111 protein-coding genes and 6 pseudogenes are annotated in these 111,258 nt (G+C 60.0%); 41 read left to right on the top strand and 76 right to left on the bottom strand.

Features of this window, described 5'->3' with window-relative positions:
• Positions 1–81 precede the first annotated feature (81 nt).
• Genes SULPSESMR1_RS25140 through SULPSESMR1_RS23770 form a run of 3 tightly spaced genes read left to right on the top strand, consistent with a single transcriptional unit; the run spans position 82 to position 4,441 of the window.
• Positions 82–630 carry a helix-turn-helix domain-containing protein gene (locus SULPSESMR1_RS25140; protein ID WP_114284867.1) on the top strand — a complete coding sequence of 183 codons (549 nt, stop codon included), beginning with the start codon at positions 82–84 and terminating at the stop codon, positions 628–630.
• A complete protein-coding gene (locus tag SULPSESMR1_RS23775; RefSeq protein WP_157729116.1) occupies positions 623–2,497 on the top strand; it encodes a relaxase/mobilization nuclease domain-containing protein in 1,875 nt (624 codons plus the stop codon). The genes SULPSESMR1_RS25140 and SULPSESMR1_RS23775 overlap by 8 nt, the downstream gene beginning before the upstream one ends.
• Positions 2,498–2,509: 12 nt before the next feature.
• The gene (locus SULPSESMR1_RS23770; protein WP_089423520.1) at positions 2,510–4,441 is read left to right on the top strand and encodes a type IV secretory system conjugative DNA transfer family protein; all 1,932 of its coding nucleotides are present in this window, start codon (positions 2,510–2,512) and stop codon (positions 4,439–4,441) included.
• Between the two features lie 42 nt (positions 4,442–4,483).
• Here the strand turns inward: SULPSESMR1_RS23770 and SULPSESMR1_RS23765 are convergent, their stop codons facing one another.
• The 19 genes from SULPSESMR1_RS23765 to SULPSESMR1_RS23675 form a co-directional block, all read right to left on the bottom strand.
• Entirely contained in the window at positions 4,484–5,674 is a 1,191-nt protein-coding gene (locus SULPSESMR1_RS23765) for a GIY-YIG nuclease family protein (protein ID WP_089423519.1), read from the bottom strand.
• Positions 5,667–7,715 (bottom strand): pseudomurein-binding repeat-containing protein, encoded by a 2,049-nt coding sequence (locus SULPSESMR1_RS23760; RefSeq protein ID WP_089423518.1) that lies wholly within the window; start codon positions 7,713–7,715, stop codon positions 5,667–5,669. The genes SULPSESMR1_RS23765 and SULPSESMR1_RS23760 overlap by 8 nt, the downstream gene beginning before the upstream one ends.
• 175 nt (positions 7,716–7,890) lie before the next feature.
• Positions 7,891–9,363 carry an ATP-binding protein gene (locus SULPSESMR1_RS23755; RefSeq protein ID WP_089423517.1) on the bottom strand — a complete coding sequence of 491 codons (1,473 nt, stop codon included), beginning with the start codon at positions 9,361–9,363 and terminating at the stop codon, positions 7,891–7,893.
• 142 nt (positions 9,364–9,505) lie between these two features.
• On the bottom strand, positions 9,506–10,390 hold the full coding sequence (locus tag SULPSESMR1_RS23750) for a hypothetical protein (protein WP_089423516.1): 885 nt from the start codon (positions 10,388–10,390) through the stop codon (positions 9,506–9,508).
• Positions 10,387–13,113, bottom strand: a complete 2,727-nt coding sequence (locus SULPSESMR1_RS23745) for a class I SAM-dependent DNA methyltransferase (RefSeq protein WP_089423515.1) — start codon at positions 13,111–13,113, stop codon at positions 10,387–10,389. Before SULPSESMR1_RS23745 ends, SULPSESMR1_RS23750 begins: the two co-directional genes overlap by 4 nt.
• Positions 13,110–13,532, bottom strand: a complete 423-nt coding sequence (locus SULPSESMR1_RS23740; RefSeq protein ID WP_089423514.1) for a type II toxin-antitoxin system VapC family toxin — start codon at positions 13,530–13,532, stop codon at positions 13,110–13,112. The genes SULPSESMR1_RS23745 and SULPSESMR1_RS23740 overlap by 4 nt, the downstream gene beginning before the upstream one ends.
• Before the next feature lie 3 nt (positions 13,533–13,535).
• Positions 13,536–13,784, bottom strand: coding sequence for a FitA-like ribbon-helix-helix domain-containing protein (locus SULPSESMR1_RS23735; RefSeq protein WP_089423513.1), 249 nt, complete (start codon positions 13,782–13,784; stop codon positions 13,536–13,538).
• Between the two features lie 126 nt (positions 13,785–13,910).
• Positions 13,911–14,921, bottom strand: a complete 1,011-nt coding sequence (gene virB11 / locus SULPSESMR1_RS23730; RefSeq protein ID WP_089423512.1) for a P-type DNA transfer ATPase VirB11 — start codon at positions 14,919–14,921, stop codon at positions 13,911–13,913.
• Positions 14,922–15,031: 110 nt separating this feature from the next.
• The gene (locus SULPSESMR1_RS23725; protein ID WP_089423511.1) at positions 15,032–16,489 is read right to left on the bottom strand and encodes a TrbI/VirB10 family protein; all 1,458 of its coding nucleotides are present in this window, start codon (positions 16,487–16,489) and stop codon (positions 15,032–15,034) included.
• 2 nt (positions 16,490–16,491) lie between these two features.
• Positions 16,492–17,223: a TrbG/VirB9 family P-type conjugative transfer protein gene (locus SULPSESMR1_RS23720; RefSeq protein WP_089423510.1), complete on the bottom strand. Its 732-nt coding sequence runs from the start codon at positions 17,221–17,223 to the stop codon at positions 16,492–16,494.
• 3 nt (positions 17,224–17,226) lie between these two features.
• Positions 17,227–17,871: a virB8 family protein gene (locus SULPSESMR1_RS23715; protein WP_089423509.1), complete on the bottom strand. Its 645-nt coding sequence runs from the start codon at positions 17,869–17,871 to the stop codon at positions 17,227–17,229.
• Between the two features lie 2 nt (positions 17,872–17,873).
• Complete coding sequence (locus tag SULPSESMR1_RS23710; protein ID WP_198362930.1) at positions 17,874–18,761, bottom strand: type IV secretion system protein; 888 nt, start codon at positions 18,759–18,761, stop codon at positions 17,874–17,876.
• Between the two features lie 116 nt (positions 18,762–18,877).
• On the bottom strand, positions 18,878–19,366 hold the full coding sequence (locus tag SULPSESMR1_RS23705) for a hypothetical protein (RefSeq protein WP_089423507.1): 489 nt from the start codon (positions 19,364–19,366) through the stop codon (positions 18,878–18,880).
• 3 nt (positions 19,367–19,369) lie between these two features.
• Positions 19,370–20,179, bottom strand: a complete 810-nt coding sequence (locus tag SULPSESMR1_RS23700; RefSeq protein ID WP_089423506.1) for a type IV secretion system protein — start codon at positions 20,177–20,179, stop codon at positions 19,370–19,372.
• On the bottom strand, positions 20,169–21,257 hold the full coding sequence (locus SULPSESMR1_RS23695; protein ID WP_157729114.1) for a lytic transglycosylase domain-containing protein: 1,089 nt from the start codon (positions 21,255–21,257) through the stop codon (positions 20,169–20,171). Before SULPSESMR1_RS23695 ends, SULPSESMR1_RS23700 begins: the two co-directional genes overlap by 11 nt.
• Before the next feature lie 165 nt (positions 21,258–21,422).
• Entirely contained in the window at positions 21,423–23,792 is a 2,370-nt protein-coding gene (locus SULPSESMR1_RS23690) for a VirB4 family type IV secretion system protein (protein WP_089423504.1), read from the bottom strand.
• Positions 23,782–24,057, bottom strand: coding sequence for a type IV secretion system protein VirB3 (locus tag SULPSESMR1_RS23685; protein WP_089423503.1), 276 nt, complete (start codon positions 24,055–24,057; stop codon positions 23,782–23,784). The genes SULPSESMR1_RS23690 and SULPSESMR1_RS23685 overlap by 11 nt, the downstream gene beginning before the upstream one ends.
• A gap of 23 nt (positions 24,058–24,080) precedes the next feature.
• Positions 24,081–24,365 (bottom strand): TrbC/VirB2 family protein, encoded by a 285-nt coding sequence (locus tag SULPSESMR1_RS23680; RefSeq protein ID WP_089423502.1) that lies wholly within the window; start codon positions 24,363–24,365, stop codon positions 24,081–24,083.
• Positions 24,362–24,943, bottom strand: coding sequence for a lytic transglycosylase domain-containing protein (locus SULPSESMR1_RS23675; RefSeq protein ID WP_434223028.1), 582 nt, complete (start codon positions 24,941–24,943; stop codon positions 24,362–24,364). Before SULPSESMR1_RS23675 ends, SULPSESMR1_RS23680 begins: the two co-directional genes overlap by 4 nt.
• A 588-nt stretch (positions 24,944–25,531) precedes the next feature.
• On the opposite strand from SULPSESMR1_RS23675, the gene SULPSESMR1_RS23665 reads away from it, so the two are divergent.
• The 13 genes and pseudogenes from SULPSESMR1_RS23665 to SULPSESMR1_RS25675 form a co-directional block, all read left to right on the top strand.
• The gene (locus SULPSESMR1_RS23665; RefSeq protein ID WP_089423500.1) at positions 25,532–25,801 is read left to right on the top strand and encodes a hypothetical protein; all 270 of its coding nucleotides are present in this window, start codon (positions 25,532–25,534) and stop codon (positions 25,799–25,801) included.
• Positions 25,802–25,898: 97 nt separating this feature from the next.
• The gene (locus SULPSESMR1_RS23660) at positions 25,899–26,540 is read left to right on the top strand and encodes a hypothetical protein (RefSeq protein ID WP_345889518.1); all 642 of its coding nucleotides are present in this window, start codon (positions 25,899–25,901) and stop codon (positions 26,538–26,540) included.
• A gap of 221 nt (positions 26,541–26,761) precedes the next feature.
• Positions 26,762–27,919 (top strand): replication initiation protein RepC, encoded by a 1,158-nt coding sequence (gene repC / locus SULPSESMR1_RS23655; protein WP_089423498.1) that lies wholly within the window; start codon positions 26,762–26,764, stop codon positions 27,917–27,919.
• A 250-nt stretch (positions 27,920–28,169) separates the two neighbouring features.
• A complete protein-coding gene (locus tag SULPSESMR1_RS23650) occupies positions 28,170–29,102 on the top strand; it encodes an IS5 family transposase (RefSeq protein WP_038142964.1) in 933 nt (310 codons plus the stop codon).
• A 67-nt stretch (positions 29,103–29,169) separates the two neighbouring features.
• Positions 29,170–30,039 (top strand): phosphate/phosphite/phosphonate ABC transporter substrate-binding protein, encoded by an 870-nt coding sequence (locus tag SULPSESMR1_RS23645; protein ID WP_089423497.1) that lies wholly within the window; start codon positions 29,170–29,172, stop codon positions 30,037–30,039.
• On the top strand, positions 30,032–30,850 hold the full coding sequence (locus SULPSESMR1_RS23640; RefSeq protein ID WP_240311495.1) for a phosphonate ABC transporter ATP-binding protein: 819 nt from the start codon (positions 30,032–30,034) through the stop codon (positions 30,848–30,850). Before SULPSESMR1_RS23645 ends, SULPSESMR1_RS23640 begins: the two co-directional genes overlap by 8 nt.
• Before the next feature lie 58 nt (positions 30,851–30,908).
• On the top strand, positions 30,909–31,661 hold the full coding sequence (phnE, locus tag SULPSESMR1_RS23635; protein ID WP_240311496.1) for a phosphonate ABC transporter, permease protein PhnE: 753 nt from the start codon (positions 30,909–30,911) through the stop codon (positions 31,659–31,661).
• Positions 31,658–32,302 carry a class I SAM-dependent methyltransferase gene (locus SULPSESMR1_RS23630; RefSeq protein ID WP_089423494.1) on the top strand — a complete coding sequence of 215 codons (645 nt, stop codon included), beginning with the start codon at positions 31,658–31,660 and terminating at the stop codon, positions 32,300–32,302. Before phnE (SULPSESMR1_RS23635) ends, SULPSESMR1_RS23630 begins: the two co-directional genes overlap by 4 nt.
• On the top strand, positions 32,303–33,508 hold the full coding sequence (locus tag SULPSESMR1_RS23625) for an alpha-D-ribose 1-methylphosphonate 5-triphosphate diphosphatase (RefSeq protein WP_089423493.1): 1,206 nt from the start codon (positions 32,303–32,305) through the stop codon (positions 33,506–33,508). It abuts the gene before it with no gap.
• A complete protein-coding gene (locus tag SULPSESMR1_RS23620) occupies positions 33,505–34,743 on the top strand; it encodes an MFS transporter (protein ID WP_157729113.1) in 1,239 nt (412 codons plus the stop codon). The genes SULPSESMR1_RS23625 and SULPSESMR1_RS23620 overlap by 4 nt, the downstream gene beginning before the upstream one ends.
• A complete protein-coding gene (locus tag SULPSESMR1_RS23615; protein ID WP_009573553.1) occupies positions 34,703–35,518 on the top strand; it encodes a sugar phosphate isomerase/epimerase family protein in 816 nt (271 codons plus the stop codon). The genes SULPSESMR1_RS23620 and SULPSESMR1_RS23615 overlap by 41 nt, the downstream gene beginning before the upstream one ends.
• Before the next feature lie 67 nt (positions 35,519–35,585).
• A complete protein-coding gene (locus SULPSESMR1_RS25680; RefSeq protein WP_009573552.1) occupies positions 35,586–36,041 on the top strand; it encodes an IS5/IS1182 family transposase in 456 nt (151 codons plus the stop codon).
• Between the two features lie 15 nt (positions 36,042–36,056).
• Positions 36,057–36,251: pseudogene (locus SULPSESMR1_RS25675) on the top strand (transposase); the annotation flags it as partial.
• Between the two features lie 347 nt (positions 36,252–36,598).
• Here the strand turns inward: SULPSESMR1_RS25675 and phnE (SULPSESMR1_RS23605) are convergent.
• The 3 genes from phnE (SULPSESMR1_RS23605) to phnC are packed head-to-tail and all read right to left on the bottom strand — an operon-like array spanning position 36,599 to position 39,126.
• Positions 36,599–37,423, bottom strand: coding sequence for a phosphonate ABC transporter, permease protein PhnE (gene phnE / locus SULPSESMR1_RS23605; protein WP_009573551.1), 825 nt, complete (start codon positions 37,421–37,423; stop codon positions 36,599–36,601).
• A 24-nt stretch (positions 37,424–37,447) separates the two neighbouring features.
• Complete coding sequence (gene phnD / locus SULPSESMR1_RS23600) at positions 37,448–38,323, bottom strand: phosphate/phosphite/phosphonate ABC transporter substrate-binding protein (RefSeq protein WP_009573550.1); 876 nt, start codon at positions 38,321–38,323, stop codon at positions 37,448–37,450.
• 23 nt (positions 38,324–38,346) lie between these two features.
• Positions 38,347–39,126 (bottom strand): phosphonate ABC transporter ATP-binding protein, encoded by a 780-nt coding sequence (gene phnC, locus SULPSESMR1_RS23595; RefSeq protein ID WP_009573549.1) that lies wholly within the window; start codon positions 39,124–39,126, stop codon positions 38,347–38,349.
• A 118-nt stretch (positions 39,127–39,244) separates the two neighbouring features.
• On the opposite strand from phnC, the gene SULPSESMR1_RS23590 reads away from it, so the two are divergent.
• Both SULPSESMR1_RS23590 and SULPSESMR1_RS23585 read left to right on the top strand, forming a co-directional pair.
• Entirely contained in the window at positions 39,245–40,243 is a 999-nt protein-coding gene (locus tag SULPSESMR1_RS23590; RefSeq protein ID WP_051130657.1) for an NAD(P)-dependent oxidoreductase, read from the top strand.
• The gene (locus SULPSESMR1_RS23585) at positions 40,240–41,106 is read left to right on the top strand and encodes a LysR family transcriptional regulator (RefSeq protein WP_009573532.1); all 867 of its coding nucleotides are present in this window, start codon (positions 40,240–40,242) and stop codon (positions 41,104–41,106) included. The genes SULPSESMR1_RS23590 and SULPSESMR1_RS23585 overlap by 4 nt, the downstream gene beginning before the upstream one ends.
• Before the next feature lie 98 nt (positions 41,107–41,204).
• Here SULPSESMR1_RS23585 and SULPSESMR1_RS23580 read toward each other — a convergent pair.
• Positions 41,205–41,384 (bottom strand): annotated as a pseudogene (locus SULPSESMR1_RS23580) (DDE-type integrase/transposase/recombinase); the annotation flags it as partial.
• A gap of 249 nt (positions 41,385–41,633) precedes the next feature.
• Here SULPSESMR1_RS23580 and SULPSESMR1_RS23575 point away from each other — a divergent pair.
• Positions 41,634–42,851 carry an IS110 family transposase gene (locus SULPSESMR1_RS23575; RefSeq protein ID WP_198362933.1) on the top strand — a complete coding sequence of 406 codons (1,218 nt, stop codon included), beginning with the start codon at positions 41,634–41,636 and terminating at the stop codon, positions 42,849–42,851.
• 86 nt (positions 42,852–42,937) lie between these two features.
• Here the strand turns inward: SULPSESMR1_RS23575 and SULPSESMR1_RS23570 are convergent.
• From SULPSESMR1_RS23570 to SULPSESMR1_RS23465, 21 genes and pseudogenes are all read right to left on the bottom strand, one after another.
• Positions 42,938–43,405, bottom strand: a pseudogene (locus SULPSESMR1_RS23570) (IS6 family transposase); the annotation flags it as partial.
• Between the two features lie 106 nt (positions 43,406–43,511).
• A pseudogene (locus tag SULPSESMR1_RS23565) lies at positions 43,512–43,790 on the bottom strand (helix-turn-helix domain-containing protein); the annotation flags it as partial.
• Positions 43,791–43,845: 55 nt separating this feature from the next.
• Positions 43,846–44,637, bottom strand: a complete 792-nt coding sequence (locus SULPSESMR1_RS23560; protein WP_037239953.1) for a TniQ family protein — start codon at positions 44,635–44,637, stop codon at positions 43,846–43,848.
• Complete coding sequence (locus tag SULPSESMR1_RS23555; protein ID WP_250161499.1) at positions 44,634–45,572, bottom strand: TniB family NTP-binding protein; 939 nt, start codon at positions 45,570–45,572, stop codon at positions 44,634–44,636. The genes SULPSESMR1_RS23560 and SULPSESMR1_RS23555 overlap by 4 nt, the downstream gene beginning before the upstream one ends.
• Positions 45,569–46,930: an ISKra4 family transposase gene (locus SULPSESMR1_RS23550; RefSeq protein ID WP_089423474.1), complete on the bottom strand. Its 1,362-nt coding sequence runs from the start codon at positions 46,928–46,930 to the stop codon at positions 45,569–45,571. The genes SULPSESMR1_RS23555 and SULPSESMR1_RS23550 overlap by 4 nt, the downstream gene beginning before the upstream one ends.
• Positions 46,931–47,237: 307 nt before the next feature.
• The gene (locus tag SULPSESMR1_RS23545; protein ID WP_089423490.1) at positions 47,238–48,545 is read right to left on the bottom strand and encodes a TRAP transporter large permease; all 1,308 of its coding nucleotides are present in this window, start codon (positions 48,543–48,545) and stop codon (positions 47,238–47,240) included.
• A 34-nt stretch (positions 48,546–48,579) separates the two neighbouring features.
• The gene (locus tag SULPSESMR1_RS23540; protein WP_089423489.1) at positions 48,580–49,074 is read right to left on the bottom strand and encodes a TRAP transporter small permease subunit; all 495 of its coding nucleotides are present in this window, start codon (positions 49,072–49,074) and stop codon (positions 48,580–48,582) included.
• A 64-nt stretch (positions 49,075–49,138) separates the two neighbouring features.
• Positions 49,139–50,260, bottom strand: a complete 1,122-nt coding sequence (locus tag SULPSESMR1_RS23535; RefSeq protein ID WP_089423488.1) for a C4-dicarboxylate TRAP transporter substrate-binding protein — start codon at positions 50,258–50,260, stop codon at positions 49,139–49,141.
• A 140-nt stretch (positions 50,261–50,400) separates the two neighbouring features.
• Positions 50,401–51,636: a metal-dependent hydrolase family protein gene (locus tag SULPSESMR1_RS23530; RefSeq protein WP_089423487.1), complete on the bottom strand. Its 1,236-nt coding sequence runs from the start codon at positions 51,634–51,636 to the stop codon at positions 50,401–50,403.
• 109 nt (positions 51,637–51,745) lie between these two features.
• Positions 51,746–52,168 carry a hypothetical protein gene (locus tag SULPSESMR1_RS23525; protein ID WP_089423486.1) on the bottom strand — a complete coding sequence of 141 codons (423 nt, stop codon included), beginning with the start codon at positions 52,166–52,168 and terminating at the stop codon, positions 51,746–51,748.
• Positions 52,169–52,984 (bottom strand): pyrroline-5-carboxylate reductase, encoded by an 816-nt coding sequence (gene proC, locus SULPSESMR1_RS23520; RefSeq protein ID WP_089423485.1) that lies wholly within the window; start codon positions 52,982–52,984, stop codon positions 52,169–52,171.
• On the bottom strand, positions 52,981–53,478 hold the full coding sequence (locus SULPSESMR1_RS23515) for a hypothetical protein (RefSeq protein WP_089423484.1): 498 nt from the start codon (positions 53,476–53,478) through the stop codon (positions 52,981–52,983). Before SULPSESMR1_RS23515 ends, proC begins: the two co-directional genes overlap by 4 nt.
• A 19-nt stretch (positions 53,479–53,497) precedes the next feature.
• Positions 53,498–53,971, bottom strand: a complete 474-nt coding sequence (locus SULPSESMR1_RS23510; RefSeq protein ID WP_089423483.1) for a GAF domain-containing protein — start codon at positions 53,969–53,971, stop codon at positions 53,498–53,500.
• Between the two features lie 4 nt (positions 53,972–53,975).
• Positions 53,976–55,286, bottom strand: a complete 1,311-nt coding sequence (locus tag SULPSESMR1_RS23505) for a TRAP transporter large permease (RefSeq protein WP_089423482.1) — start codon at positions 55,284–55,286, stop codon at positions 53,976–53,978.
• Between the two features lie 24 nt (positions 55,287–55,310).
• Positions 55,311–55,835, bottom strand: coding sequence for a TRAP transporter small permease subunit (locus tag SULPSESMR1_RS23500; protein WP_089423481.1), 525 nt, complete (start codon positions 55,833–55,835; stop codon positions 55,311–55,313).
• A gap of 69 nt (positions 55,836–55,904) precedes the next feature.
• Positions 55,905–56,882 carry a TRAP transporter substrate-binding protein gene (locus SULPSESMR1_RS23495; protein WP_157729112.1) on the bottom strand — a complete coding sequence of 326 codons (978 nt, stop codon included), beginning with the start codon at positions 56,880–56,882 and terminating at the stop codon, positions 55,905–55,907.
• Between the two features lie 187 nt (positions 56,883–57,069).
• Complete coding sequence (locus SULPSESMR1_RS25910) at positions 57,070–57,432, bottom strand: transposase (protein WP_349813536.1); 363 nt, start codon at positions 57,430–57,432, stop codon at positions 57,070–57,072.
• Positions 57,433–57,481: 49 nt separating this feature from the next.
• Positions 57,482–58,360: pseudogene (locus SULPSESMR1_RS23485) on the bottom strand (IS3 family transposase); the annotation flags it as partial.
• A 12-nt stretch (positions 58,361–58,372) separates the two neighbouring features.
• The gene (locus SULPSESMR1_RS23480) at positions 58,373–59,734 is read right to left on the bottom strand and encodes an IS110 family transposase (protein WP_089423478.1); all 1,362 of its coding nucleotides are present in this window, start codon (positions 59,732–59,734) and stop codon (positions 58,373–58,375) included.
• Positions 59,735–59,962: 228 nt separating this feature from the next.
• Positions 59,963–60,202, bottom strand: a pseudogene (locus SULPSESMR1_RS23475) (transposase); the annotation flags it as partial.
• A gap of 434 nt (positions 60,203–60,636) precedes the next feature.
• Entirely contained in the window at positions 60,637–61,365 is a 729-nt protein-coding gene (locus SULPSESMR1_RS23465; protein ID WP_089423475.1) for a TetR/AcrR family transcriptional regulator, read from the bottom strand.
• Between the two features lie 337 nt (positions 61,366–61,702).
• Here SULPSESMR1_RS23465 and SULPSESMR1_RS23460 point away from each other — a divergent pair, with 337 nt between their 5' ends.
• Entirely contained in the window at positions 61,703–63,064 is a 1,362-nt protein-coding gene (locus SULPSESMR1_RS23460) for an ISKra4 family transposase (RefSeq protein WP_089423474.1), read from the top strand.
• 628 nt (positions 63,065–63,692) lie between these two features.
• Here SULPSESMR1_RS23460 and SULPSESMR1_RS23455 read toward each other — a convergent pair.
• The 13 genes from SULPSESMR1_RS23455 to SULPSESMR1_RS23395 all read right to left on the bottom strand — a co-directional run bounded on the left by SULPSESMR1_RS23455 (position 63,693) and on the right by SULPSESMR1_RS23395 (position 75,939).
• Entirely contained in the window at positions 63,693–64,514 is an 822-nt protein-coding gene (locus SULPSESMR1_RS23455) for an ABC transporter permease (RefSeq protein ID WP_037239957.1), read from the bottom strand.
• Positions 64,511–65,512 (bottom strand): ABC transporter ATP-binding protein, encoded by a 1,002-nt coding sequence (locus SULPSESMR1_RS23450; RefSeq protein WP_051922135.1) that lies wholly within the window; start codon positions 65,510–65,512, stop codon positions 64,511–64,513. The genes SULPSESMR1_RS23455 and SULPSESMR1_RS23450 overlap by 4 nt, the downstream gene beginning before the upstream one ends.
• Before the next feature lie 22 nt (positions 65,513–65,534).
• Positions 65,535–66,371 (bottom strand): hypothetical protein, encoded by an 837-nt coding sequence (locus SULPSESMR1_RS23445; RefSeq protein ID WP_037239958.1) that lies wholly within the window; start codon positions 66,369–66,371, stop codon positions 65,535–65,537.
• A 69-nt stretch (positions 66,372–66,440) separates the two neighbouring features.
• Complete coding sequence (locus tag SULPSESMR1_RS23440) at positions 66,441–67,490, bottom strand: extracellular solute-binding protein (protein ID WP_037239960.1); 1,050 nt, start codon at positions 67,488–67,490, stop codon at positions 66,441–66,443.
• 8 nt (positions 67,491–67,498) lie between these two features.
• Positions 67,499–68,689: an alpha-D-ribose 1-methylphosphonate 5-triphosphate diphosphatase gene (locus tag SULPSESMR1_RS23435; RefSeq protein ID WP_057821629.1), complete on the bottom strand. Its 1,191-nt coding sequence runs from the start codon at positions 68,687–68,689 to the stop codon at positions 67,499–67,501.
• On the bottom strand, positions 68,686–69,423 hold the full coding sequence (locus tag SULPSESMR1_RS23430) for a phosphonate C-P lyase system protein PhnL (protein ID WP_037239963.1): 738 nt from the start codon (positions 69,421–69,423) through the stop codon (positions 68,686–68,688). Before SULPSESMR1_RS23430 ends, SULPSESMR1_RS23435 begins: the two co-directional genes overlap by 4 nt.
• Positions 69,420–70,256, bottom strand: a complete 837-nt coding sequence (locus tag SULPSESMR1_RS23425; protein ID WP_037239966.1) for an ATP-binding cassette domain-containing protein — start codon at positions 70,254–70,256, stop codon at positions 69,420–69,422. The genes SULPSESMR1_RS23430 and SULPSESMR1_RS23425 overlap by 4 nt, the downstream gene beginning before the upstream one ends.
• Positions 70,241–71,128: an alpha-D-ribose 1-methylphosphonate 5-phosphate C-P-lyase PhnJ gene (locus SULPSESMR1_RS23420; RefSeq protein WP_037239970.1), complete on the bottom strand. Its 888-nt coding sequence runs from the start codon at positions 71,126–71,128 to the stop codon at positions 70,241–70,243. Before SULPSESMR1_RS23420 ends, SULPSESMR1_RS23425 begins: the two co-directional genes overlap by 16 nt.
• Positions 71,125–72,315 (bottom strand): carbon-phosphorus lyase complex subunit PhnI, encoded by a 1,191-nt coding sequence (locus tag SULPSESMR1_RS23415; RefSeq protein ID WP_051922137.1) that lies wholly within the window; start codon positions 72,313–72,315, stop codon positions 71,125–71,127. Before SULPSESMR1_RS23415 ends, SULPSESMR1_RS23420 begins: the two co-directional genes overlap by 4 nt.
• 1 nt (position 72,316) lies before the next feature.
• Positions 72,317–72,931, bottom strand: a complete 615-nt coding sequence (locus tag SULPSESMR1_RS23410; protein ID WP_081896186.1) for a phosphonate C-P lyase system protein PhnH — start codon at positions 72,929–72,931, stop codon at positions 72,317–72,319.
• Complete coding sequence (locus SULPSESMR1_RS23405; RefSeq protein WP_037239976.1) at positions 72,900–73,373, bottom strand: hypothetical protein; 474 nt, start codon at positions 73,371–73,373, stop codon at positions 72,900–72,902. The genes SULPSESMR1_RS23410 and SULPSESMR1_RS23405 overlap by 32 nt, the downstream gene beginning before the upstream one ends.
• 196 nt (positions 73,374–73,569) lie before the next feature.
• Positions 73,570–74,385: a phosphonate metabolism transcriptional regulator PhnF gene (gene phnF, locus SULPSESMR1_RS23400; RefSeq protein WP_051922138.1), complete on the bottom strand. Its 816-nt coding sequence runs from the start codon at positions 74,383–74,385 to the stop codon at positions 73,570–73,572.
• A 594-nt stretch (positions 74,386–74,979) separates the two neighbouring features.
• Complete coding sequence (locus SULPSESMR1_RS23395; RefSeq protein ID WP_051922139.1) at positions 74,980–75,939, bottom strand: hypothetical protein; 960 nt, start codon at positions 75,937–75,939, stop codon at positions 74,980–74,982.
• Between the two features lie 186 nt (positions 75,940–76,125).
• Between SULPSESMR1_RS23395 and SULPSESMR1_RS23390 the strand changes: the two genes are divergently transcribed.
• Genes SULPSESMR1_RS23390 through SULPSESMR1_RS23380 form a run of 3 tightly spaced genes read left to right on the top strand, consistent with a single transcriptional unit; the run spans position 76,126 to position 79,650 of the window.
• On the top strand, positions 76,126–77,760 hold the full coding sequence (locus SULPSESMR1_RS23390; RefSeq protein ID WP_037239331.1) for a Mu transposase C-terminal domain-containing protein: 1,635 nt from the start codon (positions 76,126–76,128) through the stop codon (positions 77,758–77,760).
• Positions 77,761–77,776: 16 nt separating this feature from the next.
• Positions 77,777–78,643 (top strand): TniB family NTP-binding protein, encoded by an 867-nt coding sequence (locus SULPSESMR1_RS23385; protein WP_051922089.1) that lies wholly within the window; start codon positions 77,777–77,779, stop codon positions 78,641–78,643.
• A complete protein-coding gene (locus SULPSESMR1_RS23380) occupies positions 78,640–79,650 on the top strand; it encodes a TniQ family protein (protein ID WP_114284449.1) in 1,011 nt (336 codons plus the stop codon). The genes SULPSESMR1_RS23385 and SULPSESMR1_RS23380 overlap by 4 nt, the downstream gene beginning before the upstream one ends.
• Positions 79,651–79,666: 16 nt before the next feature.
• Here SULPSESMR1_RS23380 and scpB read toward each other — a convergent pair whose 3' ends face one another.
• The gene (scpB, locus tag SULPSESMR1_RS23375; RefSeq protein ID WP_037240140.1) at positions 79,667–80,278 is read right to left on the bottom strand and encodes an SMC-Scp complex subunit ScpB; all 612 of its coding nucleotides are present in this window, start codon (positions 80,276–80,278) and stop codon (positions 79,667–79,669) included.
• A gap of 47 nt (positions 80,279–80,325) precedes the next feature.
• Entirely contained in the window at positions 80,326–81,210 is an 885-nt protein-coding gene (locus tag SULPSESMR1_RS23370) for a DUF1403 family protein (RefSeq protein WP_037239259.1), read from the bottom strand.
• Between the two features lie 126 nt (positions 81,211–81,336).
• Between SULPSESMR1_RS23370 and SULPSESMR1_RS23365 the strand changes: the two genes are divergently transcribed.
• From SULPSESMR1_RS23365 to SULPSESMR1_RS23335, 8 genes are all read left to right on the top strand, one after another.
• The gene (locus SULPSESMR1_RS23365; protein ID WP_240311247.1) at positions 81,337–82,476 is read left to right on the top strand and encodes a tyrosine-type recombinase/integrase; all 1,140 of its coding nucleotides are present in this window, start codon (positions 81,337–81,339) and stop codon (positions 82,474–82,476) included.
• Between the two features lie 387 nt (positions 82,477–82,863).
• Complete coding sequence (gene repA / locus SULPSESMR1_RS23360) at positions 82,864–84,009, top strand: plasmid partitioning protein RepA (RefSeq protein WP_157729110.1); 1,146 nt, start codon at positions 82,864–82,866, stop codon at positions 84,007–84,009.
• A complete protein-coding gene (locus SULPSESMR1_RS23355) occupies positions 83,999–84,922 on the top strand; it encodes a ParB/RepB/Spo0J family partition protein (protein WP_089423473.1) in 924 nt (307 codons plus the stop codon). The genes repA and SULPSESMR1_RS23355 overlap by 11 nt, the downstream gene beginning before the upstream one ends.
• Positions 84,923–85,125: 203 nt before the next feature.
• The gene (locus SULPSESMR1_RS23350; protein WP_089423472.1) at positions 85,126–86,259 is read left to right on the top strand and encodes a helix-turn-helix domain-containing protein; all 1,134 of its coding nucleotides are present in this window, start codon (positions 85,126–85,128) and stop codon (positions 86,257–86,259) included.
• A gap of 113 nt (positions 86,260–86,372) precedes the next feature.
• Positions 86,373–88,550 carry a ParB/RepB/Spo0J family partition protein gene (locus tag SULPSESMR1_RS23345; protein WP_089423471.1) on the top strand — a complete coding sequence of 726 codons (2,178 nt, stop codon included), beginning with the start codon at positions 86,373–86,375 and terminating at the stop codon, positions 88,548–88,550.
• A gap of 99 nt (positions 88,551–88,649) precedes the next feature.
• The gene (locus SULPSESMR1_RS23340; RefSeq protein WP_089423470.1) at positions 88,650–89,123 is read left to right on the top strand and encodes a hypothetical protein; all 474 of its coding nucleotides are present in this window, start codon (positions 88,650–88,652) and stop codon (positions 89,121–89,123) included.
• 386 nt (positions 89,124–89,509) lie between these two features.
• Complete coding sequence (locus SULPSESMR1_RS25305; protein WP_198362932.1) at positions 89,510–89,674, top strand: hypothetical protein; 165 nt, start codon at positions 89,510–89,512, stop codon at positions 89,672–89,674.
• 225 nt (positions 89,675–89,899) lie between these two features.
• Positions 89,900–90,952, top strand: a complete 1,053-nt coding sequence (locus SULPSESMR1_RS23335; RefSeq protein WP_089423469.1) for a hypothetical protein — start codon at positions 89,900–89,902, stop codon at positions 90,950–90,952.
• Here the strand turns inward: SULPSESMR1_RS23335 and SULPSESMR1_RS23330 are convergent.
• Positions 90,938–91,240: an H-NS family nucleoid-associated regulatory protein gene (locus tag SULPSESMR1_RS23330; RefSeq protein WP_240311493.1), complete on the bottom strand. Its 303-nt coding sequence runs from the start codon at positions 91,238–91,240 to the stop codon at positions 90,938–90,940. The two genes, SULPSESMR1_RS23335 and SULPSESMR1_RS23330, sit on opposite strands and share 15 nt — an antisense overlap.
• 478 nt (positions 91,241–91,718) lie before the next feature.
• Between SULPSESMR1_RS23330 and SULPSESMR1_RS23325 the strand changes: the two genes are divergently transcribed.
• Positions 91,719–92,123: a single-stranded DNA-binding protein gene (locus SULPSESMR1_RS23325; RefSeq protein ID WP_089423468.1), complete on the top strand. Its 405-nt coding sequence runs from the start codon at positions 91,719–91,721 to the stop codon at positions 92,121–92,123.
• Positions 92,124–92,432: 309 nt separating this feature from the next.
• Here the strand turns inward: SULPSESMR1_RS23325 and SULPSESMR1_RS23320 are convergent, their stop codons facing one another.
• From SULPSESMR1_RS23320 to SULPSESMR1_RS23305, 4 genes are all read right to left on the bottom strand, one after another.
• Positions 92,433–92,918 carry a GNAT family N-acetyltransferase gene (locus tag SULPSESMR1_RS23320; RefSeq protein WP_089423550.1) on the bottom strand — a complete coding sequence of 162 codons (486 nt, stop codon included), beginning with the start codon at positions 92,916–92,918 and terminating at the stop codon, positions 92,433–92,435.
• Between the two features lie 59 nt (positions 92,919–92,977).
• The gene (locus SULPSESMR1_RS23315; RefSeq protein ID WP_089423467.1) at positions 92,978–93,670 is read right to left on the bottom strand and encodes a glutathione S-transferase family protein; all 693 of its coding nucleotides are present in this window, start codon (positions 93,668–93,670) and stop codon (positions 92,978–92,980) included.
• Between the two features lie 69 nt (positions 93,671–93,739).
• Complete coding sequence (locus SULPSESMR1_RS23310) at positions 93,740–94,108, bottom strand: cupredoxin domain-containing protein (RefSeq protein ID WP_089423466.1); 369 nt, start codon at positions 94,106–94,108, stop codon at positions 93,740–93,742.
• Positions 94,096–94,623, bottom strand: a complete 528-nt coding sequence (locus SULPSESMR1_RS23305; protein ID WP_240311220.1) for a DUF4142 domain-containing protein — start codon at positions 94,621–94,623, stop codon at positions 94,096–94,098. Before SULPSESMR1_RS23305 ends, SULPSESMR1_RS23310 begins: the two co-directional genes overlap by 13 nt.
• Before the next feature lie 141 nt (positions 94,624–94,764).
• On the opposite strand from SULPSESMR1_RS23305, the gene SULPSESMR1_RS23300 reads away from it, so the two are divergent.
• The 6 genes from SULPSESMR1_RS23300 to SULPSESMR1_RS23275 all read left to right on the top strand — a co-directional run bounded on the left by SULPSESMR1_RS23300 (position 94,765) and on the right by SULPSESMR1_RS23275 (position 98,910).
• Positions 94,765–95,718, top strand: coding sequence for an AraC family transcriptional regulator (locus SULPSESMR1_RS23300; RefSeq protein WP_089423464.1), 954 nt, complete (start codon positions 94,765–94,767; stop codon positions 95,716–95,718).
• A gap of 136 nt (positions 95,719–95,854) precedes the next feature.
• Positions 95,855–96,217, top strand: a complete 363-nt coding sequence (locus SULPSESMR1_RS23295; protein ID WP_089423463.1) for a hypothetical protein — start codon at positions 95,855–95,857, stop codon at positions 96,215–96,217.
• Between the two features lie 28 nt (positions 96,218–96,245).
• Positions 96,246–96,788 carry a carboxymuconolactone decarboxylase family protein gene (locus SULPSESMR1_RS23290; protein ID WP_089423462.1) on the top strand — a complete coding sequence of 181 codons (543 nt, stop codon included), beginning with the start codon at positions 96,246–96,248 and terminating at the stop codon, positions 96,786–96,788.
• Between the two features lie 72 nt (positions 96,789–96,860).
• Positions 96,861–97,496: a GNAT family N-acetyltransferase gene (locus SULPSESMR1_RS23285; RefSeq protein ID WP_089423461.1), complete on the top strand. Its 636-nt coding sequence runs from the start codon at positions 96,861–96,863 to the stop codon at positions 97,494–97,496.
• 21 nt (positions 97,497–97,517) lie between these two features.
• A complete protein-coding gene (locus SULPSESMR1_RS23280; RefSeq protein WP_089423460.1) occupies positions 97,518–98,480 on the top strand; it encodes a pyridoxamine 5'-phosphate oxidase family protein in 963 nt (320 codons plus the stop codon).
• Positions 98,458–98,910 carry a GNAT family N-acetyltransferase gene (locus SULPSESMR1_RS23275; protein WP_089423459.1) on the top strand — a complete coding sequence of 151 codons (453 nt, stop codon included), beginning with the start codon at positions 98,458–98,460 and terminating at the stop codon, positions 98,908–98,910. The genes SULPSESMR1_RS23280 and SULPSESMR1_RS23275 overlap by 23 nt, the downstream gene beginning before the upstream one ends.
• Positions 98,911–99,019: 109 nt before the next feature.
• Here SULPSESMR1_RS23275 and SULPSESMR1_RS23270 read toward each other — a convergent pair whose 3' ends face one another.
• From SULPSESMR1_RS23270 to SULPSESMR1_RS23225, 10 genes are all read right to left on the bottom strand, one after another.
• The gene (locus tag SULPSESMR1_RS23270) at positions 99,020–99,553 is read right to left on the bottom strand and encodes a dihydrofolate reductase family protein (protein ID WP_089423458.1); all 534 of its coding nucleotides are present in this window, start codon (positions 99,551–99,553) and stop codon (positions 99,020–99,022) included.
• 45 nt (positions 99,554–99,598) lie between these two features.
• Positions 99,599–100,288: a class I SAM-dependent methyltransferase gene (locus SULPSESMR1_RS23265; protein ID WP_089423457.1), complete on the bottom strand. Its 690-nt coding sequence runs from the start codon at positions 100,286–100,288 to the stop codon at positions 99,599–99,601.
• Positions 100,285–100,890, bottom strand: a complete 606-nt coding sequence (gene gstA, locus SULPSESMR1_RS23260) for a glutathione transferase GstA (RefSeq protein WP_089423456.1) — start codon at positions 100,888–100,890, stop codon at positions 100,285–100,287. Before gstA ends, SULPSESMR1_RS23265 begins: the two co-directional genes overlap by 4 nt.
• Entirely contained in the window at positions 100,887–101,291 is a 405-nt protein-coding gene (locus SULPSESMR1_RS23255; RefSeq protein WP_089423455.1) for a hypothetical protein, read from the bottom strand. Before SULPSESMR1_RS23255 ends, gstA begins: the two co-directional genes overlap by 4 nt.
• Before the next feature lie 92 nt (positions 101,292–101,383).
• A complete protein-coding gene (locus SULPSESMR1_RS23250) occupies positions 101,384–101,935 on the bottom strand; it encodes a hypothetical protein (protein WP_089423454.1) in 552 nt (183 codons plus the stop codon).
• A 22-nt stretch (positions 101,936–101,957) separates the two neighbouring features.
• Positions 101,958–103,181 (bottom strand): flavin-containing monooxygenase, encoded by a 1,224-nt coding sequence (locus SULPSESMR1_RS23245; RefSeq protein ID WP_089423453.1) that lies wholly within the window; start codon positions 103,179–103,181, stop codon positions 101,958–101,960.
• Between the two features lie 24 nt (positions 103,182–103,205).
• Positions 103,206–103,421, bottom strand: coding sequence for a DUF1127 domain-containing protein (locus SULPSESMR1_RS23240; protein ID WP_089423452.1), 216 nt, complete (start codon positions 103,419–103,421; stop codon positions 103,206–103,208).
• A 28-nt stretch (positions 103,422–103,449) separates the two neighbouring features.
• A complete protein-coding gene (locus tag SULPSESMR1_RS23235) occupies positions 103,450–104,532 on the bottom strand; it encodes a class I SAM-dependent methyltransferase (protein WP_089423451.1) in 1,083 nt (360 codons plus the stop codon).
• A 317-nt stretch (positions 104,533–104,849) separates the two neighbouring features.
• Positions 104,850–105,527 (bottom strand): hypothetical protein, encoded by a 678-nt coding sequence (locus SULPSESMR1_RS23230; RefSeq protein WP_157729109.1) that lies wholly within the window; start codon positions 105,525–105,527, stop codon positions 104,850–104,852.
• Positions 105,528–105,537: 10 nt separating this feature from the next.
• Entirely contained in the window at positions 105,538–105,726 is a 189-nt protein-coding gene (locus SULPSESMR1_RS23225) for a hypothetical protein (protein ID WP_089423449.1), read from the bottom strand.
• Positions 105,727–105,864: 138 nt separating this feature from the next.
• Here SULPSESMR1_RS23225 and SULPSESMR1_RS23220 point away from each other — a divergent pair, with 138 nt between their 5' ends.
• Positions 105,865–106,875, top strand: a complete 1,011-nt coding sequence (locus SULPSESMR1_RS23220) for a GlxA family transcriptional regulator (RefSeq protein ID WP_089423448.1) — start codon at positions 105,865–105,867, stop codon at positions 106,873–106,875.
• 21 nt (positions 106,876–106,896) lie between these two features.
• On the opposite strand, the gene SULPSESMR1_RS23215 is transcribed toward SULPSESMR1_RS23220, so the two are convergent.
• Positions 106,897–107,817, bottom strand: a complete 921-nt coding sequence (locus tag SULPSESMR1_RS23215) for a LysR family transcriptional regulator (RefSeq protein WP_089423447.1) — start codon at positions 107,815–107,817, stop codon at positions 106,897–106,899.
• Between the two features lie 92 nt (positions 107,818–107,909).
• Between SULPSESMR1_RS23215 and SULPSESMR1_RS23210 the strand changes: the two genes are divergently transcribed.
• Both SULPSESMR1_RS23210 and SULPSESMR1_RS23205 read left to right on the top strand, forming a co-directional pair.
• The gene (locus tag SULPSESMR1_RS23210) at positions 107,910–108,551 is read left to right on the top strand and encodes a class I SAM-dependent methyltransferase (RefSeq protein ID WP_089423446.1); all 642 of its coding nucleotides are present in this window, start codon (positions 107,910–107,912) and stop codon (positions 108,549–108,551) included.
• Positions 108,538–109,113, top strand: a complete 576-nt coding sequence (locus SULPSESMR1_RS23205; RefSeq protein WP_089423445.1) for an MAPEG family protein — start codon at positions 108,538–108,540, stop codon at positions 109,111–109,113. The genes SULPSESMR1_RS23210 and SULPSESMR1_RS23205 overlap by 14 nt, the downstream gene beginning before the upstream one ends.
• Positions 109,114–109,725: 612 nt before the next feature.
• Here the strand turns inward: SULPSESMR1_RS23205 and SULPSESMR1_RS23200 are convergent.
• Positions 109,726–111,036 (bottom strand): vanadium-dependent haloperoxidase, encoded by a 1,311-nt coding sequence (locus SULPSESMR1_RS23200; RefSeq protein WP_089423444.1) that lies wholly within the window; start codon positions 111,034–111,036, stop codon positions 109,726–109,728.
• Positions 111,037–111,258 lie beyond the last annotated feature (222 nt).

Genomic DNA, 111,258 nt, shown 5'->3' with positions numbered 1-111,258 from the left:
TTGTGTATGACAAAACTTGTGCGGCGACTCATTAGAGTTTTCGTGTTTACAAAAACTATCTAATGATAAATCTTGCCGCCCATGTCGAAACGCATCTCCACCATAGCCCGACAGGAGGTTCTCCGGCTTGCCGCTCAAGGGCTTGGCGATGGGGAGATCGCCGTGCGTGTTGGCTGCTCCCGACCCACTGTCGCCCGCGTGCGGGCGCGCGGTGTGGTGACGGATCGAACCACAAAGGGCCGCGTGCTGCAGGTTCGGGTGTCCGCCCGTGAGGCCGAAGCATTCGAGGCGCTTGTGGCTGAGACTGGCATGACCACGTCGGGTTTGCTCCGGCACATGATCCGTCTCTCATCCGGCATTGTCGCGTTTCGCCGGGACGAGGTCACGGCGCTCAAGGCGTCGGCCAATCAGCTCAATGCCTTGGCGCGCAATCTTGTCCAGATGCTGAAGCTTGCCCATGCGGGCAAGCTGCGGTGGAACGCGCGCGACGCGGCAATGGTCGGTCGGCTTGCGGATCGGGCCGAAGAGGTTGCCCGGGCCGTGCAGGCTTTGCGCGCGGCCTCGCTGCGCGGGTCCTTCGTCCGGGTGTCCGATTTTCGGGACGTTGGGGAGGGGCAGCGCGATGGCTGAAACACGCACCCTCCAGCAGGCGGTATTGGGCGAGATTCTGCCTCATGTGGGGCGGCGGTCTGCAGCCATGGCAGGCGAAGCGCGCGTATCGTCGGGCCGTCGGCGTGGCACGTCCGGCGGGGCAGTTGCGGTAATGTCCTGGAACGCGCTGCGGGTGCCGCAAAGCGTGGTGAAGCGGGTCGGCACGGGCGGGTGTCATTCGCCAAAAGAGTTACGCCGACAGATGAAATACATTCTGCGCGACGAGGCGCGGGTCGCAGCCTGGTCGAACCAGATCGGCATCGATCGTGCCTTTGGCGAGCGCGGCATGGAAAATGTCATTGCCGATTGGAGTGCTTCCTGGTGCGGGGCGCCGAAACGGGGTCATACCGATCACATCATCCTGTCTTTTCCCAAGGGAACCGAGGCGGAATTGGCGGAAGCCATCTCGCGCGAATGGGCGCAGGAGGTGTTCGGCGGGGATTACCGGGATCGATATCGGTATGTGGCGGCCCTCCATTGCAACACAGACCATGTGCATGCCCATGTTCTTGTCGACAAGGTCGGGATGGAGGACGGCAAGTTCCTCTCGATCAGCCGCCATTCCGAGATCAGCTATGACATGATGCGCGAGCTGCATGCGCAGATCGCGGGCGAGCACGGGCTGGTACTGAACGCCTCTTCCCGTCTGTCGCGAGGCATCATGGAAAACGCCCCGCGGGACACTGATTTGCAGGCGGCCCGCAAGGAGGGACGGGAGCCAGTGGTTGCCCCGCTGGATCCTGAAAGCCGCGCTCTGCGAGAGGCCGAGATACGCAGACACGCCGAGGGGTATCGGCAGCTGGCGCAACTTGCGGGGATGGGCCTGGAGGCCGACACCCCTCCGGATGGATGGATGGGGCGCATCGCGGAGGGCGCAGAGCTTGCCGCCACCAACTTGATGAAAGGAATGCCGGTGAAAGAAGGGTTTGCCGAAGGGGTTGATATCCCCGCTGCCGGAGCGGATGTGATCGGTCGTCTGATCGCCGCCCGCGAGACATTGCAAGCGGAAGCCGACACCGCGTGGAGCGCCATTCAGGACATGGCTCCCGGTGCCGAAAAGGTCGAACTGGAACAGCTCTTTGCGGGGCAGGCCCGCGAAATGGGCAGGCTTCTGGGCCGCGACTTTCTTGCGGATCATTCTTCATCGGTGTCGCCCGAGCGCGATCCCTACAGAGTTCAGGGGATTGCGGGGCTGGCCGCACGGGCAGCAGAGGAGGGCAATCCGCTCGTCGCTGAGGCCGATGCTGCACTGGGTCGTTTCAGAGCGGAATTGGCGCGCGTTCTGGCACCGATGGAGGCACGATTCGAGGAGGCGGGCAGCAGCATCGAAGAAGTCGCTGCCCGTTTCACCGCAACCCATCGCAGCGAGGCGCAACTCGAAGCCTCACGCCCAGTGGACGCCCAGGAGCGCTCGGACTGGCTTGGGCTCGAACGCGACCTGCAGGCGCGCGCGCGTGATGTTTTTGCGGGGCTACACATGGATCGTGATCTTTTGGCGGATCTGGCGCGTCAGGATATTCTTGACGCGGGGCAGTGCAGTCGCCTTGCCGACATCGCCACGCTGGACAAGCTGATCTCCGACGTGCGGCAAGACCTGCGCGACGGGGATATGGATCAGCTGGCCGCTGGCCGGATCGATCCGCTCATGGACCGCATCGAAGACCCCGGTCTGCGACAAGCCGTGTTCTCGGAGCTAAAGGCCATCGCCGCAGTGGATGCGGGTGATGACATTACCGGGCGCGACAGCGAACCAGCCGCCACCTACCGGACCCGGATCGAGGCTTTCGAGCGCGCCGAGGAGCGGGGGCGCGACCGGGACGATACCAGTGGCGATTACGGCCTCTAGAGGATTCAAAACATGCTGCATGCAATGGAAAGCCGTTGGCGGTATCCAATCGCCATCCTGCTCGGTCTCGGTATTGGCACCTGGATCGGTGCCGCGATCGCCACGCTCTATCTGATGGCGCGATTTGGCGAAGACCTGGGTGGGTTCGATATTTTCGAACTTTGGCTGCTCAATCTGTCTGATCCACGGGTCAAGGCAAACCCTGCGGTGGAACATACTGCGTGGCTCATCACGGCACTTCCTGCCCTGCTTCTGGCGGCGACAGGAGCGACATCCGTTCATCGCGGGTCGCTCACCGATTATGATGATGCGCATTTCCAGTCGCGTCCCGAGCTCCGCCGCAACCGTATGTCTGCGTCTCTTTCCCAGAACGGCTTTCTGTTCGGCAAGCTCGGGTCACCTGCGTCCCGTGCGCCTTTCGTGTCGGCCACGCCAGATCGCTTCCCACACGCAATGATGATCGCGCCAACGGGCCGGGGCAAAGGGGTAGGCTTCGTTTTACCGAACCTTTTACACTTCCAGGGCAGCACCGTGATCCTCGACGTCAAGGGCGAGAATTTCGAGAAGACATCCATCCACCGCCAAAAGGCGCTGAACAATCAGGTCTGGTACTTTTCGCCCTATGACTACGTTCAGCCCGAGGGCAAGAACGGGCCCGTCCTGACCCGCACGCACCGGTTCAATCCTCTCCAGCGCATTGCCGATCTGCCCAGCCCCGAGCAGCAATACACCGCCGTCAACACCATGGCGGACTTGTTCCTCATCGTCGAAAGCGTGAACGCGCAGAGCTTTTTCCAGGCCGGACGCAGCCTGTTCGTGGCGTCTTGCCTCTATGCCATCGAGACCGGCAAGCCAACGATCGGTGAGGCGCTGCGGATCATGACTGGCGGCGGCAACAAAAAGGAATTCTACAAACGGGCCGCGATGCAGACCGCAAACCCGGTGGTGGCAGAGATTTTCCTGAGCATGGCCGACGAAGTGGACAAGATTCTCGATTCCTATGTCAGTGTGATCCGCGGCGCCGGATTGGAGCTCTGGCTCGATCCGGCGGTGGACCGGGCAACACAGGCAAGCGATTTCGACTTCGGGACGTTCCGACGAGAGCCACAGTCGCTCTATATTGTCGTGCAGCCGGAGCACCTGAAAACACTGGCCCCCCTGATCCGGCTCCTGTTCGCCGATGCCATCGCATGTCTGCAGCGCGCGCATCCCGGACCGGACGAGCCACATCCCGTCATGTTCCTGATGGATGAATTCGACCAACTGGGCAAACAACCCCTGGTCTTGCAGAGCATCAAGACGATCCGCTCCTATGGCGGGCGGCTCTTTATCATCTCGCAGTCGATCCCCGGTCTTGAGGGCATCTATGGCGAAACCGACCGCCGCGCGCTGCAGGCCGGTGCGGGTGTGCAGATCTACATGACCCCGCAGGATGATCGCACCGCCGACGTGCTGTCCGCAGCCCTCGGCAAGCGCACGATCGTGGGCAAGACCAGATCACAGGCAACCGTGCGCAAGCTCTCGGAAAGTGCAAATATCAGCCGTCGCTCGGAAGAACGGGCGCTGGTATCCCCCGCTGAATTGCTGCGTTTCCCGCTCGACAAGGTCCTAGTCCTGCCTGAGGGGCAATATCCAATCAAGGCGGATCACATCCGCTACTATGCGGACCGGCATTTTGAGGAGATCGACAAAGCACGGCAGGGGCATTCCTTGCCCTATCCTCCTGCTGCAGCGCCAGTCTCGAACAGGCCGAAGAAAATCACCCTCGAGCATTCAGAACCTGCAGCACCCGCGGCGATCTCCATGGGCGACAAGGAATTCGAGACTGCGGTGCAGACCTACACAGGCGCGCTACAGGGATACGCAGAAGCCGCGAGGGCAAAGCCAAAGAAAACACGTTTTGGTGGTCGGGCGCGCTCTTCGGACGCAAAGGCGAGGGGATGATCTGGAAATCGAATGTGGCTGTGCTGTTCTGCCATGCGCCAGCTATGAGACAGATACCAATCGCGCCTGTTTCGGGTCATAGACATAGCCCGAAATCGTCCCGTCCTTGATCCGTTCAACTGCATCCTTTATCGCGAATATTGGCACGAGAAACCACTCTCTCGGAATCACGGGCCTACCAAAGCGATCCATGATCTCGATCTCGAGCCGCGCGGGCTCGAAGATGCGATGGATCAGGTTCTCCAGTTTTGTCCGATTGATGTTGTAGAGTTCATAAGTCGCAACCACCTCGACGTTCGCCATCAGAAACGTTGGTTGCAGATGTGCGCCAGCGATCCGCTTTTCAACGCTCATATCGGTGACGCCGATCTTGTGTACGAGGTCGCGATTTTCGGCCACAAGTGGATGATCGGATTTGCTGCGAAGCACATAAATGATCCCGCTCGCCTCATCACCGTCGAGTGTCTGATCGGAAAAAAGTGGCCCTGCCGATGGATCGGTGATCCGCCGTCCGGCGTCGTCCTTGTTCAACGCGCGCTGAAGCGAGCGCATCAGCATGTTGCTCTCGGTCCCGTTGTCGAAAATCACCCGCAGACGCGCATCCGTGCGACCTTGCTCGTTGGTGATGGTCTCGCCCTTGTCGGCGACATAGGCCTTTTGACCGCTGACAATGAAGAAGCGTCCCTTCTCGATCTCGGCTTTCATCTCGAACGGGCGAGTTTCGCGCAAGCCGCTATCCAGTTCTTTCTGGACCTGCTCGAACAAGGGTTTGAACGTCGCGAAATCCTCGCATTTCTCGCGGTTTGCGACTTCATCGGCGGCCTTTTTCTCGGCTGTTGACCGGACATGCTTCAATTCCGTGAGGGGTGATTTAGCAACTTCCACACCCAGTTCGGCGAGGAGGGCATCGTCATCGAGGTCATCGGAGTCTGATGCTGAGGGCGCAGGGGTGTTTGCTAGGAGACCCTGCTCGTCGAGTGGGGCAAGGAGGTCGCGGCATTCCTGCAAGTCGCGGATCCGATCAAGACGCACGGCGTAGAGGCGTTCAAAGATATCACGATCCTCCCCGTGCTGGGGAGGCCGGCCATGCTCATCTGCAAATCGCAAGATTTCCTCAAAACCTGCGATGATGCGTTCTTCGCGTGGTGTGCGGCTGAGCTGCTTCTTGACCTCGACCTCGACGCCAAGCTCAGCAAGAAGGGCGTCGTCGTCGTCGGTGAAACCCTTAGCCATTGGCAGCCTCCAGCTTCATGCGCGCGAGATAGGCGACGCCTTCGGCCATTTTCTTCTCCCACGGATCAGGCGATGTGATGGAAGGCAGACGGCCCCGCTCCTGCTTGAACTTGACGGCGCGTTTCGCCAGATCTCGCGCCTCGTCCGGTGACAGTTGCACCTTTTTCGCAGAGATGACGGCCTGGACCTGCAGAAGGCTTTCCTCGCTCATCGTCTTTGCCAGAATCGAGTAGGCTTCGCCGAACGGGTTGATGCGATCAATCAGATCGATGTCGAGTTCGCGCACGTCCATGGCGAATTTGCGCACCCCGTCGATCAAGGCGGTATTGCCGGTTGTTTCTGTGTCATCGCGGTTCGACAGCGCGATCTCTTTCGCCTTCTGGGTCAGGTTCAGCGCAGCAACTGCGTGTTGGCGCACCGCTTCCTGATCCTCTGCATCTAGCTCTGGGAACCTGGCACCGACAATCTTGCCCATGCGGACCTGCGTCAGTTCCTCCGGCACCAGCTCCTCATCGAAGAGCCCGCGCTCGATCGTGGTCTTGTCCTGAACGAAAGCTGTGATGACTTCGTTGAGGTCCTCCTGGCAGATGCGTTTGGCTTCCTTGCTCTTGGGTTCGACCAGACCTTTGATTTCGATCTGGAACTGCCCGCTGGCCTCGCTGAAGCCAACGTTCTCTTTGTTGGGGTCATAGCCGCCCTCGCCGTAATCGAACCCTTCGACAGGGCCACTTTTCACGGTCTTGGGCGTGAAGTTGAAACGTGGGGCCAGCACCTGCTCCATCAGCAGGCTTGCAGCGATCGCCTTCAGTGTATCGTTGACTGCCTCGGTCACGGCTTCGGCCGCGGCGTCGGGCTCCGCGATAAGGTTGGTGAACCGCGCTCGGGTCTTGCCCTCGGCATCGCGGGTGGCGCGGCCGATGATCTGCACGATCTCCGTCAGGCTGGCGCGATAACCCACCGTCAGGGCGTGTTCGCACCAGATCCAATCGAACCCTTCTTTCGCCATACCCAGGGCGATGATGATGTCGACATGATCGCGGTTGTTCTTCTGCGTGGAGTCTTTCAGCGCGGCGGAAACCTTGTCACGCTTGGATGGCTCGTCGTCCACCAGATCGGCGATGCGTAAGACTCGCTCGTCGGGCGTCTTGACCAGCTGAAAGCCTGTGATGGGATCCGCTCCCTGCCAATCGCCCAGGGCGTCAATGATATGCTCGACCTCGCGATGCTTGTCCTTGGTGCTTTCGCGCGAGTTCACGTTCGGGATGTGAAGGATTGTCTTCTCGGTCGGATCCAAAACCTTGAGGATGTCGTCCGCATAGGACCCGGAATAGAAGAAATACCCGATGTCGAGCGTCTTGAGGTATTTGTAACCATTCAACTGCTGATAGTAGGTATAGGTGAAGGTATCGAACTTTGCCTCATCTTCGGGCGACAGAACGGCTTCGGCATCGCCGCGGAAATAGGACCCGGTCATCGCAACCAGATGCACCTTGTCGCGCGCGACCAGTGCGCCCAGATGCGTGCCCAGCTTGTTATCAGGGTTGGCAGAGACGTGGTGAAACTCGTCTACCGCGATGAGCCGATCATCAAACGCTTCAATCCCGAACTTGTCCACGGCGAACCGAAAGGTCGCGTGGGTGCAGACCAGAATCTTGTCGTCGCTCGCCAGAAACTTGCCGACAGCGCCGACCTTGCCGTCATCCCCGCCGGGAGCGTTGCATAGGTTCCATCGCGGTTGCACGGTCCAGTCTGCCCAGAAGCCGTACTTGCTCAGCGGCTCGTCGTTGAAGCTGGACCCGATGGATTTTTCTGGCACCACGACGATGGCCTGACGCAGGCCCTGATTGTGCAGCTTGTCGAGCGCGATGAACATTAGCGCGCGCGATTTGCCCGAGGCCGGGGGCGACTTGATCAGCAGGTATTGCTCGCCCCGCTTCTCATAGGCACCCTCTTGCATTTCGCGCATGCCAAGCTCGTTCGATTTGGTCGAGCTTCCATTGGCCGCGTAATTGACAGAGACGGAAGGAACCTGCTGTGTCATGATGTTTTCCTTCTGAGGGGCGCGGAATCATTCGCTTTGGGGCAGGCAATCAAAACCCGATCAAGTAGCGATACCGCACCCTGCCTATCGTAACAGTATGATTTATATGTGTTTTCCAATTTACGCCCTCTAGCCCACATACGCACAATCAAAACCCGATCAAATGTTGTCCCTGTCACGCCCATGAGGGGACATATCCGGCACGAGGGCGTTCAGCATCCGCAGGACGGATCAGATCAGCATCCAGCGTTGCGCGAATAACCCGCGATGCCTGCGCAGCGTTCTGGTCGTCGATGCCAAGCCGCTCCCGAAGTGTCGCGTTCGTCATCTTTTGACCGCCTACGTATTTGAGCGCGGCATGTTGGTAACACGCTCGCACGGCTTCTTCCGGTGTCATGTCCGCAAATCGGCGTGGTGCAAACAGAACCACGCGCACGGCGTCTCCCTCCATGCGGAAATCCGGTGGGGGCAACTGGTGCAGCTCAACCGCCGAGATCACCTTGTCGATGCCGGTGCCTTGTTCTTCGCAAAGTTTCATCCGCCGCATCAACGATGCAAGGGCTTCATTTCGGGAACGCGGCGGCGAGTCCAAAAACCGGTCGGGGCTAACCAAGGGGGCGCCCGGGTTCGTGATCTCCATTCGATCACTGAACAACTCGATGAGTGGTCCTGCGCCGGTGATTGTCATGTCTTGGTGGATCAATGCGTTGGCGATCAATTCGCGGATCGCTATCGACGGGTAAAGCGGTCGCTCCTCGCGGAACGCTTTACCAATCAGTTCGTTGCGGGGCAGAAGACCGTCGATATAGTCCACCAAACCCTGAAAACCCGCTGCATAGCCGCGCTGGCCATCCTGGCGGTGACTCACGTCATCTGCACGTCCGGTGCCAGCATAGGCCACGAAACGAACCCCTTTGCGCTCTACAGAGGGGCCGAAATCGGAAAGTTTCTTGGCATACAGGATTGCGCCCAGATTGGTAATGTTCCAGCGGTCGCTTACATCTTTCTGGATCAGACGATCTGCCAATAGCTTGTCGAAGATCCCCTGCCTGTTATCCGGCAAGGGCTGGCCCGTAAGATCGAAGTAGTTGGCGTAATTCAGCCGCGCAAGAACGTCGTCGCCGGACAGGAACTGCGCCGCGACGCCTGTCTCCCAAGCGTAGGGCTGCAACTTGCTCCAGAGGGCACGCAGGCGTTCCGGATGGTCGGACAGGCGCGGCGTGGCACTGCCGATGCGCAAATAGGCGGTCCGGTCAAACTCTACCGGAGCGGTTGCGGCGGCGGGGATAGTCAGCAGGATCAGGCGCTGCCCGTCATGATCGACCTCTTCGAACCGGAACTCGATGCCCGGCTGGAGGTGGTTGGCCACCCACAGTTCGAGCGGCTGCCCCTTCTCCTTTTTCACGGTCGGCTCGAAACTCGTGCCGACAACCGCATGATCACCGTCTCGCACCCCCCAAACCACATAGGCAAAGTGCTGATCGGCCAGACGTGCGGCATTGGACAAGGCCGAGATCAGCTTGCCGATCAACGGCCCGTCGGCATTGTTTTCCTTGAACTCGATCCATGTGGTTTCCGCTGGTTTGGCACGCAGATCGTCCACCAACCTGCGGGTGCGTTCCGCGCTCATGACAGGGTCAAGGGTCATAGTGTGTCCACTTTCTGACCCACCACGCCTGGGCAGCGTTTCTCGTAGGCGCATTCCTGTATTGCCCGCCGACGCTGATCGTTCGGCTTGGCCGGGCTACCGTTGGTGGCATAAATAATCGAAATGGAGGGAAAACCTTTGATCATTGACCTTTCACTCGCTTATCAAAACGTCTTAAAAATATGCGGGCTGTGATCAGGATTATTTGAAACCGAAAAGCACAATCTTCTTCATCTGATAGACCCGGATGGCTGCCGTGCGGATGCAATCTTGCCCACAACCCCAATACGTACGCGGGTTTGCCTCTGTCGTTCTCCCACTCATTGTATTCGTGAAGTAGGAACGGTCCCGATTTTTTATCTGCAAGGTATTGCCTCTTCGCGTCATCACTAACCTTAGGATCACACCCAAAATACTCCGCAATTTTGTCCAGCAGTTCCTGATAGAAATCTCTGATCATCGCGTTGGCGGAAGACCAGTTTCCTTGCGAAAAGTTCTGAACCGCTTGATCCAGATGCCCCTTGGCGACGCCAAACCCGTGCCGACCAAGTAAGACCTCAATTTCGCTGGTCGCCTCTCGAAAATCTGTCTCAGGTACATCCTCAGGCAGCATCCGCCTGAGAACAGTCTGTATAATGACCCTTGGAGCGTCATCGAAAATGGAAGATCTGCCCATTGGGTCTGGAACCTCCTCTTCCAAAAGTTCGAAGCCATCCATTTTCAGACCAGCAACAAGACGCAACCAGACATCTGGCTTGTTGCGCTTGCTCTGCTCGGATGCCGTAATTGCATGCTCAATCATGGCTCTGCTTAGGTCGCAGTTCCCATTGACCGTCGGAACAGAACGCCGTCCCATACTGCTTTTGGCGAACCTAACCAAATCATTGACCTTCGAAGCGACCGATCCAGAGCCACAGAATTCCTCGACACCCCACCCTAAAATAAGAGACGAGAACGCGGCTTGCGTCGACATTTCAACAATCATCTCGCCCGCTGCCATCAGCGTCATGCTGTTAAAGTCACTCATGCGCTCACCTTCGTCGTCATCTTCGTGTACATCTCGAACAGCTTTTCCAGCCGTTCGGTGTCGTTGCGGAAGCGGCGGCCGATGTAGATGCGTTCCAGAACCTCGTCGTTGTGGTCATGGGCGGCGCGGAGGTTGGCGGGTATTTTCTCGGGGTCGTAGAGGTCGGCGATGGTGGCGGGGAAATGCGCCTCGCGGGCCAGAAGGATGCCTTCCGCCGCCGCTGTCAGGTCGGCGCGGTTCTTTTCAGTCAGTTTGGGGACGGGGAAGGTGTTCCATCCGAGGGTGTTGGAATAGCTGAAATCGGTTCGCATCCGCACGCAGACCGTGCCGATCCAGACCCAATGCAGGCGCGAGGCGATCAGCGCCATGTTCCAGAGCGGGGCGTCATAGAGGGCGAAACACTTATTTGAAATAACTGAATCATTTCGGAGGAGGGCCACAGGAAGATAATCGCGGTTCTCCGATGAAACGACTGGAATCACCAGCATTTCACTTTTTGGTTCATTCATTTCTCGAAACTGGTGAGGACGTTTCACCATGCCGTTGGAAACGGCATCTTTCGATTTCTGCCTGTTCGCAACACCATCATTCAAACGCTTAGCGATTTCGGGTATGTCACACGCATGTTCGGCAGGAACGTCGGGAAACCAAAGGCAGTATCGGTGCTTTGCGTTGATGACCTCTGTTGAGCCGAAAAACTTCCTGATATTTGTTTGTGATAATCCCTGCTCAACTAAAGCGACAGCCGTCTCGCGGCTGAGCAACAAGTGTTCAGACATGCCATAGTAGTTCCCCTTAACCATTGGAGGCAGTCCAGAAATTGGTTTGCGTGCGCTCGCTACCCAATGGTTAGGTTGAGCAAGAAGATAACCATTGATGTTCGGTGTTTTTGTTTTGATGTCACCATCGAATAGTTCTGCTTCTCCCTTGTCCAAGGCTCCGCCAACAACGACCACAGTGACACCAGCGTCATTAGCGGCGAGGTTCGACCACTTGAACGAACGAATCCCGAAGAAGAACCTGAGCCCATCATCAAACAATGGCCGCCAGAAGTTTGCGACATGCTGACCTTGGGCCACACTATTTGTTGCAACGAACGCAAACCTCGCGGGCGTTACCTTAGAAAATTCAAAAGCCTTCACGAACCATCCGCAGACATAGTCTAAAAGGCCCCACTTTTCGAAACGGCCATCGAGTAGCGCTTTCATATCGTCTTTCTGTTCATCGGACTTTCGGGCGTTTCCCTTGTAAGGCGGGTTCCCACAGATATAGGTCTCGCCCCCTTCGTTCGCGAAGTCGATCTGAGCCTGGTCCAGCGGCGACATGAACAGGTCATCGGCCTGAAACTTCACCCCCGTCCCCGTGGGCGGGCAGACCGACAGCCAGTCCAGCCGCAGGGCGTTGCCGCAGGTGATCCAGTTCTGCGCGTCCAGCGGTAGGAATTCGGCCAGCGCCTCTTTCTGGCCGCGATAGGTCACGTCGCATTGGTATTCCGCGATGATCAGCGCCAGCCGCGCGATCTCGGCCGAGAAATCCCGCAGCTCGATCCCGCGATAGTTGGTCAGGGGAATGTCGGTGCGCCGCTGCGGCTCGCCCCGGCGCTTGTTGATCTCATACTCCAGTGCGCGCATTTCCTTGTAGGCGATGACAAGGAAGTTGCCCGAGCCGCAGGCGGGATCGAACACGCGGATCTTGGCCATGCGGGCGCGCAGATTGGCCAGCTTGCGCACGTTGTCGCCCGCCGCCTCCAGCTCTGCCCGGAGATCATCGAGGAAGAGCGGGTTCAGCACCTTCAGGATGTTCGGCACCGAGGTGTAGTGCATGCCGAGGACCGAGCGTTCCTCTTCATCCGCGACGGCCTGGATCATGGAGCCGAAAATGTCGGGGTTGATCTGCGTCCAGTCGAGGCTGCCGATATGGGACAGGTAGCGCTGCGCGATCTTGGAAAACCGCGGCACATCGGTGCTGCCCGAGAAGAGCCCGCCGTTCACATAGGGAAAGGTGTCGGCCCAGCGGGGCAGCTTGGCCTCGGCCCGTTTGGGGATGGCGGTGTTCATCGCGCGGAAGATCTCGCCGATGACTTCGTGCGTGTTCGATCCATCGCGGTTCGCCATCTGGTCGATAGTGGCGGTGAACAGGTTGTCGCTGACGAAGATGTCGGTGTCTTCGGCGAAGAAGCAGAAGATCAGCCGCGCCATGAAATGGTTCATGTCGTGGCGTTTCTCGGCGCTGCCCCAATCGGGGTTGTCTTTGATCAGCTCGACATAGAGCCGGTTGAGGCGGCTGGTCGCGCGGATGTCAAAGGCACTTTCGCGGATTTGCTTGACGGTGGAGATACCGGCGAGCGGCAGGAAAAAGCCGAAATGGTCGGGGAAATCGGTATAGCGGCAGGCGATGGTCTCGCCGGTGGTGATATCCTCGGCCTCGAGGTCGATGCCATCGGTGGCAAGGATGAACTTCGCCTTTGCGCGGGTTGTGGCGGGGCTGTCGCGAAGTGCGGTCAGGGTCGCCGCGATGTCGCCCGGGGCGCAGGTCGCAAGGTGGATGTTGTTGGTCTGCAGGACGCCGCCGACGTCGGACTTGTTCGACGCGCCGGTACGCAGCCGCTTGATGGTCGTGTCCTTGTTGCCGAAGGCCATGAGGAAGGCATAGGGGAACTCGGCCGCGTCGAAGGGCTGCTCGGCAAGTTCGGAAACGGCTTGTTCGATTTCAACGGCGTTCATGCGGCTGTCCAAGGGTTGATCAGGTCGATCTCGCAACCCTCGAAGTCAGGCGTATTGCGCGTGGCGACGGTGGCGCCGCAGGCGTGGGCAATCGATGCAATCTGGCAATCGGCCTGAGCGATCGGTCGCCCGGCGGACCGTCGTGCCGCTGCTATGGTAGCGAAGGACTGCGCGGCGTTGCTGTCGAAGGGCAGAATGCGCCCGGCCAGGTCTTCGCGCAGGATGCGGTCCACGGCGTCAACCAGCGCGGCGCGGCGCTTGCCGTTCCCCATGATTGCGAGGCCAAAGCGCAGTTCCGCCTCCGATATCGAGGTCAGGTAAACGTTGAGCCCGTCCTGAGCCGACAACCAGTGTTCAACCTTGGGCTCCGGGGCCGGGCGCAACAGCTCGGAGATGACATTCGTGTCGAGGATGATCATGCGTCAGGCCTGGTCGAATGCGGGCGGTTCACGCATGGCTTCACGCTGCGAAAGGTCGAGATCAACGCCACCCAGGGGCGCGACCCGCGCACGGATCGCCGCGGCAAGATCGTGGGATGGCTTTGCTTCGCCGACGACGTGGCGCAAGATTTCACGCGCCTCCTCTTCCATCGAACGACCATGCTCGGCCGCACGGATGCGAAGGCGGCGCTTCACCTCATCGTCAAGGTTTCGGATGGTAATGCTTGCCATGATATCCTCCTGAGAGGAGTGTAATCATCGAAATCAATGCAATCAAGCGCAAACGCGCTTATGTTGTAGCAAGACAGGATAGATTATCGTCCGAAAGTACTCAATGCGCACCCTTCCAAACATCCCTCAGCTGGTCACTTCTGATTTTAAGATACCAGGCACCCACACCTGTTCGACCCCACGTCTTCCGTCTTTCCGACCAAGCTGCACCACGACATCGATGCTGGAGGCGGCATAGCGCCTTACCTCCTCAAAACTCATATTGATGCCCACCGACATGACCATGAGGGCAAGGCGGTCGATCGCCTTCTGCGCGGTATCGGCGTGAATTGTGGTGAAAGAGCCGGAATGGCCGGTGTTGATCGCGTCGAGGAAGGTCTTGCACTCATCGCCGCGCAATTCGCCAAGAATGATCCGGTCAGGACGCATGCGCAAAGAGGTCTCCAGCAATTTGGCCGCCGTGCGTTCACTTGAGGGGATACGGTCCGCCTTGAGCATCGCGCGATTGGGCTGCGGAGGAAAGAGCTCGAATGCGTCCTCGATGGTCACGATACGCTCCGTCTTGGTCACCAGCGCGAGAAGCGCCCGAGCAAAAGTCGTTTTGCCCGTGGACGTCCCGCCGCTTATCATGATGTTCAACCGCTCATCGATGCAGAGTTTCATGGCGGCTCGAATATCCCCCGCCTCGGTCAGTGCGATCACCCGTTCGGCTTTTGCCTGTCGTTCGGCGTCCAGGTCTATCAATGCACCGTGCAGCAGACCGATGTCGCCCAAGGTGAGTTGGTCTTCACTATAGCGGCGCAAGGTGATCGAGGGCCCGCCATCCACGACCGGTGGATAGACGACCTGTGCCCGGATCGGCTTGCCATTCATCTCGATCTTGCCGGAGACGAGCGGCTTTTTCTCGCTGATCTGTCCGTGGGTGGCGCTGGCAATGGACGTTGCAAGGTCCCGAGCTTGGGCAGGGGAGTAAAACACACCTTCGAGGCCAACCATATGCTCAGCCCCCCGGGTTTCTACCCAGACCTTTCCATCGGGATTGATGGCTATTTCGACCACGCAGGGATCGGAGAGCGGTGCAGCCAGCGGTTTTAGATAGGTCGAAAGAAAACTGGTTTTTTCTGTCGACGGGTTCATGGCTGGCCGCCTGTGCGTTTCAGGTTTGTGTTGTTTTGAGACACGCGGCCTCTCCCTTCGGTCGAACGCGTGTTTCGGCACATGATTATTTTGTCGAACCTGAAACGCACTCAATAGAACTCGAGATCACGGTCGACGATCACACTGATCGCAGCACCTGGCTGGATCGAGATAACCGGAGGCAGGGTGGCATATTCGCCGATCACCGCATTGGTGGCCTGCGAAAAACTGCCCGCAACATCTTCGGCAATTTCTGATCCGGTCTCGGAGCTGGCCTCGGATGCGGCGATTGCCGGTCCTGCGCCGATGATCGAGAGCAATGCGGCTGTGCCAAAGCGTAGCCCAAAGCGGGAGTTCACGGAGCCCGTCACGCCCGAGCGGCCCTGATCGTCCGCGCCAAATGCGGCGAGCTGAACCGATTGCCCCTCAGGTGTGACGATGCGTGACCAGCCAACCAGAATGCGGGCCTGGCCCAAAGAGACATTCGAATTGTAGGTCCCGAAGAGGCGGGAGCCTTCGGGAATGAGAACGCGGGACTGATCGAAACTCCAGATCGGGTAGTTCACGATGGCAGTAATCTGTCCGGGCAATGTGGATTCGATGGCGGTTTCCAGTGACGCTTGAATGAGCGTGCCCTGCAGCACCGTATTGGAAGGATTGGCGATAACCTCCGCTGTCGCGACTTGAACGGACTGGGCACCGTCCAACACGAAGGCGCGCGCCGCCGCATCTCCGACCGCGGGCCCCCTCTCGGGGTCGGATGCCGGACTGCCCGTCTGTCCGCCCGCATCAAAGATCACCCCTTCGGACCGGATTTGTGTGTCGCGCAGCGCCGCCGCCTCGGCACGCCGACGGTCCAGTTCAGCCCGCCGCGCGGCTTCCTCGGCGGCGAGCTGATCCCTCTCGGTTTGCGCGCGTAGAGCGTCACTCATACCGTCATCGATCTGCTGTTGCAGGGCGTCGTTCTGGCGCTGCAGTCCGAGCATTTGCTCCATCAACTGCTCCATCCGGCCATCGGCAACACGCGCGCGTGCGGCAACCTCATCAGCGATACGCTTTTGCGCTTCAAGATCGGCTTCTGCCAACCGGGTGTCCATCTCGCTTTGCATCTGGGCGATGAGCGCCGTGTTCTGTTCCTGGACCGAGCGCAGCGCTTCGGCCAGCTCGGCGGAATTGTCGGGGGCAGGGGCCTCGGCCAGTCTTGCCAACTGGGCTTGTAGGGCGACCACGTCGCTCGCAAGCTTGGCGTTCTGTTCCTCGAGGGCTTGGCGCTGCGCCGCGAGTTCATCCTCGATTGGTCCGGGATCGAACCTCGGCTCCGATCTTTGTTCGGTCGGTTCAGTGTCGGCTGTCATGCGGCCAAACCCGTCACCGTCGACCTGATCCTGAAAGTCGTCGGCTTTCGATGTTTCAACGGCAGAAGTGATGCCGCTGCCTTGCACAAGCGGGTAGGCAATGATGGCGGTCCCTGCCAGAAGCAATGCACCCAAACCAAGCCTGAGCCCGAGAGATGCGCGCCGCTTGGGTGCGAAGCTGTATTCCTTTTCCCCGGTTTTCTCGTCGCTCATGATCAGAACTCCCGTCCACGCAGGGCGGCCACGGCAGCAGCCTCGGTCGTGAACCCACCAGTTTCACGGGTAATGCAGATATGATCGTCGCCCATGCGGATCGTGTAGGCGTCCCGCACGCCGGTGACCCGCACGACCGCACCTTGCGTCTGGCTGTTCTGGGTGATCTCGTAGCCTTGGGCGTTCAAGCCGAAGATCGAGGGCCGCACGCCGGGCCGGAATTCAAAGAAGGTCGAGCGCCCATCATTCCAGACCCGCACCGGGCGGATCGCACCGCTGCCCGCGAACTGATAGCCGGTATCTCGGCCTCCAGCCGCAAGCTGGCGCCCGGCGGGTCGCTCGTCGGGAAAGTTTACGACGACCCGGAAAGACTGTGTCCGCGAGCGTCCCTCTGTCAGATAGAAGGCGACAGCGCGGCGGTTGGTAAAGATCGTCAGGTTTGTCGCGGCCCGTGCCTCGACAGGCTTGATCGAGATCGTATTGCGGTTCGACAGAACCTCCACTTCATAGGACGCGGAGTCACCGATCAGGACTTGATTGATCCGTTCGCCGGGACCGAGTTCGATTGACGTGTTTACCCGAAGGTGGGTGTCGATCCGGATCACATCCGTAGGGTTGAAGGTCACGTGGCGAACGCGGGCGTCCTGTCCCATGGTGACCGGCGCGCGCTCGGCCAAGGCGGGCGTCCCGAGCAACCCGCCGACCGTTGCGATGGCAATTAGAAAGATTTTCATGAATTATTCTCGTGTCAGTGTTTCGGCATCGACCCGGTAAGCGGTCACCGAGAAGCCAAGGGGATTTTCCCAAACGCGTGTCAGGGAGCGTTCGCGGCGGGGGGCAAACTCAAACCCTACGGTGGCGATGAATGTTTGCGTGACCGGTGTCTGGTTGGGTCGGGTGAGGCGCTTGTCGAACCGGATCTGGGCCACTTCGTCCTGAAGGAAGGTGATCGCCCGCACGCGGACATCGACCTGCGCATTCGCGCCGTAGCTGCGCGGTGGATAATTCTCGGACCCCGTGGTCCAGAGTTCTATCAGCGAGGCGCGGGCTGGCCCGCTGGAGCGCCGCTGGACACTTTCGAGCCGTTCTTGAATACCATTCCTGAAATAGCTTTCACGGTCGCTGATATAGCTGACAAGCAGGGATTCCTTGATCGCTTCCTCATCGGTGATACCGGTCGGCTGAACCTGGTAGATGCGCTCTGCTGCACCTGACGTGCTATCGACGAGGACCGTAAACACTTCGGTTTCGCGCAGGGGCAACATAACCGTAATGGTCAAGGCCAACAGCACGGATACGGCGCAGGAACAGCCCGCAACGATCCATGCGGCGCGCGCTGCCCGGCGCGGACCCATCACCAAATCGATATCGAAATCACTCATGACTATCCCTTCTTCATCTTTCCGGCCAGCTTGACTGCACCGCCCGCATAGCTCCCTGCACGGGCCGCGCTGGACGATCGGTCGGAGACGCCTTGTCCCTGAAGTCCTGCGTTGAAGCCCCGTCGCATGTCATCGCCACCCCGGATCGCGGCACCGGTATTGCGCCACGCGTTCCCGGGCATCCGCGCGGCATTTGCACCGATCGAGGCGAGGCCGATGTTCGTGGCGGCGAGCCCTTGCGCGAAAGTTGGCACGAGCAACATCAGGCCGGCGCCGATCATCATCACCACGACGAACGAGATCGCGTCCCCGAGTGTTTCGACGCTGTCCAGGCTATCAGGTGCGACGGCTTCACCCGTCGCTATGGTGAAGCCAGCCATGGCAGCCACGAAAAGCGGCACAAAGGAAAAACCGATGGCGAGTTTGACCCAAGCCTCGAACAGCGGCGCTGATTGTTTGAACAATGTGCAGGCCACGGCCACTGGTGCAATGGCGATCAATACCGCCAACATGATCTTGGCAGCCGACAGAACGATGATGGTGATCGTCGCCATGGCGGCGGCCACAAGAAACATGACCACGCTGGTCATGGCACCGGCCAGCCAGCCGCCATTCTGGCTGATCGCCTGTCCGACATTCAGGGCTTGGGAGTAGAGATCGTCTATGCCGTCATAAAGGTTTGTGACATCACCACCTGAGAGGGAGTTGAGAATACCTGCACCAAGTTCGGCAGGAGCATTTGTCAGCGCTTCGTACGGAACAGAAAGGTTTGCGTAGATCAAAAACACATTGACCAGCACAATGCGCAGCCCTACCGACACGATTGTGGAAACCGAGAGCGGCACGGCTTGCAGACCCACATTTGCGCCTACAAGAACGACCACCAACACAGATGCGGTCTGTACAACCGGGCGTACTGCGGCAACCGTATCAGCATACGTGTCAGCTGCCACGCCCGCGACAGTGGCATCTACCAATGCCAGAACCTCAGCGATTATGGCCATCCTTAACTACCACACCGCTCCAATTGGAAGTTCTGATAGCGCTCGTTTACATCTGACCAATCGCTACGACGGTATTTGCGAAAGACGCTGAAATCGCTGGTAGTTGCATCCTGCGCCGCTTTGCCAATCCGTTCCTGCGTAAACGCATCGAGCGATCCAAGCTCATAGATGCAGCCGCAGAAGCCCTGAGACATTGCAAGCTCTCTCAGGTCGGTGCTGAAGCCCCATCGAACCGCTCCACGGAAAATCTCGTTTCGGAAAAACTTGGTGTCCGGATAGCTGAAGGTGCAGGTTTGCGGCTTCGGGAACATCAAAAGCCCCCTTGCCTGTACCTCGCGCATCAGGTCGAGGAGGCGTTCTTCCTCCCCGTTTTCGGTGGCAGTGACGACCTCCCCGAGCAACGTATCGTCTGGCAGGTTTTGCAAGTCTTCCGCCCAGGCACTGCCTGCTAGGGTGATGAAAACTGCAATTGCTTTGAATGATTTATACAAGGGTCAGTCCTCAGCGCCGGAAAAATCAAAGAAGGAGCGTGTGCGGGCCTGCTCGGCCGCGAAATCGATGCCATTTTGACCTTGCGCCAAGCCTTGGGCGGCATTCAGGCGCCACATTTGGCCCAACATGAAATTCGTCTCCGCGGCCATACGCGTGTTGAGATCGATCGATTCCTTGAGCGTTTCCTGATCGCCAATCGCTTCCACCAGCCCATCGATACGCTCGATGCTCTGGGCGGCTTCCTCGTAGGAAATCTGTGCTTGCCCGATGACCATGGCATTGGCAGCCGCCAGATCGGCAATGGCCGCGCCTTGCGGGTTCCCGGCGTCGTTCAGCTCGGTGAGTTTTTCCGAGGTGAACCCCGCACTGGCCATCGTCTCGCGCATGGCATCAGCGGCGCGGCGCTCTCCCATGGTGACGTCGCCATCGAGCAGATCGTCCAGCAGGCTGTCAAAATCCCCGAGCGACAGGTTGTCCATGAAACCCGATAGATCGGTGATCTTCCGGGCGCGAGCGCGCAGGTCCTCCACATCGTTGTAAAGGGCTGCGATTTCATTCAGGCCGGTAATTGAACCCAGGACGTCATCAAGAAGGCCCTGAATATCAGTGAGGCGCTCGATCTGGGTGCGCAATTCCTCGATTTGCTGGAGCTGGTTTTCCGCATCGCGCAGCGCAGCCTGCAGCTGCTCGATATTCTGCGCGAGGTTCGATCCATCGATCACTGGCACGCCCTGAGCGAAGGCTGGGGGCGGGTGTGCCGCCATGAGCGTGCCCGCGACAATAATTGCGGCAATGCGGGTGTCAGCCCTCATCGGAATACCTCCAGAAAGTGGATTGCTCTAAGTGATCGGCGGCCTCGGTCAAACCTTGTGCCGCTTCGACTTTCACGTGGGCCGCGCGCAGACGCAGCGTCAGCGCCATAAGCCGCGCCCGTTCAGCAAGCATATAGGTGGAGCGGTCCAGCGCCTCTTTTGCGTTATCGGGCGGATCTTCACGCAAAAGCGCCGCGATCCTCGTCATGGCCTGATCGATCTGGGTGCCCATGTAGGCGCCATAGCCGACCGAGGCATCCGCCCAGTTGCCCCAGGCGGCCGAGGCGCCATCGAAGCCCGCCAGAGACCCCGTCATGTCGACGCCGGTGATGGTGCCAAGATAGTCGTTGTAATAGCCGTTGATGCGCCGGACATAGGTCTGGGTTTCTTCGAAAGGAGGCAAACCACCATACTCGAGAACACGACCGGGGCCTGCATTATAGGCCGCCAGAGCGTGATCGATCCGACCGAAGCGGTTCAGTTGCGTGAGAATGTAGCGTGCGCCACCGTCCAGGTTTTCCCAAGGATCATATGGGTTCACACCGAGATCCGATGCTGTGCCCGGCATCAGCTGGCAAAAACCGCGCGCACCCACGTGGGAGACGGCTGCATTGTTGAAACGACTTTCCTGCTTGATCAGTGACTGAAACAGGATACGCCACGTCAGTGGCGTCAGACCGGCGGCCGCAACACCGGGATGACCCTCATAGCGCCGCGCCACTGTGATGATCATGCGCTCCACGTCGCTTGGCTCACCGAAGAGGCGATCGGCATCAGGATGATCTTCCTGTGCTGGGTAAGTCTCTGCAGCGCTCGCCCAGCCGGGCCCACCAGCCTCGAACCCACTCAGGTCGGTGACACCGGTGGTCTCCGCAAGGAAACGCTCATAGGCTTCAAGCTGCTCTTGATAGATATCCGCTTGTTCCTGGCGGGCGTCGCGCTTCTGGCCCTGCCGCAAGGCGTCGCGTGCAAGCTCTTCGATGCGAGACACAGCGCGGGCAAGGTTGGAGCCATCGATCACTGGCACGCCCTGCGCGGAGGCAAGCGAGCCGAGACCCAAGGCCAACGGAACCGCCATTCTAGAAGCTCTGGAAATCACAATGCGCATTCCGTGAAACAAGGTCGGGAGCAGGGGCCGAGAACGCCATAACGGGCCGCTCAAAACAGGGCGATCGCACGCCTGTTGATGCACCTTCGCAAGCGCTCAGGGCCGCCATGGCGACCAACAGAAAAAATCGTGCTTTCACATCATGTCCTTCCAGAATTCTTCTTTCTTGCGCCAATCGGCAGGCGCCTTTTCCTCGCCGGTCTTACCGCCACCAAGAACAGTAACCAGGCCGCCCAAGCCTGCGAGATCGGTATTGACGAACACGCTGTCGGCTCCGGAACGGATCAATGCCAGCCGCAACCCGGCTGTCGGGCTGGACAGAAAATCCGCCTCGCGCGCATTCAGGCGCAGGATGCTGTAATCCTCCGGATTTGCCCGTGGATTCGGAAACAGGATCTGGGTTGCCACACTTTCCGCGATGATCTGGCCGACCGAACTTTGGTCCAGATGGCCCGGTGTTTGGGTCAACATCATCACCACGCAGTTGCGCTTGCGCATGGTAACCAGCCAGTCATGGAGGCGCTTGACGAAGATATCGTCAGCCAACATCTTCCAGGCCTCGTCGATCACAATGATCGTTGGTCTGCGATCCTCGATCACGCGCTCGATACGGCGGAAGAGATAGGCGAGCAGGGCGGAGCGTTCTGCGTCCTGGTCCAGAAGTTCGGTCATGTCGAGACCAAGGACATCCTCGCCAATGGCGATCGACTGGGCAGTGGGCCTTGAGAAAAGCCAACCGTACCGGCCGACTTCTGTCCATTCCCGCACGCGGGACACCAGGTCGCCATCATCATCGGTAGAAGCCACGAGACTTGCCAAACCGTCGAAGGTTCTAAGGCCTGGCTCCGCGGCGGCGATCTGACGAACCGCCTCATTCAGCGCGACAGTCTGGACCGTTTCGAGTGGACGGTGACGGGCCAGAATGTCGCCGAGCCAATCTGTCAGCCAGGCGGCCCCCCGCGCATCGGTCTCCGTGGTCATCGGATTAAAGCCGGTGGGCTGGCCCACCTTGATTTCGCTGTAGCTGCCACCCAAAGCGCGGATCGCCATCTCCAACCCCTGATCCTTGTCGAAAACGATAACCCGCGCGCCTACTCTGCGGGCCTGCGCCATGAGAAAAGCCGTGCCGAGTGTCTTGCCGGACCCGGTGCGACCCAGAACAAGCGTGTGCCCGACGCTTGGCTCATCGGTCCGGCGCCCCGCTTCGTGAAAGTTGAACCGGTAGAGGCTGGAGGTCACGGTCGGGAAGGCCGTGATCGTCGCGCCCCATGGGCTAGCCTCAGGTCCGCGTCCCGGCCTTGTCTTGTGAAACGCCGCCAGTTCCGCGAAATTGTGCGACGAAACGATCCCGTCACGGATCCGGTAGGCCCAGTTTCCGGGCGCTTGCGCAAAATAGAGCGCCTTTGCGGCCCAGGATTCCCTTACCAGAACGGCACCGGTCTCTTGCCCCGCGCGCCAGATCTCGGAAGCTGCCTGTTCCAGTTCCTCGGCGCTGTCACAGAAGACCTGCACGGAGGCGTGATGTGTCCCAAAGGTCGACCGGCCGGATGCCACGGCGTCGGCGGCTTCGATCAATTGCTCTGTCAGGCTGACACCAGCATCCTCAGAAGCACCCCGCTGGCGAAAGGTGCGTTGAATGCGCTCAATCATCTCATTGGCGCGCCGCGGCGTAAAAGAGTTGGTGATCGTGATGTCATAGGGCAGTTCCAGCGCGTCAAGCATGGTTGGCCAGGTGCGACTGGGATAGGACTTCATCCCAAAAATCGCGCCGTATCTTGTGCTGTCGCCGCATTCCAGCCGCATGGTTTTGCCATGAAAGCTGACATCGAAATTGCTCATCGTGTCAGCCAACAGTTGCCCGGGGGCCGCGATGATCTTGCCATAGCTCTGTCCGTGAACCGCGGCCAACATTGCAAGCCAGTCCCCGCTCGAGACTGTCAGGCGCGCTACACCTGCGTCGGAATACATCGCCATGAGCAGGGTCATGGCCTCTTCCAGGGCAGCAATTCTCGTATCGATGTCTTTCTGGAAATCGCGACCGCCGCCAAGGGCGCCCAGAACCTTCGAGAATGCCTGCGGCATTGACGGACGCATCAATACTGTCAGCATCAAGGTGCGGGCTTTCAGGTCACGTGCTCGCAGGCTTCTCTGCCACGCCGCGTCTACCGCATTTGCAAAAGGCACACCGTCAGGTGCAGCAAGGTCCGCGACATCCGGGCGTGATACCTTGTTGATGTGGAAACCGAAACGCTCGCCCAACTGACTGACGATCCGGGCAAAGCCTTCACTGATCTCATCGATCCGGGCGTCATCGCTGGTGAAGCTGTCGATCCCGCCAAGCGTGACCGACGCCATCAGATCACCCTGCCGCGTCAGGATGACATTGTCTCGCACTGCAGCGATGTAAGGTAGGTGCCGCCCAAGGCGCTCGGTTTTCAAAACCTTGTCCCCAAGTGCATCCCGAACAGCGCTGCTGGCAATCAACCCCCGAAACTCACGCGACATAGAGATCGCCCCCATCACAGGATCGCACACTCGTTCGCGGTGTGCGCGACATCACCACGTTCAAAATCTGAAACAGATGTGGATTGCGGTCTGCGACCAGCCAAAGCAGTGGGTAGCCCGCGAGGAACACCAGCAGGAACCGCATGTCGTCAACCAGAATGAAAGGGATAACGGATGCGAAGACCAGCGCCACGAAATATCCGATCGGGAGACCGAATATCCGTGGCGGCTTGGTCAGCCCCAGAAAGAGTGGTGTGTTACGCATGGAGGTCTCTGCGGTTGGTCAGATCAGGGAGCCGCAAAGCCGTCGATGATGGTCTCGGCCGAAAAGATCAGCACCACGCCGACAAAAACGGCCACGAAGATCGGCCAGTTGAGGCGCCCGAAAAACATCATGACACCGGATCCCACGAGCGCGAGCACGCCGAGGCCACGACCGATCGGACCCGTCACCGCGTCGATAATGTTGTCGATCATGTCAGAGACCGGGCTAAGGTCCTGTGCGAGCGCCGGGGCTGCGGCCAACATCAGCAACGCGGCCAATGCCGCCCGGGTATAGTCAATTGGTTTCATATCTGGTCTCCGATGGATTGGGCATAGACGGCCATGACCTTGCGGACATGGCCTTGTGTTTCGCGGTAGGGGGGAATCCCGCCATGGCGCGCCACGGCTTCGGGGCCGGCGTTGTAGGCCGCGAGCGCAAGCTGCGGCGTGCCGAAACGATCAAGTTGTGTCAGCAAGTAGCGGGCGGATCCATGCAGGTTTTGCTCAGGATCATGCGGATCGACGCCAAGCACGCGTGCAGTGTCCGGCATCAACTGCCCAAGCCCGATTGCGCCAACATGCGATCGCGCGCTTGGATCAAATGCGCTTTCTATGGCGATGTTGGCGCGAAAGAATGCGAGCCAGTCGCGAGTGGACATCCCGGCCCTGCGCAGGGCCGGGTGGTCAGCGTAGACCGACCCCACATCAAGGATCATAGTCTCGATCGCAGTGCGGCCCGATGGGACCCGCGGCGGAGAACGGCGTGGTGAATTAAGAGGGACGACCTCAGAGCGTGCGACAACGTCGCTTTGCTCGGGTTGGGGTCTTGCAAAGTCGAGAACGCTACTGGTCAGTCGACCAACACGGTCTGGAGCATCGAGATCGATAACGGATTGTGCATGAGTGGAAGGGCCTGAAAGCCCCCAGAGAACGAGGCTAGCCGCTGGTAGGATACCTTGTCGTCTCAAACTCCCACGTGCCTCTCTCACCTTCTCGGAGAGGGCAGCTGAATACCTTTGCGTCGAGCTCCAGGCAGAAGCTCATAAGCCCTGCTGCGGTCTTGAAGACGCGTGGTTTCAGATCCCGGTTGGTCACATAGACCGACCGGTGCACACCGCCTTGACCGTCATTGGAGCAGACGAAAACCGTCCAGCCACCCCTATGCGTATTGCCGCCCTTTTCCGGGGCCTCAACGCATTCCACCTCGATCCATGCCCCACCCTCGATCGCCTCTTGCATGTGCGATGTTAGGATCACGGGGTATTTTGTTCCTGCCATTTTGCCTCCGAAGGAAAGAAGTTCCTACGGAAGTAACCTGCTTTTGCACCGCTTCAAACAGTGCATGTCACAAGATATGCGGCGACGTAGCGGAAAACACTTTAGATGGTCAATAGATATCTTTTGATTGATTGCGATATTTTTTCGGTGGTAGGTCCGGCACACGATTCGCCCCCAGATTGTCGGGAGACCACCAGATGTCGCGGTTGCTGGCATGTAGCACATTCATCGCCCTAACGATCCCAGCAAACGCCGAGACGCTGGCGATGGACTGCGTGTTGCCGTTGCGGCCGGAGCTGGCGGCCTCGCCTGCGCTCCTGAACGAGTACGGCGACGACATCAGAGCCGAATTCAACACCTACTTCGATGAGGCACAAACCTATCTGAATTGCCTCGCCGCAGCATCAGCTTCCGCGCAGGCCGAAGTTCGTCTTGTGCTTGACGCTTACCAGGAGATGTTCCAATGAAACGACGCGCAAAATATGTCAGCAATTATGACGCAATTAACATAAGTATGCTTATATGCCAGCGGGTTAGCGGCGGCGATCTGTCATGAGGCGGCTTGTGTCAACTGCCGCGATCATCGCGATCGGGTTTACACCGCTTGCTGCCAAACCTGCCGCCGCACAAGGCTACCAGATCGATTGTGCGATCCTCCTGTGCCTCGCGGGCGGTTGGCCGCCTTCGGTCCCATGTGCCCGGGCGCGCGCGGAGTTCATCCGCCGGATCACACCCTGGCCGGTCGAACCACCGCTGCAGATCTGGCGTTGTCCGATGCGTGCTAATTTCGAAGCGCCGGACCCGATTGAGCGCCTTTACAGGTTGGCGGGGTTCAATCCTGGTCCAGCACTCTCCCTGCCCCGAGAGCGAGAAACGCTCCAGCTCGCCCAAGCTGTCGGTCGCGGTGCCGATATTGACGTGACCGACCGAGCGTTTGATTTCATCCGCTCCATCGACGTCTTCCAGGTTACGGCACAGCAGAATAATGGCCGCGACGATTGCAACAGATATGCTTCCGTGCGGCGTGGCACGTATGACCGACACGGTCAGTTTCGGTGGAAGAACAGCTCCGTAAGCGCGCTTCCTCCGGCATTCCGCGGGACAGAAGGGTACGGTCAGAATTGCCCATCAATCTGGGTCCGCGCCGTGTTCGTGGATTGGGAAGACTATGAAGGCACCTATGGCTTCGAACAGGTCAACTACTGATCTCAATCAATCACAGGGTAACGATAGTTAAAGAAGAAACCCCCGCAAGGCGGCAACCAAGCGAGGGGCTCAAAGAACAACGGAATTGGCGTTCCGACAGGTCAAATCAAACTGTGATCTCGTTTTAGCAGTCCCGACAGTCAAGGCAATGAAAAAACGTGTCCCGAGATGGGACACGGATGCCCTGTTGCAGCCTTGTCCCAATTCACAAGGACTAGACAATGAACGAGCTCCAAACCTATCCCATCCTGCCGGAAGGCTGGACCAAAGGTGCTGTAATGGCGCTAATTTCAGAGATTGCCCCGCATATAGGCTTGCGCCCGGCACGCCTCGCAGTTCTGAACTACATCATCGGGCGCACCCGCGCATCCGACTGGACCTCACCCCAGCGTGAACCGGTGTTTTTTGGCGCGCAAGACCTCGCAGCGGTCGAACTTGGCAAGACGTCACGCCAGTTGCGAACGGATGAGGCCGCGCTGGCCAAGCTTGGGCTGATCGTGAAACGTGTCGCGGCGAATGGGGCCCGCTATGGTCGCGCTGGCCTAGGCTTGATACTGACTCCGCTGATCGCGCGACTGGAAGAGTTCATAGCCCTTCGCGATCGGCTCCGTGCGGAACGGAGGCATTTGCGCGCTTTGAAGGATCTTCGGTCCCTTCGTTTGCGTCACATGAAACGGTGCATCGCCGCCCTGCCCTTCTCGGCTATCAAAGATCCTGAGATCGTCAAGATTCTCGCCAGTTTCGATAAATGGCCACGCAGCGATGCTTTAAGCCGTCTCGGTCTGGAGCGGCTCAACGCCCATTTGAAGGCCAGTTCCGATCTGTGCAACAACCTTGATGACTGGCTTGAAAAACATGGGCTTTCTTCCGACCAACCAGCGGAAAACTTCCGGCCCTTTACACAAAACACCAGAGAAGAAACTCAAACTGTAAAGACGCCGCCCGCTGTGGATAACTATGGAAGACACGCGGAAATCGCACAGACTGAATCGCCATCATCAATTCCCTGCCCCGCGCCACCCGCTCTGACGCCAGAGAATCTATATCGCATTGCCGGCGACGGCCTACGCATGATGCTTGACGCGAGCCGAGATCAGAACCGACCTCTCAAAGAGCGCGACATCATCGAGGCGGCCTGGGCGTTGCTGCCGATGCTCGATATCCATGCTTCAGTTTGGTACGAGGGCCAGAGCACCTTGGGCGACCACGGGTTGGCTTTCTGCCTCCTATTGGTTGATGCGCAACGAGATCACCCGAGATATCCAGTGCGCAATCCGGGCGGTTTGATGCGCGAACTGATCCGTCGAGCCAAGGCAGGAAGGCTGGACTTTGATGCAAGCGTTACGGCTCTGCAAAAACGGCGCAATAGGGTGAGGTAAAGTTTCCAACCCGCAACTGAATGTGCCCAAAAACGGGCTAGAATTCTGGTAATGAAGTTTATGGTAAATAAACTTAGTACTTCCCATCCGCGCCGTCTCGGCCGCATACGTCACAAAGGTTTCATGAAACTGTAGCGCCATTGATACGCAGTCCCACTATTCATCCGAATGAATAAACCTAGAGGGGGCTCTGTTGCACAAATCGCGTGAGGGATTCATCTTGTGAATCCAGCGTGGTAGCTGGGGGCGCATGAGCCGACCCAGCCCCCCCGCCTACAAGACCAGGAATTGGCCCGCCTATAACGAAGCTCTGAAGCGTCGTGGCTCGCTGACGATCTGGTTCGATCCCGAGATGACCTGGGAGGCCAGGCCAACAGGCAAACGTGGCCGACAGCCTGACTATAGTGACGCAGCCATACAGACCTGCCTGACGATGAAGGTGCTGTTTGGCATGGCGCTCAGGCAGACGACGGGCTTCGTTGAGAGCCTGCTGCGCCTGACCGGCCTGGACTGGACCGTGCCCAACTTCAGCACGCTGTCGCGGCGCCAGAAGTCCCTGAAGATCAATATTCCCTACCGTGGATCCGGCGGCCCGTTGCACCTGCTGATCGACAGCACCGGCATCAAGGTCGAGGGCGAAGGGGAGTGGAACGCCCGCAAGCATGGTGGCACCAAGCGCCGGGTCTGGCGCAAGATCCACATCGGAATTGACGAGCAAACGCTGGAAATACGCGCGGCCGAGTTCACCACCAGTGATGTCGGTGACGCGCCCATGCTGCCAGAGCTTCTGGACCAGATCCCGCCAGATCACGAGGTTGCAAGCGTCACCGCTGATGGTGCCTTTGACACCCGCAAGTGCCACGATGCCATCGCCGCCCGAGGTGCCGCCGCAGTCATACCGCCACGCAAAAATGCCAGGCCATGGAAGCCCGACACTCCCGGAGCAATCGCGCGCAACGAAGCCCTGCGCGCGTCACGTCGCTTCGGGCGAAACATCTGGCGACGATGGAGCGGCTATCACCGCCGGAGCCGCGTCGAAACGAAGATGCATTGTGTGAAGCTGCTGGGCCAACGCCTGACTGCCAGGGACTTCGACCGTCAGGTTGCCGAGTTTCAGATCCGTGTGGTCGTCCTGAACGGCTTCACCGCACTCGGCATACCCGTCACTGAAGCCGTGGGATGAGTCTGTCCGGGGGAAGGGGAACCTCGACCCTCAGCCGATTTGTGCAACAGAGCCCCTAGAGGGTGCTATGAAACTGAAATCTCTTTTGCTGGGTGTAAGCCTTGCTGCTGTGTCTGCCTTTGCAGCGACAGCAGAAATCTGGAAACTTGCCGTCACAGATGTCGAAGGCATGGAACGCCTGCAACTGGAATGGGGTCCCTTCAAGGAGGCGCTTGAAGTGGCCACCGGCGACACATTCGAATTCTTTGCCGTAAACTCGCGCACGGCTGCAGCCGAGGCGCTGCGCGGTGAGACCGTGGATTTTGTAGTCTCTGGACCTGCAGAATATGTGGTTTTCAACAAGCTGACCAATGCCACGCCGCTGATCGGCCTCGGTCGCCCCGATTATCACTGTGCCATTATCGTGCGTGCTGACAGCGGCATCAACGTACCTGCTGATCTGGTAGGCAAATCAGTCGCATTTGGCGATATCGGTTCGACTTCAAACATGCTTTGCCCGATGCAGGTACTCGCAGACTACGGCGTCGATCCGGTTAATGACATTGAGAAAATCCACACCTCGCGCAACATCGCCTTTGAGGCGTTGAACAACGGCGATATCGACGCGCTTGGCATGAATGCAGGCACTTTCATCGGCGTCCGCAATGGCCAAACGGAGCTGCCTTACGGTTTTTACAAGATGATTGCGCGCTCGGGCGACCTGCCCAATGACATGATCATGGTGGGTGCACATGTGCCAACCAAGGCTGCCGAAGCACTGCGAGACGCGGTCCTTGGGAACAAGGCGCAGGTCATCGCAGGCATCACGGCCCACGAAGAAAACGACAAATATGTCGGCATGGACCTCGTTGCGATTGAAGACAGCGCATATGACTACGTCCGCTCGATGTATTCGAATGCGGGATACCCTCAGTTCGACGATTTCATCGGTGACTGATCTTCTACTGAGACGTCCGGTGGCCCCGGATGTGCTGACTGAGCAAACCGGGGCGGCCTTCGCCCCGGTTTCGCCCGTTGAAATTGAAGCCCGCGCCGTTTCCAAAACCTTTGGGGCGACGCCGATCTTTTCCGACGTGAGTTTCCGCCTCGCCCGCGGAGAGGCGACAGCACTTGTTGGTGCCAACGGCACTGGGAAATCGACCCTGCTGCGCTGCCTGATGGGGTTAATCCCAACCTCAGGTGGCAGCGTGCATTTGCTGGGACAGCAGACAGATGAAGCAACCAGGCGCCAGATGCGCAACATTCGCGCGCAGGTCGGGTTGGTCTCTCAGAAGCACAATCTGGTGCCCCGACTGTCTGTGCTTTCAAATGTCTTGCACGGTCTTCTAGGCAAGCATCCCGGCATACGCCATTGGAGCCATCCGCTAGCCCCCCAGTCTTCTCGGGAAACTGCCATGCAGGCGTTGGAACGCGTGGGCCTTGCTGATTTCGCGCACCGGCGCGCGGATCGGCTATCGGGCGGGCAGTCGCAACGCGTGGCCATTGCCCGCGCCATCGTCGGCGCGCCCAAGGTTCTCTTTGCGGATGAACCTTGCGCGTCACTTGATCCAAGTGCAGGCGAAGACGTGATGGAGCTGTTCTTCCGGCTTGTCCGCGACGAGAATGTGACGGTCGTCTTTACCTCGCACAACGTTGAACATGCATTGAAATACGGCGACCGCGTGCTTGGCCTTGCGCAGGGGCGCATTCAGCTTGATGCGACAGCAGCCTCGCTGAGTTCCGCCGATCTGAGAGGTCTTTATGACTGATACCACCCCCTCGCGATTTGAACTGGCGCGGTTTGAGCGGCCCTCTGCCATCAGTTTTTTGGGCTATGCGCTTGGACTTGTTATTATCTTCTGGTGCCTCGCCGGTGCCGGCTTCTCGCTTGAAAAAGTAGCCAGCTCCCCACCCCGCTTTGCCGATTTCGCCGCGCGGGCCTTCCCGCCGAACCTTGACCCACAAGTCCTCACGCGGCTGGGCTGGAAAATGGTCGAGACACTGCAAATCGCTGTTGCCGGTGCTGTGATCGGGGTAATCATATCTGTTCCTGTCGCCCTCTTGGCGGCAAAGGGGCTGATCGCCGGCCCATGGGTGAACCAAATTGTGCGCACCGGGCTGAGTTTCATCCGTGCTGTGCCGGACATCGCCTGGGCACTGGTTTTCGTTGTGGCCGTGGGCCTTGGTCCCTTTGCCGGCATGCTGGCCATCGTGATCGACACAATCGGCTTTTGCGGACGCTTTTTCGCCGACGACATGGAAGCAACCGACAAAGGCCCCGCCGAGAGCCTAACAGCCACTGGCGCGCGAAAACTCGATGTTGTGGCCTGTGCCACGATTCCCGGCAGCCTGCCCGCTTTTATTTCCACCTCTCTCTTTGCCTTGGAGAAAGCCGTCCGGTCGTCGACTATCCTTGGCCTTGTCGGTGCGGGTGGGATTGGGATCGAGCTTAAAGTTGGTTTTGACCTTTTCGATTACCCCACAGCGATGACCGTGATCTTGATGATCGCAGTTGTTGTGATCGGGATCGAGCTCGTCAGCGGCTGGGCCCGCACTAAAATTATTGGAGAACAACGGTGAAATCGGATACAGCTGACCAGCATTGGAATGACCAATGGAAATCCATCGAAGAAGATAGCAAGTGGCTGACGCCAGAGAAGGACGTGCAAGAATGGGCGGCTGGTCTGGCACAAGGCGCACGCATTCTTGATCTGGGGGCGGGCGTGGGGCGTCACGCACTTTGGCTGGCATCCCAGGGCTTTGACATGATCGCGTTGGATGCCGCGCCCGACGGGTTGGCAGAGATTGAAAAGGCCGGTGGCGTAGAAACAGTTCTGGCCCGCATGGATGCGCTGCCGTTCAAGGATCACGCCTTTGACCACGTGCTCAGCTGGAACGTGATCTACCATGGCGACGAAGATATCCTGCTGCGCACAATTGCCGAAATTCGTCGCGTGCTGAAGCCCGGCGGCAGTTTTATGGGGACTATGTTGTCCAAACGTCGCCTGCCGCATGAGCAGGCAAAATACGCAGGTCGTGAAATCAGCCGCAACGCATGGGTTTTTGATGCGCCCGGTACGGACAAAATGCACCCGCATTACTTTTGCGCGGCGGCAGATCTGTTGGCCCTGTTTTCGGGCTTTGAATGCCTGAAGCTTGACGACCGTGAACACGAAAAGCCGGGGTCTTTCCACTGGCATCTGACAATGGAAAGACTTTGAATGATTACCTTTGAAGGCGCACAAGTCTACCTGCCCGGCGAGATCACTGAGACGACTGTTGCCATTAGCAATGGCAAGATCGTCGAATTAGGTGGCCGCGCGCAAGGCGAGGTGATCGACGCACGTGGATTGATATTGGCCCCTGCCCTGATCGACGTACATGGCGATGCGTTCGAACGCCAGCTGATGCCCCGTCCAGGGGTTTTCTTCCCAACCGAAACGGCGCTCATCGACACTGACCGTCAACTTGCAACCAACGGGATTGCCACCGCTTATCACGCCATAACGCTGGGATGGGAGCCGGGGTTGCGCGATGTGGCACGCGGCCGCGAACTCATGCAAGCCATGCGCGATCTGGCCGCGCGGCTGACCGTGGAAAACCGGGTGCAGCTTCGGTGGGAAACCTTCGCGTTCGAGGCTTTGGACGTGATCGAATGGGCGCTTGCGGGGCCACTATTGCCTTCCGTGGCATTCAATGACCACACGTCCATGACCATGAGGGCCTATGACGTCCCAATTCAGGACCGCGCTTTTGAGCTGTCCCCGGATTTTTCAATCGCCTCTTTAGACGACGCGCGAATGAAAAAGCGCACCGCTTCCAAAGCCCATCGCGCAGGGCTGAGCGAGGAAGACTATATCGCGCTCCTGGGCCACGTCTGGGATCGGCGCAGCGAGGTGCCCGACGCGATCGCATCGGTTGCACAGATGGCCCGTACAGCAGGAGCGCCCATGCTAAGCCACGATGATACACGGGCGGAAACCCGCGCCTATTTCCGCGAGCTTGGCGCAGGAGTGGCGGAATTTCCGATGGTGATGGAGGCAGCAGAAGCGGCCCGCAAAGGTGGTGATCCGATAGTCTTTGGCGCGCCGAATGCCGCCCGTGGAGGGAGCCATATAGGCTCGCTTGGTGCGGGTGACATGGTGGAGGCCGGTCTGTGCGATGCGCTAGCTTCGGATTATTTCTACCCCGCCATGCTGGCCGCAATTGCCAAGCTTGACGCAGAGCGCCGCGCGGATCGCCTTGCGCTTTGGTCGCTCGTCTCATCTGGCCCCGCACGCGCAATGGGTTTGCCCGACCGGGGCGACATCACTGTTGGTAAGCGCGCAGACCTTGTTCTGGTGGATTGGCCCGACGGCTCTGTCCCAGCCATTCAGGGGACATGGGTTGCGGGCCGTTGCGCCTATCGCGGTATACCGGCTGGATGAACCTGCCAAGACCGAACCGCGATTATATTCCTGCCATTGGACTCGGCGTAACCCAGATCATGGGGTACGGGACGTTGATGTACGCCTATGCGGTGCTCTTACCAGAAATGGCAAGGGATCTTGGACTGACCCTGTCAGAGGTATTCGGTATTCTGTCGCTGGGCCTTTTCTTTGGCGGCCTGGTCTCACCCATTGCCGGAAAACTGGTGGACCACTGTGGCGGTCGCTGGGTGATGACACTGGGCTCGATCGTGGCCAGCCTTGCGCTGATGGCGATGAGCCAAATTGAAGGGCGGATCGGGTTATTTGTGCTGATCCTGGTGGCCGAAGGCGCGGGCATGTTCGTGCTGTATAATGTAGCCTTTGCCAGTGTGGCGCGACTGGATCTAGGCGTTCCGCCGCAACGCTCGATTTCTGTCATCACGCTGTTTGGCGGGGTCGCCTCGACTATTTTCTGGCCGCTGACTCTCGCGCTGTTTAATTGGTACGGTTGGGAAACAACATGGGTGATCCTCGGCTTCAGTGCCTTGCTGATATGCACACCGATCCACTTCTTTGTCTTGCGCGGGCCTGAACGCGAGGCCGATGCACCCAAACCTGACAATGCGCCGGACTGGCCCGAACTGACCGGGCACCTGCGCAAGCAGGCAATGTTGTGGATGGTCGTTTCTTTCGTTTTTTCAGGCTACCTGATGGGCGCTGTTATGACACTTTGGGTGACCAATGTTCAGGACTTGGGCCATACGGCAGCCATGGCAGCCTTCGCCGGTGCCGTCATCGGCCCGTTCAAAACCGTGGGCCGGTTTTTTGAGATGTTGGTCAGTCGCAGCATGTACCCATTGGTGACCTATGCGCTTAGCCTCGGCCTGATGTTTTCTGGCTTTGTCGTCCTGTTGATCTTCGGATTTACGTTAACTGGACTACTGCTTGCGGCCGCACTTTACGGAATGGGCGACGGGATCAAAACCATCGCGCGCGGTACCCTGCCTTTGGCGCTATTCGGTACCAAAGGTTACGGTGCACGACTGGGGTGGATCTCCTTCGTGCAAATGGGGATCAACGCCTCCGCCCCTTTTGCTTTTGCATGGACCACACAAACCTACGGCGGCTGGTGGTCTTTTGCTGTCATGGCCCTGTGTCTTTGCTGTGCCATCGCTACCTATATGTTTATTCCCGACCCAAGGACCCACAGACATGACCCCGCTCAAAATAGGCGCCTGCCTGAAAACATCTGAGATTGCAGACCACCGCGATTGGCTGTTTGATGCCGCCCGCGATATCGAACTACAGGATTTCATGTCCCATGTCGCGCTAACCACCGGATTCGACGATCGCATTGCCGCCGCCAAGACGGCGCTTGATGGGCATACTGGACGCCTTGGCATTCATGGGCCCTTTGAAGGTCTGGATATCGACAACAAAGACTCGGAACTGCGCCCGATCATTACTGCGCGGTTCCTCAAAGCTCTCGAGGCCGCGGATCGGATCGGCGCGCGCCAGATGGTCCTGCATTCCCCTTACACGGCTTGGTATCAGAACAACTTCTTCAGCTTTCCGGGCTACGCCGAAAGCAAGATTGGCCGCATCCATCAAATTCTAGACCCCGTCGTGCGCGCAGCCGAAAACATGGGCATCACTCTTGTGATCGAAAACATTCAGGACGTTCGCCCAGAAACACGTCGCGCGATGGTGGATGGCTTTGGCTCACAAGCAATCGCACTTTCCATCGACACCGGGCACGCTCAGTTAGCCCGTCGCATGTCTGGCGCCCCACCCGTCGCTGACTTTATCACTGATGCCGGTGCGCAGCTTGCCCATGTCCACCTGCAAGACGTCGATGGCCATGCCGACCGCCACTGGGCCCCGGGGGAAGGGGAAATCGAATGGACAGCTGTCTTCCGTGCCTTGGCTGCTTGCGAAAGCGACCCGCACCTCGTGCTGGAACTGCGTGATAATGCGGACATTCCGAAGGGATTTCGCGCGCTGAGTGATCTTGGTGTGGTGATTTGACAGCTTGTTGCATGGGTCGCGGATTTTGGCGAAGACGCCGGTTCTGATATCCTCAAGGTAGCGCCCTATGCCGCATATATTCAACGCTGGTCGACGCGATAAGTTTTCCAAGGCGAAATACACGGTGACGAATTGGTCGGATTTCAACGAGGCTCTGCGCCGTCGCGGAGACGTTACGATCTGGCTTGAGGCCGGGGCTGCCGGGCGATGGTCAGCGCCGAAGCGAAAGGGTCGCGGTGGTCAGCCAAAATATTCGGACTTCGCGATTGAGACGTGTCTGACGCGGGGGCTGATCTTTCACCAGCCGTTGCATCAGACCCAAGAGTTCGTCCGGTCGCTACTTGGACTGATGGGCGTGGAGTTGCCGGTTCCAGACTTCTCGACCTTATCGCGGCGGGCGATTGACCTCTCGGTCGTGGACGAAAGGCCACAATCCAGTGGCCCCACCACGCTGATCGTGGATAGCACAGGCCTGAAGATCCATCGCGGTTCGGGCTGGCAGGACGAAAAGCATGGCACGTGAAAGACCCGCAAATCCTGGCGTCAACTGCACATCGGGTATGACCCGGACAGCGGTGAGATCGTCGCCTCACTGTTGACCACAGACCAGATCGGCGACGAAACCGCCTTGCCCGACCTCATCGTGGGGATCGCAAGCCAGGTGACCCGCGTTCTGGCGGACGCCGCTTATGATGGCACCGTAGTTTCCGATTGCTTGACCCAAAAGTTCTGACCCGATGTCGAGATCACCATCCCGCCACTAATTACCGCTGTTCCCGGCCTACGCGATGGGCGCAACGCTCACATAGAGCATATCGCCGAGCATGGCCGAATGGCAGGGTAGTCAGCAACGGGATACAATCGCAGAGCCCTCGTCGAAGCCCAGATCGGGCGCCACAAAGACCCTCAACCGCATGACCCGCCTCGGTCATGCGGTCTTCAAACGTGCCGCATAGTCGTTCGGGGAAAGGGGCGCCTGCACCCATATTTTGACCCATGCAACAAGCTGGCATGAAAGAAAACTGAACCGTTGAGGTGATGGCTCATTGTTCGAGCAAATCACCTTGGCATCTGCTTAAATCACCGGAACTTCGCACGGAGCATATTGCTGAGTATATCCACAACGGTCACACAGGCGAGGATGACCAGCAAAACCGCTGACACCTGTGGGTAGTCCAGAAGGCGGAGCGAGCCGACGAGCTCAGTGCCGATACCGCCTGCACCAACCATACCCATGACGGTCGAGGCTCGAAAATTATATTCCCAGCGATACATGCTCACATCTGCGAATTGCGGAAAGACTTGAGGCAGGACGCCATGCAGGATGACTTGCATTGACGTGGCTCCTGACGCCTCGGTCGCTTCAATCGGTGCAGGATGCGCGTGCTCGATGGCCTCCGCAAAGAATTTTCCGACCATTCCAACCGAATGGAGGCCAAGGGCCAAAACACCAGGCAACATGCCAAACCCTACAGCTGCAACGAAAATTATACCCATGATCAATTCTGGGATCGAGCGAAGCGTATTCAGGACGACCCGCGAGACTTGGTAGATAACCTTGTTGGGCGATGTGTTCCGTGCGGCCAAGAAGCCCAGTGGCAAAGAGAGAGCGACCGCCAGCGCCGTGCCGGCGATAGACATAGCCAGCGTCTCGACAAGGGGTCCTACCCAGTCGCGCCAACGGCCGAAATCCGGCGGGAACATCTCAGTGCCGAGGATACCGATAGCCGGCAAGCCGCTGGTCAACCGGCTCCGATCTAGCATCCCGGTCATCCATAGCGATACAATGACGATCGCGGCGACTACGGCGATTTGAAGGAGCAGCTTTCGCCGCCCCTTGCTGTCCTCGGCCAGCACATCTTCAGCGTTGGTCAGCGCAGGCTGGGCAGTCAAGAGGCGGGTCATGGCGGTCTCCTAGTTCGGGCATTCTCAGTCGGCTTGCAGGTTCTTGCGGATGTCACGGATGATGTCGTAGTCGGCATCCGTGATTGCTGCGAACCCGTCGGCCTTGAACGGCGTCAGGACTGCATCGCCCGCGTCGGTCCCTGGCTCCAGCGTCAGGAAGGCGTCCTTGATTGAGTCTTCAAGCGCCTCGGTCATGTCGGTGCGCATAACCCAAGGATATTGTGGGATATCGGCGGAGTAACCGATGACAATCAGCTTCGATGCATCAACCGACCCCTTGGCCAGCAGGCTCTCGTAGATCGGACGGCTCAGACCGCCGACAGCGGCATTGCCCAGCTCGACGTTGCGCGCCACCGCGTCGTGCGCGCCCGTGAAGTTCTGGGTATAGTCATCGCCCTCCGTCACGCCTTCGAGCATCATCGTGTATTTCGGCGCGAAGTGGCTCGAGGTGGATGCCTGATCGCCAAAAGCCACATCGATGCCCGACCCTTCGATATCGTCGATCGAGTCGATACCGCTTTCGACATTGGCAATGAGGACAGACTGGTAGGTGGTGCTTCCATCCGTCACGCGCGCGGCGAACGGCTCGATGTCCAGATCGCCATCCGCCATCTTGGCCTTGGCGATGGTGTAGGAGGCCGGCCCAAAATACGCGACATCCACGCGGCCAAAGCGCATCGCCTCGATCATCGAAGAGTAATCGGTCGTGACGATCAGTTCGATATCCTTGCCGAGCTTCTCTTCAAGATACGCGGCCAGCGGCTTGTTATCCTGGATCACGGTCGAGGCGTTTTCATCAGGAAGCAGCGCGACGCGCAAAGTGTCCGGATCATAATCGCCTGCTGCGAATGCGGCTGTTGAGGCCAGCAGCATGGCGGTGAGAGTTGCGATATTCTTCATGGCAGTCTCCAAGAGTTGAAAGATCAGTTGGTCGTATCGGCCGGCGCGCCGTAGATGCGCGACAGCGCGGCGTTATCCAGTGCCGAGGGCGGTCCGTCAAAAACGATGTCACCATCACAGAGGCCGATGATGCGATCGGCATAGGCCTTGGCAAAATCGAGTTGGTGAAGGCTGACAATGACGGGAATTCGGTCTTCGCGGCATACGTCGCGGAGGATTTTCATCACCCGGTCCGAAGATGCTGGATCGAGCGATGCGATAGGCTCGTCCGCGAGGATCAGCTTTGGCTCCTGCGTGAGCGCGCGCGCAATGCCGACGCGCTGCTGCTGGCCACCCGAAAGGCTGTCACAGCGTGTCAGCGCCTTGTCAAAGAGGCCCACGCGGCTGAGAGATTCCAGCGCAAGGTGTTTCTCGGCGCGCGAAAAGCCTGCCAAACTGCTCCAGACAGAATGGCGACCGAGACGCGCCATGAGGACATTGCGCAGAGCGCTCAGGCGGCCGATCAGTTGGTGCTGCTGAAAGATCATGGCGGTGTCGCGCCGATGAAACCGGATATCGCGGCGCGACTTCAACTGCTGGCCCGCCGATGTCACGATATGTCCTGCGCTTGGCTGGGTCAGCAGGTTGAGAGTGCGAAGAAGCGTAGACTTACCGGCGCCCGACGGACCAAGAAGGACGGTCACTTCCCCGTCCATGAATTGGCAGGTGGTCTTATTGAGTGCGCGTGTGCCGTTCGGGTACACGACTTCGACATCGTCGACGCTCAGAATATCACGTCCCATAATACTCATTGACCCATCCATCGCACCGATTCTCCTTCTGTTAGTTCTTTGATACGCAATATATATGACAGTTTTATTACATATTGCGATATATGTTCCTTGCTGTTAGTGATTGGAAAATCGCAGCTAAGGATGTTGGATAATGGTCAAAATTGTAGTGCCCAACTGGATCGAAGATGAGACGCTGGCACGCCTTTCAGCGCACGGGGATGTCGTGACCAGCGAGGGGCGCGATCCACTCGCCGACGACGAATTGCGTGCGGCTTGCGCGGATGCATCGGCGTTGATGGCCTTCATGACCGAGTGCGTCGACCGCCCATTTCTGGACGCCTGCCCCAAATTGAAGATTATTGCCGGCGCATTGAAAGGCTTCGATAATCTTGATCAGCGGGCCTGCACAGATGCCAGGGTGCTGTTGACCTATGTTCCGAACCTTTTGACCGAGCCGACGGCCGAGTTGGCCATTGGCCTCAGCATTGCGCTCGCACGGAACATGCGTGCGGGAGACGCGCATCTACGGTCAGGAACGTTCGCCGGGTGGCGGCCCAATTTTTATGGTGGCAGCCTGCAAGGCGCGACCGTGGGCATCATCGGCGGCGGTGCAGTGGGCCGCGAGACAATGCGGCTCCTTTCGGGTTTTCGAGGCCGGCGCATCTACTTCGACGAAAATCGCCTCGACCCCACGACGGAAAAAGCTCTCGATGCGCAGTACGCTCCGCTCGATGATCTCACCCGCCTGTCTGACTTCATCATCCTTGCGCTGCCATTGACGGACCAGACCAAGCACATCGTGAATGTATCTTTTCTAGCAGCGATGAAACAAGGGACTTATCTGGTCAATCCCGCGCGCGGATCGTTGGTGGATGAGGCCGCCGTCGTGGAGGCGCTGAACACAGGCCGCCTTGCCGGCTATGCCGCGGACACGTTCGAGATGGAGGATTGGCATCGCCCGGATCGGCCAAGGCAAGTTCATCCAGCGCTCCTCGCCTGTGACCAAACGGTTCTGACACCGCATATCGGATCGGCAGTCAGCGAGGTGCGCCGCCAGATTGCAGCCGAGGCCGCCGATGAGATCATCGCCTTTCTTTCTGGCAAGCGGCCGCGCCACGCCGTCAATCCCGAGGTGCTCGAGACGTGAACCCGACTGTTCTCAAAAGCTTCGTCGCGCTGGCCGAACTCGGCAGCTTCCAGACTGCCGCCGTCCGGATCGGCATCGCGCAGCCTACCCTGTCGCAACATATCAAGAAATTGGAGGAGGACTTAGGCGCGCCCTTGATCCAGCGCAGCCATAGCGGCAGCCGCCTGACCGACGCCGGGCTGCGACTCCTGCCACATGCACAGCAGATTCTTACATCCACTCAAAGGGCACAGGCCGCCGTTTTATCCGAGTCGCTCAAGATCGGGTGCAGCGGCAACATCGCATCATACTTCATGCCGGATGCGCTGGCATCCTTTCTCAAACAGACATCATCGCAGATGCGATGGGAGGTCATCTCAGCCCCAAACCCTCGCGTTGCGCAGATGTTGCTGGCCGAAGAGATCGACATCGCCGCGATGGAGTGGCCAATTTCCCACCCCGCCGTAACGGTGGCTCCTTGGCTCAGCGATGAAATGATCGTCATCCTGCCAAGCGATCATCCACTTGCCACGCGCGAAGAGATCAGCTTTGCCGAACTCAAGACGCTCAAGATGCTGGGCGGCGAGCGCGGCAGCGGGACCGGCACCCTTCTGACAGAAGCACTAGGGCCCCAAGCAGAAGATGTCGACACCATCGGCAATGTGGGCTCGACCGAGGCAGTTAAGCGCAGCGTGGCCGCCGGTCTGGGCGCGTCCATCGTGCTGGAGACGGCGGTGCGAGGCGAAATTGCTTCGGGCTCGCTGGCACGAGCAAGGCTCGAAGGAATGCCTTTGAGAAAGCAGTTTTTCATCGCGCAAATCACATCAAGCGCCGAGACCGGCCCAGCGGCCCGGCTTTTCAAGTTTCTACTTGAGTCCGACTGACGACCCTACCCGGATAGATTGGATCGACGCGCTAGTCACAGAGGGGGTTCCGTCGCAAAGTTCAGTGTGGCCAAGAAAGACGCTTCCTCGGTTGCGCGTCACGCGGCAAGACTGGCATAGATCTCGAAGGGGCAACCACTTCCCAACTCTCCTTTCCTGATCATGTGTGCCGTTTCTATACCGTCCAAAGTTGCAGTTGCTGATCTGAATGACTTGAAGCCCAACATCGGCCTGATCCGCCGTTTTACGCCTCGGTGATCCTGCTCAACGATGTTGTTATCCGGCATGAATGATCTCGGCACCCCAATCGGAGGTTTATAATACCTCGATGTGGGTTAGAATTGACCCACCGGGATTGGGGTGTTGGGAGCACGAATGGCGGGCAGGCCGAAGTATCTCATGAGCTGAGAGCTCGAGTTGTTATCTGGCCGCCCCTTCGACTTGCCCGGTTGCGCTGCGAGCGCGGATCCGTAGTTGTCGTGTGGCCCGCTGGCTCCCTTGTTTTTGAACATTGAAAGGAGCCAATCATGAAGATCATTGCCCTCGATGTGCATCGTACCTTCGCACAAGTGGCGATCCTGGAGAACGGCAAGATCAGGGATGCCGGTCGCCTGGAGCTTGAGCGCGAGCATATCCTGAAATTTGCAAAGCGGCTAAATGTGGAGGACGAGATCGTTCTGGAAGCGACGGTCAACACAAAAGCCATCGTGCGACTGCTGTCGCCCCATGTGAACCGGGTTGTCATCTCCAACCCTCTTTTAGTGCGCGCTATTGCCTGGGCCAAAGTCAAGACCGACAAGATCGACGCGTCGGTTCTGGCGAAACTACACGCCAGTGGGTTTCTGCCTGAGGTTTGGATGCCAGATGAGGAAACAGAACGGCTTCGTCGCGTCGTGGCTGAGCGGGTGCAACTGGTCTCCCAGATGACCCGTCTCAAAAACCGGATCCATTCGGTTTTGCATGCCAATCTGATCCCGCCCTTTTCCGGCTCTCTGTTCTCAAAGCGCGGAAGGGCCTGGCTTGAGGCGCTACCTGTTGCCGAAGATCAGCAGCGCGTCATCCTCCGCCATGCCAGCGAACTTGATCGGCTCGGTCACGACCTCAAGCAGATCGATGAGGATCTTGCACAGGCAGCACTCCAGGAACCGCGGGTGAAGCAACTGATGACTATCACCGGCGTCAACATGATCGTCGCATTGAGTGTCCTGGCTGCCGTTGGCGATATCGGACGGTTTTCATCGCCAGAGAAGCTTGTCAGCTATTTCGGCCTCAATCCCCGGGTACGGCAATCTGGTGACAAGCCTGCCTATCACGGGCGCATCACCAAGCAGGGTCGATCACATGCGCGAGCGATGCTGGTGGAGGCAGCCTGGTCGGTGTCCCGAACACCTGGCCCGCTGCGAGCCTTCTTTCAACGGATCAAAGAAAAGCGCGGGAACCAAGTCGCAGCAGTCGCGACAGCGCGTAAGCTGACGGTGGTCATCTGGCACATGCTGTCGAAGGGCGAAGAGTACATCTGGAGCCGTCCTGCTCTCCTGGACTGGAAGCTGAGAAAACTGGAGTTGGCCGCAGGGTACCCTTCTAAACGGGGTGGCAGGACGAAAGGGTCAGCAGCCGACTACAGCCTCAAATCGGTGCGCGATCGGGAAAGAGAGGCTGTCGGTCACGCGGAGGAAGTATACCGCCGCTTCGTCACAAAATGGAAGCAGAGGTCGCCAATGGCCAATCCGGTTTCACATCAGTAGGTCGACCAAAAAAAAGGAGCTCCGTACTTCAAAAACTTCTTGTCAAATACATCCGTGAGATATTTGAAACGATAGACCCTTATTCAGCGATCGGAACCGACCTTTCGAAGCGCGGCGTTCATCCCCTTCAGGCCGGCAGTGTTCGCCCCGCTCTTGTCGATCGCACAGGCCCGGGGGAGCCCGTTCGACGAAATCGTTTGCGCCAGAAAACTCAGCGCCGCCGCCTCATCGCGATGCTCAGAGAGCATGAAGTCAAGGGTTTGGCCGTTTCGATCGACCGCACGATAGAGGTAACACCACTCGCCGCGGACCTTCACATAGGTCTCGTCTAGGCACCACGACAGAGCCGTCGCGGCTTTCCTGCGTTGCGCCACCGTGGCCAAACCCGAGGCGTATCTGACCACCCAACAGTTCAGAGTAGCGTGGTCGACCACCACGCCGCGCTCCGCCAGGATTTCTTCGAGATCACGGTATGACACACCGTACCGCACGTAGAAGAAAACGGCATGCAGGATCACGTCCTGCGGAAACTGAGCACCTTTGAACGACACCATCTGACGGACCTCATCGACAAATCACGCTGCCTGATAGACCATCACGCCAAAGTTTGCGACAGAACCTCCTGCCTTTGCCTGACGGCTGACACTGCGCTCAGGGCCTTCAGTTCAGGGCGCGCCACATCCTGAACCGCCCCTGCCCGGTCAGCTCACGGATCAGGCCCTTCTGTTCCATCCAGGTGAGATTGCGCTGAACCGCTGCTCTGCTGGCGCCTGTCAGCTTTTCAGCCATCGGGGCCGATACCAGTGGCCATTCCGTCAGCACTGCGCGCAAGGCCGGTGGTGTTTTGCCTGACAGCGACATCATTATCGTTTCAGACCGCGCGGACCATGCCTCGATGTCGTCAAGGTGGCGCATTGCTGTGAGAGCTGCGGCCTCCATGTGTCGCGTTACCCTTAAATCTGAGACACGACGCGTTCGGGGATATTTTTTGCCCTTAATTGTGAGATTCGACAGCCACCGGGCCTATGCGTCTCACGCGCCGTTGCGCAATGAGATCAACCGCAGCAAGCAGACGTGGCTCCGTCTCGAAGGCGCGCAAGAGAGCAACCCTTGCATAGTCGTCGATGCGGGAGTTCGAGATGGCCGCTTTGACCAGCGGACGAGATCGGGCTGCATCAATGGCGGCAAGGCAAAAAAGCCTCACTTCCTGTCGATGGCTCTGAAGAGCGGACAACGGTTCCCGGCGGAAGGCCTTTAATGACATGGCAAAGGTGACCGCGCGCATTGCGCGCCGAAGTTGCTTGGAGCTGCGTAATCGCGCGGCGTATTCAAGCCGCGCGGCGCCGTTGCGCGCACGATTTATCAGCTTTTCGGGCATCTGTTCGCCACTGGGCTTGCCGAGCGTCGGCACAAGTCTCGTCCCGCAAACCTGGCAGTCGAATGCCCAGGCTCGCCTCCAATGCTTGAGCGAAAGGCCCCGCCGAGAGCATTCCTGACAAGATTGGAACGGGACGCGGGCCGTCAGCAGGGTCTCTAATGGCGTCATTATTGGAAAGGTCAAAGACTGCACGATATCGGGATCGGTTCGTGCGGCGTCGGAAATTTTATATGCCGCTGCCGCGTCGATGTTGAAGTCCAAGGACGTGCCATGAGTTGTATCGATTTCGATATGGGCCAGTAGTTCCGCGTCATCACAGTAGTTGGCCGCAGCCAGCCGAGACAACCAACCTGACAACAACTCATCTGGCAGAGGTGCGACAGTCTTGGGCAGCGGGCGCGGTTTCAAACCCCGGACTTCTCGAGCCGGCGATGGGCGTTCGCATGGCGCGACCAAACCGGGGTCCATTTTGCGATTGCGTCATCGGTGATGCATTCCTCACCTGTGACAATGGCGTCGATGGCAAGATCCTTGATCAGGGCGAAGATGCGCGAGGTCACCCCACCGGTCAGTGCAAGTATCTGCTTGAGCGACTTGACCTTCAGATTGGATTTCTTCTCGAGGGGCATTGCCGCAATGAGTGTTTGGATCATGTCCGAGAACTCGGCATCGTCGCGCCAGTTCGGCAGGTGATGTTCATCCAACCGCCTGGCAAGCTGGATATCACCACGGATGGCATCGACGGCCTCGCTGACCCCCAGGCAGACCAGTGACACTTCGAGTTCATTGCTGAGATACCGAAGAACATTGAGAAAGCGGCGCTGTTCGCGGTGGGTCCCGGCCAAGAGGTTGTGGACCTCGTCGATCATGATCATCCGCAGGCCAAGGTCGCGCAAAAGCGCAACAACACGGACTTCGAGGGAGGCCACATTTTGAGCGCGCGCGCTCAGTGCCGTGGCCGGTGCCCCGACGGACGCCAGAATGTGCAGATAGAACCGCCGTTCGTCGGGTGCCGGCGGTGCTTGTAACAGCAAGAGCGGCGTTCGCGTAATTCCCGATGCTGGGTCATATTCCGGTGCATATCTGCGCGACAGGTTGCGGGCGATCATCGTCTTGCCGATCCCGGACGCGCCATGCACAAGAAGCCCGGGCATACGGGTTTGCCTCGGCGCTTCGATCATACCCTGCAAACGGTCCAACACCTGTTCGGCCCGCGGAAAGCCGATCCAGATGTCTGATTGAATGAGGGCGATCCGACCGTCTTCCTCTGTTGTCCTTGCCCTCAATTCACCATCTCTCCACCTTGAACAATGGGCGGGGAGTGGACAAAAGATGGGGGTCATGCGGCGCGTTTTCTGTTTGCGACGGTCAGCCGACCATCGAGAACTGCGGCCCTTGTGACGGCTACTCGGTGAGCCCCTTTGGGCGACCAACGCATCCTTCTGCGCTTTCCCATGCGGGCATTGGCAATGTCATCGACTGATCCTTCGGCACGAGATGACGAGATGGGCAGCCCGTTACGGTACCGTCGGCCATAGTCGACAAGGGATTCCATGTTGTTCGCGAGATAGGTGTACAGTGTCTCGCATCGGGCCTGCAAACGAGCGGCAGCGGTGCGAACAGCCAGAGGTTCTTCCGCAAGGCGGGTGCAATCGTGCATGAGCCCCTTCAGATAAGTTTCCGCGACCCGTGCTCTGCCATGCCAAAGCCACCAGCGGAGGCTTTTCGCGGGGCGCTGGAACAGCACCGGAATTCCAGTGAACCCCGGTATCTGGACCAGACCCTGAACGGCGGCCTCGACATGTCGAATCCGCATCGAGATGTGCCACCAGTCGAGGATATGCTTCACCTGGCCGTCGCCACCCATGGCATTCCGTATGAGGTTCGGGAGAGCAATCTCGCCATCAGAGATTACCGTCAACAGACGGCCCGGCTTCCATCCAAAGTCTGACAGCTCTTCTCGCATACGGCTGCCTGGCGATGCCGTCGCATTGGCGACCAAGCCAAATCGTCGGCACATATTGCGACTTTCTATCTTACCGACCACAAGATCGAGGTGTCGCTGCTGATACTCCGGTCGACAGCGGATATGCGCACCGTCCAGAAAAACCGTCAAACCACCTTTGGGCGGTGCTTCAACGGGATCGCCTGATGCCCTTCGACTTTTCTCGAGCCCAGTGGCTACTCTTCCCAACCGGTCACGTACCGTGGTGTGATGGGGCGGATGGCAGGGGAGGAAGCTTTTCATCAGCCGCGCGGCTTCGCGAAAGGAATGCCGGGACCCAAGCTCCGCATGTAGCCGCTGCAGCTCCGGGGTAGCTCGGTCTGGAAAGAAATAGGCCAGCGGAGAAATAGGTCCGCCGGGCACCGCCGCTGACCTGGCATCACAAGAACAGCGGCGCAAGCGCGCGGCTTTGACCCGAACCCGGCCAAAGAGCGTGTCGAGATCGCGCGTGCGATAGTCATGAATGGCACGAACCGAGGCGCAATCCGGGCATACGCGGCTTTCTCGGATGATTTCCTCAACCTGATCGCAAAGAATTGCCCGCTGAATCTGTTCGACAACCCTCTTCCCATCCTCAAGGCGCAGCCCGATCCCGTCTGGACAGGTCACCCGGTAGGGTCGAGAAATGCCTTCAAGCAGATGAGTGCGCTTCTCCCCGTTGTCGAAGGTAGTTTCGATTGTAATCCGTACGTCCATGACAGCCCCCCTCGCAAAGAGCTTACCTTAGCACAGGCCAGATCACCGACGACGACCCCCATGTTTTGTCCACTCCCGCCGTTGATTTCGTTGGATTTCTCATCTCACAATTAAGGGCTACGCGACATCTGCACTCCAGTTGCTTTTGCGCGTCGGTCTGCCAGAAAGGGTTGCTCATACTTACCCCCCGTCAGTTCGGGTATTTTACTCACGCGGGACGTACATCCTCAGTCCGATTAATGGGTCCTAACCCTACCGTACTGCCATATTTGCGTCTTAAGCTGGCTTTCTTTGATAGTGGCCGTTCTCAAAAGGCAAGCGAGGGAAGCCAAAGTGAAATGATCGGAAATGAGATCAGAATGACCAAGGTCAGTATATCCATCGCGACAAACCAAGTGATACCGCGGAAAATTTCAGGCAAAGTTACGCGATTGTTTAGCGCCCCGTTTATTACATAGACATTTAGCCCGATCGGCGGGGTAATCAATCCAATCTCAAGCAACTTGATGATGATGATCCCAAACCAAACTGGATTGATATCGGCCTCATTCACCAGTGGCACAAGGATTGGCAGCGTCAATAAAAGCAGGCCGATACTGTCGATCAACATTCCTAGAACTAGAAAGATCAACGTCACAGCCAGCAAAATCCACCAAGTTTCCGTGCTAACCGACAAAATTGCATCCGCAAAAGCCCGCGGAAATCCTGACAGGGCCAAAAACCTGGTGAAAAACAACGACCCAATCAAAATAATAAAGATTGACGCTGTAGATACAATTGCCTGCGAAACCGCATCGACCAGGGCTGCCCAGGTTAGTTTTCGTCGCACGATTGCAATAACGGTGGCCGCGAATGCACCCAGTGCGCCCGCTTCAGTGGGTGAGAAAACACCAGAAAAGATTCCCCCCAGCACAACAAGGATCAATGTTGGCAAAGGCCAGACGTCGCGAAACGCATCGCGCCGCTCTTGTGCTGTGGTATCAATCTGCACTGTACCAGCGAGTTCTGGTTTCAATTTCACGCGGATGTAAATCATCGCGATGTAGATAAACGCCGACAGAAGGCCCGGAAGAAAACCCGCCATGAACAGTTGACCTACCGACACCTGCGCATAGACCCCATAAAGTATAAGCAGGATCGAAGGCGGAATAAGGGACCCCAAAGTGCCCGATGCGGCAATCGTTCCTGTCGCCAAACCCTTATCATAACCGTTGTTAAGCATTTCCGGCACAGCCATGCGAGACATCGCAGCAGCGGTCGCTACCGATGACCCCGAGGCTGCCGCAAAGAAGGCACAGGCCGCCACAGAGGTGATCGCCAAACCGCCGGGTAATCTTGCAAGATATAGCCTAAGGGCGGTAAACAGTCCGCGTGTCATGTCTGTGGAAGAGCAGATAAATCCCATCAGCAAGAACATCGGCGCTGCCGACAGTTCCCACTGGCCCACATAGTCGAAGGGCGTGGTCGATATCATCCCCCAAGCCACATTCATGTTGAACATTACCGCAACGCCCGCGATTGACACCAGGCCAAGCGCCAGACCGATTGGCACGCGGATGGCGATTAACACAAGTGCCGCAACCACTCCTGCGATCCCCATATCGAGGTTGCTCATTTCATGCCCTCTGAAAGTTTTGTGGTCGGCTGCATCAAAGGGCCTCTCGGCGCACAATCGCGCGCAGAAAGTTTGCAAATACGGCCAAAAAAGTGCCCCCAAAGCCAATGGGAAGCGTCCAACGCGCAGGCCAAATTAGGAATCGAAAATTGCTCATCGCTTCTTCGCTGCGCTGGGTTGCACTGATGGCATCAAGCAAAGTCCGCCAGAAAAGCATCCCAAAGAAGATCATGCCAAGCAGGCAAGCAAATATGTAGAGGCCAAACTGCACTCGCTTTGGCATCAACTGGGCAAACAGGTCGACGCGAATGTTCTCATTCTTGTATTCTACATAGCCGAACCCAAGGAAAACGAGCGCTACCATATAGTAGAACGAAACCCATTCCAGCGTGCCGACAATCTGCCCGTTGAAAAAATATCGCACTCCTACGTCAAGCGTGATGTGCAGCATCATCAGCACCATAGCAACACAGGCTGCAACGGCGGTGCCAATGTTTAGCCAACGGATGGTCCCAGGAACCAAATTCATCTTGCAACCAAGCCTTTCTTGTAAGGATAAAGTGGGCCTGCGACGCACGCAGGCCCGCAGGCGGTCAATTTACGCCGTAGGTTGTCGCATCAACCTTGCTAAAAATTTCCCGCATCGCAAGATCAGTCAGGGCGTCTTCATTATTCGTGTCAACATCGGCCACCAAATCGGCCCATTTCTGCATCGTCTCCTCAAAGTCGGCAATCAGCGCTTCTGGCTCGGCCACACCAAAATCGGTGTCGGCCTTTGCCGCGGCTGAGACAGAGGTGCGGTTGCGGAACTCAGCGACATGATCTGCAAGATCTTGTTCTGGCTCATATACATTGCCGCCTGCTGCCTTGGATGCCTCTAGCCCTGCGTTGACCTTAGTACCATAAGCGATGACCATGCGCGCCATCGACCGCGCAGAAGCTTGCATAAGGATTTCGCGCTGCTCAGGCGTAAGGCTCGCCCAGAAGTCGGGATTGTAGCCCCATTGCGGACCAGACCAATACATCCCCGTTGACAGCAGTGTCGTATGCTCTGCCACCTCAAGAAGCGACCTGTCCAAAAGGTCACTCGCCGCGTTCGTGGCGCAATCCAGTGTGCCACGTTCAAGCCCTGTATACATCTCGCTTGACGGCACGTTGACGGGAATCCCCCCCGCCTCTTCGACCCAGACCGAAACGGCTGAGCCGGCGGTCCGAATGCGCTTGCCCTTCATCTCCTCGAGGGTACGAACTGGGCTTGAACACATCAAAACATAGGCTGGGGTTGCATAGGCCCCAAGGTAAACCACCCGCTTGTCTTTCCATTCGGCAAGCTGAACTGGGTTGTTCATCGAAAAATCTGTGACAGCAAGAATTGCGACAGTCGGATCTGAATAAGCAAAACCCAACTCCTGCACCGCATTTGCCACTGGAAGATCAGAGGGCGTATAGATCGCCGCGTGATGCGCAACCTGAACCACGTTGTCTTGAATGCCCTGAAGGGCTGCGCGGGGTGCCAAAAGCACTGTGCCAGTAAAGACCTCAGGCACCAGATCACCGTTCGACAACTGCTTGACAAGCTCAGCCCAGCGAACATACCCCTCGCCTGACATAGGCACTGCACCTTCGTAAAAACTGTTGGCGATGAAGTTAGTTTCAGCCGATGCAACGCTGGAAAAAAGTGTCGCAATCGCAGTAATGGTCATCAATTTTTTCATTTTACTCTCCTGTTGGTTGATGATTGATGCCACTCATTCTCAGAGCGGACATTAGCACGGTGGTGGATCAAACTTGTCCCTTGAAAGGCGCTTCTTCACCCTCTTGTTCCCTCGGGGCCGCGCGGCATACAATTTGGCCATCAAAGTGACGCCATCTTTTTAATTGCTTTGCCACCCTTCATGATCAGCGGCATATGGGCGCCCTGCGACGTAAGCAGATCAAGATTTTGCAGCGGATTTCCGTCGACCGCGATGATATCGGCAAAGGCACCGGGCGCAATCGTTCCGATCTTGCCTTCCATCCGCAATACTTTTGCAGCATCTACCGTAGCCGACCGGATCACCGCGTCAGCGGGAATATAGCGCCCGCGCAACGGAAATTCGCCCGACTGCTCGGTTTGCATACCGCCCAGAAGATCAGAGCCATAGCCCATTACGACACCCGCCGCATGCATCTTCTCCAGTCGTGCCAACCCAGCCTCGCGCACATCCGCGATCTTAGCGACAGATTCCGGCAGCAACCCAAAGCGGGCACCCGATTTTGCAAGAACGTCGTAGGTGATATTGGTCGGAACCAGTGGGATACCTTCCTTGGCGATCCGCATGATAGTTGCGTCTGAAATTAGGTTCCCATGTTCGATGCATTCAAACCCACAGTCCAAGGCGCGGACAATCGCCTCATCGGTATAAAGGTGCCCCGTGGCATAGGTGCCAAAGCTTTTTGCAATCTCGACCATCGCCTTCAGTTCATCGACTGAGAAAACAAGATAACCAACTGGGTCGGATGGTGATGATACGCCTCCATCCGCCATAGCCTTTACAAATTGCGCGCCGTTTTTAATTTCATCCCGGGCGGCCCGTTGCACATCAGCAACCCCATCACAAATGCGCCCCATCGCGCCAAGGCTTTGCGCATACCAGCTAACATCTCGGCTGTGATAGGGGCCGCGGTAATCGGTGTGCCCTCCGGTTTGCGACAGGGCTTTGCCACAGATCACCAAACGTGGTCCGACAAAAATGCCTTCTTCGACTGCAAGCTGCAGTCCGCGGTCTGCGCCGCCCAGATCGCGAACAGTCGTGAACCCGCGCATTAGCATATTACGCATTAGTACACTGCTGCGCGCCGCAATTAACGAAGGAGGTAGCGTCGCATTCAACCCCAAATTGGCAGTCGTAGCGATGACGTGGACATGACAGTCAATCAGCCCCGGCATTACCGTCAACCCGGCCAGATCCATCACCTCATCCGTCTTGACCGTCGCATTCGGGCCAACCTCGCGGATCATGCCGTCTTCAATTACGATACCCATCGGATCGGTAAGGTCACATGCGACCCCGTCAACGATGCGGGCATTCTTCAATAAAATAAGGGTCATTTGGCGTCTTTCAATCATTGAGCGGGGAATTCACGCGGAGGTTTGCAACCCATTAAGTAGTGACTAAGTACATCAGCCTAAAACTCTCAAACGTTGCTGCGGCATAGTTTCAGATTTCAAGATAGTTGAACCTAAATTGCAGATCGAGAACATTGGCATTGCGGCACCAAAGGTCGCGCATATCATCGTGATTTGGCTGTTGCTTAATATCGCCAACGCACTCACCTGGAATCGGAGTCCGATAATGATTGCTGGGAGATGCGGCATGGATATGCCTACAGACATTGCAAGCAGCGAAGGTCATCAAATCCGCTCGCTCTTCCGTAAAAAAGCGGGCAATATTTGTTCCACAAAGGGTTGATATACCCTTCTTGAAGACAACCCTATTGTATTCGGGATCACAAACTGTCGGAGGCAGTTCCATACTGAGGAAATCATATGTAAAGGTTTCGCGCATTGCCATTTCCTGAAGGGTTCCTAATCTGCCGGGGATCAATATGACGAGAGACTCGTATTGAGAATGTTGCGTCATTTAGCTCTCCTGGCCCAATTCAATACTGCGGGCGTACGCCGCTAAGGCGGCCCGTTCGACAAGCTGTTTCAGCGCTTGCCCCTGCATTAATACAGCCAATGCCGCCGCGGTTGTGCCGTTTGGACTAGTCACTTGCGCGCGCAAAGCACTGGGGGAAGCGTCTGACATCACTGCCATACGGCCAGCACCCGCGATTGTTTGTACAGCCAGAATTGCAGCTGTATCGGCTGGCAGGCCGAGGGACTGGCCCGCTTCAGCCAGCACTTCGATGAAGTGAAACACATAGGCGGGACCGGAGCCGGAAATCGCGGTCACCGCATCCATCTGTGCTTCATCTGTGATCCAGCTAACCGCACCGGAGGATGCCATAAGGACCTGTACAAAGCGCCTAGCCGCGCTTGGCACATCTGCGCCAGCACAAAGCACTATCATTCCTTCACCGATGGCAGCAGGGGTGTTGGGCATACAACGGATGATTGGGGCGGCTTCTGGCAAGGCTGCACGCATTGATCCTAGCGTGATCCCTGCTGCGACCGAAAGGAAGGTCGTGTGGCCGCCGGCAAACTTGCCGCATTTGGCAAGAATAGGAGCCACCATCTGCGGCTTAACCACCAGCACCACTAGATCGGGCTGTATACCTTCTGGTAGATCGCTTAACGTGGGAACTGTTGTTGCGCCAAGAGCATCGGCGCGGCCCCGCAATGTCGCGACAGGTTCTACGACATGAACCTCGAGCATTGGATCTTGCCGTAGCCAACCGTCGAGCATCGCATAGCCCATATTGCCCGCGCCTAACAGTATTATACGCCGCGTCATAGGCAGACCTCATCACCAAATTGCGCCCGCACCTTAAAAATAAGCAGCACCGGCCGCATGAACTGCCGCACATATCCTATGACATGGAACAGGTGCAGAGCAGTGTGGCCTGAAACAGCCTGCGTGAGTTGCCAGAGTAGAACCGCATTGTCGCGTATAAGAAGAATTAGGGTTGGATTAAGCAGGCCATCAAAATTCGCGAAAAAATCTAACTCTTCTGCAACGGATTGGCTCGAGCTGTGTTTATTTAACGCCTGTGCACTTCGATGTTGGGGAGCCGATCGAGATGCAGTGGCAGCCGCGACATAACGATAGGTGATCAATCTAAGCATGACGGTCAGCCTGTCCAGGTTGAGCTCGGCTCTCATTTCGAAAGAAACTTGCATACGCGTGTGATGGATTTGAACATCGTTAATGTTGATCCGCACTAGATCAATCATATCCTGACCGGTGCCATCGACATTACTGGCGTTCTTAATCAACGATGTGCTCATCTTGGTCACTCTTTCCGATTCATATCAGCGCTGGCGCGAGGCTCTGCGCAATTAAGGTCAGTTCAGCCATATCCTCGGAGGAGTAACTATCTCGCGTGGAGTTCAGCGATAGTACGCCGATGCAACGACCAGCCCATAGCACCGGAGCACAGGCACAGGCCTCGCAGCCTTTGGACAGGATGAGTTCGGCGTCCGGGAAGGCCCAGAACACATCCTCGCGCGAATTTCCTAACCAACTCTGGCCACCGTCTAACACCACCCTACCCCACTGAGTCAGGCCCATGGGTTTGAACACGCCGGTTGGATAGTCTGCCTCGGAACTGTGCATCCGCATTACGTTTCCGGTGCCGGGAAGGTTCTTCAAGATGGTTAGAAAACGGAAGCCGAAGCGGGTTTCGCAAGTGTCCTGTACTGCACGAAATAGCGAATAAGGCTGATTCGGCTTGGTCTGTGCGACCAGCAGGGCGGAGAAGTCGACTACTTTCGGGGTCATTGGATTATCCATACAGAGAGTTCGGGAGCCACAATGCTATGCCTGGGAAGACGGCCAGCAGAGCGACCCCGACCAGCATCAGTACAAAGAAAGGAAGCGCGGCGCGTGAAACATAGCTGAGCGGTCGGCCCGAAATGCCCTGTAAAACGAACAGGTTAAAGCCAACCGGGGGGGTTACCTGCGCCATCTCTATCATCAACACCAGGTAGATTCCGAACCAGATCGGATCAAAGCCCGCCTGCAATGCGAGCGGCAGCGAGATGGGCAAACTCATAACCACGATTGAGGTGCCGTCGAGGAAGAAACCGAGGCCGAGATAGAACAATGACAGCACCAACAGTAGTCCCCAAGGGGGTAGGTCCAGCGAGGCAATGCCGTCGGCGACATCGGCGGGTATATGCAAATAGCCAATAGCGGTGGACATGAAGGCTGCAGCAATCAAGATTGAGCACACCATGGTCGAGGTCCGCAGCGCACCCATCAATGTATCACGCAGCAGGGTCAGCGATAGCTGGCGCGTCACGATAGAGATAAAGATGGCGGCGATCACGCCGATGGCTGCAGCCTCGGACGGAGTGGCAATGCCACTGTAGATCGAACCAAGGACAATAGTCATCAACACTGCAAGCGGCGCAAGGTCCAAGAGTGCGCGCAGAAAATCCACCACGCTGCGTGACTCACGTTTAGCCGGAACCAGCGCCGGATTCAGAGTGGCGCGTATCATGATATAACCTGAAAAGAGCGCACAAATCATCAGCCCTGGCAGCACACCGGCCGCGAATAGACGCGAGATCGACTGCTCGGCAAGAATTCCGTAGACGATCATCACGATTGACGGTGGGATCATAAGGCCGAGGGAGCCAGCTCCTGCAAGTGACCCCAGCGAAAGTCGGTCGTCATAGCCCCGTTTAGCCAGCTCGCGCGTGGTAATGCGCCCAACTGTAGCGGTGGTGGCGGGCGAAGAGCCTGATACCGCTGCGAATAGCGTGCATCCAAGTACGTTGGTATGAAACAAGCGGCCGGGGATGTAGTCAACGAACGGCGACAGACCGCGAAACAGCCGCGTCGAGATATCAGTACGGAAGATGATCTCGCCCATCCAGATGAACATCGGGATGGCCGACAGTTCCCAGCTTGTAGAATAGCGATAGATGATACTTGCCGCGATTGAGCCGATACGCGGAAAACCCATTCCGTCTAGAAAGAACAGCGAAGCTGTGGCCACTAGGGCCAGCGAGATGAACACCCAGATGCCTAGGCCGAGAAACAACAATAGGAAGCCCAGCGTAGCAGCCGCAATTACAAGCGTGTCCATACAATATCTCCGGTTTGATGCGGCTTATTCGACAGGGGTCGCCAGCGGCGTGTGTTGAGCGGGCGAAGGGTGTCCGGTGATGTGACGGAGCCCGTACGCAAAGGCAGCTAGTGCAAAGAGTCCGAAACCTATCATGATTGCGCCCTCGGGTATCCACGTCGGCACCGCAGCAACTGAGGATGACACGGTACCGCGCGACCATGCTCGCACGACCCGCATCCAGAAAATCCAGGTCAGCCCTATGGTAAGTGAGCAGGCCACCAAAGCTGCCGCTGCAGTCGTCAGTCGCTGTGCTTGCTCTGGCAGGCGATCGAGTACCAGGCCGACGCGGATGAGATCCCCATGTTCCAGAACATAGCCCAGCGACCAAATCACGCAAATTGCAATTGCATACCCAACAAATTCGTCAAGGACGAAAGTCGAGGTAGCAAAGAAGCCTCGTAGGATAATCTCAAAGACGATATGGCCCACCATGTAAACCAGCGCAAATGAAGCAATTACGGCAGCCAGTCGAGACAGGGCAAAAACGCCCAAATAAAAATGTTTCATGCAGATCTCCAGCGATGGGAAAAAAGCGTGGACAGAAAAGAAGACTGCCCACGCCAGTTGAGGGAGGTACTATCGCTTCTGGTAAGCGGACATTATGGACTGCGCACGCTCACCTGTTTCTTCGAGCCACTGGTCAATGAATGGTTGCGCGGCCGCAGTCAGTGCTGTTGCGAATTCGGAGGGGACTTCTTCGGTCACAGTCATGCCGTTTTCGCGCATGGTTTCAAAGTCTTTGGAAGTCGCATCCGCCAAAAGCCCCCACCCAAAAGCTTCGGCTTCGGCGGCCGCTTCCTTAACGGCTGCCTGTTGTGATTCGCTCAGGTCGTTCCAGGCGTCCACATTCAGATGGATTGCCTGCAGCGATGAGGCATAATTTAAATTGGTAAAATCCGACTGCAGTTCCCACATTTGAACCCCAACGCCGCCATTGGGCGAGGTAAGTACGGCGTCGATCGCATTGGTCGAGAGCTGTGCTGATACGTCGGCCCAAGAGATCTGAATTGGAAAGGCGCCGGTGTTCTTAATAGTTTCAGTAGAAGCAACGTCATAGGTGCGGACCTTCACGCCTTCGAGATCGGCTGTAGAGGTGAAGGCTTTGTTACCCCAAAGACCCGAGGACGGCCACGGCGTTGCGAGCAACAGTATCTGATTGTTGCTTTCGAGGACCTTCTCATACTCCGGCTTCGCCAGCTCATATAGGTCACGAACATCCTCTGACGTCGGAGCGAGGAACGGCAACGAGGACAGTTGGAAGATGGGGTCGATACCGGTCCAGAACACAAAAGCCGAAGATGCGGCCTGCAATGCGCCGTCGCCCACTGCATCGAAGTTGTCGACGCTCTTATATCCAAGCGCCGCTCCATGATGCACCGTAACCACGACTTCGCCCTCTGTCTTCTCAGCCACGGCGTTAGCGAAGAACTCAGCGGTCTGACCTTGCAGAGAACCGGCAGGATATTCGTTCGAAAGGTCCCAAGTTGCGGCCAACGTCGGCGAGACGGTGAGACTTAGAACGGCGATTGCGCCAAGAAGTGTTTTGATGGTCATGTTGTTTTCCCCGTTTTCGGCCCGTGAGCACGGGCGGTTTTTAAATATCGAATCGCTCGTCATGCAAGCAGATTACGAACAAGTCTGTTTGTATCATACGAGCAGTCCTGCTCGTAAATCAACTACTTATTTTTCCGCGGAGATAATAAGGACCCAAGGTGCCAAAAATTTGTAGCGACTGTATCTCTCAGACCGTCGGGTCAGTCCATTTCCGACGGTTTTGCACAGGACGTTCTCGATGGTGACGAGCTTTCTCGCGACGCCATGATAATGACCTTGTGCGGTTTTCCGGCCTTGCGAAGGATATCAGGCTTGGATTGTGATGTGCCGCGACCAATGCCGCCCGAAACATCAAATGCCGCATTGCACGGCGACCTCCGGCGATGGCCCGTTTCGCGCGATGGGTTCCACTAACGTGCGCGCCCGACGTTAACCCAGTGAGTGCAGCAGCCTCTTCCCCGGAGATAGTGCCTATCATGGGCATCTCAGCGATCAGTATTAAGCTGGCAACCGGGCCGATCCTCATGATGGAACGGAGAACGGTGGCCACCTCCAACAGACTGGTCTTGTCGCGCTTACGTTCCGGTCTCTCAACTCATTTATGCGGCCTTCCGCTCGAAAGCCAAGGGGCTTTTGCCGCCGAGCGATGAGTGGCGACGGCGCGGGTTATAAAAGCCGTTAATGTACTGGAATATCGCGCCCTCGGCCTGACGGCGTGTTTCCCAACGGTTCCGCCAAATCAGCTCAGCCTTAATGGATTTGAAGAACGTTTCCACCATGGAATTGTCGTAACAATTGCCCTTGCCACTCATCGAGACCTTGAAGCCATGCTTGGAAAGACGTCGTTGATACTCGTTGGAACAATATTGCGACCCGCGATCCGTATGATGAATGCACCCTTCGGGCGGCTGTCGCAAAGCAACGGCCATATCTAACGCCCTGATCGCCAGATCTCGCTTCATCCGGTTGCTAACCGCCCAACCGATTACGCGGCGAGAGTACAGGTCAAGGATGACGGCCAGATAAAGCCAGCCCTCACTGGTCCAGATGTAGCTGATATCTCCGGCCCACTTTTGATTGGGGCCATCCGCTGAGAAGTCCTGATCCAGCAGGTTGGGTGCAATGTTGAACGTGTGATTGCTGTCCGTCGTCGCCTTGTATTTCTGCGTTCTGATGACTTTGATGCCGTTCTCACGCATCAGGCGGCCCACACGACCGTGACCGACGCTCAGCCCCAGCTCTTCCAGTTCTTCGGTCATCCGGGGCCGCCCGTAGCTTTGCAAGCTAAGCCGATGCTGCTCACGAATGTGGGCCAAAAGCACCATATCATCTCGCTGTCGTTGGCTCATTGGGCGTATCCGCCAAGCACGGAACCCACGAGATGTGACCTGCATGATACGGCAGAGAAATTCCACGGGCCAAACTTCTTTCCAGGCGTCAATGAAGGCGAACCTCACCGGCTTTGGCCTGCAAAGAAGATCGCCGCCTTCCTAAGAAACAGCGACCTCCTCTGTTATGGGTGCCAATGCAAATCCGAGGGTCTTGGCGCGGCGCTGAAGGTTTGACAGCACACGTTGTCGATGTCGCTCATCATAGGCCGCGGCACCTTGATCTTGATGGGTCATGCCATGGCGAATGGCGTTGTAAAATAGAACGGCAATCTTGCGCGCTGTCGCCGTAACTGCCTTTTGCTTGCCGATGCGAGATGACAGTCGTCGATAGAACGCGCCCAAAGCCGTGTCACTGCGGCCAATCGTGACGGCAGCCAGACGCAGAAGAGCAGCGGCGCGGCTTGAAGATCGACGTGTCCGCGAAGACAGTAGCTTGCCACCAGATATCTTGTTTCCGGGGGCCAGGCAGAGCCACGACGTGAAGTGCTTGGCGCTCTTCCAGGCGCGCAAATCGGTGCCGCATTCGGCAACCAGCTTCTGTGCGAGCGAAGGCCCAAGGCCGTGGATTTGCGTCAGATCCACGCCCAATACTCCATATAGCGCCGCCCGCACATCGAAGGATGGAGCGTTGTGCTGCTTGCGCTTGATCCGCGCCTTGGGCAATGGAGCCAGATCACCGTCAGCCCGGACTGTCAGGGCTCCAACCGCCGCCTCCAGCCTACGGTCGCACACCTTGATCTGCGCTTTGTAGAAATCGTAGAGCTCCAGCGACTGTGTCAGGGCAAAGATATGTTCCTCACGGTCGTTGCCGAGCAGCGCAGCTTTGATCATGTCCACAGAGGATTTGCAGCGAACATCCCGGAACGCGGCGAGAGCCTCCGGATCACGCTCGCCACCGACAATGGCGCGGATGATCCGCATTCCTGTGATGCCGGTGATGTCGGAGACGACATGATGCAATTGCAGGTTCATCTCCATGAGTGCCTTCTGCATGTGCTGGATATGGGCTGCGGCATACTCAGTGAGCCGTTCCCGTTGGCGCATGTAAGCGCGCAGGGTGGCGATCTCGGCCTCAGGCCGGAAACTGCCACGCAACAGGCCATAGGAGTGTAGCTGACGCAGCCATCCGGCATCGCTGACATCGGTTTTGCGACCCGGCACGTTCTTGGCGTAGCGCGCATTCACCAAGATCACATGAAGCCCATGGCCCTCAAGTATCTCAAAAGCCGGGATCCAGTAAACACCGGTCGATTCCATCGCGACGCTGGTGACACCGCAGGATTTGAACCATGCCGCCAGCGCATGCAGATCCTGCGTGAATGTTCCAAAAGCACGTACTGGCATGTCGCAGGAATCAGGGTTTACCGCAGCCATATGCATGGTCGAGCCGATATCAATCGCCGCGGCATTTGGATTGACCATCTTCAAATCCGGGTGGCCGCCGGTCATAGAGTTCGTCATGGCATCTCCTCCGTTTGGGAAGAAGGGCGTGGGCCATGCAAGTTCGTCATCTTCCTAACCGGGATCACCGCAACAGCGGCGTCACCACTCTCAAGTGCGCATCAACCCATGTGCCACGTTTTTTAACGGGGTCTGACCCTCCAATAAGCAATCGGCAACTGCCCTTCAGGCGCAGCATAGCACAGGCTGTTTATACCGCGCACAGGCGGGCTGCGGCCCGGAAAGGTTTTTTAACACTTCCCTCTCCTCTCGCAGCAGCCGGGCTTCCTTGCGAAGGCGTTCGTTCTCTTTCTCAACGTCTTCGTGAGGACCCGACATCAGGTCATCATGCTGATGCTTTTGGACCCACTTGTTCAGCGTCGAAAGCCCAATCCCCAAATCAGAAGCCGCTTGTGGTCGTGTCAGTCCACTGGTCGTTGCGATGCGCACTGCATCACGGCGAAACTCGTCTGTGTATCTCGTTGCCATTCTCAATCTCCTTCATAGCAAACATTGCTCGAAAGAGACCGGAACTAAACCGTGACAAGACCAGTTTCTGCTTTGCGCAGACTTGGGTCAGTAGCCGTTTGCGCATCTCGATCAATTTGGTTCATTTCGACGTCAAGGATTTGAGAAGGCATAGTTTTCTGCGGGAAGGCTGCGGCCTGTTTCGGGACGGAAAGCAAAGAAGCGGGCGATGAGTTCCGCATAGATCAGGTCGGTCTTGGCGCGCGTGCCTCGGCTTTACTCAAACGCCTTCACCTGAGCGGGGGCACCTAGCGGGCTGCAACACCTTCTGCCTCCAAAAGCGCCTAGAGCTGCCATTCTTGACCGCCAGTCGACTCAAAGCCGACGACGGCATCTCTGTCCCGGGCAAGATCAGCCACAACAGTATGAACTGCTGCGATCTGACAACTAGCTCGTCATTCATTTATTGCGATCTGTTTCCATAGATCGACCAGTTTTCTGGCAGTTTTGGGGTCGGAATCTAAGCTCCGATGCATAGCAATTCCACGCAATACTGAGAGGTGAAGCTTGGCCATTGTTTCGGCATCCGAATCGTCGACGTTTCCACCCCCAAGCCGCACGATCACCCGGTCACGCTTCCGTGTCCAAGTTTCCAAGATTTCGCGCAGCGATTGACCAAGTTCGTTGTCTTGTCTTGCTGCCAACATAAATTCCATCGCTGCTATGTAGCGGCCACCTGAGTAGATATTCTCCCAGAGCGCCTCAATGAGTGCATGCACTGATAGCTGCTCCTTGTCAGGATCGAGGTTAAAGGGATAACCTTCGCGCCACCCCTCAACCAGCTTATCAAAGGCCGCAATTAACATGTCATTGCGTGTAGGAAACTGGTGGGTAAGTGCACCGCGCGAAACCTTTGCCCTCCGCGCAATAAGGGTGGTAGAGATCTGCTCATAGCCAACTTCAACCAGCGCTTGGAGCGTTGCTTCGCAGATTTTGACGCGGGTTTCATGTGATCGCTCAGCCTGCGTTCGTCGCGAGCTTCGGGCAGTAATTGATTTCGCTTCGGTGCGCATTATTTGACCAGTTCTAATAGTTGGCACGTCCCGTCTCAGGTAGTATAGCTGTTTCTTGTCCAGCGCTGGCTTGAGTTTCTGCCAGTCCTTCATCGCCTGCGAGGGCGTCATGCTGCCCAATGCTGATTGCGAGAGCTGCTAGTTATAGAGCCACTCGTAGCGATGCCCCGTCGTTTCCAGTTCCTCGCCTGATGGGAAATGGTGGCTTTGCAATACTTCTTAGCTGCGGCTATTGAAACGTTCAACCATCCGATTGGTCCTAGGCTGTGCGGTTGGTTACGTCAAGATCGGCAACATGAGCTCTTCATTAACGTGAGTGTCCGTCGTCAGATAAAATGGTGTCGCGTTGCCCTTAAATCTGAGACACGACGGGGAGTGGACAAAACATGGGGGTCGTCGTCGGTGATCTGGCCTGTGCTAAGGTAAGCTCTTTGCGAGGGGGGCTGTCATGGACGTACGGATTACAATCGAAACTACCTTCGACAACGGGGAGAAGCGCACTCATCTGCTTGAAGGCATTTCTCGACCCTACCGGGTGACCTGTCCAGACGGGATCGGGCTGCGCCTTGAGGATGGGAAGAGGGTTGTCGAACAGATTCAGCGGGCAATTCTTTGCGATCAGGTTGAGGAAATCATCCGAGAAAGCCGCGTATGCCCGGATTGCGCCTCGGTTCGTGCCATTCATGACTATCGCACGCGCGATCTCGACACGCTCTTTGGCCGGGTTCGGGTCAAAGCCGCGCGCTTGCGCCGCTGTTCTTGTGATGCCAGGTCAGCGGCGGTGCCCGGCGGACCTATTTCTCCGCTGGCCTATTTCTTTCCAGACCGAGCTACCCCGGAGCTGCAGCGGCTACATGCGGAGCTTGGGTCCCGGCATTCCTTTCGCGAAGCCGCGCGGCTGATGAAAAGCTTCCTCCCCTGCCATCCGCCCCATCACACCACGGTACGTGACCGGTTGGGAAGAGTAGCCACTGGGCTCGAGAAAAGTCGAAGGGCATCAGGCGATCCCGTTGAAGCACCGCCCAAAGGTGGTTTGACGGTTTTTCTGGACGGTGCGCATATCCGCTGTCGACCGGAGTATCAGCAGCGACACCTCGATCTTGTGGTCGGTAAGATAGAAAGTCGCAATATGTGCCGACGATTTGGCTTGGTCGCCAATGCGACGGCATCGCCAGGCAGCCGTATGCGAGAAGAGCTGTCAGACTTTGGATGGAAGCCGGGCCGTCTGTTGACGGTAATCTCTGATGGCGAGATTGCTCTCCCGAACCTCATACGGAATGCCATGGGTGGCGACGGCCAGGTGAAGCATATCCTCGACTGGTGGCACATCTCGATGCGGATTCGACATGTCGAGGCCGCCGTTCAGGGTCTGGTCCAGATACCGGGGTTCACTGGAATTCCGGTGCTGTTCCAGCGCCCCGCGAAAAGCCTCCGCTGGTGGCTTTGGCATGGCAGAGCACGGGTCGCGGAAACTTATCTGAAGGGGCTCATGCACGATTGCACCCGCCTTGCGGAAGAACCTCTGGCTGTTCGCACCGCTGCCGCTCGTTTGCAGGCCCGATGCGAGACACTGTACACCTATCTCGCGAACAACATGGAATCCCTTGTCGACTATGGCCGACGGTACCGTAACGGGCTGCCCATCTCGTCATCTCGTGCCGAAGGATCAGTCGATGACATTGCCAATGCCCGCATGGGAAAGCGCAGAAGGATGCGTTGGTCGCCCAAAGGGGCTCACCGAGTAGCCGTCACAAGGGCCGCAGTTCTCGATGGTCGGCTGACCGTCGCAAACAGAAAACGCGCCGCATGACCCCCATCTTTTGTCCACTCCCGACGACGTCTCGATCCTCGAGAATGTCGATGACCACGCGACGCTCCAGATCGACAATGATCGTGCCGTAGGTTTGCGACTTCCGCCAGCTCCAGTCGTCGATCCCGATGACCGTCGGCGGCTCGGCGGTGCCTTGAGCACACTTCTTCAGCTGCCTGAGCACCGTGTCATCGCTGACCCCAAGGCCCAAACGGTGCAAGAGCCGCTCGGCAGGCCGCCCGCCGGTCGCATGCCCAAGATGGCTGACAATCTCCCCGACACGCGAGGTGCGCCGCGCAAAAGGACGCGCAACCGAGACGGTCTGGTCCGAGAAAGTCCGGCGCGGGCAAGCGGGAGCCAAACATCGCCAACGGCAAACCGCGAGATCAACCGTTACCTCGTCTCCATGCGCGGGATAATCCTGCAGCCGCCGACTACATGGATGGAAAAGTCGTCGGGTCTAGGATTTCCACGCACAAGGCCAAGCCGTCTGGATCGAACTAAGGGTTTGTTGATGCCGATGCTCAATTCGGATTGTAGCCATTCAAGTGCCTCAGACAACCGTATAGCTCTATCGTTCGGGGGGCAAGCATACCGGCAACCCCCGCGCACCGCATCTTTGCGACCATTACGCGCCCCGCCGTACCGTCAGAAGAAAAACCGGTGTTAGCACAAGCAGGAAGAGGACCGTATAGGCTGCCGCTACCCTGATTTCGAGATTGAGAAAACTTTCGAGCAGTCCCACTCCGACCGGATGACTGCCCGCTGAGGCGAGGAAAAGCGACCCGTTGATCTCAGCAAATGACATGATGAAGGTCATCGACCAGGCCAGCAGGATCGCATTGCGCAGATTGGGCAGGATCACGCGGGTAAAGATCGCCCAATCAGACGCGCCGAGCGTACGCGCCGCTGCGGCAAGTGTCGGCGCATCAAGTGCCATCATGGCTGTCATCACCGGCCAGACCACAAACGGAAAGGTCCACACAAGGTGAGCCAGCATAAGGATTTCCCAGCTTCCGATCAAGCGCGGCCAGGCAAGGACCAGACCCATCGCCACGATCATCGGCGGCAGCACTATCGGCATGCTCACGATGGCCTTGACCAGAACCTGCCCGCGCCGCCCGCCCTGCGCGAGGCGCACACCAAGCGGCACCCCGAGCAAAAGATTGATCGTGCTCACACCGATGGCGAGAAACAGGCTGAAGCCGATCTCACCCTGCGCCGTTGACCAGATCGTAGCATAGGCGTCGAGCGAGAGACCCGAAAGGCCCCGACTGTCCCAACGGGCTGTGAACGACCCAATCGCGAGAAAGAGGAGCGGTATCAGTAGCAGCCCCGCCGGAGACCAGACGAGAACCGGCTCGACCCAGGCCCAAAAGCGTTCGGCTCGCGCTCCGGCGCGCTGCCGTCGCCGGGTCGGGATCGCGTACATGCCGGCCGAGGCGGTCATGACCGTCCCGGAAGGCTGAGCAGAGGCGCGGCCGCACGGTCGCGGTGGCCCGGCGGCAGGTTGAGATGCAGAACATCGCCATCCCGCAAGCCGGTGGCCTTGGGCAGATCGACGGTCACGCTTGTTCCGTCCGCCGTCAGCCCCATCACCCGTAACCGATCGCCAAGATAGAGCTGCCGCCCAACAGTGATCGTCAGATCGGCGCGCGCGGCGTTCTCGGCAAGGCGCAGATCCTCGGGCCGCAGGATAGGCCCGGTTCCACCTTCGCTCGCTGCATCGAACAGCGTGTTGACCGCGCCGAAAAACGCCGCCACCTCGATATGGGTTGGTCGGTCATAGAGATCGCGCGGCGTGCCCTCCTGCAGGATACGTCCACCCGAGAGCATGACGATCCGGTCGGCGAGAACGAAGGCATCGGCCTTGTCATGGGTGACGATGAGCGTGGTGATGTCGAGAGGCTCGAGCAGCGCGCGCAATTCGGAGCGGATATCGTCGCGCAGGACCGGATCGAGCGCAGAAAGCGGCTCGTCAAGCAAGAGGATATCAGGCTCCGTCGCCAGGGCCCGCGCCAGAGCAACGCGTTGACGCTGTCCGCCGGATAGGGCATCGACACCGCGATCGGCAAAGCTGTCCATCCGCACGCGGGCAAGCGCCGTCATGGCCCGCTCATGACGCTCGGCACGTTTCATGCCGCGCATACGCGGCCCGAAGGCCACATTGTCGCGCACGTTCAGATGCGGGAATAACGCAAAGCTCTGGAACACATAGCCGATATTGCGCTCGGCCGCGTCAAGCGGCGTGACATCGCGCCCGTCAAAGAGGATGCGCCCGGCACTCGGTTCAAGCAAGCCTGCAATGATGTTGAGCAAGGTCGTCTTACCCGAGCCCGACGCGCCAATGAGCGCCGTCACACGCCCTGGCGCGAGAACCAGGTCGATCCCCTCGAGCACCGGTTTGTCGCCGAACCGTTTTTCAATCCCGTTCATCGTGATGGTCATGTCTGTCTTCCTCTCTCAAGGGTCAGGTGGCGTCGGTCTGCGTGTGAAAGGGCGTCGCGCGTCCAACAAGAAGCCGCAGTACGCCCGCCAACGCCAAAGCGACAATCAACAGCAGGATCGCCATGGCCGCGGCATTTCCAAAGTTGAGAAAGCCGGTGAATTCCCGGTAGATGACCGCGGGAAAGATCGTGACCGAGCGCGCGATCAGCAAGGCCGGCCCGAAGGAGGCCATCGCCAGAAGGAAGGAAAAGACCGCCGCCTCGATCAGCGCCGGGCGCAGGATCGGCACCACGACCAGAAACGTCACCGCAGGACCGCGCCCCCCCAGCGTGCGTGCCGCTGCCGGCAGGCCCGGATCCATCTTGGCGATCGCCTCGGCCAGAATGAGGGCCGAGCGCGGGATCTGAAAGCTCAGGTAAGCGACGCCGAGACCGAACGCCGTGAAGGCCAGGCCGCGCGTGGCCTCGGTGCCCAGAAGCCATGCTTCAAGCAGGGCAAGCACGCCGGCATTGCCCATCAGCACGATCATCAACATGCCGTAGATGATACCGGCGAAGGCGAAGTTGATCTGGCTGAGGGTTTGCAGGAAATGCGCCCCCGCCCCGTTGCGCCCGATCCGCCAGGCCAGGGGCAGAGCCCACGCCGTCGCGATGAACGAGGTCACAAGGCAGAACATCACGGTCTCGGCCAGCGCCTGCATGAAGTAGCCGCTCGCAAAGACCCGGCGATAGACATCAAGCGTCGGCGCGCCACTCTCGCCGGTCAGGCTGACGAGGATCACAGTTGCCAGCGGATAGGCCAGGCCGAGGGCGAATATGCCCAGCAGGGCTATGGTCGTTACGATCATGAAGGCGCGCATGGCAAAGACCCCGGTCGGTCAGATTGGAAAAGGGGCCGGGGGCAGGCAAGCCGCCCCCGGCGCGATGGTTCAGCTTCCCGCCAGACCGATTTCGCTCAGCGCAGCCTTGACATCGCCGCCTTGCAGCACGGCAGCGGTGAAGGCGCGTTTGAGATTGCCGACATTGGCGGCGGCATGGGGGATGTCCACAGGCACCTGACGGGCGATCTCGGGGAAGGCATCCGACATCTCCGCCGGGATCGCACTGGCGATGACAGGCCGGAAATAGGAGCGCGCGATGATTTCCTGTGCCTCGTCGCTCAGCACCCAGTTCAGGAAATCGGCGGCCTTCTCGGGTTCGGGGGCACCTTTGGCAAACCCCATGCCGAGCGGCACCGCCGCCACACCTTCCGAGGGAACGACCACATCGACCGGCGCGCCATTGGCCCTTTCGATCAGGATGTTGCCCTCGGCATCAATGGTGATCGGGCATTCGCCTTGCGCCAGACGCGGTGCCACGATCTCGGTGCGGTAGCTGTGACCGTTGTCTTGGAACGCCTTGAGAAAGTTGAAGCCCGTGGTGAAATCGTCAGGCGTGCCGCCCAGGATCGCATTCATCGAATACATGAACACCGAGGCAGTGCCCGACCAGGTCGGATCCATCGAACAGGCAAGCCCCTTGTATTTCGGGTCGAGCAGATCGGCCCACGAGGTCGGCAGCGGCAGGCCGCGACGTTCCAGGACGTCCGTATTCACGCCGATCACGATATTGGCGGTTCCGACGCCCCACCAATAGTGTTCCGGGTCGCGCAGGTCTGCGGGGATCTCGTCAAAACGCGCAACCTTGAGCGGGGCAGTGACGCCGGAAGCCTTGGCCTCAGAGGCGATGTCGAGCGACCAGAACGCCGCATTGGCGATCGGGTTTGCCGCCTCGAGCTTGAGCGCGGCCAGCGCGGTGCTCGATCCGTTCTTGAGGTCGAGCGTGGGGCGAATGCCGGTCTTGGCCTCATAGGCCTCCACCAGACCGGCCCAGTTCATGTATTTGCTGGGCAGGTCATAAACGGTCAGTTCTTCGGCGACGACAGGGCCGGTGATGGCCAGCGTCAGCGCGGTGCAGGTCGCGGTAAGAAAGTTTTTCATGATATCCTCTAGCAGCGGTTGGTTGGGGTTTTCTCGAACCGGCGGTCCTCGTAAACGAGGTCTCCGGCCAGGAAGGTCCGGCGCACGACCGGATGGCCGAGCCGGGTCGAGACCTGTGCCAGATCGCCCCGCAAGCCGGGGGCGATGGCACCGCGATCAGTTAGGCCAAGTGCTGCGGCAGGGCCGCTGCTGACCAGCCGGATCGCGTCAAAGAGATCGGGGATATGTCCGTCCTGAACGAGTTTGAACGCGCCACAGACCAGCGCAGGCGGATAGTAGTCCGAGCAGATCGCATCCAATGCGCCCACTGCCAGCGCCTCGATCAGGTTCAGGTTGCCGCTGGCCGAGCCGCCGCGCAGCAAATTAGGACCTGCCATGCTGACAAACATACCCAAGGCGTGGGCGCGCTCTGCCGCCTCCAGACGGACGGGCATTTCCGACAGGCGACCACCTAATGCGTACCATGCCTCGGCCCGAGCTGCGCTATTGTCGTCATGCGAGGCGATGATCAGGCCAAGTTCATGCGCGCGCGCGGCGACTAGGGCTTCATGCGCCGTCTTGAGATGGGCACGCGCCTGTTTCTCGGCGACCAGCCGTTCAAGCTCGTCATCATCGGCATCGGTCAACTGCCGGTTCAGGGCCTTGTAACTTTCCAGATCAGCAAACTGCCCCTCGCCGGGCGTATGATCCATGACTGAGATCATCCGCACAACCGGATGCGCCATCGCCTCGAGCGTATAGGCTGGATCGGCAGTCACCTCGTATCGCAGGTCCACCCAGTGCTCAACCAGTAGCCGCCCCGCCGCCGCGTGATCACGGATCGCGTCCATGATCTGCCTCGAAAGCCGTTTGGAGCGGTTCTTGGCCTCGTCCTCGAAATAGGCGATGGCGTGCAGTTTCGTGGTGATCCCCCAAGCGGCGGCGTTCTTGTCGGATTGGATGAGCCCCAATTCGACCGGCATGCGCAAGGTGCCGGCACGCGGGCCAAGCGCGCCGATCTCGAATTCGATATCGTCGCCATGCAGGTCTATGCAGCCAGGGATAAGCCAATCGCCTTCGGCGTCTATCACCTGTCCGGCCCCGTCCGGTGCGCCCGCCCCCTCGCGGATGTCGGTGATGCGCCCGTCTTCAAGGCAAAGCGCCCCCTCGACAACACGATCGGGCAGAACGATCTGGGCGTTTTCAATAACAAGGGTCATAGGACAGTTTCCTCCTTGCGACAGATTGGCGTCTCGGCCATGATCCGCCCGTCGTTGATTTCGATTTCGCGATCGGCCAGCCGATCCACGGCAACGCGGTCGTGCAGCACGGCGATGGTCGAGGTGCCGGCGACCTTGAGGTCCGCCAGTAGGTCGATCACGACCTCCCGCGTCGCGGGGTCGAGCGCGGCGGTCGGCTCATCGAGGATCAGCAAACGCGGGTGCCGCATCAGCGTGAGGCCAAGATTGAAACGCTGCTTCTCGCCGCCCGAAAACGTCACCGGATAGACCGGTGCCAGCGCCTCGGGCAGGCAAAGCCGCTCGAACAGCGCCAGCGCCTCGGCCTCGGCACGGGCGCGGTCGTCATGGAGTGCCGCCTCGATCATCAGATCAAGCGCACCGACCCGCGGCACAACGCTCAGATGCTGCGAAACGTAGCCAATCTCGCCTTCGAGCAACGCGATGAGGTCGATCACCGGCAGATCGGCCAGCGTGAGCACCGTGCCATCGGCACGCCGATACCGCACAGACCCCCCGGTTGGTCGGTTGTAATGCAGCAAGGTCTTGATCAGCGTCGATTTCCCTGCGCCCGTGCGCCCCGTGAGCGCCAGAAACTCGCCTTCGGCAAGGGCAAAAGACACATCATTGAGCGCCACGATTTCGCGCGCGCCAAGAAGATGCAAGGTGAAGGTCTTGCTGAGGTTTGCCACCTCCAGAACGGGGGGGCATGTCATAGTGCGGAACTCACCAATAGTTGGGTATAGGGGGCTTGGGGGTCTTCCATGAGTTGCGTGACCATGCCGCTTTCCACGACGCGGCCCGCCTTGAGCACAATCGCACGCCGCGCCAGAAGCCGCAGAACGCCCCAGTCATGGGTCACGAGGATCACCGTCAGGCCAAGCTCGCGTTGCACTTTGCGGATGAGATCGAGCGTGCGCGCCTGCACCGAGAGATCGAGGCCGGTTGTCGGCTCATCAAGCAAAAGCACTTGCGGACGGTTGGCCAATGCGCGCGCGATCTGCACCCGCTGGCGCATCCCGGCGCTGAGCGTCATGGTCTCGACATCCATCCGGTCGCCCAGTTCCATGTGATCTAGATGGCCATGCGCGCGGCTGCGCATCCTCCCGATATGCCGCTCGCCTGCGGCTAGCATCCGCTCGATCACGTTGCCGCCCGCGCTCATGCCCATCATCAGCGCGCGGCGCGGGTTCTGATAGACGATCCCGAGATCGGAATTGCGCAGCGCGCGCCGCTCCTCGGCAGAGGCATCGTGGAGCGGCTGCTTCCCTTCCCGCCAACCGTTGTAATAAATCGCGCCTGACGTCGGCTCGGCGCGGAAATCGAGCATGTCGATGAGGCTGGTCTTGCCCGCGCCGCTTTCACCGACAATGCCGAAAATCTCGCCCGGCCAAACCTCGAAGGACACATCGCGCAGCGCCCAGACCGCGCCGCAGACCGGGCAGACGGCACTTTGGGTCGTGGCCTCCATCGCCGGGCAATTCCCCGCGCAGGGTCGCGCGCCGTGGCGCAGCGACAGGTTTTCGACCCGGATCACAGGGTTTGCCATGTCATGTCCTCCAGCGTTTCACCGCGGCATTTGCGGCACCAGGCACTGTCTGAACAGGTCCAGGTCATCTCGCCGTCCGGCCCGAGCGCAGGGGCGAGAAAGCTCTCGGTCGAGCCGCATAGACGGCAGGATCGCCCGGTCTGATCCTCGACGCGGAACGGATGATCCTCAAAGCCCAAGGGCTCTACCGTGGTATCGGGCGGGATGGCGTAGATGCGCTTTTCCCGGCCGGCGCAGAAGATGAAGAGCGCCGGCGAATGATCGAGCTTGGGCAGATCCCAGCGTGGCACATGGGTGGGATCAAGCACATAGCGCCCCTCGATCATCACCGGATAGCGCCCGCCGATCATGATCTCGCCATGGGCGATGACGCTTTCATAGAGCCTGAGCCAAAGCTTGCTGTAATCCCTCTCGGCGTGCATCTGCCGCGCAACCGCCTCGGAGCGTTCGAAAAACCGCAACGCATCGGGAAAGGCGACCTGAAGGATCACGATCTGATCCTCGCGCAATGGCACCTCCGGCACCTTGTGACGGGTCTGAATGAGATCGGCACGTTCGGGATCTGTGGTGGCGACAGCCCCCGTCACCAGCCCGACCATGCGCCGCAGGTTGACGGCGTTCACCGTCTCGTCATCGCCCTCGTCGATGATCTTGTAACGGTCATCGGGGCCGATCAGCGACAGCGTGACCTGCAATCCGCCCGAGCCATAGCCTCGCGCAATCGGCACCTCCTCTGAGACATAGGGCACCTGATATCCGGGAATGCAGACTGCACGCAGCACCGCAAGCCGGACCGAGGCCTTCATGAACTCGTCCAGATAGGCAAAGGGCCAGGGCGCATCCCAGGCCCCGGTCGTGAAACGCTCGGTCATTCTCCGGCCTCCATGGGTTCGGTTTCGGGCGTCGCCACGGTGTCGCCGACAGCGTTCCGCCTGGTTGCATTTGCCGCGCTCATCCGATCCATCACCGAAGCGAAGAGCATGTAATGCGGCTTTTTCAGATGCTCGACAAAGCCGAGGCTCTCGACACCGTCGCAATGGTAGAGCACGAACTCGGTATCGTCGGACGGTCCGCCCTCTTCCGCGTCTCCCTCTTCGAGACAGCCATCGAGAATCGACATGGCGATGGCGCGCTCTTCCTGTTGACCGAGCGCCGCGCCGAAGCCGAGCGCCAGACGCAGCCCATCCTCATCATCACCGCTGGTCGAGATCGTGCCCACGCCGGAGATGATCGCATCAACCTGCGTGACAGGCACCTCGCCGATGTCCACGTCGAAATCCCATATTGGGTGACTCAGCCGCACGGGCACATGGCCGACGCGCAATTCACCGAGGGTGGGGTGCGAATGGCCATAGCCACGCAAAGAGGAATAGGCGAGGCCGATCAGCATCCCGCTCTCGCCTCGGGCCAGCGCCTGCAACCGCGCCGACCGGGCTGGGCGCGGAAAGCGCATCGGTGCCATGGTGATATCGGCGGGCTCGGCCTCGGGGGCCTCAGCGGGTTGCTTGACCAGCCCAGCCTCGCGCAGCACCTCCACAACACGCAGCATCGCCGGAAGCGGAGCGGTTTGCCCGGCACCATCGGCCCCGAGCGCGGCCAAGGCCTCGGCTCGGCGCGTCTGCGGCACCTCGCGCAGCAGATCGTGACGCAGGAAATGCAGTGTATAATCGCGCGTCGGACCAAGGAACTGCCCGCCTGGCACCGATTTGAACGCCGAGGACAGCCGCCGCAACACCCGCATCCGGTCCATGTCGAGCGGTTCTGCGGTTCCCCGGCGCGGCAGGCTTACCCGCAACGCGCGCAACACAAAAGAGGCATGGATCACGTCGCCTTCGGACTGGACGATCGCCAGCGCGGCCAAGCGCGGCGCATAAAGCCCCGCCTCGCACATCACCCGATCCACCGCATGGCGCTGCGCCGACAGGATCATCTCCACCTGCTGTGCAACTTCGGGCGCGGCCTCTGGTGCGGCGCGAAATGCGCCAAGGCGCACCGCATCGAGCATTTCCTCGGCCGCCAGCATCGCCCTCGTGCCGCCACGAACAACGGTATAGCCCATCTCACTCCTCCCCGTGCGCAAGACGCACATGCCGCGGCAGCCCCGCGAGTCTGCCCGTCGTCTCATCGACAAGCAAAATGTCCACACCGAGCGGATAGTCGGCCGTGGCGGCAGCGCGAGCGGCTACGAAGCCGTCGGGCAAGCCGGTGACGCTCAGATCGCGTGTCCGCCCGCCGGCCGCGCCCCGGCTGACACGATAGCGGGGTCCGCCTTCGGCCTCCGCCAAACCTGCGACCATGACGATCAGCAAAGCCCCCTCTTCCGGGTGCAGCAGCGTGCCGCGCGGCAGGGCGGGCAGTATGATCGCGGCCCGCGCCGCCGGTGCCGCAGCAACCGTAGCGCGCTCGGGGCCGACAGGGCGCGCGCCGTCGGGGCCTGCCACGCCCGCAGCCTCGAAGGCCGGATCCAGATGCAGGCGTGTGCCGGTCGGCACGAAGGTGCGCAACAGACCGGCAAGGGCAGCATCACAGCCGATCACCCGGCCCGGATAGGCCAGCGCCGTCAGCGCGGCGCGACCCAAGGCCTGGGTCTCGAACGGGTCCGGCCCCAGCGGATTGATCTCATCTCTCACGCGTATCTCTCCCTTATCGATCAGTTGAATAGTCATTGGCGTCATAGGCCTCGACCTCGCCGCCTTCGAAATCGATCTCGGTCGCGCGCACGGCAGCCCGCTCCCTTGAATGAGCTGCGGCGCGCGCACGCTCCAGGGTGGCAAGGGCCTTGGTCAAGGGCGGCACGAGCGTCGGGTCGGCTTCGATCGCAGCAAGGATGGTGGCCCCGGCGACAGCCGCTTCATGCTCATCGCCCAACCGCAGAAGACAGGCCTTGTACGCGCCGATCTCTGCCCAGGCCTCTATTGCAAGCGCCTCGGACATGTTGAATGCACTGCGGCTGACACCATCGGTCATCTGAAGCATGACGCGCACGCGGCGCAGGCTGTGCCGGTCGGTGGTCAGGCCAAGGTCATCGCGCAGACGCAGCACGTCTTTCGCGGCACAATTCGCAAGCGTTGCATGAAACCTCGCGCGCTGTTGGTCTGTCAAATCGGGCTGGAGCATCTGGTGTGTCTTTCTTTCAGGCAGTCAGCAAAAAGGGGGATGCGGGAAAGATGGTGCCTCCCGCACTTGAAAAGGTTCGAGACCTCGGATTTTCGTTGTTAGTCGTGCGCAACCACCACGCTCTTGAGGGTTGGCAGTTTCGGCGCGGTTATGAGCGGATCAAATGACCGTCATGGGCGCGACCCTGGTGTTGGCGTCATCTGAGGCCCTCTTCTTGTTCGTTGATTTGACTGGGGAGTCTATCCAAAGCCTCCGATCCTTTGGGACGGGCCGGGCACGACGGAGTTTGCGCGGCTTCGCCAACTGCAAACTCAATCCGATCGCCGCGAAACTGACTGATGACATATTCCTGCACCTCGCCACTGGCGCGGCAGGCATTTACCCCCTTCACACGCAAGACTGGCTGGGTGCGGGGCATCCTAAGCGCAAGCGCATCCTCGCTCCTCGGCAGTCGCGTAGTGATCAGGCTCTCGATCCGGTCAAGCGTGATCCCGCCCACCTCGCGCAAGTGCCTCGTGAGCGAACCGCCTGTGTAAGTTTGCGCAGCCGTCGCCGCTGCGCCGCACAGGAAATGCAGCGACACGGCATACGCAATGTCCCCCTCGCCGCGCAAGGTCCGTAAACACAGAATCGGCGTGTCTTCAGCCAGACGCAACTTTCGCGCCACCGACTGTTCGGCCACGATATCGGCCCGATCAAGAAGCATGACCTCCGCTGTGCGTCCCGAAGCCGCAAGCCGCTCGGTAAATCGGGTGTCACGCCCGATCCCATAGACCAGTTCACGTGCCAGAATGCGCGTGCCACGTCCATGCACGCGCTCGACCAGCCCATCATCAACCAGCACATCGACCGCCCGGCGCAATGTGTGCCGATTGACCCCGAAGCGCGCCGCCAACTCGATCTCGGAGGGGAGCCAGTCATCTGCCTCATGTCGCTCGGCAATATCGGACCTGAGCGCCGCCGCAATCTGGGCCCATATGGCAATTCCCGCGTTCCTCGCTAGAGTCAGCATAAAAGTCATCCGCCTCCTGTTGTCGAGACGTGTATACGTGATTCTTATGAATATGGTGTGACATCGCATGATGCGGGGTCTCCAGACAGACGGTAGAGCCATCCGAGATTATCGACGGGGGCGGATCCGTTGTCTGGGGGAACCTTGTTTCAGTCGAAATCCGCAGCATGTGTGAAGGTTGTTCGCTGCGTTGCCGGCAACCTGTTTCAGTTTGGAAGCAATGATACTCTGAGTCGCAGGAGAGAGTCGCAGGAGAATTTTTTTCATTTGCTTCCGGAGAGTCCTATATCTCCGTCGAGGCATCAAAATAGCTGAATATTGTCGGTGACTTTTCCGGAGATGGTCGAAAAACACCGAAGTTCCCGAAAACGTCTTCCCCATTAGCATTCGCGCGCTCCGGCGAACTCTATCTGTATGCGGCGCGACCATCGTCTCTTGATGCGTTGCAGCACGGCTGACAGCGCCATTTTCAGCGCTACAGCGGTTAAACAGCTGTTTACATGTGTAAATGACCATGCGCCTGCACATCGGCGCAATGTGTATCGAGGCGATCCATTTCCATACTAGCTGCCGCCCTGCGCCCATGCGGAGCAGTCAGTTCGCGGCGCGCCACATCCGATACCGATCCTGCCCGGTCATCTCGCGGATCAAACCCCGCGCTTCCATCCAGGCAAGGTTGCGCTGGACGGCGGCGCGACTGGCACCAGTCAGAGCCTCGGCCATCGGGGCGGAGACGAGTGGCCATTCGGTTAGAACAGCGCACAAGGCCGGGGGCGTGCGGCCCGAGAGCGGGGTCATCTCGGTTTCTGCCCGCGCTGACCATGCCTCGATATCGTCAAGGTGCCGCATTGCGGTCAGGCAGGCGGTCTCCATCCCGTCAAGCCAGCGCGCCAGACGGTCAGCGGGTGGGCCGCCGGCGCGCAGCCCCCCTGCCCCGCCCATGGCCAGAGGCGCAAAGACTGCGCCTCTCTCCTCGCTGGCCGCGATCCGCGCGGCCGTGACTGCCGCTTCCATTCGATCGCCCTGCTGCCCGAGGCCCGCGAGGCTCCAAAAGTGAAAGCCCACGCAGGCGCGAGTTATAGTGTGAAGATCGGCGGCTTGTGCCATCAGGCCTAGCCAACCGCCCGCACGGCCCGCGAAAGACTCGGCTTCATCTGCCATGTTCTCAGGATCGCGGCGGTCGAGGAAGCCAGACAGGTCCACCTCTGGGCCTGGCCCGCCTGTCAGACGACGTACCGCCCAACCAACCCGCGCGAGTGCAGCGGTGTCGTCTTGCAGGCCGGAAATGCGCATGGAAATCCAGAGCGCCAGCCGATCCGGGCCGATGCGGTCTCCCGCGAACCAGCTGAGATCAGCAGCCTCGATCAGGGCAAGCCTGTGCCGCCAGCCTTCCGGGCTGCGCTTCAGGCGGTCGTCCAGCGCGCCGACGCGACCGGCCACACGGGCAAGACGCGCGGCATGACCCGCCTCTGCCTTCCGCCAATCGTCGAGGACCTCGGTTTCACGCGGTTCGTCCCGCGGTCCGGGCGGCAGATAATCCGGTTCCTCTTCCATGGGACCGGGCAGAACAACTGTCGCATTTTCTTCACCATTTCAGCACATGATTATTACGTGATTTCTGGATGATACGGGGTAAGCACACATCATTTTTCAGCTTAAGGCTTCAATTTTGGCTACGTATTTCAGCAAGTGGCCGCCCTGTTGGCGCATGACCCAGCCGGTCTCGGAAGTTTCATATCGATGACGTCCGGCGAAGCGCATGCCTCGGATGAAGCGTGGGCCAAGGCGACGCGTACCGCGCGCGAGTTGGACCGGATTCTTGACGGAGCGGCGCCGGTGCGTGAGGCCGTGATGCGCGCGGCATCCGAGCTGCGGCTCTCGACACGCCAAGTCTACAACTATCTGGCGCGGTATCGGGAAGAGCGCAGGGTATCGTCCCTTCTGCCGCGAAGGAGTGGAACAAGACAACCAAGGATCAACCCCGCAGTCGAGAACATCATCGCGGTGACCCTGCGGGAGATGTGGTTGCGCCCGGAGCAGCCGGACCTTGCACCGATCGTTGAAGAGATCCGCACCCGCTGCGCAGAGGAAGGGCACACTCCACCCGCCTATGTCACTGTCGCCCGGCGGATCCCCATTCTGTTCGCCCCGGAAGAAATTGCCCGCCGCCGCCTGTCGGATGGTAAACACCTGCACCGGCTGAAGCCGCGACCGGGCTACATCCGGGCTAACCACGCGCTCGACGTTGTCCAGATCGATCACACGCCGGCAGACATCCAATTTGTTGAGGTGATTGATGACCACGGTGTCTTCGTTGGTCGTCCCTATCTGACCATCGCTGCAGATGTGGCCACGAGCGCGATCATCGGCTTCTGCCTGACCCTCGAGCGGCCGTCACGACTGTCTGTCGCGCTTTGTCTGGCGCACGCGATGTGCTGCAAGATTGACTGGCTGGCAGAACGCGGTATCGATCATGCCTGGCCGATGCACGGTCGCCCGAAGCAAATCGTCGTCGATTCCGCCAAGGAGTTCCAGAGCAGCACCTTCAGCAGAGGATGCGCGGACTATGGCATCGCCATACGCATGCGGAACAAGGGCACCGTGCATCGGGGCGGAGTCGTGGAACGCCTGCTTGGGAAAGTGAACACCGCGCTACGCGCCTTGCCCGGCAAGACGGGGCGTTCCATCGCGGATCGGGGCGACTATGCCTCGGAAGCGCGGGCACGGCTCAGCTTCGCGGATCTTGAACGCTGCATCGCGCTCGCGATCATCGACCACAACCTGAGCCAGAATGCGCGCAGGCTGACCGTTCCGGCGAAAGAGTGGGAAGATCGGTTCCAGCCGAAGGACCGGCCTATCGATGCGCCTGTCGATGTGCTGCTGAATTTCCTGCCACGCAAGACGCGGAAAATTTCACCTCAGGGCATCAGTCTCTTCGCCATCGACTATTTCGAGCCCTGGCTTGGCCCGCTGGTTGCGCGTCGTGACCGGCTGGAGCCGCTCGATCTGTGCTATGATCCTCGCGACATCAGCCATGTCTACGTCAAGGATCCGGATACGCAGGCCTGGCGGCCGGTCAGGCGACGGGACGGACTGGCCGAGCCGATCACGCTTTGGCAGCACCAGGCGGATCGACAGCAGCGGCGTGAAATCCAGCGGCGCCCTGTGCAGGAGGCATCAGCCATCCGACGCGAAATCGCAGCCACTGCTGCCGCCGCCAAAACCCCCAAAAGCCGGTTGAAGGAGATGACCCGCGCCCGGCATGCCACCGAGGCAAAGAAGCCTTATGCCGACTTCGCCGCGCCTTCCGTCCCGACCCAAGAAAAGCTCGATCCGGATCGCCCTCGGCGGGTCTTCCCTGTCGAGGATTGGTAGGGTGCCGGATCACCTCATGCCCGCCATAATCCCGCTCTTGCAGGCCGATGACGCAGTGCGGATCGCCCATGTTCGCGCGCCGCGCTGGATCAGCCATCCGGCCGCCGGCGCGGCGCATGACGCGATGCGACTGCTGCTCGAGCGACCGCCATCGCTGCGCCCACGCGGTTTGCTGCTTGCCGGTCCCTACCACAACGGCAAGACCATGATCGCCGAACGCTTCGCCATCGAACATCTGCGTACCGCCGACCAGCAAAAGGTGTGGGTGATCCAGACCCGGGAAGGTGCAGGCCTGTCGCATTTCTATGCCAGCATCCTGTCCGGATTGCGCGCGCCACAAGCCGCGGGCTGGCGCAGCCTGTCCCGCGCCGGCGATCAGGTCGATCATCTTCTGGAGCGCCTGAAGCCGCGCCTTTTGATCTTCGACGAGTTCCACAGCGCATTGCGCGGGCGGCGCCAGGATGTGAAGGCCATCTTCTCGTTCTTGCGGCGGATCGCACGGGTGCATGACATCTCACCAGTCCTTGTCGGCGAAATCGCGATCTACGATGCGGTGCATGACACCGACGAAATGGGCTCACGTTTCGATACGATCCCCATTCCACGATGGCCGTATGACGAGGAATTCGCGACGCTTCTCGACAGCCTGGAAGCCAGTCTGCCGCTCGCCGACACCTCCGATCTGTCGCGCGAACCCTTGGCGAAGATCATCCATGATCTGTCAGAGGGGCTGATCGGCGAGGTTGTCGAGATCGTCACCCGTGCCGCAGTGGCGGCAATCTCGCGCGGTGAGGGCCGGATCACGGGCGCAACCCTGTGGGACCTCGGCTATGTGCCTCTCTCGAGGCGCCGTAATTCCGCTTTGCGTCACGATATGACATGAGGTTTGGGCCGACCGAGATATCCGTCACATCTGCAGAGCGGTATGAAAGTGTGGCGGGAAGCCGTTGGCCAGTGAGCATTATGCCCGCACCAGGTGAACTTCTGTCGAGTTGGCTGCACCGCCTCGCCTACGCGAACGGCATACCTCCGCACTATTTTGGCACGCTTCTCGGAGCGCCGGGTGAGAACTGGTCGGCGCGGCTTGATCGGGCGTTGCCCGATCGCATCCTGCAGTTTCTGCGAGAGCATACCGGCATACCCGTGGAAGACATCGCGGCTCTGACCATTGCCCCTGACCCTTTGGCTGTGCTGCGTTTGCCCCTGCGGGCATCGCCTCAGCAGAGTTGCGCACCCAGGAGGCAGGTTACCTGGCTGCAGTTCTGTCCCGCTTGTCTGACGGAAGACGAAACGCCCTATTTTCGCCGAGACTGGCGCCTCGCGACACGCGTTTCTTGCTTTCGCCACGGCTGCCGACTTCGGGACAGGTGCCCATCCTGCGGACAAGGATTGGCTCCGTTCAGCCAGAAGCGTCTTGTGCCGCATCAGATCTGCGCCTGGTGCGGCGCGGCCCTCTGCAAACGCATCCGTCCTGCCACCAATGGGGTTCGGCGTCTTGAGCGTCTGATCGACGATCTGCTTCGTCTGCAGGCATCAGGGCATCGAATGGCAGAGGGGCGATCACTCCCGGACCTTCTTGGATCAGCCTGCTTTCAATTTAGTCGACGGCCAATGTCCATCGCGCGCCTCTCTCATCGGGATCGCTATCAGCTGTTTCAGAAATTGGCGGAAGGGCGGTCGACGCCGTTCGAAAAGAGAAGAAGTTCCGCGATTATCTATTGGAAACGCGTCGTTCAGGCTGCGCCAGCTTGGAGCGGACTGGTCACATCTTTCAGCGATGCCGTCCTGCCTCGGCCCAAAGCTGGGCCTTGCTCTACCACCGCTGGCCCGCATTTGGCGGATCTCGTTCAGGCGGCCGCGCGGCTCGATCAGCAGCGGCAAGCGCTGTAAAAATTCCCGGTGAGTTTCAGGCGCGCGCGGCCAGCCCGGCATCATTCAGCTGTTCAGCATCTGGCAGGTCGCGCAAGCTCTCCAGCCCGAAAGCTGCGAGGAACGCGTCTGTGGTGACGAAGGTATAGGGGGCACCACGACGCGGCGCGCGCGGCCCAGTTCCAATCAGACCCTGCGCATGCAGCCTTCCGATCAGGTCCCGGCTGATCTCTTTGCCAAAGATGTCTTTGAGCCCATCGCGGGTGATCGGCTGGTGGTAGGCGATGGCCGCCAAAATCGCGACGTCGAACTCGTTCAGGTCCAGCAACTGGTCTCCGACATCCGCTGCGGCGCGGATCGCAGGCGCGTAAACAGGCCGCGTCCGGAACATCCACCCCCCTGCGACCATGGCAATCTCGAACGCCCGCCCTTCCAGATCAGCGGCAAGGTCTTCCAACAGCAGATCAACCGAAGTCCCCTGCCCCACTATGCGCGCCAGATCCTCGCGCGGTACAGGCGAGGCAGAGGCAAACAGCACCGCCTCGATCCGGCGCATCCATTCCCGCCAGCGCAACTCCGGTGGCAGGTCGAGCAACTCGCGATCAAGCTCAGCTTCTGGTCGATCCTTCGACTTCCTTTCCGGTCGCATGTCCGAACCGCGAAACCGGTTCCCACTTTCGCTGTCCATGCTCATGGCTACACCCCGTAGAGCCGGAATGTGTCGCGCCCGGTTAGCTCACGGACCGCGCCGAGATCGACAAGCCGGTCACAGAGCCGCCGCGCCGCGCGGTCCGGCAAAGGCAGGGCACTGGGCGCCACGGCGTCCTGCGTCAGGAATATTTTCACCGCCGCCCCTGCCCCCTTGGCCCGAAGCTTTGGTGCAACTCCTTTCAAAAGCGAAGCCCGACGCGCGAGATCGACAGCCAGACGCGCGGCCTCGACCGCGGATGCGGTCACTGCGCGATGACAGGCTAGGCGCAAATCGTCACCCCGCTTGCGCAGGTCTGTGCGTTTCAAACCCGCGGCCAGCAGCGGCACGACATGATCCCAACCAAGCGCCTGGGCGAGGGCGGCGTCCGCGAGGATCAACGCCGGGACTTCGGCACGGGGTGCCTCCGTCAGGACAGCATCCAGCGCCATCGCGGCACGGGTCACCGGCGCTCCCTTCCCCGTATCGAGCCATGTAGCAATCTGGCCCAACTCCAAGATCGGCAAGGCTCGGCCCAGAGCCTTGATCGACACCGGCCGCTCCACCGCGCGACGCCAGGCAAGGTAAGTTTCCCCCGCGGGACCAGGTAGATCGCCAGGGCGCAGAAGATGAATCGCGTCGCGCAGCTCTGGGGCTCTTTCCGGACGACCAGAAAACCCGGCACATGCCTCGGCCGCTCGCAGCGCCAGCCGATCCCGCAACAAGGCTTTGGGGACCTCTTCGCGTCCCAACACAAGATGCAGGTGGTTCAGCGCCGCGCCTGATAAAAACGCCACATCTTCAAAGGCTTCAGGACGTGCCGAGGTGACCCATGCGGGCATCCGGGGTAGAGTGTCTGTGTCGATGGAGTGTTCCGGTCGGGCAAATGTCATGACTGAAGCCTAAACCATCGCGGCGCTTTGCTCCAGAAAATAGCACAGAAAACGCCTCGCTCTATCTTTTGCCATGATGTCCGATAACCTTGCGTTATCGGACGTAAAAATGATATGCTCGGAAACATGAGCAGTCTCACGAATAACGGCACCAAAATCGAGGATTCCGACGCGTCTGACGCAGAGATTTCGAGCTCAGCGTCCTATGACTCGCTGAACAGTGACGAACACGACGAGAGAACCTCTCGGGACCGAGCCTCAATCGCTCTGCCCGCTCATGTGGCCGGCTCCGGCGCGCTCGACCGGCTGATCGACACCGCGCGCGACTACGCCGAGGCCTCTACAGCTGAGAACACCAACAAGGCCTACTCGGCCGACTGGAAACACTTCACCCGCTGGTGCCGGCTGAAAGGGACGGATCCCCTGCCCTCCTCGCCCGAGATGGTCGGGCTCTATGTGGCGGACCTGGCCGCCGCGACCGGGAAGGCCCCTGCTCTCTCGGTCTCCACCATTGAGCGGCGCCTCTCCGGCCTCGCTTGGAATTACAGGCAGCGAGGGTTCACTCTTGATCGCAAGGACCGCCATGTCGCCACCGTTCTGGCCGGGATTAGGCGCAAACACGCGCGTCCGCCGGTTCAGAAGGAAGCGATCCTGCCGGAGGACATCCAGGCCATGGTGGGCACCCTTCCCTATGATCTCCGCGGGCTTCGAGACCGGGCGATCTTACTTCTGGGCTATGCTGGAGGTCTCCGTCGCTCCGAGATCGTGAGCCTTGACGTGCACAAGGATGATACACCGGACTCCGGCGGTTGGATCGAGATTTTCGAAGATGGCGCTCTGCTGACGCTGAACGCCAAGACCGGGTGGCGCGAGGTCGAGGTCGGGCGCGGCTCAAGCGACCAGACCTGTCCTGTCCACGCACTTGAGCAATGGCTGTATTTTGCAAAGATCGACTTCGGGCCGGTTTTCGTGCGTACGTCGCGGGACGGCAAACGCGCCCTCGAGACACGACTTTCCGACAAGCACGTCGCCCGGCTGATCAAGGCGACCGTTCTGAAGAGTGGCGTCAGATCTGATCTGCCGGAAGCTAAACGGTTGGCGATGTTCTCCGGCCATTCCTTACGTGCCGGGCTCGCCTCGTCGGCAGAGGTTGATGAGCGCTATGTTCAAAAGCAACTCGGACATGCGTCGGCCGAGATGACCCGGCGCTACCAGCGCAGGCGCGACAGGTTCAGGGTGAACCTGACCAAAGCCTCAGGGCTGTGAAGCTCAGGAATCTTGACGCGTTGGTGAAGCGCTAAGATGAAATTCCAGCGCTTCAGTTTCAGCTTACTGCTTCAATTGAAATCGGGAACTAAACGCGACACGAGAATCGCCCATCCGATTCTGCCGACTGATTTCTGTACGCACTCACAATACATCTTGTGGTCACTACGTAGTTGGCAACGAGGTGTTGAAGTAGAGCGAGAGCGCAGTCGCCCAAGACGCTGATTTTTAACAGTTTACCGTCGACAGAAATCGGTGCCTTCAACGCCCCCAGGCCGCTCAACGGTTTGGTCTGGATTTATCCACAATATCTGTTAAGCTTTGCAAAACAACAAAGACTTGAGGGCAGTGATGAACGGGATACGGGCCTCCCAGAGATTTGAAGTCATGTCCAAGCGGCTTGGTAGTCGGTTGCGTGAACATGCGCAGGAAACCTTCCCACCGGACGCTCAGAAGGGCCTCCGACGCTTCGCCATGCGGGAAGCGGCTGAACTGCTTCGCATTAATCAGAATACCTTTCGCCATCATGTGTCAAACCTCGAAGGCTTTCCCGAAGGTGTCCTGGAGGGCGGCAACCGCCGTAGCTTCTCTGCAGAGGAGATGGTCGAGGCACAACGCGTACTTCTCGAGACTGGAAGGATCAAGCCAGAAGAACACCCGCACAGAAGACCGGGAGAGGCTTGTCAGGTCTTGACGATCTTCAACCTGAAGGGTGGTTCGGCAAAGACGTCATCTGTTGCCCATGTAGGACAACTACTGGGTCTGCGCGGCTACCGGGTCTTGCTGATCGACCTCGACAGCCAGGCAAGTCTGACAAACCTGTTCGGGGTTACTCCCGAGCTCGATCCGGATATGCCGACTTCATACGATCTTATCCGATCCGACGATCCATTGCCCGCAGCAGATATCATTCGCAAAACGAACTTCCCGACTGTGGATCTGATTCCAGCATCCATGGACATCATGGAGTACGAGTTCGAGGTCGCCTTGAGCTTCAGGCACGGCGCCACCACGTTCCATAGCCGCATCCGGGAAGCGCTTGAGCCCGTCCTCAACCGATATGATGTGGTGATATTTGACACCCCACCGCAGCTGAACTTCTCTGTGATCTCTGCACTCTTTGCATCAACTGGGGTCCTGATCCCGCTCAACGCGTCGATGCTCGATGTCATGTCGCTGGCGAGCTTTCTGGGCATGGCGAGCAACCTGATGGGCGTCGTCGAGGCACACGCCCCGGAACATGGACTGAACTTCGTGCGCGTTCTGATCACCCGCTACGAAAATACGGATGGTCCGCAGGTGCAGATCTCGTCTCTGCTTCGGACAGTCCTCGGGGATGCCGTGCTGTCTGCCGAGTTCCTGAAATCAACAGCCGTGGGTGATGCTGCGAACACCCAGCAGAGCATCTTCGAGGTCGAACCTCGCGACGTGAATCGCAGAACTTACGAGCGCGCGATCGAGTCCGTCTCGCGCGTGACCGACGAAGTCGAACGCGAAATCCTGAAAGCATGGGGGCGTAGCCATGGCGCGTAAGGTCTTCGGGGACTCACTCAAGAACGCGATGGGCAAAACGCCGCCTTCGGACGAGGATCTGGATGTGAAGCGAACGAGCCCGACTGTAGCTCGCGCACAAGCATCCGTGCTCGAAGAAGATAAACACGCCACGCGGCTGATCGACCCGACCGCCATACGGATGTCCGCGGTCATGGACCGCATCGATCCAAGCGATGGTCTGGATGAGCTTGTCTCGTCGATCCGCGAGCACGGTCAAAAGGTTCCAGTGCTGGTTCGCCGAACCCAGGACGGTGCGCTTGAGATCGTCTATGGACGCCGTCGGCTTCTCGCTTGTCGCCAACTTGGTCAGAAAGTGCGCGCCACGGTCATGGAGATGACCGACGAGGAAGCTCTCATTGCCCAAGGCGTGGAGAATAATGCGCGTCAAGACCCATCGTTCATCGAAAGGGCTCTGTTTGTCGCCGGGATCATTCGAGAACTTGGGAAAACCGACGAAACGCGCAAGAACGCTCAAACGATCGCGTATCGGGCACTTCAGATCGATGAATCGCTCGTCTCGCGGATGAACCGTATCGCTACGGGCATCCCGATGGAACTGATCCAGGCTATCGGACCTGCACACGGCGTTGGTCGACGGGTTTGGGAAAAGCTTTTCAGGCTGTGCGAGAAAGACGTCGCGAGAGCCCGAGAAGTTGCCGGCAAAATCCCTCGCAACGTACCGGGCCCCGACCGTCTCGAAGCGGCGGTTACCTTGCTGACAGCCACCAAACCGTCGACGCAGAAGACACATCCCAGTGAGCGCGTGAAGATCGGCCGAAAGGGCAACCGCATCACCATCGATGTTGACGCTGATCTTGTCCCTCGTGTTGAGGAGGCAGTCCGGAAACTGGTCATGGAGCTTCTTGACCGCGGTCAAGACGGGCCAAAGTGACGACCCCGTGTCTTGACCGCGGTCAAGACATCAAAAGCAACGAGCAGAAAACGAAAGGAGGACCGGCTAGAAAAAGAAAGACCCCCCGAAAGCGATGCTTCCGAAGGGCCTCAATCAGTCTCGACACCTGATTGATACCCCCAAAACGAATCGATTTCAACACCGCTCGCGGTGAACGGGGATGCTTTTTCTTCCGAAACACCATGAGACATGCAACTGAAACAACAACCGCCCTGGCGGAACGGATATCTCTGCCCTGCCCTAACCCCTATGAGCTTCTGGGCCCAGTTCGCGTACTGAGGAAGGAGCTCGGTCTCACAGCCAATGACCTCGCCGTTCTGACCGCGCTCATTAGCTTCCTACCCCGCAAAGAACGTGAGATTCAGGACAGCCAGCGACTTACCCTCACTGTCGTGTTCCCATCGAACGCTTCTCTGTCAGAGCGCGCCAATGGACTCGATGAGAGAACACTTCGACGCAGCCTGGGACGCCTCTCAGCTGCTGAACTGATCGAACGCAAGAACTCAGCAAATGGCAAACGCTTTCCGCTGCGGTATGGAGGCGTTATCAGAGATGCCTTCGGCATCGACCTGAAGCCCTTGATCCAGAGGTACGGCTCGCTCTCGACGCAAGCCTTGCAACTCACCGAAGAACGCGAGCGCTTGCGATCACTGAAGGCTGAGGCGTTGGCCCTACGAGCTTCGCTACTCCAACAGACACGCTTCGATGACGCAAAGCTCTCTACCCTCAACATGATCAGAAATGTCCTGCGTCGAGCAACATTAACCGTTGATGCAGTCCTGAGCGTTATCTCGGAACTTAGAGCCCTCGGAGCCGATACCGACGCAAGCTACGGTGAACACCATGCCGCAGAAAAAGCTGGTTCCGAAGATAATTTACAAGCTATCGAACACCGACCTCATACACCAAGTTCCAACGATCTGCCCGCCACAAACGGACAAAATGTCCGGCACATAGAGTCTATAAAAAAAGATATTAAAAAGATTGCTCCCTCTACGGTCAATCGCGGTGAACAACCCGCACAAGCCAAACCCACGATGAACCGAGACCCAGCACGCATGGCATGGGAAGACTTCACCCATGTTGCGGGATTTTTCCCAGATCCGCCGCGTACAGGAGAAGCCCTCACCCGCATTCTATACGACCTCGGTCGATTGCTTAGAATAAGCCAAGACGAACTGCGGCATGGCATCCAGAAAGCTGGCGCGGGAAAACTGCTTCTCGTCTTCGACTACCTGATAGCAAGAGCAGACACGATCAAACACCCTGACGCCTATTTCGAAAGGATCCTACGCACACAACTTGCTCCCACATGAACTTCTTGACCGCGGTCAAGAACGATCATGAGAGGGAAAGGAGTGTTGGTTTGAGGGTGACGGGAAGTGAGATCGGGAGAGTGGCTTCCGGCGCCCGTTGTGGAGAAGATCTGATGACCAAAGCTGTCCAGAAAATCACCCTGTCGCCGTCCCGGGATATCCCTTTCGACAAGCTGGTGCTGAGCCAGTCCAATGTGCGGCGCATCAAGGCTGGCGTGTCTGTCGAGGAACTGGCCGAAGACATCGCCCGCCGCGGTCTGTTGCAGAGCCTGAGCGTGCGGCCCGTCTTGGCTGACGATGGTACCGAGATCGGCAAGTTCGAGATCCCGGCCGGTGGCCGCCGGTTTCAAGCATTGTCCTTGCTGGTGAAGCAAAAGCGTTTGGCAAAGACCACGCCCATTCCCTGCATCGTCCGCGATGCTGCTTCCGAGATTCTGGCCGAGGACGATTCCCTTGCAGAGAACATGCAGCGCGTCGCCTTGCACCCGCTCGACCAGTTCCGCGCGTTTGTGGCGCTGCGGGACAAGGGCCAGAGCGACGCAGAGATTGCTGCGGCCTTCTTCGTGACGCAGCAGGTCGTGAAGCAACGCCTGAAACTCGCTTCCGTCGCCCCTGCCCTGCTTGAGGTCTATGCCGAGGATGGCATGACGCTGGAACAGCTCATGGCCTTCACCGTGAACCCCGATCATGCGCGTCAGGTTCAGGTCTGGGATGTGATCCATTCATCCTGGAACAAGGAGCCATTCCAGATCCGGCGCATGCTGACAGAGACGTCGGTCCGGGCGTCTGACCGGCGCGCGGTCTTTGTGGGTGTTGAGGCCTACGAAGCAGCGGGCGGCACGATGCTACATGACCTCTTTCAGGGCGATGACGGTCGCTGGCTCGAGGACCCTGCCCTGCTCGATCGGCTGGTGACGGAAAAACTCCAGGCCGAGGCTGAGACGGTTGCGGTTGAGGGCTGGAAGTGGATCGAGGTCGCGCTTGACCTGCCCTACGGCTACAGTCACGGGCTGCGGTCTCTGTCTGGTGATCCGGCACCGATGACGGATGACGAAGGTGCAGCTCATGCCAAGCTGCTCGCCGAGTACCGAGCGCTCGAGGAGGAATACGCGGATCAGGATGACATCCCCGACGAGATCGCCACGCGGCTTGGCGTATTGGAAACGGAGATGGAAAAGATCGAGACCCGGCCGTTGATCTATCATCCGATGGAAATCGGACGGGCAGGGGCGTTCGTCACGCTCGACCGCTACGGCGCGCTGGCCGTCTATCGCGGCTATGTGCGTCCAGAGGATGAGCCCGCTGACGAGACCGCGGTCCAGGATGGTACTGATCCTGCGGTGGCAGGGCAGGGGGATTATCGTGATCTCACCGACGGCCATGGCAGGGCCGCTCATGGCGGAACCGTCATCATGTCGGGTGGCCAGCCGATCGGAGCTGACTTGCCGGAGGATGAGGATGAAGGGTCGTTGAAGCCGCTGCCTGAGCGGCTGGTCATGGAGTTGACGGCCCACCGGACGCTGGCGCTGCGTGAAGCGATCGGGCGCTCGCCGGATGTCGCGCTGACACTCCTGCTCCTGAAGCTGGTGACGGACACCTTCCGCACCTCATCTGCTTCGGGCAGCTGTCTCGAGGCATCCGTGCGTCAGGTCTATATGTCAGCGCAAGCGCCCGATCTGAAAGACAGCGTGGTGGCGAAGCTGGTCGACGAGCGTCATGCGGAATGGGAAGCCGATCTGCCGCTTGGCGATGATGCAGCGCTCTGGGACTATCTGACGGTCCTCGATCAGGGCAGTCGGTTGGCCTTGCTGGCGCATTGCCTCAGCTTCGGCGTCAACGCGCTGCATGAGAAGGTGAACCCATACGGTGCAGGCATCTCCGCAGGCGGTCTGACCCGGCGGATGGCGCATTCCGATCTCGTGGCGCGTGCCACAGATCTCGACATGGTCGAGGCGGGCTGGGAGCCGACGGTCGACACCTATCTCAACCGCGTGCCCAAGGCCCGCATCCTCGAGGCCGTGCGCGAAGCGAAAGGGGAGGGGACTGCCCAGCTCCTCGATCACCTGAAGAAAAGCGAGATGGCCAGTGAAGCCGAGCGCTTGCTGAAGGGCAGCGGCTGGTTGCCCGAGGTCCTGCGCCGGAACGATCTCGTGGCGCTGGACGGTGAGGACCGTGCCGAAGGCCAGGGGGCGGATGCCGAAGTCGCTGACAGCGTCAGTGAAGCTGACCTTCCTGCATTCCTGACGGATGACCTGCCTGCTCAAGGCGCATCGATGCTGGCCGCGGAATAACGTGATCCAGTGGGGGGCGGAGATTCCGCCCCCAATCACCCTATAACGTAACAATATCAATAAGATGAATGCGATTACTCGCATTCGGAATGAGGAATCATGTCTGCAACAACCATCATCGAAACCGCACCCCTCGGGGCGCTCATTCGCTACACTGACGGCAGCCCCAAGCCACCGGCACGCTTCACGAAGAAGCTGGCGGCCTGGGAGCGTTCGAACGGTGTCGGCCGCCTTGTAAAAAAGGAACCACCCCGGGCCTATCCGACCTGGACGGCTCCCGCGTCGTTCACGCTGCATGAGGGCAACTTCTCGTCGGACGGGGTGATCCTCGTGACCATCATGCGCAGCCATTCCGCTGACAGCACCCTCGTCTTCGAGGTGGCCGAGGATCCGAAGCCCGGGCAGGTGCGCGTGCTTCTCGACTTCGGCGGCAACACGGAGCTGCTGCATCTGGCGGAGTCCGTCACTGCGGCCGAGCTTTGGATCGCCAAGGAAGGATACCGCAACGCGCGGCTTGAAATCGTCGGCGATGAACAGGGCGAAAGGGCAGGGGGCGCGGACCTGGCCGCCTGAGCCCAACTGAAACCGAGGGGCCCGCCCAAGCGCGGGCCTCTCATCCATCACAACCCTGTCCTTTGAGTTCGCGGGGCACCAAAGGATCCATCCCCAAAGAAGAAGTCTTCAACCAAGAGCGTGGCCGGGAGGCTGGCGGCGTTCCAAGCATCAGCGGGACAACCGGCTCCTGATGTTGGGGGACCATCCCCCGCTCGCCATTCCCTTCCTTGGCCCGAATCCCGTCTTCGAGATCAACCCGCGAGGGGTCGGACTACGGGCAAGCCCGTGCCGCCGGATGGATTCGGGCAAGCCGAACGCACCCGGTGATGTCAGCCAGTATTCGGGCCTGCGGGGTCCTGTCGCGCGGGGGATGGTCCTCCGCCTCCAAGACAGGAGCCAAACAGATGTCCCGCAAAGATGCACACGCCTTCGCAGCCTCCCTCGCCGCCACCCTCATGGTCTCGATCGTCGTCTTCCAGGCCGGGGATGGAACCTATGGCGCCATTCCCGCCGATGAAATCGACGGCGACGAAGTTCAGGTGCTGGTTGAGATCGACCCGTGGGCTTAGGCCCACGGTTTCGAGAAGGGCTCGGCGTCGGGGCAGGGTCACCGATCCGGCCCTTTCGCCTGTCAACGGCCCCGGCCGACTGTCAAAATGAGCCAACAATGGTCGGCATAGCTATCCTGACGCGATTGGAGCACACGTCACGGCACTCGATGGCGCTACGAAAGCCGCTTGAACATGGACGTGCTACGCCGCAAGCTGTTCTGTGTCGGGTTGAGGTGCCAAAGTATGCTCTATAAATCATTGATTTCGTTATATGGATCATCACTGGCGGGTAAATCGGCTCCCGCTGACGACTTGGTTTGGCACTTCACGCCGTCCGAAGACCTGAAACTCTTTCGCGAGCATGCGCTCGACGCACTGCAGCAGGCCAAAGTGTACCTTCTCGATCATTTGGCAGCAGCCTACGCCGATTCTCTACATGACGCTGTCGCCAAACAGGCAGCCGAAACCGGGCTACCGGCCATGGCGATCCTTGGTGAGGTGAAACTACCTGCTGACGTCGTTTGGGTAGAGTTCGACGATCGAGAGCTGGGCGTCGCACGCTTCGAACGGGCTTCATCTGTGACCAGGTATGACGACAAGCCGTCAGGCACCGGCTTGCGCGGCTATCTGCTTGATGATCGTAACGAGCACCATTTGCGCATCACGATGTTTCATCGCCGTGAGAATTCGCGTGTCGTCGACCCGATCTGCGCCTTGCTCGTCAAGCGAACGCCGGCAGGAGAGCTGAACTATGATAACGTCGAAGTCGAGCAGAGCCGTTCCGTGGTCGATTTCCGCGTGCGGAGCAGAGATACGATGGAAATGATCAACGGTCGACGCACGGTGCATCAGGTTGAAACTGGCTACGATCTCTTCATTCCATACGCGCTCTTTGCCATGCTTGACTCGCCGGATCTGGGCGGAATCATCCCCACGGAAACCGAGACATTCACCAGCAAGAACACGAAGACTGCCCGGAAGTTTGGCAAGTCCTGGATACTTGGTGCCCAGAAATCACATCTGACGATCCGGATTGGCCCGAAGGCCGCCGCGCACATGGCGGAAAGGACCGCTCGCCTTGAATTCGAATGTCAAACCCAAGACGCGCGCAACGGACCCATGCGTCACTGGGTTGCCGAGCATGAGCGGCACTACCGCAGCGGCAAAGTTGTTCTGGTCAAAGGGCACCACCGCGGCTATGCGCCTGCTCCCAATCTGCCTACTCGTGTGATGGGGCCAAAACCCGACGAGACAGCGTTCGAGTTTCCCGCAGTCGAGCCGTCAAATCCAAAATGATCCGGCCGCGTAGCGCCTTCGTGCCGCCAGATCGTCCTTCGATTTTCCAACAGCCAGCGCCTTCACGAACCACTGCGGTTTGCGCCCGTGACCGGATCGGGTGAGCGCAGGGTTCTCAGTGTGACGGTACTTCACCGGGGCAGGCACACGCTTGGTTTTCGTATCTGTGCCGACGAGTTCGGCAAGGAGATAGCCCAGATCCCGAGCGAAGGCTTCCACCTTGGCGCGGGCTTCCGCCTTCTGCCGCTCCTCAAAGGTGGAGATCGCCTTGGAGACGTCTTTCTGCATTTTCTTCAGCTCGGTGAGCGACAGTGCCTAGAGATCGAAATCAGCAATTGGTGCCTCATCTTCTGAATGATCCGGTATCGATACTCGTCGTGGCATGACGCCGCAACTCCCGTAGGCAGGGTGCAGGTGACGAGTGTTGGCTGATTCATAGTCTTTGCCGCACAGTGTATTGTGCTGGGCTTGGGTCAGGCAGCCTTGATTGGCAAGGTGACAGGATCTGGCATGGGCTCCCCGCGCTCCTCTGTCCTCTGGTCCATCCCTTCGACTGACAATCCCCTAATCCCGTTCGGTCTGCCTCACGCGCAACCCCGCGTCAGACCGGGCCGTGTCGGGCGTGTTCCACGCCCAGCCCGCTCCACCCCGGTCCTTTGGGGGTTTCCGGCGTCCATGCTGTCCACCGTGCACGCGTCACCCGACGGGCTTTTTCAGGGTCTTGTCGAAGGGACAGTCCCGAAGACAGGAAACACAGGAGCTTATCATGCAGAACATCGTCATCCTCGCCGGCAACATCGGCCAGAACCCCGAAGCCCGCACCACCCAGGGCGGCACCCAGATCACCAACTTCAGCCTCGCCACCTCGCGCCCCCGCCTCGCGGAAGGTCGCGTGCTGCGCGACGACAACGGCTACCGGGTCATGGACACGGAATGGCACCGCATCACCTGCTTCAACGGTCTCGGCAAGACGGTCGCGGAGCATTGCGAAAAGGGCATGAAGGTCCTCGTCCACGGCCGTATCCACTACAGCAAGTGGATCGATAGCATGGGCAACGATCGCTACGGCTGCGAGATCATCGCCGAAAAGGTCGACTTCCTCAGCCGCCCGAAGTCGGCCGAGGGACAAGACCCCGAGCTGGTCGACCGCGACGACGAGATCCCGTTCTGAAGAACGGGGTCTCCACCTCGGGCCCGGCGGGGGTAATCCACCGGGTTCGGGGTGCTGCCGTAAGGCAGCTTGGAGCCCGCCCCGTCCGATGCTGCACTGTGATCGAACGGCCGCATTGCTGCAGATTGCCAAACCTCCTACGGTTGAGACCGGCACGCAGCCACCATTCACTTGGATCCGAGTGCGGGAACGCCACTCCCTTGGATGCCGCTGCAGGTATCGTAGCCAGCGATCCGTGAGCAAGAAAACCGTCCGCGGCCCCAGAAATTGGGTTTCTTCCTTGCAATCGGCTCCGTGTAGAACCGGATGTCACCGCGTCTCCAACCGGTACTTGAGGAATGTCGCGCCATCATGCTCGATTTCGCCGACGAACCTCGCGCCCAACCGGTCGAGCGCGGCGAGGTTCCGGCGCGACGGCGGCAGCAGGAAGGTGACGAAGGGAATGCGCGCGTCGGCCCTGGCGAAGGCGATGGCCTCGCGGGTGATCCGTGCGCCAAGTCCGAAGGCGTCAGGTTTCAGGACCAGGCCGAAATCCCATTCCACGCCCTCCTTCTGGAACCCGCCCCAGCCCACATAGCGATCATCCGCAAGGATTGCCCAATGCCCCAGCCCGTCGCTGCGCCAGCGCTCCTCCTTGGCTGCGACGAATTCCGCGGCGATGTCGCGGTTCCACGCGCCTTTCAGCAGCGGCATGTGTGCGGCCACGCGCGGGTCGGACATATGCGCGATCAGGATGTCCGGCGGGATATCCGGCAAGCGCGCGAATGTGATCCGGGGCGACCCTTTCTGCGTCATGCCGCCGCTCTCCTTGTGACGGGCTTCGACATCGTAGCACATGGCGGCGGCTTCCTGGCTCAAGCCGACTGCCTTTCCCGCACGGAGCTTATTTCCATACGACCTGCCAGCGCGCCATTGCGGCGACGCAGGAACTCGGCCAGACGGTCACCATAGTCAGCGGCGACGGCATTGCGCGCGGTCGGTCGGGCCGCCAACGCCACACGCCAGGCCGGAACCCGGGCAAGCCCGTCGAAAAAACCGAAGTCCCCGATCTGCTCGAAGGTTTCGAAGTAACGGAACACCGGAGCGAAGACCGCGTCGACCAGGCTGAAGCGGTCGCCCGCGAACCACGGGCCCTGGCCGAGATGGTCCTCGAGCAGGCGGAAGCGGGCATGCAGTGCCGCCGCCTTTGCGTCGAGCGCTGCCTCGTCCGGCGCGGCGTAGAAACCCGCGATGTCGTTCAGCACTTCCGAACCGAAACCGATCCAGGCACGATGCCGCGCCCGTTCGACCGGATCGGCGGGATGCAGCGGGTTGGGCTGTGTTTCCTCGAGATATTCAAGGATCGCAGCGGATTCAAACAGCGCCGCGTCGTCCACCTTCAGGACCGGCGTGCGGCTGAGCGGCGAAATCGCCAGAAACCAGCCCGGCTTGTCAGCGAGATCAATGGTGACACGGTCATGCGCGACGCCCTTTTCTGCAAGGGCGATGGCGATGCGCTGGACATAGGGGCAAAGCGCGTGGCTTACGAGGGTGATGGGTTCAGACATGGTTTTTTCCTTCATGGTTTGTTGCGCGGGCCACCCGCCGGGGGATGAGTAGTGGCCGGCCCGCGCTGGTTAGCCGTCCGTTTTGGCGTGAACGACGACAGTTCCTTTCATGTGCGGGTGAAACCCGCAGATGTAGCGATGCTCGCCTGGTGAATCGAACGTGATCCGACCTTGGCCATCCCGTTCGAGATTGCCGGTATCCCAGTCGCCGCTGAGCGCGGTGGCCGTGTGCGGTGCGACATCACCGTTGATCCAGGTCACACTGTCGCCGACGATGATCTCGATTTCAGGCGGATCGAAGGCGAAACGCTCGATTCGCACCGTGACCTCATGCGTGCCGTCATGTGCCCGAAGAATGCCGGGGAGTCCGGCCAGGGCCAGCGCGGTGCCGAGTCCCTGACCAAACCGTCTCCGTGTGGGCCGTGTCAGCCCGCGCATTGCAGACCCGACACCATATTCTCCGCATGTGCTTCATGTGCGCGGAAGGTGACGAGCGCATCCCCCAGCAGCGCCTTCAGAGGTTCGACTGTGACCACGGGGATGAAGTCCTCGGCGACCGTCTTGTTCACGACCTGGTGGTAGCCGAGTTCGTTCGTCGCATAAGCACAGTCGAAGGCCGCGCCCGCCAGGCTCGCCAGTTCGGTGCGCTTTGCCGCCGCCCCCTCGATCAGCGCCTGAGACAGCGCGTTGTCCTGCGGGGTGACATCGAGTTCGGCGATCAACGCGCCTGCCGCTTCGTTCACCGCGGAATGATCCCGGATCATGGTCTGGGCAAATTCGCGCACGGCATCGTTTTCAGACACAGCCAGAGCAAGATGCGCATACCGGATGTCGAGCTGACCCGCCGTATAGGCGGTATGGGCGATCTCGAGATCGTTCATCGCCTCACCGGCCTGCGCAACAACACCGGTCGCCGCCACGGCAAGGCCGATCATGAGTGTAAGGGTTTTCATCGTGTCATCTCCTTGGTTGGGTTTCGATGACGCCAGTTGACACGAAAGGAACCGGACCATGAATGCCGGTGCGTTCGGGATGAATGCCCGATCGTCCGGCTGTATGGACGTTTTCGGATTTCGGTGATAAAAATTGCATTCATGTTTGACCTGCTCAGCGATATCCTCACCCGCCTCTCGCTCCGTGGCACGCTCTACTTCCGCACGAGCTTCACTGAACCCTGGGGCGTGCGTGTGCCCGCCTTCCGCGACGTCGCGCGCTTTCATTTCGCGCACCGGGGCGAGGCGCTCGTCCGGGTGGCGGGCGTGCCGGTGCCGGTGCATCTCGCCCAAGGCGATCTGATCGTGATTCCCCATGGCACCGCCCATGTCCTGTCGTGCCGCCATACCGGCCCGGACGACGCGTTGCCGCTTGACGACATCCTGTCTCGCGCCGGTTTTCCGGGCCATGGCACGTTGGTCTGGGGTGGCGACGAAAGCCCCCGCGACACGCAACTGATCTGCGGACATTTTGCCCTGGCCGAGGGGTCCAAGCATCTGTTGTTCGACCAGCTTCCCCCTTTCATTCATCTGCGGGGCTACGGCGAGGAGGCGGGCCCCTGGCTCGAGGCCACGCTTCGCGTGATCGGTGCCGAGGCGGGCGGCGCGCGGCTGGGTGGCGACCTGATCGCGCTCAAGATGTCCGAGGCGATCTTCGCCCAGGCGATCCGGGCCTATATCGAGCAGGCGCGCGAGGTCGATTGCGGCGTGGCGGGCTTCGCGGACCCGCACCTTGCCCGCGCGCTCACCGCCTTTCACCGGAATCCCACTTCGAATTGGACCGTGGCGGCGCTGGCCCGCGAGGCGGGACTGTCGCGCACCGGCTTCGCCGAAAGATTCACGGCGCGGATCGGCGCAACCCCGATGAGCTACGTGACGTCCTGGCGGATGCAGATCGCCCGCGAGGCGATCAGTGCGCGCGGACTCAGCGTCGCCGAGGCGGCGGAAGTATCAGGTTACGCCTCTGAATCCGCGTTCAGTCGGGTGTTCAAGAAAGAGATCGGTATCTCACCCGCCGCGTTCCGGCAGGGCGGTGCCGAGTCCCGCGCGGCGTGACAAGTCGTCCCAATCGTCGGACGATCTGAGAGGTTTCCCGGACTTTCAGGAATTCACCGTCCTGATCAGGTCGGGTAGGCAGGTGACGCGGCGGATACACCGTCGCCCTTGCAACCCTTCCGAAAGGACCTCCACCATGCGCTTCGTCACCAAGACCATCCATGCCAGGCTCGACTATCCGGTCGCGCTTGCGCTTATCGCCCTGCCGTTTCTGCTCGGGCTCGGCACATCGCATCCCCTCGCGCTTGGCATCTCGCCGGTGATCGGTATTGCGGCTCTCCTGTTGACGGTCTTCACCGACCATCATCTCGGGCTGATCCGTGTACTGCCCTACAAACTGCATCTCACCGTCGATCTGGGTGTCGGCGTGCTGTTTCTGTTCCTGCCCTTCGCGCTCGGCTTTTCCGGACTCGACGCGGCCTATTACTGGCTGAACGGCGCTGCCGTTGTGGCGGTCATCGCCCTGTCGAAGCCCGAAGCCGACCTGGCCTCGGCCTGATCCCCAAATCCACGAAAGGACATATCCCATGGCACGTATCACCCAGGTTTCCGACACCGCCGCCGCCCCCGAGGCCGCCACGCTTTTCACCGCGATCAAGGGCAAGCTCGGCATGGTGCCGAACCTCTACCGCGTCGCGGCAAACCAGCCCGCTGTGCTCGGCGGCATGCTCGGCCTCAACGAGGCGCTGGCCCGAGGCAGCTTCGACGCCCGCACACGCGAGGCGATCGCCCTTGCCGTTGCCGGAGTAAATGGCTGCGACTACTGCGCCTCGGCCCATGCCGCGATCTCTGCCGGGCTGAAGATGACGCCCGGCGATATCGACGCCCATCTGGCCGGCCGCTCGGACGATCCGCGAACCGCGGCGATATTGCGGCTGGCGCTGGCCATCGTGCAGGCACGCGGCCTGATCGCCGATGCAGACCTGACCACGGCCCGCGATGCCGGCCTTTCGGAGGCGGATATCGTCGAGACGGTCGCGAACGTGGTGGCGAACATCTTCACCAACTACCTCAACCACGTCGCCGATACCGATATCGACTTCCCCGCCCGCAAAGCCCGCGCCGCCTGAGTGAACCGGCCTGTCGGTTCTCCGGCGGGCCGGTCGGGAGTATGCAAACCATGCTGTGGGAGAATTCCGCCCATGAAACGCGATGCCGAGGAGTCCAGCCCTTCTGTTCCGACGCGCGCCGACCGGAATGACCAGGCCGCCTCAAAGGCACCAGTTGATGACCCGATCATCGTGCGACCGTTCGAACCGGACGATGCGGCGGCGGTGCGCGCGCTTTTCATCGCGGTGAACAGGCTGATGGCACCGCGTCACATGGCGGAACAATTCGAGGCCTACATTGCCACTGCGCTGCGAGAGGAGATCGACAATATCGCGCGCTACTATGCCGCGCGCGGTGGACAGTTCTTCGTCGCCTCCGCAGCGGGCGGACTGGTCGGCATGTTCGGTCTCGAACAGGCGGAACCCGGCGCGGCCGAGCTGCGCCGCATGTATGTCGATCCGCGGTTCCGGCGCCGCGGCATTGGGCGTGACTTGCTGGCCCGCGCCGAGACCGAGGCCCAAAAGGCCGGCTGCAAGCGGATGATCCTCAGCACGTCGGAGTTGCAAACGGCCGCACTCACCCTCTACCGAAACGCCGGATATCGCAAGGTTCGGCAGGAGGTCGCGACGCGGGCAACCAACAAGACCCTCGGCGGGGCGATCCGTCGATTTCACTTCGAGAAGGTACTGCCCGGCATGGCGCGCTCGCCGCTGCCCGCGATCACCTGACATCCCGACAAGGAGGGAAACATGAACCACCCAGCCACATTTCACGCCGGCGAGATCGCGGTGCAGGATCGCGCCGGCGTTCCGCCGCGGACGCGAGAGATGGCCTCGCGCGCGATGCGCGATGCCATGCCCGCGCAGCATCAGGAGTTCTTCGAGAGCCTGCCGCTGGTGTTCCTCGCACTTCTCGACCGGCGGGGCCGGCCCTGGGCGGTGCCGGTATCGGGAACGCCGGGATTCGCACGGGCGCTTTCCCCGAAACGACTTTCGCTGAGCCACACACCGGATCTTGCAGAGGACTTCGACCTCGACACCGGTCCCGGCGCGAGTGTCGGTCTGATCGGCATCGATCTTGCAACGCGCCGCCGCAACAGGATGAATGGCCAGACCGCCTCTGGCGGCGAGGGCCTGGAAATTGCCGTCGAGCAGAGTTTCGGCAACTGCCCGAAATACATCCAGACCCGCGCCTTCGAGCTGTCGCGCACCGATCCACCGCTGCCCGTGCGACGGCAAATGCCGTTGAAGAGTGACGCGGTCCGGAGCATCATTGCCGGCGCGGATACGTTCTTCATCGCCTCGCGCGGCGCGCGAGTTGCAAGGAACGCCACTGAAGGACTCGATGTCTCCCACCGCGGCGGGCGGCCCGGGTTTCTGGGCATCAACGAGGACGGCACGCTTTCCTTTCCCGATTTCTCGGGCAACCGGTACTTCAACACGCTCGGCAATATCGAGGCCGATGGCCGGGCGGGTCTGTTGGTGCCGGATTTCGCCAGCGGCGACGCGCTGTGCCTGACCGGTCGGGCGGCGGTCGACTGGACCTCCGGCCGTGCCACCGCCTTCGCGGGCGCTGAACGCATCGTGGACTTCGTGCCGGACGAGATCTGGCATGTGGAACATGCGCTTCCGGCCACCGCACGCCTGATCGAGGTCTGGCCGGACCTGAACCAGACCGGGAGATGGCAAGATGCGCATCCGACACGCGCTTGAGGCCGACGTTCCGGCCATCGCGCAACTGGCGCGTGAGCTGGCCAGCCATGTGGCCGATCCCGATCCGGGCGCGGACACGGACGCTTTGCTCCGGCTCGGATTCGGCGGAGACAGGTGGTTCGATTGCCTCCTCGCCGAAATCGGTACGGAGATCGTGGGCTTCGCGTCTTACGGCAAGCGCTTCGAAATTCACACAGGATCCCGAAGGCTGTGGCTTGGCGATCTGGTGGTTACGCAGCGGTGCCGCAATCGCGGGGTCGGCGGCGCGCTCATCGCGGCGCTGCGCCACAAGGCGGTGGAACTGGGATGCGACGTGATCGTTCTGGACCTGTGGGCCGAGAACGCATCGGCCCGGGCCTTTTATCGCAAAGTCGGCGCGGTGCGGGATGCAGAGTTGGAGGTGCATCTGATCCCGACGGGGGCAGACTGACTCACCTGCGCCATCGCCAAGTGACCGGTTGCTTTCGGAACCGCCGACCGGATGCGTCGGAACGCATCCGGTGGATGGGATGCCGCGACCCGGTCGGGGAAAACCTGCATCAGCCGCGCAGGGCGAATTCCTGAAAGAGGTACCCGCCGTCATACTTCCGCGTTTCGACATGGCGCAGGGCAGGGGATACGGCTGTGTCTCCGAACAGGTGAACGCCGCTGCCGAGGATGACCGGTGCGCGTTTCAGGCGGAGAAGATCGATCAGGCCCAGGGACAGCAGTGCTCCGGCGAATGCCCCGCCGCCGCAGAGGTAGATCGGCCCCGGTGTTGAAGCCTTGAACTCCCCGAGCAGATGCGCATCGCCGCTCGCATGCACTTCTACATCGCTGTTTTCTGGCAGTTCCAGAGACCGCGAGAAGACCAACGTTGTCATGTGCTCATAGGGGTTCTGACCGGGCTTCAGGCCGAAGCGATAGCCGAACTCGTAGGTCCGTCTGCCCATGATCGCGGTGGCATAGGTTGCCAGCCGCGCCATGTAGTCCTCGACGACCGGTCCCTCCTGCGCGAATTGCGAAATGTCCCCGTCCGGGCCCGAGATGAAGCCGTCGATCGAGATGGCGACGTCATAGATGATGGGCTGCATGTAATCCTCCAATAAATTTGCGCCGATGCCTTTTGCAGGCGGCCGCTACATCCCGGTGCGGGTGCTGACCCAGCATCGATACCACAGGCTTCGGAAGACTTCGCGCGGCTCGCCAAAGCCTGCCTGCGCAAACAGGGCCCGCATGCGGGTTTCGGGCACGACCGGCATGCGCGGTATCGCTTCGAGTTCGAGGCGCGTCGCGTGAGGATTGGCACCGACAAGGTCCGCATGCGCCAGATAGGCCGGGATCAGCATCTCGAATTCCCCTGTCCCGCCAAGACATGCGTCGGCGTGGATCAGCGTGCCCCCAGGGGTCAGCCGATCTGCGAGGGCCGTCAGATAGGCCAGTTTGGTGCCATCATCGCGAAGATGGTGCATGACCAGCAGGGATGTCGCGATATCGAAGCATGGCCGCGACGGCAGGTCGGAGGCGGTGCCCCGGAAGAACGTGATCCTGCCCGACATACCCACCTGTTCGGCGACCTGTTTCGCGGTCTCCAGATTGTCGCCGGAGGGGTCGATGGCCGTGATCTCGAACGCCTGCGCGTTTGCGCCCAGAGCCGCGATTTCGCGCCCACCGCCAGCCCCCGCGATCAGCAGCCGCGCGCCCTTGCCGGCAAGACTCGCGATCAGGGCGGACACGAGGCGGTACATGCCATCGAGACCGGGAATGGCGCGCTGCATCTCCCGATACATCGCGATCCGGTCAATCTGGTGGTCCGTCGCAGAGGTCATGCGGTCAGACCCTCATGCGCGAGTGCGTCCCTGACAGCCGGCCGCCGCAGGATATCATCGAAATGCCGCTGCAATGCCGGCCAGGTCGCAAGCGCAAGATCCTGGTCCCCCAGCCAGCGGCAAACGGTGAACAGATAGACATCCGCCAGCGAGAATTCGGAGCCCGACAGGTATCTGTGCTGGCGCAGATGACCCTCGGCCATGTCGAGCCGCCGGGACAGATGCTCCCGGCCCGGTTTCAGGAACGCCTCGGGTGTCGTGGGCCGGAAGAGCGGGCTGAAGCTTTTGTGAATCTCGGTGCCGATGAAATTCAACCATTCCAACGCGCGATAGCGGCCCATCCCGGGTTGCGGCAACAGGGCGGCTTCGGGTGCCAGCGCATCCACATATTGCAATATCACCGGAAGTTCTGTCAAAAGCTCGCCATCCGCCAGTTCAAGCGCCGGGACATAGCCCTTGGGATTGATCTCGAGATAGTTGCGGTCGCCTTCCGTTAGTCGAGTCTGGTAGTTGACCTCTACCAGGCTGAACGGCAGGTCGGCCTCGCGAAGGGCGATATGCGGCGCCAGCGAGCAGGCGCCTGGCATGAAATAGAGCTTCATTTCGGGCTTCCCCCGGACAGCGGGCCGGGAAGGCCGTTCAACAGTACCAGCGCAAAGTCGTAGGCAGCGCCATTTGTTTCCTCCATCCTATGGCCAGCGCCGCTCAGGTCCATCGCCACGAACTGATCGCCGGGCGACAGCAGCCGCGTGTCTCCGTCGCTGGTCTCGATGCGCACCGATCCGGTCAGAACGGTCCCGAGGACCGGCACCGGGGCGCAATGCCATTCGTCGCGATAGCCGGCGGGATGGTGCATCATCAGAACGCCGCTCGCGCCCATGGTTTCGGTGACGCTGTAGCCCGCGGGCGATGGCGGCGTGAAATCGCCGTCGAAGACCGGCCAGGTGTCGTCATCGAAATAGGATTTGCCATCGTCGGTGGCGCGTATCCGGAGAAATTTCATCTGCCTGGTTCCTGTTCGGGTGGTTGATCGAAAGTGCGGCGAGGCCCGGCGCATTGCCGATCCCGCCGCCCAAGTGTTGCGTGTGCGGCTTCTCAACCTTCGGCACCATCGCGGGTTTCAATCTCGACCTGCAACCGGACGCCGTAGCCGTCGCTCATCCCCAGAAGCACCTGGGCAAGCTGAGCCGGAGCGTCGGCATATCCGCCGGTGCCGCCGGTCACGGCGCGGGTGACGCTCACGCCGGGATCGACAAGTTCCGGGCCATGGCTGATCAGCAGGTCACCGTCATCGAAGCGGTAGATCTGCCGGGTCATCACGATGGCGCCGGTTTCGGTGCGCATGCCGTCGCCGACGAAGAACCCGTCGCAGGTCCACTCCCCGATGACGAGCTCGGGGAAGGCCGGGCTGCCATCGGGCAGGGTGCCCTCGATGCCGCCATCGAGTGTGCCGGCGGGGTAGATGTAGCCCTGCGTGACGAACGGGTTGCCGTAGGCGGGCATGCCGTCGTCGAAGACCGGCGCTGGCGCATAGACAAAGCGCGAGATATCCTCGGCCACGTCGAAGGCGGCGAGCGGTTCGCCCGCCTGGGCCGCGAGGGGTGCGGTCGCGACGAGTGCCGCAAAGACAAGATTGGTCGGTTTCATCTGGTTGGTTCCTTTTTCGGTTTCAGGTCGGGCTTGCGCCCGCTTGTGCGGGGCGTGTCGTGACGGCGCGCGCGGCATGCGCGCCGGATTCTCTAGCTGCCGGGTGGCGCCGGGAATCGGCCGCGACGGCGTCGGCGATACGGTCGGCTGCGATGCGCGCGGCGTCGAAATAGCCGGTAAAGATCGGCCGGAAGCCGGTGAACCACAGACCGGGATTGGCGGCGTCGCGCTCACCCATCGGGTGCCGGGGCTGGCCGGACCGGTCGAGCACGTCGAGGTGCCCCAGCAATCGCTCCAGCCCGGTGCGATAGCCAGTCGCCGCGATCACCACATCCGGGCGGCATGCCGTGCCGTCCGACAACTGGACCTGCGCACCGTCGAATCCCTCAACCGAGGGCACGACCCGGATGCGGCCCGCCTTCAGCGCGGCGACGAACCCGTCGTCGATGGCGAAGGCCACGCCGTCGCGCAACAGCCGCGTGCCACCGCCGTCCGGATGGCTTTTCAGCCCGTGGCGCGCGAGGTTTCCAAGGAACAGCCGCTGGGTGATCCGGAAGGCCGGGTCGAGCACCGCCGCGGGCAGCGCCGCGAAGATCCGTGCCAGCCGGTGCAGCGGCAACCCGAAGACCCGTGTCGGCACCACCGCAGGGCCGTGCCGGACCGAGACCAGAACCTCTGCCGGGTCGTGCCGCACCAGATGGTTGAGCACGTCCGATCCCGAGTTGCCGGCGCCCACCACCAGCACCCGCTTGCCGTCGAAACGGGACGTATCGCCGAGATCGGCTGCGTGTAGGAACTCACCGTCGAAGCTCTCGCGCCCCGGCCAGTCAGGAATGTAAGGCTCCCGATCCCGGCCGGTAGCGATCACGACATGGGCCGCGTGAAACGGGCCGTTTGTTGTGGTCACTGCCCAGCCGTCGCCAGCTCTGTCGATCCCGGTCACAGCCGTTCCGAAATGGATCGGCACACCCAGACGCGCCGCATAGCGCTCCAGATGCGCCACCACCGTGTCGCGTTTGAGAAAGACGCCATCATCGTGCGGCGCCTTCTGCCCCGGAAGCCGGGCAAAGTGGCGGTGGATGTTGAGCCGCAGCGCGGGGTGGCGCTGCCGCCACGGCTCGGCCACGCGGTGCTGCGCTTCAAGAATGGTGACCGGAAGGCCGCGACCGGCGAGCGCACGGGCGGTTGCGAGGCCCGAAAGCCCCGCACCGATCACCAGCGTTTCGTTTTTTCGTGTCACTTGCATGTGTTGTCCTTTCGATGCCATGCGTCAAAGCTCGGGCCACTGGTCGCTTTCGCGCCGCCGGACTGCGTATTCGTCCAGTCCAATGTCCCGGAGCAGGTGGTCGCAAAGCTGCGACACGTGCCGCTTGTCCCGCCGCAGTCTTTGCCGGTTGCGTATTCGCGCGATCAGTCGGCGGGTACGCCCGGCGACGCCTCTGCCGCGAGACCGCGTAGGCCAAATGTGTTTCAGGTTCAGTTCCATGGTATTTCTCCTCTTTTCCGGGCGTCGCTCAGGGTCGGGCGACGAAGTAGGCGTTGATCGGGTCATGCGGCAGGCGATGCGTCTCGACCGAGGCGAAGCCGGTGGCGGCGAGGTATTCCTGCGCCGTCTCGACGCCCCACATCGCCCCCAGTCCGGGCCCGCCCTGACCGATCGAGATCGGCGTGCAGTGCATGGATGAGATCGTGTAGAGCAGCGGCGCGAACGGGTTCTTGATGTTCTTCTCCAGATCGCGCGAGCCGCCGATATCCTGCATCAGGAACACGCCGCCCTTGCGCAGCGACCGGTGGATGAGCGCCAGAAACCCTTTCGGATCCTTCTGGTCGTGGACGGCGTCGAACGCGGTGACCAGATCGAACCGTCCGACGGATTGCACCGAGGACAGATCGCAGCTCTCGAATGCGAGATTTTCCAGCCCTTCGGCACGCGCTTCGGCCTCGGTCGCCGCGAAGGCGTCGGCGCAAAGATCAAAACCGAAGAAACGGCTGTGGGGGAATTCCCGTGCCAGACGCAGCATCGCCCGCCCGCCGCCGCAGCCGAAATCGGCCACGTCGATCCCGTCCTTCAACCGGTCGATCAGGCCCGGCACGACCGGCAGGATCGCATCGACAAGGCTGGCCACCACCAGTTGAGCGCTGTCCTCGGCCATGACCTCGTGAAACCGGTCGAAATGGCCATAGCAGAGGCCCTCGCCGGTGCGGAACCGCTCCAGCATCTCGTTTTCGACAGAGGCGGCGACACCGATGAACTGCGTTGTCACCGCCATGTTGTCGGGCGCGGCCGCGCGGGTGAGAAACGCGGCATGCTCGGGCGGCAGCGTGTAGCTGCCTGCATGGGGGTCGTAGGCAACGACACCGGACGTCACCATGACGCCGAGCCATTCCCGCAAGTAGCGTTCGTTCACGCCCGCCTTGAGGGCCAGTGCGTCCGACGTCAGGCCGGGATTTTCGGCCAGCGCATCGAACAGGCCGGCGCGGTGCCCAAGCGATGTCATGATCGCCAATGCCGCTTCGTTCAGCGTGCCGACAAAGCGGTTGGCAAAGGCTTCGGCCCTGGCCTCGTCGAATGCGATGATCTCGTTTTGAACCGTCATTTTCATCTCCTTTGGTGACTGGGACGGCGGAATTGTTTGCGCCGTTGGTCACAGGAATGAATTGTCCGCGCGAGTCGCGGTAGGGTGCAAAAAGACGGAAACGGTGATTATAGGACAGGCGTTATGTTCAAATGCGATAAATACAGGAAGGTCGGTGCCTTTCGGAATGCGCGACTGATTGTTCCATCCCGCCTTGGAGGCGCGAAAAGATCGTTTTCGCAGACTGCGCGTCAATCCTCCCGACGGTGGATTTCGTGGGGAATTCCCGCAGAATGCGGCGGTGATCGACGATAGGATCTGAACTCGGTTCGCCAACATTACCGCGGCAGGTAGACATCCATCGCCTGATCGCCGAAGCCCCGCCGGATCAGCCGGGCCGCGTCAGAAGCGCAGGGGCCCAGAACGACAAACCCGCAAGACGAGATCGGCTGGCCGCTTGACGTGATTTCTGCGGATGGCAGTGTGCAGATGCGCCTGGCCCGACGCAGCGCCGCCTCCGTTTCGGAGGATACGTCGCCCCGGCACGCATAGGCGCGCGGCGGATCGGCAAAGATGTTTCCGAAAAACGCGCCTTCCCACAGCGGGAATGCCTGCTGCTCCGCCTTGGTTGCGCGCAATGTCTGCAGTCCTGCCAGATCGCCACCGACGCCGCGCATCGAGATCAGGACCGGCACGCCAAAGGCGTTGGTGCGGGCCAGCAGGCAGGCGGTGACGGCCGCCTGATCTGCCACGCTCAAGGCGCCACTGCGCCACTCCGGCGCGATCCCGACCGTTCCGCGAAAGCGATAGGTCTGTCCGTCATGGTGCGCGACGGCCATCGTGCCTTCGGGCAATGCGCACTGAACAATGTAGTCGAGCAGTTTCCGCGACGTGTTCGACACAAGCAATGCCGATCCGGTCAGATCTATCGGGTGCGCAGGGCTGTCTGCTTCTGGCAAGACCGGATACGGGATCAACATGAGTCCCGCCGCGAGAAGAGCAGCGCCTGCTTTCATCGGTCCGCCCTCAGCCGCCCAGCTTGCGCGCCGCCATGCTGATCAGGGCCTGATGGGCGTCGCGATCCCGCGGCGATGCCGCGTTGATCGTGATCACGTTCGATACGACGCCATTCAGTTGCAGGCCGTTGCTTGCCGAACCGGCGATCGCCGTGGTCCCCGAAACGCCCAACACAGCCGTCAAAATCAAGTGTCTCATTCCTGTCTTCTCCTTTGCGCGGCAGGCGGGATTGCGTGCCGGACTGCGTTTCACATGGACCGAACTGTCAAACTGTGGCAGAAGAGAAGCGGACCAGATCGGTGATTTCCAGACGGACGCGGGTAAGGCGAGCGGGATATGACGATCAAAACAGCGGTTATCGGATCGCGCATTGCCGGAACCTCAGTGCTGTTCTCGATCCTCGACATTCTGGCCTCGGTCGGTCGCGACTGGGAGATGCTGCATGGCCTCCCGACGGCTGAACCCATCTTCCATGTCACCTTGAGAACGCTGGACGGGGCACCCTACTGGGACATCAACGGGCGCAAGATCACGCCGGATGCGGCACTGGCCGAGCGTCCCGTCCCCGACTTCATCATCGTGCCCGATCTGCTGTTCGACCCCAATACCGGTCTGCCCGAAGACTTCGCCCCGGTGGCCGAATGGATCAACGGGGCCTATGCGCGCGGCGCCATCGTCACTTCGGTCTGCTCCGGTGCGGTTCTGCTGGGCGCGGCCGGCCTTTTGGATGGCAAGGGGGCGACGACGCATTGGGGCTATGCCGACATGCTCGGCCGGGCCTTTCCCCATGTGAAGGTCTGCCGTGAACGAATCCTGATTCCCGCCGGCGACGGCCACCGCGTCATCACCGCCGGCGGCACCTCGGCCTGGGCCGATCTCATGCTCTACCTGATCGGGCGTTTCGCGGGTGCGGACGAGGCCCGCCGGATCGCGAAGATCTACCTGATCGACCCGCACAGCGACGGCCAGCTTTCCTATGCCTCGCTGACGGCGGGCGGGCAGCATGACGACCAGCTTGTCGCCGATGCGCAGATCTGGGCGGCGCAGAACTATGACACATCCAGCCCGGTCGCGGCGATGGCCGCGCGCAGCCAACTGACCGAGCGCGGCTTTTCGCGCCGGTTCAAAAAGGCGACGGGTCAGGCGCCGGCAAGCTATGTGCAGACGCTGCGCGTCGAGGAAGCCAAGCAGCTGCTGGAGACGACCGCGATGCCCATCGACGATATCGCGGCCGAAGTCGGATACAGCGAGCCGTCCAGCTTCCGCTCGGCCTTCCGCAAGCATGTCGGAATCTCCGCCTCGGCCTACCGCAAGAAGTGGCGGGCGCTGGCGCCGATGGCATCCTGAAGCGCGACCTGATTGTGCGGATCACACCGGTAGATCGCGGTGCGGCGCGTCCCGCGACAGCGCGTCGGCAAGCAGATCGAAGACCAGCCGGATCCGGCGGCTGGTGTGCAGTTCGCGGTGGGTGACAAGCCAGACCGGCACCGGGATCGGCTGAAAATCGGGCAGTACGATCGACAGGCCCGGGGCGGTCGCCGCCATGTCCCGCGACATCAGACCTATGCCAAGCCCCTGGCGCACCAGTTCCAGAATGACCGATCCGCTGGCCGAGACCAGCCTGAAATTCTGCCGCGTCACCATGATGCCGCGCTCGTTCAGGATCGGCAGCAGGCGTTCGGCATGGTCATGTTCAAACCCGATGAAGTCGAGGGTTTCGAGTTCCGCGTGGCTTTGCGGATGCCCGCAGCGGTCCAGGAATTCGGTCGAGGCATAGAGGTTCGCGGCGGTCTCGTTCACGAGCCGCGCGATCAGTTCGGGCTGTTCGGGGCGCGCATGCCGGATGGCGATATCCGCCTCGCGCCGCATCAGGTTGCGCAATTCGTTCGACGCGATGATCTCGACCTCGATCCCCGGCGCAATGGCCCGCAGCCGTTTCAGGACAGGCGGCAGCGCGCGCGTGGCCATGAAATTGGTCGCGGTGATGCTGACCCGGCCCTCGATCGCCTGGCTTCGGCCCGAGGCGGCAAGCGAGACGCCGAGTGCTGCGTCGCGCATGGCGCGGACATGGTCGAGCAGATCGAAAGCCGCCTCGGTCGGCACCAGCGACCGGCCGACCCGCCGGAAAAGTTCGATGCCCAGCACGTCTTCCAGCTGGGCCACCTGCCGGCTCAGCGTCGGCTGGGTCTGGCCGAGCGCCCGCGCGGCGGCCGACAGCGAGCCCTCCTCGATCGTGGCGAGGAAGGCGCGCGCCTGGTTCCAGTCGAAGGCGACCGTGTCCCACTTCATCGGTTTGCGTATATCGGATAGCCGGTTTTTGGCAATTCGAATCGCAAACGCGCATATGTATTGAGGGTCCGAACCCCGACAGGAGCCCGCGAATGCCCCCATCGCCCAGATTCTGGAACTGGATCGCCAGGCGCTATTCCCGCCAGCCGGTCGCCGACGAGGCGGCCTATCGCCGCAAGCTGGAGATCACGCAATCCTATCTGCGCCCCGACATGCGGGTGCTGGAATTCGGCTGCGGAACCGGCACGACCGCCCTGATTCACGCCCCCCATGTCGCCAGTATCGACGCCATCGACTTTTCCGACCGGATGATCGGCATCGCCCGCGAGAAGGCGCAAGTGCAGGGCGCCCGGAACGTGAATTTCGAGGTGGCACGGATCGAGGACTGGCCAGCAACGGATGGCAACTATGACGCGGTACTGGGCCTCAGCGTCCTGCATCTGCTCGAAGACCCTTGCGTCGCGCTCTCAAAGGTCCACTGCCTGCTGAAGCCGGGCGGCATCTTCGTCAGCAGCACGGTCTGCCTTGCCGACATGCAAGGGATCGCCCGGCGGCTTCTGCCGGTCGGCCATGCGCTCGGCCTGCTGCCGCTGGTCCGTCCGCTGAGCGCCGAGGGCCTCGCCGCCGATCTGCGCGGGGCAGGATTTTCGATCGATCATCAGTGGCGGCCTGCGCCCGACAAGGCCGTCTTCATCGTGGCGATCTGGACGGAGGATCCGGATGCGCAGCACTGAGCCCCGCAAGCGTCGGGTGGCGATGATCATCATCGGCTATCCCGTCGCCCTGCTGATTGCCGCCATCGCCGTCAATCTGGTGCTGATCGGCGTGCAGCCGGTGGTGGTTGCGCTGCCATCCGAGGGCGCGGTTGGCGCGCTGGCGATCACCTTTGCCCTGCTGGTCGCCAACCACGCCTGGCTGATGACCAGCACCGAACTGACCCGGCTGCGGTTTGATCTCTCGGCGACGCCAGAGGAACGCGCGGCGCGGGGCCGCGAAGGCGCTGTGATCCCGGCACATGCATCAGACGAGCTGGAGCGGCGCCACAACGCCCACCGCAACACGACAGAGAACGTCGTCTGCTTCCTGTGTCCCGCCTTGTTGCTGGCCTTCGTTTCGCCGCCTGCCGCCGTCCTCTACCTGTGGTCCATCGGCTTCGCGCTGGCACGGCTCGGCTACACCTGGAGCTATCTTGCCGGCAGGACCGGCGCGCGCGGCCTCTGCATGAGCCTCAGTCTGCTGACACTGTTCGGCGTGACGAGCTACCTCGCGATGAGTTCGGTTCTCGGGCTATTCTGAATCGGCATAGGCCGTTTCAAACTTCGGCGCAGGAGCCCGAGGGCCACGGCTACATGGCTTTCTACATCAGCGTGAGGCGGCGGCGGTCAGCGACCGATCCTGCTGAGCAACAATCTGCGCAGCTTACTTCCCATACCCTCGATCAGGTTCACTGAACGCCTGGTGACAAGCTGCTGAACTTATCTGTGAAAAACGACATCTGATTTGACGTAGGACAAGGGAGACCGGCCAGAAAGGACCGTTATCGCCGCTCGACGTCAAGACCAGACGTTCGCTGCGCCACCGGCGCACTCACACAATGCGGGACGGACCTGCCATTCGCCGCGCCTGCTCGGTTTGCGCTGCGACTGCGAAGTATTCCGACGGGCGGGTGGTAAGTAGACCTTCGCTGCGCGGGTGCATTTGCATCCGACCGTGCTGAGAACGGGCGTTCGCTGGTTAATGAATGCAAGTCTGATCAACCTGAGTTTGGCTGCAGGCGTCCGGGCCACGGGGCTGGACCGCGCAACTCCCCTTTGGCAAGCACGAGACCATACCATTGTATCCCGCAGTCAGGACTACAGACGTCGGAATGGAAGCCGGCTGGCGGGGTGGGGCCCCGCCAGCGCGGACTTAGTTGACTGGAACGAGGAAGTTGTTCAAGACATGCGTTCCGATCTTCCGGCCGAGGTCCAAACCCGTGTCAATCGCCGAGCGGAAATGGATCCCGGCATGGATACGCGACTCGGCATTCTCTTCCGCAGCGTCGGTGAAGCCTTCGAAGCTCCGCCATGGTGCATGGCCCAACGCCGTCGTAGAGGTCATCGCGAAACCCGTGTCGCCGAGGGTTTCCGCGAGCACCGTGGCAGTCGCCGCGCCGAGGACCGAGTGGGTCGAGGGGTGGTCCTGGATGGGCGGCGTCGGCAGGAAAGGTGCCCAGCTCTCGATGGAGGTGGTCCCGGGGTTGCCATCATCATCGGCCGTCGCGATCGCAGTGACAGGGCGCCAGAAGTCGTGGTGCATCTTCGAGTCCCAACCGGCGATATAGCCGTCGGCCATCGCCACGTTGACGAGAGCGAAGAGCCTGGCGTTGTCGCGCAGATCGAGATCGTGCTCGCGCGCTGCAACGCGGGTTGCACGGTTCCAGCCTATGTCCGAGAACTCGTACCAGAACGCCGCGTATTCGGTTTCCTCGGCCGATCGGGTCTCGGAGACGTCCCGGCCGGTTGCCGCGACCTCGGCGAACTCGACGGCATATTCGGCGCTAGCGAGAGCCGGTGGTGGGGCGGTCCTGAACTGATCCGGTGAGGCGAGTGCGAAGGGACGGACCGAGCGCCACTGCGGCGAGACCAGGAAGTCCCAGCCCGGCACATGCCGGTAATGTCCCACACCCTCTTGCTCGGTCCAGCCTTCCCGGGCTTCGGCGCCATCCGTTGCGCGTTCGGCAAGGATCGCCGCAGCTGCATCCGCGCCGACGGCACGTCCGGCTTGGACGGCGGCGCCGACGCCCGCGTCAAGCAGCGAAGCCTCGAGCGCGGCTGCGACGATCGCCGCCTGATCGGGGAAGAATCCGACCAACACGTCATGCGCCGCGACGACGGTGGCGACCGCCGCGTCATAGTCCGCGGCGGGCGCACTGATCCTCGTGTGCGTGGCATATCTTGCCGCGCCGGCATTCGCAGCGTCGTGCATAGCGATATGCATGGTGGCGAGCACGCGCGTGGCGGCCATCGGATCGGCATAGCCGTTTGCCGCACGCATTACCGCGTAAGCGTTCAGGCTCCAGTCGCTGACGAGGTCACCGCAATCCGGCTGGCACCAGGCTGGGTCGTCGGCCGCGGCTGCGTTGGCATGGGTGACGGCGAGCGCCGATGTGGCGAGTAGCGCGGAAAGCAGAAGCTTTGCCACCCGGCGTCGTTGTTTGGTTCCTTGGTCGTATCTCATCTGTAACTCCTGGTTGGGGGGAATTTCCCTGCACCCTTCCTATTCCAGCAATTGCGGCGGGATCAGAGCCGGGACGGCCAGAACAGGGCGAAACCTGCCATGGGCGGCGACGAGACGCCTGCATCGGGGCGGGGGGCGCAAGGCAGGAAGGGCGACGGTGATCATCGCCCTTCTAGGATGCAGGGCGCGGGGAATTCGCGCCGGGTCTGGCTGTGGGATGAG

The organism is Pseudosulfitobacter pseudonitzschiae (assembly GCF_002222635.1).
Taxonomy (GTDB): Bacteria; Pseudomonadota; Alphaproteobacteria; order Rhodobacterales; family Rhodobacteraceae; genus Pseudosulfitobacter; species Pseudosulfitobacter pseudonitzschiae_A.
Note: the sequence above shows the minus strand (reverse complement) of the source record. Positions and strands in the feature narration are given on the sequence as shown.

Excerpts from the sequence above, each read along its gene's own strand:
- SULPSESMR1_RS23250 (WP_089423454.1), bottom strand. The coding sequence starts at position 101,935 with ATGAAACCGACCAATCTTGTCTTTGCGGCACTCGTCGCGACCGCACCC.
- SULPSESMR1_RS23415 (WP_051922137.1), bottom strand. The coding sequence starts at position 72,315 with ATGGGCTATACCGTTGTTCGTGGCGGCACGAGGGCGATGCTGGCGGCC.
- SULPSESMR1_RS23305 (WP_240311220.1), bottom strand. The coding sequence starts at position 94,623 with ATGAAAACCCTTACACTCATGATCGGCCTTGCCGTGGCGGCGACCGGT.
- SULPSESMR1_RS23740 (WP_089423514.1), bottom strand. The coding sequence starts at position 13,532 with ATGATCATCCTCGACACGAATGTCATCTCCGAGCTGTTGCGCCCGGCC.
- SULPSESMR1_RS23370 (WP_037239259.1), bottom strand. The coding sequence starts at position 81,210 with ATGACATTTGCCCGACCGGAACACTCCATCGACACAGACACTCTACCC.
- repC (WP_089423498.1), top strand. The coding sequence starts at position 26,762 with ATGAACGAGCTCCAAACCTATCCCATCCTGCCGGAAGGCTGGACCAAA.
- SULPSESMR1_RS23215 (WP_089423447.1), bottom strand. The coding sequence starts at position 107,817 with ATGAAGTGGGACACGGTCGCCTTCGACTGGAACCAGGCGCGCGCCTTC.
- SULPSESMR1_RS23345 (WP_089423471.1), top strand. The coding sequence starts at position 86,373 with ATGACCAAAGCTGTCCAGAAAATCACCCTGTCGCCGTCCCGGGATATC.
- SULPSESMR1_RS23765 (WP_089423519.1), bottom strand. The coding sequence starts at position 5,674 with ATGGCTAAGGGTTTCACCGACGACGACGACGCCCTTCTTGCTGAGCTT.
- SULPSESMR1_RS23650 (WP_038142964.1), top strand. The coding sequence starts at position 28,170 with ATGAGCCGACCCAGCCCCCCCGCCTACAAGACCAGGAATTGGCCCGCC.
- SULPSESMR1_RS23240 (WP_089423452.1), bottom strand. The coding sequence starts at position 103,421 with ATGGAACTGAACCTGAAACACATTTGGCCTACGCGGTCTCGCGGCAGA.
- SULPSESMR1_RS23275 (WP_089423459.1), top strand. The coding sequence starts at position 98,458 with ATGCGCATCCGACACGCGCTTGAGGCCGACGTTCCGGCCATCGCGCAA.
- SULPSESMR1_RS23210 (WP_089423446.1), top strand. The coding sequence starts at position 107,910 with ATGCCCCCATCGCCCAGATTCTGGAACTGGATCGCCAGGCGCTATTCC.
- SULPSESMR1_RS25305 (WP_198362932.1), top strand. The coding sequence starts at position 89,510 with ATGTCCCGCAAAGATGCACACGCCTTCGCAGCCTCCCTCGCCGCCACC.
- SULPSESMR1_RS23735 (WP_089423513.1), bottom strand. The coding sequence starts at position 13,784 with ATGGCAAGCATTACCATCCGAAACCTTGACGATGAGGTGAAGCGCCGC.
- SULPSESMR1_RS23390 (WP_037239331.1), top strand. The coding sequence starts at position 76,126 with ATGACGTCCGGCGAAGCGCATGCCTCGGATGAAGCGTGGGCCAAGGCG.
- SULPSESMR1_RS23435 (WP_057821629.1), bottom strand. The coding sequence starts at position 68,689 with ATGACCCTTGTTATTGAAAACGCCCAGATCGTTCTGCCCGATCGTGTT.
- SULPSESMR1_RS23430 (WP_037239963.1), bottom strand. The coding sequence starts at position 69,423 with ATGACATGCCCCCCCGTTCTGGAGGTGGCAAACCTCAGCAAGACCTTC.
- SULPSESMR1_RS23335 (WP_089423469.1), top strand. The coding sequence starts at position 89,900 with ATGCTCTATAAATCATTGATTTCGTTATATGGATCATCACTGGCGGGT.
- SULPSESMR1_RS23540 (WP_089423489.1), bottom strand. The coding sequence starts at position 49,074 with ATGAATTTGGTTCCTGGGACCATCCGTTGGCTAAACATTGGCACCGCC.
- SULPSESMR1_RS23280 (WP_089423460.1), top strand. The coding sequence starts at position 97,518 with ATGAACCACCCAGCCACATTTCACGCCGGCGAGATCGCGGTGCAGGAT.
- SULPSESMR1_RS23420 (WP_037239970.1), bottom strand. The coding sequence starts at position 71,128 with ATGACCGAGCGTTTCACGACCGGGGCCTGGGATGCGCCCTGGCCCTTT.
- proC (WP_089423485.1), bottom strand. The coding sequence starts at position 52,984 with ATGACGCGGCGTATAATACTGTTAGGCGCGGGCAATATGGGCTATGCG.
- SULPSESMR1_RS23690 (WP_089423504.1), bottom strand. The coding sequence starts at position 23,792 with ATGTCGCGTGAGTTTCGGGGGTTGATTGCCAGCAGCGCTGTTCGGGAT.
- SULPSESMR1_RS23220 (WP_089423448.1), top strand. The coding sequence starts at position 105,865 with ATGACGATCAAAACAGCGGTTATCGGATCGCGCATTGCCGGAACCTCA.
- SULPSESMR1_RS23575 (WP_198362933.1), top strand. The coding sequence starts at position 41,634 with ATGAAGATCATTGCCCTCGATGTGCATCGTACCTTCGCACAAGTGGCG.
- SULPSESMR1_RS23530 (WP_089423487.1), bottom strand. The coding sequence starts at position 51,636 with ATGACCCTTATTTTATTGAAGAATGCCCGCATCGTTGACGGGGTCGCA.
- SULPSESMR1_RS23715 (WP_089423509.1), bottom strand. The coding sequence starts at position 17,871 with ATGAGTGATTTCGATATCGATTTGGTGATGGGTCCGCGCCGGGCAGCG.
- SULPSESMR1_RS23745 (WP_089423515.1), bottom strand. The coding sequence starts at position 13,113 with ATGAACGCCGTTGAAATCGAACAAGCCGTTTCCGAACTTGCCGAGCAG.
- SULPSESMR1_RS23270 (WP_089423458.1), bottom strand. The coding sequence starts at position 99,553 with ATGCAGCCCATCATCTATGACGTCGCCATCTCGATCGACGGCTTCATC.
- SULPSESMR1_RS23545 (WP_089423490.1), bottom strand. The coding sequence starts at position 48,545 with ATGAGCAACCTCGATATGGGGATCGCAGGAGTGGTTGCGGCACTTGTG.
- SULPSESMR1_RS23465 (WP_089423475.1), bottom strand. The coding sequence starts at position 61,365 with ATGACGCCCTCGCAGGCGATGAAGGACTGGCAGAAACTCAAGCCAGCG.
- SULPSESMR1_RS23205 (WP_089423445.1), top strand. The coding sequence starts at position 108,538 with ATGCGCAGCACTGAGCCCCGCAAGCGTCGGGTGGCGATGATCATCATC.
- SULPSESMR1_RS23615 (WP_009573553.1), top strand. The coding sequence starts at position 34,703 with ATGACCCCGCTCAAAATAGGCGCCTGCCTGAAAACATCTGAGATTGCA.
- SULPSESMR1_RS23320 (WP_089423550.1), bottom strand. The coding sequence starts at position 92,918 with ATGACGCAGAAAGGGTCGCCCCGGATCACATTCGCGCGCTTGCCGGAT.
- SULPSESMR1_RS23330 (WP_240311493.1), bottom strand. The coding sequence starts at position 91,240 with ATGCAGAAAGACGTCTCCAAGGCGATCTCCACCTTTGAGGAGCGGCAG.
- SULPSESMR1_RS23510 (WP_089423483.1), bottom strand. The coding sequence starts at position 53,971 with ATGACCCCGAAAGTAGTCGACTTCTCCGCCCTGCTGGTCGCACAGACC.
- SULPSESMR1_RS23410 (WP_081896186.1), bottom strand. The coding sequence starts at position 72,931 with ATGACGCCAATGACTATTCAACTGATCGATAAGGGAGAGATACGCGTG.
- SULPSESMR1_RS23200 (WP_089423444.1), bottom strand. The coding sequence starts at position 111,036 with ATGAGATACGACCAAGGAACCAAACAACGACGCCGGGTGGCAAAGCTT.
- SULPSESMR1_RS23450 (WP_051922135.1), bottom strand. The coding sequence starts at position 65,512 with ATGACCATCACGATGAACGGGATTGAAAAACGGTTCGGCGACAAACCG.
- SULPSESMR1_RS23355 (WP_089423473.1), top strand. The coding sequence starts at position 83,999 with ATGGCGCGTAAGGTCTTCGGGGACTCACTCAAGAACGCGATGGGCAAA.
- scpB (WP_037240140.1), bottom strand. The coding sequence starts at position 80,278 with ATGCGACCGGAAAGGAAGTCGAAGGATCGACCAGAAGCTGAGCTTGAT.
- SULPSESMR1_RS23515 (WP_089423484.1), bottom strand. The coding sequence starts at position 53,478 with ATGAGCACATCGTTGATTAAGAACGCCAGTAATGTCGATGGCACCGGT.
- SULPSESMR1_RS23295 (WP_089423463.1), top strand. The coding sequence starts at position 95,855 with ATGCGCTTCGTCACCAAGACCATCCATGCCAGGCTCGACTATCCGGTC.
- SULPSESMR1_RS23225 (WP_089423449.1), bottom strand. The coding sequence starts at position 105,726 with ATGAGACACTTGATTTTGACGGCTGTGTTGGGCGTTTCGGGGACCACG.
- repA (WP_157729110.1), top strand. The coding sequence starts at position 82,864 with ATGTCCAAGCGGCTTGGTAGTCGGTTGCGTGAACATGCGCAGGAAACC.
- SULPSESMR1_RS23645 (WP_089423497.1), top strand. The coding sequence starts at position 29,170 with ATGAAACTGAAATCTCTTTTGCTGGGTGTAAGCCTTGCTGCTGTGTCT.
- SULPSESMR1_RS23495 (WP_157729112.1), bottom strand. The coding sequence starts at position 56,882 with ATGACCATCAAAACACTTCTTGGCGCAATCGCCGTTCTAAGTCTCACC.
- SULPSESMR1_RS23680 (WP_089423502.1), bottom strand. The coding sequence starts at position 24,365 with ATGAAACCAATTGACTATACCCGGGCGGCATTGGCCGCGTTGCTGATG.
- virB11 (WP_089423512.1), bottom strand. The coding sequence starts at position 14,921 with ATGAACCCGTCGACAGAAAAAACCAGTTTTCTTTCGACCTATCTAAAA.
- SULPSESMR1_RS23230 (WP_157729109.1), bottom strand. The coding sequence starts at position 105,527 with ATGAAAGCAGGCGCTGCTCTTCTCGCGGCGGGACTCATGTTGATCCCG.
- SULPSESMR1_RS23340 (WP_089423470.1), top strand. The coding sequence starts at position 88,650 with ATGTCTGCAACAACCATCATCGAAACCGCACCCCTCGGGGCGCTCATT.
- SULPSESMR1_RS23235 (WP_089423451.1), bottom strand. The coding sequence starts at position 104,532 with ATGACGGTTCAAAACGAGATCATCGCATTCGACGAGGCCAGGGCCGAA.
- SULPSESMR1_RS23755 (WP_089423517.1), bottom strand. The coding sequence starts at position 9,363 with ATGACCCTTGACCCTGTCATGAGCGCGGAACGCACCCGCAGGTTGGTG.
- SULPSESMR1_RS23750 (WP_089423516.1), bottom strand. The coding sequence starts at position 10,390 with ATGAGTGACTTTAACAGCATGACGCTGATGGCAGCGGGCGAGATGATT.
- SULPSESMR1_RS23300 (WP_089423464.1), top strand. The coding sequence starts at position 94,765 with ATGTTTGACCTGCTCAGCGATATCCTCACCCGCCTCTCGCTCCGTGGC.
- SULPSESMR1_RS23550 (WP_089423474.1), bottom strand. The coding sequence starts at position 46,930 with ATGGACGTACGGATTACAATCGAAACTACCTTCGACAACGGGGAGAAG.
- SULPSESMR1_RS23535 (WP_089423488.1), bottom strand. The coding sequence starts at position 50,260 with ATGAAAAAATTGATGACCATTACTGCGATTGCGACACTTTTTTCCAGC.
- SULPSESMR1_RS23455 (WP_037239957.1), bottom strand. The coding sequence starts at position 64,514 with ATGACCGCCTCGGCCGGCATGTACGCGATCCCGACCCGGCGACGGCAG.
- SULPSESMR1_RS23685 (WP_089423503.1), bottom strand. The coding sequence starts at position 24,057 with ATGCGTAACACACCACTCTTTCTGGGGCTGACCAAGCCGCCACGGATA.
- phnF (WP_051922138.1), bottom strand. The coding sequence starts at position 74,385 with ATGCTGACTCTAGCGAGGAACGCGGGAATTGCCATATGGGCCCAGATT.
- SULPSESMR1_RS23700 (WP_089423506.1), bottom strand. The coding sequence starts at position 20,179 with ATGAGGGCTGACACCCGCATTGCCGCAATTATTGTCGCGGGCACGCTC.
- SULPSESMR1_RS23480 (WP_089423478.1), bottom strand. The coding sequence starts at position 59,734 with ATGACGAACTCTATGACCGGCGGCCACCCGGATTTGAAGATGGTCAAT.
- SULPSESMR1_RS23245 (WP_089423453.1), bottom strand. The coding sequence starts at position 103,181 with ATGCAAGTGACACGAAAAAACGAAACGCTGGTGATCGGTGCGGGGCTT.
- SULPSESMR1_RS25140 (WP_114284867.1), top strand. The coding sequence starts at position 82 with ATGTCGAAACGCATCTCCACCATAGCCCGACAGGAGGTTCTCCGGCTT.
- SULPSESMR1_RS23385 (WP_051922089.1), top strand. The coding sequence starts at position 77,777 with ATGCCCGCCATAATCCCGCTCTTGCAGGCCGATGACGCAGTGCGGATC.
- phnE (WP_009573551.1), bottom strand. The coding sequence starts at position 37,423 with ATGACCCGCCTCTTGACTGCCCAGCCTGCGCTGACCAACGCTGAAGAT.
- SULPSESMR1_RS23365 (WP_240311247.1), top strand. The coding sequence starts at position 81,337 with ATGAGCAGTCTCACGAATAACGGCACCAAAATCGAGGATTCCGACGCG.
- SULPSESMR1_RS23425 (WP_037239966.1), bottom strand. The coding sequence starts at position 70,256 with ATGGCAAACCCTGTGATCCGGGTCGAAAACCTGTCGCTGCGCCACGGC.
- SULPSESMR1_RS23720 (WP_089423510.1), bottom strand. The coding sequence starts at position 17,223 with ATGAAAATCTTTCTAATTGCCATCGCAACGGTCGGCGGGTTGCTCGGG.
- SULPSESMR1_RS23290 (WP_089423462.1), top strand. The coding sequence starts at position 96,246 with ATGGCACGTATCACCCAGGTTTCCGACACCGCCGCCGCCCCCGAGGCC.
- phnD (WP_009573550.1), bottom strand. The coding sequence starts at position 38,323 with ATGAAGAATATCGCAACTCTCACCGCCATGCTGCTGGCCTCAACAGCC.
- SULPSESMR1_RS23460 (WP_089423474.1), top strand. The coding sequence starts at position 61,703 with ATGGACGTACGGATTACAATCGAAACTACCTTCGACAACGGGGAGAAG.
- SULPSESMR1_RS23695 (WP_157729114.1), bottom strand. The coding sequence starts at position 21,257 with ATGGCGGTTCCGTTGGCCTTGGGTCTCGGCTCGCTTGCCTCCGCGCAG.
- SULPSESMR1_RS23310 (WP_089423466.1), bottom strand. The coding sequence starts at position 94,108 with ATGCGCGGGCTGACACGGCCCACACGGAGACGGTTTGGTCAGGGACTC.
- SULPSESMR1_RS23500 (WP_089423481.1), bottom strand. The coding sequence starts at position 55,835 with ATGAAACATTTTTATTTGGGCGTTTTTGCCCTGTCTCGACTGGCTGCC.
- SULPSESMR1_RS23255 (WP_089423455.1), bottom strand. The coding sequence starts at position 101,291 with ATGAAATTTCTCCGGATACGCGCCACCGACGATGGCAAATCCTATTTC.
- phnC (WP_009573549.1), bottom strand. The coding sequence starts at position 39,126 with ATGGATGGGTCAATGAGTATTATGGGACGTGATATTCTGAGCGTCGAC.
- SULPSESMR1_RS23525 (WP_089423486.1), bottom strand. The coding sequence starts at position 52,168 with ATGACGCAACATTCTCAATACGAGTCTCTCGTCATATTGATCCCCGGC.
- SULPSESMR1_RS23325 (WP_089423468.1), top strand. The coding sequence starts at position 91,719 with ATGCAGAACATCGTCATCCTCGCCGGCAACATCGGCCAGAACCCCGAA.
- SULPSESMR1_RS23775 (WP_157729116.1), top strand. The coding sequence starts at position 623 with ATGGCTGAAACACGCACCCTCCAGCAGGCGGTATTGGGCGAGATTCTG.
- SULPSESMR1_RS23285 (WP_089423461.1), top strand. The coding sequence starts at position 96,861 with ATGAAACGCGATGCCGAGGAGTCCAGCCCTTCTGTTCCGACGCGCGCC.
- SULPSESMR1_RS23505 (WP_089423482.1), bottom strand. The coding sequence starts at position 55,286 with ATGGACACGCTTGTAATTGCGGCTGCTACGCTGGGCTTCCTATTGTTG.
- SULPSESMR1_RS23395 (WP_051922139.1), bottom strand. The coding sequence starts at position 75,939 with ATGGAAGAGGAACCGGATTATCTGCCGCCCGGACCGCGGGACGAACCG.
- SULPSESMR1_RS23380 (WP_114284449.1), top strand. The coding sequence starts at position 78,640 with ATGAGGTTTGGGCCGACCGAGATATCCGTCACATCTGCAGAGCGGTAT.
- SULPSESMR1_RS23440 (WP_037239960.1), bottom strand. The coding sequence starts at position 67,490 with ATGAAAAACTTTCTTACCGCGACCTGCACCGCGCTGACGCTGGCCATC.
- SULPSESMR1_RS23555 (WP_250161499.1), bottom strand. The coding sequence starts at position 45,572 with ATGACCCCCATCTTTTGTCCACTCCCCGCCCATTGTTCAAGGTGGAGA.
- gstA (WP_089423456.1), bottom strand. The coding sequence starts at position 100,890 with ATGAAGCTCTATTTCATGCCAGGCGCCTGCTCGCTGGCGCCGCATATC.
- SULPSESMR1_RS23760 (WP_089423518.1), bottom strand. The coding sequence starts at position 7,715 with ATGACACAGCAGGTTCCTTCCGTCTCTGTCAATTACGCGGCCAATGGA.
- SULPSESMR1_RS23405 (WP_037239976.1), bottom strand. The coding sequence starts at position 73,373 with ATGCTCCAGCCCGATTTGACAGACCAACAGCGCGCGAGGTTTCATGCA.
- SULPSESMR1_RS23350 (WP_089423472.1), top strand. The coding sequence starts at position 85,126 with ATGAGACATGCAACTGAAACAACAACCGCCCTGGCGGAACGGATATCT.
- SULPSESMR1_RS23620 (WP_157729113.1), top strand. The coding sequence starts at position 33,505 with ATGAACCTGCCAAGACCGAACCGCGATTATATTCCTGCCATTGGACTC.
- SULPSESMR1_RS23725 (WP_089423511.1), bottom strand. The coding sequence starts at position 16,489 with ATGAGCGACGAGAAAACCGGGGAAAAGGAATACAGCTTCGCACCCAAG.
- SULPSESMR1_RS23665 (WP_089423500.1), top strand. The coding sequence starts at position 25,532 with ATGTCGCGGTTGCTGGCATGTAGCACATTCATCGCCCTAACGATCCCA.
- SULPSESMR1_RS23770 (WP_089423520.1), top strand. The coding sequence starts at position 2,510 with ATGCTGCATGCAATGGAAAGCCGTTGGCGGTATCCAATCGCCATCCTG.
- SULPSESMR1_RS25680 (WP_009573552.1), top strand. The coding sequence starts at position 35,586 with ATGCCGCATATATTCAACGCTGGTCGACGCGATAAGTTTTCCAAGGCG.
- SULPSESMR1_RS23625 (WP_089423493.1), top strand. The coding sequence starts at position 32,303 with ATGATTACCTTTGAAGGCGCACAAGTCTACCTGCCCGGCGAGATCACT.
- SULPSESMR1_RS23265 (WP_089423457.1), bottom strand. The coding sequence starts at position 100,288 with ATGACCTCTGCGACGGACCACCAGATTGACCGGATCGCGATGTATCGG.
- SULPSESMR1_RS23315 (WP_089423467.1), bottom strand. The coding sequence starts at position 93,670 with ATGTCTGAACCCATCACCCTCGTAAGCCACGCGCTTTGCCCCTATGTC.
- SULPSESMR1_RS23445 (WP_037239958.1), bottom strand. The coding sequence starts at position 66,371 with ATGCGCGCCTTCATGATCGTAACGACCATAGCCCTGCTGGGCATATTC.